General features: G+C 33.4%; 136 protein-coding genes, 2 rRNA genes, 1 pseudogene and 1 riboswitch (2 of these 140 running past the window's edge). Of the genes and pseudogenes, 39 read left to right on the top strand and 100 right to left on the bottom strand.

Translation table 11 applies throughout. The features are described from left to right. The 10 genes and pseudogenes from ANASTE_RS10045 to ANASTE_RS11550 all read left to right on the top strand — a co-directional run. Nucleotides 1-1,169 carry the 3' portion of an iron-containing alcohol dehydrogenase gene (locus tag ANASTE_RS10045; protein ID WP_198004123.1) on the top strand. It extends 4 nt beyond the left edge of the window, so the window shows 1,169 of its 1,173 coding nt (coding positions 5-1,173); the start codon falls outside the window, past its left edge; it ends in the stop codon at nt 1,167-1,169. 22 nt (nt 1,170-1,191) lie between these two features. Continuing rightward, nucleotides 1,192-1,764 carry a sugar O-acetyltransferase gene (locus ANASTE_RS10040; protein WP_039945575.1) on the top strand — a complete coding sequence of 191 codons (573 nt, stop codon included), beginning with the start codon at nt 1,192-1,194 and terminating at the stop codon, nt 1,762-1,764. Between the two features lie 14 nt (nt 1,765-1,778). Beyond that, nucleotides 1,779-2,321 (top strand): flavodoxin family protein, encoded by a 543-nt coding sequence (locus ANASTE_RS10035; RefSeq protein ID WP_007050911.1) that lies wholly within the window; start codon nt 1,779-1,781, stop codon nt 2,319-2,321. Between the two features lie 13 nt (nt 2,322-2,334). Further along, nucleotides 2,335-2,865, top strand: a pseudogene (locus tag ANASTE_RS12250) (cyclophilin-like fold protein). Between the two features lie 144 nt (nt 2,866-3,009). Beyond that, nucleotides 3,010-4,542, top strand: a complete 1,533-nt coding sequence (locus ANASTE_RS10025) for a DEAD/DEAH box helicase (protein ID WP_007050908.1) — start codon at nt 3,010-3,012, stop codon at nt 4,540-4,542. A 180-nt stretch (nt 4,543-4,722) separates the two neighbouring features. Continuing rightward, on the top strand, nt 4,723-5,106 hold the full coding sequence (locus ANASTE_RS12315) for a DUF4300 family protein (RefSeq protein ID WP_007050907.1): 384 nt from the start codon (nt 4,723-4,725) through the stop codon (nt 5,104-5,106). A gap of 38 nt (nt 5,107-5,144) precedes the next feature. Next, nucleotides 5,145-5,588: a DUF4300 family protein gene (locus tag ANASTE_RS10015; RefSeq protein WP_156777672.1), complete on the top strand. Its 444-nt coding sequence runs from the start codon at nt 5,145-5,147 to the stop codon at nt 5,586-5,588. A gap of 117 nt (nt 5,589-5,705) precedes the next feature. Beyond that, nucleotides 5,706-6,239, top strand: a complete 534-nt coding sequence (locus ANASTE_RS10010) for a DJ-1/PfpI family protein (RefSeq protein ID WP_007050905.1) — start codon at nt 5,706-5,708, stop codon at nt 6,237-6,239. 49 nt (nt 6,240-6,288) lie between these two features. Continuing rightward, nucleotides 6,289-7,158, top strand: a complete 870-nt coding sequence (locus ANASTE_RS10005) for a radical SAM protein (RefSeq protein ID WP_007050904.1) — start codon at nt 6,289-6,291, stop codon at nt 7,156-7,158. 170 nt (nt 7,159-7,328) lie between these two features. Next, nucleotides 7,329-8,993 carry a GH25 family lysozyme gene (locus tag ANASTE_RS11550; RefSeq protein ID WP_052294613.1) on the top strand — a complete coding sequence of 555 codons (1,665 nt, stop codon included), beginning with the start codon at nt 7,329-7,331 and terminating at the stop codon, nt 8,991-8,993. 28 nt (nt 8,994-9,021) lie between these two features. Here ANASTE_RS11550 and ANASTE_RS09995 read toward each other — a convergent pair whose 3' ends face one another. Further along, nucleotides 9,022-9,441, bottom strand: coding sequence for a pyridoxamine 5'-phosphate oxidase family protein (locus tag ANASTE_RS09995; RefSeq protein WP_007050902.1), 420 nt, complete (start codon nt 9,439-9,441; stop codon nt 9,022-9,024). Nucleotides 9,442-9,549: 108 nt separating this feature from the next. On the opposite strand from ANASTE_RS09995, the gene ANASTE_RS12310 reads away from it, so the two are divergent. The 4 genes from ANASTE_RS12310 (at nt 9,550) to ANASTE_RS09980 (ending at nt 13,018) form a co-directional block, all read left to right on the top strand. Further along, nucleotides 9,550-10,344, top strand: coding sequence for an amidohydrolase family protein (locus ANASTE_RS12310; RefSeq protein WP_278183685.1), 795 nt, complete (start codon nt 9,550-9,552; stop codon nt 10,342-10,344). Further along, nucleotides 10,328-11,134 carry an amidohydrolase gene (locus tag ANASTE_RS12305; RefSeq protein ID WP_341271241.1) on the top strand — a complete coding sequence of 269 codons (807 nt, stop codon included), beginning with the start codon at nt 10,328-10,330 and terminating at the stop codon, nt 11,132-11,134. Before ANASTE_RS12310 ends, ANASTE_RS12305 begins: the two co-directional genes overlap by 17 nt. A gap of 56 nt (nt 11,135-11,190) precedes the next feature. After that, a complete protein-coding gene (locus ANASTE_RS09985; protein WP_007050899.1) occupies nt 11,191-12,492 on the top strand; it encodes a DUF308 domain-containing protein in 1,302 nt (433 codons plus the stop codon). Between the two features lie 61 nt (nt 12,493-12,553). Then, nucleotides 12,554-13,018, top strand: coding sequence for a hypothetical protein (locus tag ANASTE_RS09980; RefSeq protein ID WP_007050898.1), 465 nt, complete (start codon nt 12,554-12,556; stop codon nt 13,016-13,018). Nucleotides 13,019-13,127: 109 nt separating this feature from the next. On the opposite strand, the gene tuf is transcribed toward ANASTE_RS09980, so the two are convergent. The 6 genes from tuf to ANASTE_RS09950 form a co-directional block, all read right to left on the bottom strand. After that, nucleotides 13,128-14,321 carry an elongation factor Tu gene (gene tuf / locus ANASTE_RS09975; RefSeq protein ID WP_007050897.1) on the bottom strand — a complete coding sequence of 398 codons (1,194 nt, stop codon included), beginning with the start codon at nt 14,319-14,321 and terminating at the stop codon, nt 13,128-13,130. Nucleotides 14,322-14,430: 109 nt separating this feature from the next. Beyond that, entirely contained in the window at nt 14,431-15,654 is a 1,224-nt protein-coding gene (gene tyrS / locus ANASTE_RS09970; RefSeq protein ID WP_007050896.1) for a tyrosine--tRNA ligase, read from the bottom strand. Nucleotides 15,655-15,669: 15 nt separating this feature from the next. Then, on the bottom strand, nt 15,670-17,106 hold the full coding sequence (proS, locus tag ANASTE_RS09965) for a proline--tRNA ligase (protein WP_007050895.1): 1,437 nt from the start codon (nt 17,104-17,106) through the stop codon (nt 15,670-15,672). A gap of 110 nt (nt 17,107-17,216) precedes the next feature. Beyond that, the gene (locus ANASTE_RS09960; RefSeq protein ID WP_007050894.1) at nt 17,217-17,948 is read right to left on the bottom strand and encodes a hypothetical protein; all 732 of its coding nucleotides are present in this window, start codon (nt 17,946-17,948) and stop codon (nt 17,217-17,219) included. Between the two features lie 78 nt (nt 17,949-18,026). Then, a complete protein-coding gene (locus ANASTE_RS09955; RefSeq protein WP_007050893.1) occupies nt 18,027-18,341 on the bottom strand; it encodes a hypothetical protein in 315 nt (104 codons plus the stop codon). A 10-nt stretch (nt 18,342-18,351) separates the two neighbouring features. Beyond that, nucleotides 18,352-18,660 carry a hypothetical protein gene (locus tag ANASTE_RS09950; RefSeq protein WP_007050892.1) on the bottom strand — a complete coding sequence of 103 codons (309 nt, stop codon included), beginning with the start codon at nt 18,658-18,660 and terminating at the stop codon, nt 18,352-18,354. A 137-nt stretch (nt 18,661-18,797) separates the two neighbouring features. Between ANASTE_RS09950 and ANASTE_RS12130 the strand changes: the two genes are divergently transcribed. The 3 genes from ANASTE_RS12130 to ANASTE_RS09940 all read left to right on the top strand — a co-directional run bounded on the left by ANASTE_RS12130 (nt 18,798) and on the right by ANASTE_RS09940 (nt 19,872). Beyond that, the gene (locus ANASTE_RS12130; RefSeq protein WP_007050891.1) at nt 18,798-18,953 is read left to right on the top strand and encodes a hypothetical protein; all 156 of its coding nucleotides are present in this window, start codon (nt 18,798-18,800) and stop codon (nt 18,951-18,953) included. A 67-nt stretch (nt 18,954-19,020) separates the two neighbouring features. Further along, on the top strand, nt 19,021-19,218 hold the full coding sequence (locus ANASTE_RS09945; protein ID WP_039945573.1) for a hypothetical protein: 198 nt from the start codon (nt 19,021-19,023) through the stop codon (nt 19,216-19,218). 45 nt (nt 19,219-19,263) lie between these two features. Then, complete coding sequence (locus ANASTE_RS09940; protein ID WP_007050889.1) at nt 19,264-19,872, top strand: hypothetical protein; 609 nt, start codon at nt 19,264-19,266, stop codon at nt 19,870-19,872. 159 nt (nt 19,873-20,031) lie between these two features. On the opposite strand, the gene ANASTE_RS09935 is transcribed toward ANASTE_RS09940, so the two are convergent. From ANASTE_RS09935 to ANASTE_RS09910, 6 genes are all read right to left on the bottom strand, one after another. Beyond that, nucleotides 20,032-20,295 carry a hypothetical protein gene (locus ANASTE_RS09935; RefSeq protein WP_007050888.1) on the bottom strand — a complete coding sequence of 88 codons (264 nt, stop codon included), beginning with the start codon at nt 20,293-20,295 and terminating at the stop codon, nt 20,032-20,034. Between the two features lie 11 nt (nt 20,296-20,306). After that, nucleotides 20,307-20,693, bottom strand: coding sequence for an SHOCT-like domain-containing protein (locus ANASTE_RS09930; RefSeq protein WP_007050887.1), 387 nt, complete (start codon nt 20,691-20,693; stop codon nt 20,307-20,309). 21 nt (nt 20,694-20,714) lie between these two features. Beyond that, a complete protein-coding gene (locus tag ANASTE_RS09925; protein WP_039945570.1) occupies nt 20,715-21,074 on the bottom strand; it encodes a DUF2089 domain-containing protein in 360 nt (119 codons plus the stop codon). Between the two features lie 189 nt (nt 21,075-21,263). Continuing rightward, the gene (locus ANASTE_RS09920) at nt 21,264-21,752 is read right to left on the bottom strand and encodes a M23 family metallopeptidase (protein WP_187361981.1); all 489 of its coding nucleotides are present in this window, start codon (nt 21,750-21,752) and stop codon (nt 21,264-21,266) included. Nucleotides 21,753-22,003: 251 nt separating this feature from the next. Continuing rightward, the gene (locus tag ANASTE_RS09915) at nt 22,004-22,432 is read right to left on the bottom strand and encodes a hypothetical protein (protein ID WP_007050884.1); all 429 of its coding nucleotides are present in this window, start codon (nt 22,430-22,432) and stop codon (nt 22,004-22,006) included. A gap of 45 nt (nt 22,433-22,477) precedes the next feature. Next, entirely contained in the window at nt 22,478-23,080 is a 603-nt protein-coding gene (locus ANASTE_RS09910) for an N-acetylmuramoyl-L-alanine amidase family protein (RefSeq protein ID WP_187361980.1), read from the bottom strand. A 119-nt stretch (nt 23,081-23,199) separates the two neighbouring features. Between ANASTE_RS09910 and ANASTE_RS09905 the strand changes: the two genes are divergently transcribed. The 6 genes from ANASTE_RS09905 (at nt 23,200) to ANASTE_RS09880 (ending at nt 26,546) form a co-directional block, all read left to right on the top strand. Beyond that, the gene (locus tag ANASTE_RS09905) at nt 23,200-23,706 is read left to right on the top strand and encodes a putative ABC transporter permease (protein WP_007050882.1); all 507 of its coding nucleotides are present in this window, start codon (nt 23,200-23,202) and stop codon (nt 23,704-23,706) included. Between the two features lie 212 nt (nt 23,707-23,918). Beyond that, nucleotides 23,919-24,518, top strand: coding sequence for a GNAT family N-acetyltransferase (locus ANASTE_RS09900; RefSeq protein WP_007050881.1), 600 nt, complete (start codon nt 23,919-23,921; stop codon nt 24,516-24,518). A gap of 99 nt (nt 24,519-24,617) precedes the next feature. Beyond that, entirely contained in the window at nt 24,618-24,902 is a 285-nt protein-coding gene (locus ANASTE_RS09895; protein ID WP_007050880.1) for an autorepressor SdpR family transcription factor, read from the top strand. Then, a complete protein-coding gene (locus ANASTE_RS09890; RefSeq protein WP_007050879.1) occupies nt 24,886-25,518 on the top strand; it encodes an SdpI family protein in 633 nt (210 codons plus the stop codon). The genes ANASTE_RS09895 and ANASTE_RS09890 overlap by 17 nt, the downstream gene beginning before the upstream one ends. Nucleotides 25,519-25,651: 133 nt before the next feature. Beyond that, on the top strand, nt 25,652-26,101 hold the full coding sequence (locus ANASTE_RS09885; RefSeq protein WP_039945567.1) for a LytTR family DNA-binding domain-containing protein: 450 nt from the start codon (nt 25,652-25,654) through the stop codon (nt 26,099-26,101). A 1-nt stretch (nt 26,102) separates the two neighbouring features. Beyond that, nucleotides 26,103-26,546, top strand: coding sequence for a DUF3021 family protein (locus tag ANASTE_RS09880; RefSeq protein ID WP_007050877.1), 444 nt, complete (start codon nt 26,103-26,105; stop codon nt 26,544-26,546). A gap of 67 nt (nt 26,547-26,613) precedes the next feature. Here the strand turns inward: ANASTE_RS09880 and ANASTE_RS09875 are convergent, their stop codons facing one another. From ANASTE_RS09875 to ANASTE_RS11545, 5 genes are all read right to left on the bottom strand, one after another. Further along, nucleotides 26,614-27,426, bottom strand: a complete 813-nt coding sequence (locus ANASTE_RS09875) for an HAD-IIB family hydrolase (RefSeq protein WP_007050876.1) — start codon at nt 27,424-27,426, stop codon at nt 26,614-26,616. A gap of 75 nt (nt 27,427-27,501) precedes the next feature. Next, nucleotides 27,502-28,305 carry an HAD family hydrolase gene (locus ANASTE_RS09870; protein WP_007050875.1) on the bottom strand — a complete coding sequence of 268 codons (804 nt, stop codon included), beginning with the start codon at nt 28,303-28,305 and terminating at the stop codon, nt 27,502-27,504. After that, entirely contained in the window at nt 28,302-29,099 is a 798-nt protein-coding gene (locus ANASTE_RS09865; RefSeq protein WP_007050874.1) for an HAD hydrolase family protein, read from the bottom strand. Before ANASTE_RS09865 ends, ANASTE_RS09870 begins: the two co-directional genes overlap by 4 nt. Before the next feature lie 3 nt (nt 29,100-29,102). Then, on the bottom strand, nt 29,103-29,900 hold the full coding sequence (locus ANASTE_RS09860) for a Cof-type HAD-IIB family hydrolase (RefSeq protein WP_007050873.1): 798 nt from the start codon (nt 29,898-29,900) through the stop codon (nt 29,103-29,105). Nucleotides 29,901-29,967: 67 nt separating this feature from the next. After that, complete coding sequence (locus ANASTE_RS11545) at nt 29,968-30,714, bottom strand: HAD-IIB family hydrolase (protein ID WP_007050872.1); 747 nt, start codon at nt 30,712-30,714, stop codon at nt 29,968-29,970. A 386-nt stretch (nt 30,715-31,100) separates the two neighbouring features. On the opposite strand from ANASTE_RS11545, the gene ANASTE_RS09850 reads away from it, so the two are divergent. From ANASTE_RS09850 to ANASTE_RS09835, 4 genes are all read left to right on the top strand, one after another. Then, nucleotides 31,101-32,096, top strand: coding sequence for an isocitrate/isopropylmalate dehydrogenase family protein (locus ANASTE_RS09850; protein ID WP_007050871.1), 996 nt, complete (start codon nt 31,101-31,103; stop codon nt 32,094-32,096). Between the two features lie 269 nt (nt 32,097-32,365). Next, on the top strand, nt 32,366-32,545 hold the full coding sequence (gene rpsU, locus ANASTE_RS09845) for a 30S ribosomal protein S21 (protein ID WP_007050870.1): 180 nt from the start codon (nt 32,366-32,368) through the stop codon (nt 32,543-32,545). Nucleotides 32,546-32,561: 16 nt separating this feature from the next. Continuing rightward, a complete protein-coding gene (locus ANASTE_RS09840) occupies nt 32,562-33,005 on the top strand; it encodes a GatB/YqeY domain-containing protein (protein ID WP_007050869.1) in 444 nt (147 codons plus the stop codon). 54 nt (nt 33,006-33,059) lie between these two features. Next, entirely contained in the window at nt 33,060-33,491 is a 432-nt protein-coding gene (locus tag ANASTE_RS09835) for a 2-thiouracil desulfurase family protein (protein WP_039945563.1), read from the top strand. Between the two features lie 24 nt (nt 33,492-33,515). Here the strand turns inward: ANASTE_RS09835 and srtB are convergent, their stop codons facing one another. The 17 genes from srtB to ANASTE_RS09750 all read right to left on the bottom strand — a co-directional run bounded on the left by srtB (nt 33,516) and on the right by ANASTE_RS09750 (nt 51,624). After that, nucleotides 33,516-34,283 carry a class B sortase gene (gene srtB / locus ANASTE_RS09830; protein WP_198004111.1) on the bottom strand — a complete coding sequence of 256 codons (768 nt, stop codon included), beginning with the start codon at nt 34,281-34,283 and terminating at the stop codon, nt 33,516-33,518. Between the two features lie 72 nt (nt 34,284-34,355). Next, nucleotides 34,356-34,781 carry a 3-hydroxyacyl-ACP dehydratase FabZ gene (gene fabZ / locus ANASTE_RS09825; RefSeq protein WP_198004122.1) on the bottom strand — a complete coding sequence of 142 codons (426 nt, stop codon included), beginning with the start codon at nt 34,779-34,781 and terminating at the stop codon, nt 34,356-34,358. Nucleotides 34,782-34,785: 4 nt separating this feature from the next. After that, nucleotides 34,786-36,024: a beta-ketoacyl-ACP synthase II gene (gene fabF / locus ANASTE_RS09820; RefSeq protein WP_007050865.1), complete on the bottom strand. Its 1,239-nt coding sequence runs from the start codon at nt 36,022-36,024 to the stop codon at nt 34,786-34,788. Nucleotides 36,025-36,032: 8 nt separating this feature from the next. Beyond that, nucleotides 36,033-36,773 carry a 3-oxoacyl-[acyl-carrier-protein] reductase gene (gene fabG, locus ANASTE_RS09815; RefSeq protein WP_341271240.1) on the bottom strand — a complete coding sequence of 247 codons (741 nt, stop codon included), beginning with the start codon at nt 36,771-36,773 and terminating at the stop codon, nt 36,033-36,035. Further along, a complete protein-coding gene (gene fabD / locus ANASTE_RS09810; RefSeq protein WP_007050863.1) occupies nt 36,770-37,687 on the bottom strand; it encodes an ACP S-malonyltransferase in 918 nt (305 codons plus the stop codon). Before fabD ends, fabG begins: the two co-directional genes overlap by 4 nt. Continuing rightward, nucleotides 37,688-38,776 carry an NAD(P)H-dependent flavin oxidoreductase gene (locus ANASTE_RS09805; protein ID WP_007050862.1) on the bottom strand — a complete coding sequence of 363 codons (1,089 nt, stop codon included), beginning with the start codon at nt 38,774-38,776 and terminating at the stop codon, nt 37,688-37,690. Then, nucleotides 38,770-39,756, bottom strand: coding sequence for a DUF561 domain-containing protein (locus ANASTE_RS09800; RefSeq protein WP_007050861.1), 987 nt, complete (start codon nt 39,754-39,756; stop codon nt 38,770-38,772). The genes ANASTE_RS09805 and ANASTE_RS09800 overlap by 7 nt, the downstream gene beginning before the upstream one ends. Next, entirely contained in the window at nt 39,731-40,699 is a 969-nt protein-coding gene (locus ANASTE_RS09795) for a beta-ketoacyl-ACP synthase III (protein WP_007050860.1), read from the bottom strand. The genes ANASTE_RS09800 and ANASTE_RS09795 overlap by 26 nt, the downstream gene beginning before the upstream one ends. 1 nt (nt 40,700) lies before the next feature. After that, a complete protein-coding gene (locus ANASTE_RS09790; protein WP_007050859.1) occupies nt 40,701-41,624 on the bottom strand; it encodes an acetyl-CoA carboxylase carboxyltransferase subunit alpha in 924 nt (307 codons plus the stop codon). Then, entirely contained in the window at nt 41,621-42,496 is an 876-nt protein-coding gene (gene accD / locus ANASTE_RS09785) for an acetyl-CoA carboxylase, carboxyltransferase subunit beta (protein WP_007050858.1), read from the bottom strand. The genes ANASTE_RS09790 and accD overlap by 4 nt, the downstream gene beginning before the upstream one ends. Next, nucleotides 42,480-43,850, bottom strand: coding sequence for an acetyl-CoA carboxylase biotin carboxylase subunit (locus tag ANASTE_RS09780; protein ID WP_007050857.1), 1,371 nt, complete (start codon nt 43,848-43,850; stop codon nt 42,480-42,482). The genes accD and ANASTE_RS09780 overlap by 17 nt, the downstream gene beginning before the upstream one ends. Continuing rightward, nucleotides 43,851-44,312, bottom strand: a complete 462-nt coding sequence (gene accB, locus ANASTE_RS09775; RefSeq protein WP_007050856.1) for an acetyl-CoA carboxylase biotin carboxyl carrier protein — start codon at nt 44,310-44,312, stop codon at nt 43,851-43,853. Between the two features lie 204 nt (nt 44,313-44,516). Next, nucleotides 44,517-44,744: an acyl carrier protein gene (locus ANASTE_RS09770; RefSeq protein WP_007050855.1), complete on the bottom strand. Its 228-nt coding sequence runs from the start codon at nt 44,742-44,744 to the stop codon at nt 44,517-44,519. Nucleotides 44,745-44,956: 212 nt separating this feature from the next. Then, nucleotides 44,957-46,579 carry a hypothetical protein gene (locus tag ANASTE_RS09765; protein WP_007050854.1) on the bottom strand — a complete coding sequence of 541 codons (1,623 nt, stop codon included), beginning with the start codon at nt 46,577-46,579 and terminating at the stop codon, nt 44,957-44,959. 392 nt (nt 46,580-46,971) lie between these two features. Then, nucleotides 46,972-48,951 (bottom strand): leucine-rich repeat protein, encoded by a 1,980-nt coding sequence (locus ANASTE_RS11540; protein WP_052294612.1) that lies wholly within the window; start codon nt 48,949-48,951, stop codon nt 46,972-46,974. A 438-nt stretch (nt 48,952-49,389) separates the two neighbouring features. Beyond that, complete coding sequence (gene feoB, locus ANASTE_RS09755) at nt 49,390-51,399, bottom strand: ferrous iron transport protein B (RefSeq protein WP_007050852.1); 2,010 nt, start codon at nt 51,397-51,399, stop codon at nt 49,390-49,392. Beyond that, nucleotides 51,400-51,624, bottom strand: coding sequence for a FeoA family protein (locus ANASTE_RS09750; RefSeq protein WP_007050851.1), 225 nt, complete (start codon nt 51,622-51,624; stop codon nt 51,400-51,402). A 140-nt stretch (nt 51,625-51,764) separates the two neighbouring features. On the opposite strand from ANASTE_RS09750, the gene ANASTE_RS09745 reads away from it, so the two are divergent. Further along, nucleotides 51,765-53,057, top strand: a complete 1,293-nt coding sequence (locus tag ANASTE_RS09745) for a Y-family DNA polymerase (RefSeq protein WP_412686438.1) — start codon at nt 51,765-51,767, stop codon at nt 53,055-53,057. 21 nt (nt 53,058-53,078) lie between these two features. On the opposite strand, the gene ANASTE_RS09740 is transcribed toward ANASTE_RS09745, so the two are convergent. The 53 genes from ANASTE_RS09740 to ANASTE_RS09485 form a co-directional block, all read right to left on the bottom strand. Next, nucleotides 53,079-54,677 (bottom strand): potassium/proton antiporter, encoded by a 1,599-nt coding sequence (locus ANASTE_RS09740; protein WP_007050849.1) that lies wholly within the window; start codon nt 54,675-54,677, stop codon nt 53,079-53,081. A 110-nt stretch (nt 54,678-54,787) separates the two neighbouring features. Beyond that, nucleotides 54,788-55,930, bottom strand: coding sequence for a protein translocase subunit SecF (gene secF, locus ANASTE_RS09735; RefSeq protein ID WP_148344980.1), 1,143 nt, complete (start codon nt 55,928-55,930; stop codon nt 54,788-54,790). Further along, nucleotides 55,923-57,209 (bottom strand): protein translocase subunit SecD, encoded by a 1,287-nt coding sequence (secD, locus tag ANASTE_RS09730; protein ID WP_007050847.1) that lies wholly within the window; start codon nt 57,207-57,209, stop codon nt 55,923-55,925. Before secD ends, secF begins: the two co-directional genes overlap by 8 nt. Nucleotides 57,210-57,270: 61 nt before the next feature. Further along, on the bottom strand, nt 57,271-58,635 hold the full coding sequence (scfB, locus tag ANASTE_RS09725) for a thioether cross-link-forming SCIFF peptide maturase (RefSeq protein ID WP_007050846.1): 1,365 nt from the start codon (nt 58,633-58,635) through the stop codon (nt 57,271-57,273). A gap of 63 nt (nt 58,636-58,698) precedes the next feature. Continuing rightward, a complete protein-coding gene (gene scfA / locus ANASTE_RS11780; RefSeq protein ID WP_083781768.1) occupies nt 58,699-58,833 on the bottom strand; it encodes a six-cysteine ranthipeptide SCIFF in 135 nt (44 codons plus the stop codon). Nucleotides 58,834-58,901: 68 nt separating this feature from the next. Further along, a complete protein-coding gene (locus ANASTE_RS09720; RefSeq protein WP_007050844.1) occupies nt 58,902-59,279 on the bottom strand; it encodes an iron-sulfur cluster scaffold-like protein in 378 nt (125 codons plus the stop codon). Between the two features lie 13 nt (nt 59,280-59,292). Continuing rightward, nucleotides 59,293-60,447 carry a cysteine desulfurase family protein gene (locus ANASTE_RS09715; protein ID WP_007050843.1) on the bottom strand — a complete coding sequence of 385 codons (1,155 nt, stop codon included), beginning with the start codon at nt 60,445-60,447 and terminating at the stop codon, nt 59,293-59,295. 169 nt (nt 60,448-60,616) lie between these two features. Further along, nucleotides 60,617-61,306, bottom strand: a complete 690-nt coding sequence (locus ANASTE_RS11535) for a phage baseplate protein (protein ID WP_007050842.1) — start codon at nt 61,304-61,306, stop codon at nt 60,617-60,619. A 116-nt stretch (nt 61,307-61,422) separates the two neighbouring features. Continuing rightward, the gene (locus tag ANASTE_RS09705) at nt 61,423-61,668 is read right to left on the bottom strand and encodes a glutaredoxin domain-containing protein (RefSeq protein ID WP_007050841.1); all 246 of its coding nucleotides are present in this window, start codon (nt 61,666-61,668) and stop codon (nt 61,423-61,425) included. Nucleotides 61,669-61,679: 11 nt separating this feature from the next. Further along, the gene (locus ANASTE_RS09700; protein ID WP_007050840.1) at nt 61,680-62,861 is read right to left on the bottom strand and encodes an iron-containing alcohol dehydrogenase; all 1,182 of its coding nucleotides are present in this window, start codon (nt 62,859-62,861) and stop codon (nt 61,680-61,682) included. Nucleotides 62,862-63,143: 282 nt separating this feature from the next. Further along, entirely contained in the window at nt 63,144-63,785 is a 642-nt protein-coding gene (locus ANASTE_RS09695) for a hypothetical protein (protein WP_148344979.1), read from the bottom strand. A gap of 271 nt (nt 63,786-64,056) precedes the next feature. Beyond that, nucleotides 64,057-64,449, bottom strand: coding sequence for a 30S ribosomal protein S9 (gene rpsI, locus ANASTE_RS09690; RefSeq protein WP_007050838.1), 393 nt, complete (start codon nt 64,447-64,449; stop codon nt 64,057-64,059). 10 nt (nt 64,450-64,459) lie between these two features. After that, a complete protein-coding gene (rplM, locus tag ANASTE_RS09685; RefSeq protein WP_007050837.1) occupies nt 64,460-64,900 on the bottom strand; it encodes a 50S ribosomal protein L13 in 441 nt (146 codons plus the stop codon). A gap of 160 nt (nt 64,901-65,060) precedes the next feature. Beyond that, nucleotides 65,061-65,795, bottom strand: a complete 735-nt coding sequence (gene truA, locus ANASTE_RS09680) for a tRNA pseudouridine(38-40) synthase TruA (RefSeq protein ID WP_007050836.1) — start codon at nt 65,793-65,795, stop codon at nt 65,061-65,063. Further along, the gene (locus tag ANASTE_RS09675) at nt 65,795-66,610 is read right to left on the bottom strand and encodes an energy-coupling factor transporter transmembrane component T family protein (protein ID WP_007050835.1); all 816 of its coding nucleotides are present in this window, start codon (nt 66,608-66,610) and stop codon (nt 65,795-65,797) included. The genes truA and ANASTE_RS09675 overlap by 1 nt, the downstream gene beginning before the upstream one ends. A gap of 11 nt (nt 66,611-66,621) precedes the next feature. Then, nucleotides 66,622-67,461 (bottom strand): energy-coupling factor transporter ATPase, encoded by an 840-nt coding sequence (locus ANASTE_RS09670; RefSeq protein WP_007050834.1) that lies wholly within the window; start codon nt 67,459-67,461, stop codon nt 66,622-66,624. Then, nucleotides 67,452-68,285 carry an energy-coupling factor transporter ATPase gene (locus ANASTE_RS09665; RefSeq protein ID WP_039945552.1) on the bottom strand — a complete coding sequence of 278 codons (834 nt, stop codon included), beginning with the start codon at nt 68,283-68,285 and terminating at the stop codon, nt 67,452-67,454. Before ANASTE_RS09665 ends, ANASTE_RS09670 begins: the two co-directional genes overlap by 10 nt. Before the next feature lie 136 nt (nt 68,286-68,421). Next, nucleotides 68,422-68,769, bottom strand: coding sequence for a 50S ribosomal protein L17 (gene rplQ / locus ANASTE_RS09660; protein WP_039945550.1), 348 nt, complete (start codon nt 68,767-68,769; stop codon nt 68,422-68,424). 27 nt (nt 68,770-68,796) lie between these two features. Then, nucleotides 68,797-69,744 (bottom strand): DNA-directed RNA polymerase subunit alpha, encoded by a 948-nt coding sequence (locus ANASTE_RS09655; protein ID WP_007050831.1) that lies wholly within the window; start codon nt 69,742-69,744, stop codon nt 68,797-68,799. 56 nt (nt 69,745-69,800) lie between these two features. Then, entirely contained in the window at nt 69,801-70,427 is a 627-nt protein-coding gene (rpsD, locus tag ANASTE_RS09650; protein ID WP_007050830.1) for a 30S ribosomal protein S4, read from the bottom strand. Between the two features lie 60 nt (nt 70,428-70,487). Further along, complete coding sequence (gene rpsK / locus ANASTE_RS09645; protein ID WP_007050829.1) at nt 70,488-70,883, bottom strand: 30S ribosomal protein S11; 396 nt, start codon at nt 70,881-70,883, stop codon at nt 70,488-70,490. Between the two features lie 40 nt (nt 70,884-70,923). Further along, nucleotides 70,924-71,292: a 30S ribosomal protein S13 gene (gene rpsM / locus ANASTE_RS09640; RefSeq protein ID WP_007050828.1), complete on the bottom strand. Its 369-nt coding sequence runs from the start codon at nt 71,290-71,292 to the stop codon at nt 70,924-70,926. A gap of 121 nt (nt 71,293-71,413) precedes the next feature. Next, nucleotides 71,414-71,527: a 50S ribosomal protein L36 gene (gene rpmJ / locus ANASTE_RS09635; protein ID WP_002509257.1), complete on the bottom strand. Its 114-nt coding sequence runs from the start codon at nt 71,525-71,527 to the stop codon at nt 71,414-71,416. A 26-nt stretch (nt 71,528-71,553) separates the two neighbouring features. Then, the gene (gene infA / locus ANASTE_RS09630) at nt 71,554-71,778 is read right to left on the bottom strand and encodes a translation initiation factor IF-1 (RefSeq protein WP_007050827.1); all 225 of its coding nucleotides are present in this window, start codon (nt 71,776-71,778) and stop codon (nt 71,554-71,556) included. Nucleotides 71,779-71,792: 14 nt separating this feature from the next. Beyond that, the gene (locus ANASTE_RS09625; protein WP_007050826.1) at nt 71,793-72,062 is read right to left on the bottom strand and encodes a hypothetical protein; all 270 of its coding nucleotides are present in this window, start codon (nt 72,060-72,062) and stop codon (nt 71,793-71,795) included. A 13-nt stretch (nt 72,063-72,075) separates the two neighbouring features. Continuing rightward, complete coding sequence (gene map, locus ANASTE_RS09620) at nt 72,076-72,825, bottom strand: type I methionyl aminopeptidase (RefSeq protein WP_007050825.1); 750 nt, start codon at nt 72,823-72,825, stop codon at nt 72,076-72,078. Further along, a complete protein-coding gene (locus ANASTE_RS09615) occupies nt 72,825-73,472 on the bottom strand; it encodes an adenylate kinase (RefSeq protein ID WP_007050824.1) in 648 nt (215 codons plus the stop codon). Before ANASTE_RS09615 ends, map begins: the two co-directional genes overlap by 1 nt. A 13-nt stretch (nt 73,473-73,485) precedes the next feature. Next, entirely contained in the window at nt 73,486-74,742 is a 1,257-nt protein-coding gene (secY, locus tag ANASTE_RS09610) for a preprotein translocase subunit SecY (RefSeq protein ID WP_007050823.1), read from the bottom strand. 1 nt (nt 74,743) lies between these two features. Continuing rightward, the gene (gene rplO, locus ANASTE_RS09605; protein WP_007050822.1) at nt 74,744-75,187 is read right to left on the bottom strand and encodes a 50S ribosomal protein L15; all 444 of its coding nucleotides are present in this window, start codon (nt 75,185-75,187) and stop codon (nt 74,744-74,746) included. 14 nt (nt 75,188-75,201) lie between these two features. Next, on the bottom strand, nt 75,202-75,399 hold the full coding sequence (gene rpmD, locus ANASTE_RS09600) for a 50S ribosomal protein L30 (RefSeq protein WP_007050821.1): 198 nt from the start codon (nt 75,397-75,399) through the stop codon (nt 75,202-75,204). Between the two features lie 5 nt (nt 75,400-75,404). Further along, complete coding sequence (rpsE, locus tag ANASTE_RS09595) at nt 75,405-75,908, bottom strand: 30S ribosomal protein S5 (RefSeq protein ID WP_007050820.1); 504 nt, start codon at nt 75,906-75,908, stop codon at nt 75,405-75,407. Between the two features lie 17 nt (nt 75,909-75,925). Continuing rightward, nucleotides 75,926-76,294 carry a 50S ribosomal protein L18 gene (gene rplR, locus ANASTE_RS09590; protein WP_007050819.1) on the bottom strand — a complete coding sequence of 123 codons (369 nt, stop codon included), beginning with the start codon at nt 76,292-76,294 and terminating at the stop codon, nt 75,926-75,928. 13 nt (nt 76,295-76,307) lie between these two features. Then, nucleotides 76,308-76,844 carry a 50S ribosomal protein L6 gene (rplF, locus tag ANASTE_RS09585; protein WP_007050818.1) on the bottom strand — a complete coding sequence of 179 codons (537 nt, stop codon included), beginning with the start codon at nt 76,842-76,844 and terminating at the stop codon, nt 76,308-76,310. Between the two features lie 26 nt (nt 76,845-76,870). Beyond that, entirely contained in the window at nt 76,871-77,269 is a 399-nt protein-coding gene (rpsH, locus tag ANASTE_RS09580) for a 30S ribosomal protein S8 (protein WP_007050817.1), read from the bottom strand. Nucleotides 77,270-77,307: 38 nt separating this feature from the next. After that, nucleotides 77,308-77,493 (bottom strand): type Z 30S ribosomal protein S14, encoded by a 186-nt coding sequence (locus tag ANASTE_RS09575; protein ID WP_007050816.1) that lies wholly within the window; start codon nt 77,491-77,493, stop codon nt 77,308-77,310. A 13-nt stretch (nt 77,494-77,506) separates the two neighbouring features. Then, complete coding sequence (gene rplE, locus ANASTE_RS09570; RefSeq protein ID WP_007050815.1) at nt 77,507-78,049, bottom strand: 50S ribosomal protein L5; 543 nt, start codon at nt 78,047-78,049, stop codon at nt 77,507-77,509. A 16-nt stretch (nt 78,050-78,065) separates the two neighbouring features. Continuing rightward, complete coding sequence (rplX, locus tag ANASTE_RS09565; protein ID WP_007050814.1) at nt 78,066-78,374, bottom strand: 50S ribosomal protein L24; 309 nt, start codon at nt 78,372-78,374, stop codon at nt 78,066-78,068. 13 nt (nt 78,375-78,387) lie between these two features. Then, on the bottom strand, nt 78,388-78,756 hold the full coding sequence (rplN, locus tag ANASTE_RS09560) for a 50S ribosomal protein L14 (protein WP_007050813.1): 369 nt from the start codon (nt 78,754-78,756) through the stop codon (nt 78,388-78,390). A 30-nt stretch (nt 78,757-78,786) separates the two neighbouring features. Then, nucleotides 78,787-79,041, bottom strand: a complete 255-nt coding sequence (rpsQ, locus tag ANASTE_RS09555; RefSeq protein ID WP_007050812.1) for a 30S ribosomal protein S17 — start codon at nt 79,039-79,041, stop codon at nt 78,787-78,789. 18 nt (nt 79,042-79,059) lie between these two features. Then, nucleotides 79,060-79,260, bottom strand: coding sequence for a 50S ribosomal protein L29 (rpmC, locus tag ANASTE_RS09550; RefSeq protein WP_007050811.1), 201 nt, complete (start codon nt 79,258-79,260; stop codon nt 79,060-79,062). After that, entirely contained in the window at nt 79,260-79,697 is a 438-nt protein-coding gene (gene rplP, locus ANASTE_RS09545) for a 50S ribosomal protein L16 (protein ID WP_039945541.1), read from the bottom strand. The genes rpmC and rplP overlap by 1 nt, the downstream gene beginning before the upstream one ends. Nucleotides 79,698-79,730: 33 nt before the next feature. Beyond that, nucleotides 79,731-80,372, bottom strand: coding sequence for a 30S ribosomal protein S3 (rpsC, locus tag ANASTE_RS09540; protein ID WP_007050809.1), 642 nt, complete (start codon nt 80,370-80,372; stop codon nt 79,731-79,733). Nucleotides 80,373-80,389: 17 nt separating this feature from the next. Beyond that, nucleotides 80,390-80,725, bottom strand: a complete 336-nt coding sequence (gene rplV / locus ANASTE_RS09535; RefSeq protein WP_007050808.1) for a 50S ribosomal protein L22 — start codon at nt 80,723-80,725, stop codon at nt 80,390-80,392. A gap of 20 nt (nt 80,726-80,745) precedes the next feature. After that, the gene (rpsS, locus tag ANASTE_RS09530) at nt 80,746-81,024 is read right to left on the bottom strand and encodes a 30S ribosomal protein S19 (protein WP_007050807.1); all 279 of its coding nucleotides are present in this window, start codon (nt 81,022-81,024) and stop codon (nt 80,746-80,748) included. 10 nt (nt 81,025-81,034) lie between these two features. Next, entirely contained in the window at nt 81,035-81,868 is an 834-nt protein-coding gene (gene rplB, locus ANASTE_RS09525) for a 50S ribosomal protein L2 (protein ID WP_007050806.1), read from the bottom strand. 14 nt (nt 81,869-81,882) lie between these two features. Next, complete coding sequence (gene rplW, locus ANASTE_RS09520) at nt 81,883-82,170, bottom strand: 50S ribosomal protein L23 (RefSeq protein WP_007050805.1); 288 nt, start codon at nt 82,168-82,170, stop codon at nt 81,883-81,885. Then, complete coding sequence (rplD, locus tag ANASTE_RS09515; protein ID WP_007050804.1) at nt 82,170-82,787, bottom strand: 50S ribosomal protein L4; 618 nt, start codon at nt 82,785-82,787, stop codon at nt 82,170-82,172. Before rplD ends, rplW begins: the two co-directional genes overlap by 1 nt. Nucleotides 82,788-82,810: 23 nt before the next feature. Further along, nucleotides 82,811-83,446 (bottom strand): 50S ribosomal protein L3, encoded by a 636-nt coding sequence (gene rplC, locus ANASTE_RS09510; protein WP_039945536.1) that lies wholly within the window; start codon nt 83,444-83,446, stop codon nt 82,811-82,813. Between the two features lie 41 nt (nt 83,447-83,487). Further along, complete coding sequence (gene rpsJ, locus ANASTE_RS09505; RefSeq protein ID WP_039945534.1) at nt 83,488-83,796, bottom strand: 30S ribosomal protein S10; 309 nt, start codon at nt 83,794-83,796, stop codon at nt 83,488-83,490. 409 nt (nt 83,797-84,205) lie between these two features. Continuing rightward, nucleotides 84,206-84,895: a helix-turn-helix domain-containing protein gene (locus ANASTE_RS11530; protein WP_007050801.1), complete on the bottom strand. Its 690-nt coding sequence runs from the start codon at nt 84,893-84,895 to the stop codon at nt 84,206-84,208. 193 nt (nt 84,896-85,088) lie between these two features. Continuing rightward, nucleotides 85,089-85,601 carry a CarD family transcriptional regulator gene (locus ANASTE_RS09495; RefSeq protein ID WP_007050799.1) on the bottom strand — a complete coding sequence of 171 codons (513 nt, stop codon included), beginning with the start codon at nt 85,599-85,601 and terminating at the stop codon, nt 85,089-85,091. Between the two features lie 194 nt (nt 85,602-85,795). Continuing rightward, nucleotides 85,796-86,206: a hypothetical protein gene (locus ANASTE_RS09490; protein ID WP_007050798.1), complete on the bottom strand. Its 411-nt coding sequence runs from the start codon at nt 86,204-86,206 to the stop codon at nt 85,796-85,798. A 16-nt stretch (nt 86,207-86,222) separates the two neighbouring features. Next, nucleotides 86,223-86,666, bottom strand: coding sequence for a cell wall hydrolase (locus ANASTE_RS09485; RefSeq protein WP_007050797.1), 444 nt, complete (start codon nt 86,664-86,666; stop codon nt 86,223-86,225). Nucleotides 86,667-86,892: 226 nt separating this feature from the next. Between ANASTE_RS09485 and ANASTE_RS11525 the strand changes: the two genes are divergently transcribed. From ANASTE_RS11525 to pgsA, 3 genes are read left to right on the top strand one after another with little or no spacing between them, the layout of a single operon-like run. Then, on the top strand, nt 86,893-89,685 hold the full coding sequence (locus ANASTE_RS11525) for an FtsK/SpoIIIE family DNA translocase (RefSeq protein WP_007050796.1): 2,793 nt from the start codon (nt 86,893-86,895) through the stop codon (nt 89,683-89,685). Between the two features lie 12 nt (nt 89,686-89,697). After that, nucleotides 89,698-91,032 carry a 30S ribosomal protein S12 methylthiotransferase RimO gene (rimO, locus tag ANASTE_RS09475; protein WP_039945531.1) on the top strand — a complete coding sequence of 445 codons (1,335 nt, stop codon included), beginning with the start codon at nt 89,698-89,700 and terminating at the stop codon, nt 91,030-91,032. Continuing rightward, a complete protein-coding gene (gene pgsA, locus ANASTE_RS09470) occupies nt 91,032-91,571 on the top strand; it encodes a CDP-diacylglycerol--glycerol-3-phosphate 3-phosphatidyltransferase (protein WP_007050794.1) in 540 nt (179 codons plus the stop codon). Before rimO ends, pgsA begins: the two co-directional genes overlap by 1 nt. A 102-nt stretch (nt 91,572-91,673) precedes the next feature. Here pgsA and ANASTE_RS09465 read toward each other — a convergent pair whose 3' ends face one another. Further along, a complete protein-coding gene (locus ANASTE_RS09465) occupies nt 91,674-92,255 on the bottom strand; it encodes a DUF5662 family protein (protein ID WP_007050793.1) in 582 nt (193 codons plus the stop codon). 274 nt (nt 92,256-92,529) lie between these two features. Between ANASTE_RS09465 and ANASTE_RS09460 the strand changes: the two genes are divergently transcribed. Further along, nucleotides 92,530-92,796 carry a DUF6809 family protein gene (locus ANASTE_RS09460; protein WP_007050792.1) on the top strand — a complete coding sequence of 89 codons (267 nt, stop codon included), beginning with the start codon at nt 92,530-92,532 and terminating at the stop codon, nt 92,794-92,796. Here the strand turns inward: ANASTE_RS09460 and ANASTE_RS09455 are convergent. From ANASTE_RS09455 to ANASTE_RS09445, 3 genes are all read right to left on the bottom strand, one after another. Continuing rightward, nucleotides 92,765-93,187 carry an arsenate reductase family protein gene (locus tag ANASTE_RS09455; RefSeq protein WP_007050791.1) on the bottom strand — a complete coding sequence of 141 codons (423 nt, stop codon included), beginning with the start codon at nt 93,185-93,187 and terminating at the stop codon, nt 92,765-92,767. The genes ANASTE_RS09460 and ANASTE_RS09455 overlap by 32 nt on opposite strands. Before the next feature lie 140 nt (nt 93,188-93,327). Continuing rightward, complete coding sequence (locus ANASTE_RS09450; protein WP_007050790.1) at nt 93,328-96,195, bottom strand: UPF0182 family membrane protein; 2,868 nt, start codon at nt 96,193-96,195, stop codon at nt 93,328-93,330. 104 nt (nt 96,196-96,299) lie between these two features. Next, on the bottom strand, nt 96,300-97,778 hold the full coding sequence (locus ANASTE_RS09445; protein WP_007050789.1) for a phosphohexomutase domain-containing protein: 1,479 nt from the start codon (nt 97,776-97,778) through the stop codon (nt 96,300-96,302). A 145-nt stretch (nt 97,779-97,923) separates the two neighbouring features. On the opposite strand from ANASTE_RS09445, the gene ANASTE_RS09440 reads away from it, so the two are divergent. From ANASTE_RS09440 to ANASTE_RS09430, 3 genes are all read left to right on the top strand, one after another. Then, nucleotides 97,924-98,541 carry a manganese efflux pump gene (locus tag ANASTE_RS09440; RefSeq protein ID WP_039945529.1) on the top strand — a complete coding sequence of 206 codons (618 nt, stop codon included), beginning with the start codon at nt 97,924-97,926 and terminating at the stop codon, nt 98,539-98,541. A gap of 75 nt (nt 98,542-98,616) precedes the next feature. Beyond that, nucleotides 98,617-98,979 (top strand): hypothetical protein, encoded by a 363-nt coding sequence (locus ANASTE_RS09435; protein WP_007050787.1) that lies wholly within the window; start codon nt 98,617-98,619, stop codon nt 98,977-98,979. A 236-nt stretch (nt 98,980-99,215) separates the two neighbouring features. Further along, entirely contained in the window at nt 99,216-99,386 is a 171-nt protein-coding gene (locus ANASTE_RS09430; RefSeq protein ID WP_007050786.1) for a DUF362 domain-containing protein, read from the top strand. A gap of 54 nt (nt 99,387-99,440) precedes the next feature. Here ANASTE_RS09430 and ANASTE_RS09425 read toward each other — a convergent pair whose 3' ends face one another. The 3 genes from ANASTE_RS09425 to serS are packed head-to-tail and all read right to left on the bottom strand — an operon-like array spanning nt 99,441 to nt 102,581. Next, nucleotides 99,441-100,298 carry a S66 family peptidase gene (locus ANASTE_RS09425; protein ID WP_007050785.1) on the bottom strand — a complete coding sequence of 286 codons (858 nt, stop codon included), beginning with the start codon at nt 100,296-100,298 and terminating at the stop codon, nt 99,441-99,443. Nucleotides 100,299-100,355: 57 nt separating this feature from the next. Beyond that, nucleotides 100,356-101,306, bottom strand: coding sequence for a hypothetical protein (locus tag ANASTE_RS09420; RefSeq protein ID WP_007050784.1), 951 nt, complete (start codon nt 101,304-101,306; stop codon nt 100,356-100,358). 9 nt (nt 101,307-101,315) lie between these two features. Further along, nucleotides 101,316-102,581, bottom strand: a complete 1,266-nt coding sequence (gene serS / locus ANASTE_RS09415; protein WP_007050783.1) for a serine--tRNA ligase — start codon at nt 102,579-102,581, stop codon at nt 101,316-101,318. Nucleotides 102,582-102,763: 182 nt separating this feature from the next. On the opposite strand from serS, the gene ANASTE_RS09410 reads away from it, so the two are divergent. The 4 genes from ANASTE_RS09410 (at nt 102,764) to yyaC (ending at nt 106,632) form a co-directional block, all read left to right on the top strand. Continuing rightward, nucleotides 102,764-104,347, top strand: a complete 1,584-nt coding sequence (locus ANASTE_RS09410) for an ABC transporter permease (RefSeq protein WP_039945525.1) — start codon at nt 102,764-102,766, stop codon at nt 104,345-104,347. A gap of 62 nt (nt 104,348-104,409) precedes the next feature. Then, entirely contained in the window at nt 104,410-105,252 is an 843-nt protein-coding gene (locus ANASTE_RS09405) for an N-acetylmuramoyl-L-alanine amidase family protein (RefSeq protein WP_007050781.1), read from the top strand. Nucleotides 105,253-105,275: 23 nt separating this feature from the next. Next, nucleotides 105,276-105,980, top strand: coding sequence for a tRNA lysidine(34) synthetase (locus ANASTE_RS09400; RefSeq protein ID WP_007050780.1), 705 nt, complete (start codon nt 105,276-105,278; stop codon nt 105,978-105,980). A 97-nt stretch (nt 105,981-106,077) separates the two neighbouring features. Beyond that, nucleotides 106,078-106,632, top strand: coding sequence for a spore protease YyaC (gene yyaC / locus ANASTE_RS09395; RefSeq protein ID WP_007050779.1), 555 nt, complete (start codon nt 106,078-106,080; stop codon nt 106,630-106,632). Between the two features lie 43 nt (nt 106,633-106,675). Here the strand turns inward: yyaC and ANASTE_RS09390 are convergent, their stop codons facing one another. The 5 genes from ANASTE_RS09390 to ANASTE_RS09370 form a co-directional block, all read right to left on the bottom strand. Further along, nucleotides 106,676-107,710 (bottom strand): alcohol dehydrogenase catalytic domain-containing protein, encoded by a 1,035-nt coding sequence (locus ANASTE_RS09390; RefSeq protein ID WP_007050778.1) that lies wholly within the window; start codon nt 107,708-107,710, stop codon nt 106,676-106,678. 133 nt (nt 107,711-107,843) lie between these two features. After that, nucleotides 107,844-109,064 (bottom strand): hypothetical protein, encoded by a 1,221-nt coding sequence (locus tag ANASTE_RS09385; protein ID WP_007050777.1) that lies wholly within the window; start codon nt 109,062-109,064, stop codon nt 107,844-107,846. Nucleotides 109,065-109,118: 54 nt separating this feature from the next. Further along, a riboswitch (cyclic di-GMP riboswitch) is annotated at nt 109,119-109,194 on the bottom strand. A 1,146-nt stretch (nt 109,195-110,340) separates the two neighbouring features. Continuing rightward, a complete protein-coding gene (locus ANASTE_RS09380) occupies nt 110,341-111,762 on the bottom strand; it encodes a L,D-transpeptidase family protein (protein ID WP_198004110.1) in 1,422 nt (473 codons plus the stop codon). A gap of 458 nt (nt 111,763-112,220) precedes the next feature. After that, nucleotides 112,221-112,337, bottom strand: a 5S ribosomal RNA gene (gene rrf, locus ANASTE_RS09375). Between the two features lie 83 nt (nt 112,338-112,420). Continuing rightward, nucleotides 112,421-115,053 (bottom strand): 23S ribosomal RNA (locus ANASTE_RS09370); it runs 228 nt beyond the window's last position.

Below are 115,053 nucleotides of genomic sequence, written 5' to 3'. Positions count from 1 at the left end.
ATTTTAATTTATTTACATCGACAAACTTATTGTTCGGAACGGGAATGTTGAACGAACTAGGCAAACAAAAATTACCGGGTAAGAAAGCTTTACTGCTTATTTCAAACGGAAAATCAACAAGGGAAAACGGAACGCTAAATAAGGTTCAAAAACAACTGGAAGAAGCAGGGGTGGAGTACACTTTATGTGCTAATATTCACGAAAACCCAACAAAAGAAGTTGTTATGGAAGCGGCTTCAACAGCAAAAAAAAATAGCTGTGATTTCATAGTAGCTCTCGGAGGAGGTGCGGTACTGGACTCTTCTATAGCAGTTGCGGCAATGGCTACCAATCCGGGAGATTTATGGGACTATGTTGCAGGAGGTACAGGTAAAGCTAAGCCGCTTATAAGTAAACCTCTACCAATCGTAACAATAGCAACCACCTCGGGAACAGGTTCCGAAATAAACTGCTGGGGAGTTATAAGCAACAATGAAGCAAATGAAAAAATAGGTTTCGGAGGAGTTCCCGAACTAAATCCCGTTCTTTCTATAGTCGACCCGACATTAATGCTGACAGTACCTGCAAAATACACCGCATACCAAGGTTTTGACGCACTGTTTCACAACACGGAAGTAATGATAAGCAAAGACATAAATATCTTAAGCGAAACCATAGCATTATCCGCTATTGAAAATATAGCAAAATACCTCCCTATTGCAGTAAAGAACGGGAATGATATCGAAGCAAGAGAAAGAGTTGCTTACGCAAGTACCATGGCAGGAATAACGATGCAGCTTACAAGCACAACGGCAAAACATTCCATGGAACACGCAATGAGTGCTTATCACAGCAATTTACCTCACGGTGCGGGACTTATTATGATTTCAAATGAATTCTATAAATTCTTTATCGATAAACACGCCTGTGACGAACAGTTTATTAAAATGGCGAAAGTAATGGGAATAAAAGACGCAGATAAACCGGAAGATTTCCTTACGGCTTTATACAACCTACAAAAAGAATGTAACGTAGAAAACCTTAAGATGAGCAATTACGGATTTACTATTGACGAAGCGGATACTCTTGCTACAAATGCAAGGGAAACAATGGGCGGATTGTTCCTCGCAAATCCATGTGAAATGACTCATGAAGACTGTGCAGAAATCTTTAGAAAATCATATCGTTAGAAAACAAATCGGAGATAAGAATATGGATTTAGAAAAATTTTTAGAACACGTAAATGACGAGTTACCCATACCGAAGGCCTCCAATACTCATGAATATATGATAAAACTTAGTAACGAAGCCATGAAAATCACAACAAAGCTAAACAATTCTTACAATACACCTAGAGAAATTCGTGAACTGTTTTCCGAGCTTACAGGTAAACCCGTGGACGACAGCTTCGGAATGTTCCCGCCTTTCTACACAGACTGCGGGAAAAATATAACCATCGGTAAAAATGTCTTCATAAATTCAGGCTGCTGCTTTCAGGACCAAGGAGGTATCACGATCGGTGACGGAGCCTTTATTGGGCATAATGTAGTAATAGCCACACTTAATCATGATTTTAATCCCAAAGAAAGAAGCACCACACATCCGTCTAAAGTTGTAATAGGAAAAAATGTATGGATAGGTGCTAATGCGACAATCGTTCCCGGAGTAACCATAGGAGATAATTCGGTAATAGCCGCAGGTGCGGTAGTCACCAAAGACGTTCCGCAAAATGTTATTGAAGGCGGAGTTCCCGCAAAAGTCATTAAGAGTATAGATAAAAAATAAACAGGAGAATTAATATGAATAAAAAAGTTTTGATTATTTCAACAAGCCTCAGAAAAAACAGTAATTCACAAATCCTTGCAGAGGAATTCAAGAAAGGTGCGGTTGAAGCAGAAAATGAGGTTGAAATAATAAGCTTAAAAGATAAGAAAATAAATTTTTGCATAGGTTGTTTAGCCTGTCAAAAAACTCAAAAATGTATAATCAATGATGAGGTTAAGGAAATAATAGATAAAATGTTAACGTCAGATGTAATTGTCTTTTCAACACCTATATATTTCTATGAAATGTCGGGACAAATGAAAGTATTGCTTGACAGGTCTAATCCTTTGTTCCCCTCAGACTATTCATTTAGAGACATATACTTATTGGCTGCTTCGGCAGACACGGACAAAAGGTCAATGGACGGGGCGTTAAAAGGATTACAAGGCTGGATCGACTGCTTTGAAAAAGCAAGTCTAAAAGGTGTCATTAAAGGTACGGGGGCAGACGAATCCTCAAGTATCAGTGCTTTATCCGATATTCTTAAATCAGCATATGATATGGGTAAAAATGTTTAAAGGTAAATAATAAATGAAAAATACAAAAATATTAATTTCTTTAATCTTGATAATATTCATAGCATTATCTCTTACGGCTTGCAATAAAAACTGCACAGACAAAAACCAAAGAAAAGAAAATAACAGCCCTTCCGTATCAGAAAATTTAGCATATGAAAATAACAAGAAAAATAACAAAGAGTTGATACCTGTTGATATTTTCATAAACAATAACACATTTTCTGCAAAACTGTATACAAGTGACTCCACCGAAGAGCTAATAAACCAATTTCCCATGACGATAAATATGAACGAAATGAACTGAAATGAAAAATATTATTATATATCTTCATCCCTTACTCAAGATGAAGAGGATATAAAAAATATTAAATCGGGAGATATAATGCTCTACGGTTCTGACTGCATCGTTATATTTTATAAAGATTTTGAGACATTTAATAAATATACAAGGCTAGGGTATATAGAAGACAAAGAAAAATTATCAGACATATTAAAAAATAATAATGATGTAAAAATCACATTTCAATCAGACATTAAAATATAAAATCAAAAGAAAGTTGCTTTTTTATTACTATTATGATATACTGAATAAACATTTACGCGTATTGCAATTTATATAAAAATATAAAATTAAACGAGGAGTGTACCTCGTTTTTTATTTTGCAGGTAAGTGTACAGGAGGAAATAAATGAACAAAACTACATTTTCTGAGCTCGAAATAAACTTAGATATAAATCGAGTATTAGATGAAATGGGATTTACAAATCCCACAGATATCCAAAATAAAGCGATCCCCGCAATAAGAAGTGGAGTTGATGTTATAGGAAAATCACAGACAGGAACAGGAAAAACAATAGCATTTGCAATTCCTGCCATTGAAAAAATAGACATAGAACAAGAAAAACCAACCGCACAGGTTTTGATAATCTGTCCTACAAGAGAATTGGCACAGCAAGGATATGCAGAAATAAAGAAACTTACCAAATATATGCCTGAAATAAAAGTCGTAGATATATACGGCGGTGTATCAATGGAAAGACAAATTTCAAAACTTAAAAAAGCTCATATCGTAATCGGTACACCCGGAAGGATCAAAGATCATCTTAAAAGACGTACTTTAAAACTACAAAACATAAAAATGGTCGTACTTGATGAAGCAGACGAAATGTTAAGCATGGGTTTCAAAGAAGATATAGATACGATTTTAAAAACCGCACCGGACACAAGACAGACTGTACTGTTTTCCGCAACAATGCCGCCTGCAATAATGAATATCATAGATACATTCTTAAAAAATCCATTACTTATTCAAATCGATAAGGAACAAGTGACAGTAAATAAAATAGCTCAAAATTATATAGATGTACCAAAAGGAAAGAAAAAAGAAGTATTAAATCTTCTCCTTCACTACTACGGTTCGAAGCTTACAATCATTTTCTGCAATACAAAGCGTATGGTAGACGACCTTACAAAGTTCCTTCGTAAAAATGGATTTAGTGCAGAATGTCTTCATGGTGATATAAGACAAAACGAAAGAAGCAGAGTAATGTCTAATTTCAAAAATGCAAAAACTCCAATACTGGTTGCGACAGATGTTGCGGCAAGAGGAATAGATGTAAAAGACGTTGAATATGTTATAAATTATGACATACCTCAAAATTCCGAATACTATATCCATAGAATAGGAAGGACCGCAAGAGGCGGAAAAACAGGAACTTCTATTACAATGACAAATAATAGAAAACAAGTTACCGACCTTAAAATGATATTAAAAGAAACCAACTCAAAAATCAAAAAGTTAGATATACCTACAAAGAACGATATAAACTCAAAGAATTCTAAAGACAATATGTCAGTTATAATAAGCGCACTTAAAAGAGAAAATAATTCACACGATGAAATGATATCTGACTTAAAAGACTTGGGATACAGTGAAAACCAAATAGCAAAAGCTGCCTTAAACTTATACTTTGGCGAAACAAAAGAAAATATCGTAAAGATCGAAGATATTTCCATAAACAAAGAAACAAAAAGATATAACGACGGTAATAAAAATAATGCAAGAAGAAAAAAACAAAAATCATATGGAAACAAGTCTTTAAAAGATGATTTAATATTCTATGAAAATAACAGAAGAACATCATCAAGTAAAAATTCAAACAGGAATAAGAAAAGAACAAACGGAAATTATAAAAATAAAAGAGCCAATCAAAGTTGTTAATATTTAAAAGAAAGTCTGATGACTTTCTTTTTTTATTAAATAAATCTATTTATATCAACATCACAATATTTTAAGAAATTATTAAATATATGAAGATTATATTAATAAGGACGGACAAGCATTGATACCAAACCTTACATCTGATAGACTTTGAAAAAATCAGAAAAAAGGAGTATACAAATGAGGAAAAAATATTTAAAAAGTATCGCCGCTGCATTGGCTTTAATTTGTGCGGTAAGTATTTTATCAGTGCCGAAAAATGATGTCCGAGCTAAAAGCAAGCCTATTACTTACTCTAATATGTTAAGTAAAACTGCACAAACTAAAGTATCTAAAATATTAATCAAAAACAAGGTATCCAAAAAGCAAACAGTTAAATATTTTAAGTGGGTAAATGATTTATATAAACGTTCATCTAAGCTTAAAGCAAAAGAATTTATAAAAACGGACGGTAAAGCCGTAAATTATGATAACTTTACATTTAAATCAAAGAAACTAAAAAACGGAGATTTTGCTCCAGAGGTAAACTGCAGGATGAGTGCATTCTTATTATATAAAATTTGATTAAAACCAAAGGGAAGGCAAATCATAATGATACATTTATGATGTTCGATGTAGATGCGATAGAAAACGCTCCGCAGTTTAAAATGACCAAAAGTGATAAGAAAAAATATACTATATTGTTTAATTCCGTTAATGTAAAAGGAACAAAAACATTAAAACAGCACAAACAAAAAATACTTAAATCATTCAAATCAAAGAATATCAAGTTCAAGAAAAGTAATATATCTCTTATATCACTATACATGCATTCCCCTTCTGATAATCTAAGGTTTATTGGACATACGGGAGTACTTATAAAAAACAATAAAAGTTTACTGTTCTTGGAAAAGTTCGGACCGGAAGCACCTTATCAAATAACTAAGTTCAATAGCAAAAAGCAGCTTATAAATTATTTACTGTCGAGGAATGATATTTACGGAGATAAAACAGAACTCTCCCCTATCATTACTCAAAACGATAAAATAATCTACGGCGGGAAATAATATATCAATATGAACATTCAATGAAACTTCAACTTCTATTATATTAAAACTTAAATAAGTGTTATAATATATAAACAACATAAATAATAAATAAGTTTAAATAAAAGGAGAATAAATATGAAAGTTTGTATGATAATAACAGACGGATTTGAAGAAATAGAAGCTATAGGAACATTCGCCATTCTAAGAAGAGGCAGCGTAGACGTAGATGTATATTCACTTCTCGATAAAGATGCGACAGGCAGATTTGGGATCACATGCACTAATCTAAAACCATTTTCCCAAATAAAAGAAGAAGACTATGAAGCATTGATACTTCCGGGAGGTCCCGAATACGTTGCTATAGAGGCAAGTACTAAAGTACAAAATTTAATCAAGTCGTTCAGTAAAAAAGATAAATATATGTGTGCAATTTGCGCAGGTCCTACAATACTCGGAAGAGCAGGATACCTTAAAAATAAAAATTATACCTGCTTCACTTCAATGAACGAAGATTTCGGAGGGACATATATAGATAAGTACGTGGTTACGGACGGTAAAATCATTACGGGAAGAAGTGCCGCGGCTACCATCGACTTTGGATTTGCTATCTTAAAAGAGCTAATGGGCGAAAAAGCAGAAAAAGAAACAAAAGAAGAAATATATTACTAAAAGAAAGTGTTTTCTCACTTTCTTTTTTATAGATAAAAAGGAGAACTAAATGAATTATCAAGGAATAGTATACAGACCTCCCAGCGAAGCGGGAAGTTTGATAGTACAGGTAACTATAGGCTGCAGTCAAAATGGATGTACATTTTGCAGTATGTACAAAGATAAAAATTTTCATATTAGAAATATAGATGAAATTTTAACAGATTTTAAAGAAGCAAGAGAATTATATAAAAATATAAGTAAAATATTTTTAGCGGACGGAGATGCACTGATATGCAAAGCTGATATGCTTATAAAAATACTGGATTTTATAAAAGAATATTTCCCTGAATGTAAACAAATCTCTTGCTATGCTTCAGCAAAAAGTATACTCTTAAAATCCGAAGAAGAGCTAAAAACACTTAAGGATAAAGGACTGAAAATGGTTTATCTGGGGCTTGAATCCGGAAGCGACAAGATACTTAAAAGAGTAAAAAAAGGTGTCACGTCAAAAGAAATGATCGAGGCCGCAAATAAAATCCATAATGCAGGTATCATGTTATCCGTCACTGCTATATCGGGACTTGGAGGATATGAATTATGGGAAGAACATGCAGTAGAAACAGGAAAAACTTTATCAAAAATGAACCCACAATATATAGGACTTCTTACTTTGATGATAGAACCGGGAGTACCTTTAGAGAATGAAATAAAAAAAGGTACGTTTAAAGTAATGGATCCATATGACATCTTAAAAGAAACAAAATTGCTCATTGAAAATCTAAATTGTGATAATGCAGTATTCAGAGCAAACCACGCTTCCAATTACGTAAATTTAAAGGGAACTTTAAATAAAGATAAAAAAGAACTTATTAATAAATTAAATGCCGCACTGGAAGGAAAAGAATATATAAAAGAAGAATATATGAGAGGACTGTAAAAGTATAATAATTACTTCAAGTAAATATCAAAATTCATTTCTCATTATAAGAAAAATCAAAACATACAATATTTAAATTATATTTATATTGCACACTTAATAAGATATTATGCTATACTTATCATATAAAATATAGAAATTATAGATTATTAGGATTAAAGTGAGGAAATATGAAAAAAATACTATCATTTATCTTGTCATTGATGTTTATAATGAGCATAGTGGTTACTCCCATAGCTGCAAGCGAAAAAAACACTAATGCAAACACCAAAACAGTAAAAACAGCAGTTGACGACCCGGAACAATTCAGAGCAAAGGGAAATATTTCAAAGGACTTTTATGGCGGTGGTTCTATGAAAAGTACAATGAGTACGAAAACCAAAAGTAACTTTACCGGCAAAACATACACTCATAACAGTAAGTTTGACGGCAGTGTGATTGTAAATGGTATTGATGTATCTGTTTGGAATAATAATATAAACTGGACCAAAGTAAAAAATGCGGGTATAAAGTATGTATTTATTAGAGTTGCCGCAAGAGGATACGGTAAAAGCGGAACTATTTTTGATGACAGCATGTTTGTAAAAAATATAAACGGAGCAAAAGCGGCAGGCATAAAAGTGGGTGTTTATTTCTTTTCACAGGCTATAACAAAAGCAGAAGCAAGACAGGAAGCAAATTATACATTAAATAAAATAAAAGGATATAAAATGGACCTTCCTGTAGTAATGGACTATGAATACTCTGGAGGATCTTCCGGAAGACTCACCCAAGCAAAACTATCTAAAACAGCTGCAACAAATATCTGCATGGAATTTTTAAATACGATAAAAGCCGCAGGATATACTCCAATGTTATATGCAAACTACAGTATGTTAAATTACAGTTTAAATAAAGAAACTATAGACGCAAAATATGCTGTGTGGCTCGCTCATTACAGCACAAGTACTTCTTATAACGGAGATTATACATTTTGGCAGTATTCATCCGACGGAAAAGTAAGCGGTATCTCTGGAAGAGTGGACATGAATTTCTGGTACTCTGCAAAAACACTTAAATATTTGGGGAATAGCGATAGTAAAATAAAAATGTCTTGGACTAAAATATCCAATGCAGACGGCTATATAATTTACAGATATAATCCTACATCCAAGAAATATGAACAAATTAAAAATATAAAAAACAATGTAACGACAACTTGGACTAATACAAAACTAAAATCTGCAACGACATACTATTATAAAATAAGAAGCTATACACTTGAAAACGAAAAGTACAACTATGGAAAGATGTCTGAACAATTAAAAGTTACTACTGACCCTAAAAAAGTAAAAACATTAAAAGTTACTACATCTACAACAAAAAAAATCAATTTATCATGGTCTAAAATAACAGGAGCAAGCGGATATAGACTGTATAAATATTCACCAAAGAAAAAAAGATATGTACATTATAAAACACTTAAAACTAATAAATATCAAGATAAAAAAGTATCTAAAAATAAAACCTATAAATATAAAGTAAGAGCTTATAGAACTTTAAATGGATCTTTATATTTTGGAGGTTATTCACCTACATTAAAAGCTAAAGCAGTTAAAAAGACATTGGTATCAATGAAGGCTGATGGGATTATCAAAGCTTCAAAAGTTTATGTAAGGCAAAATGCAGGTACTAACTATAAAAAAGTTACTAAAGTTTCTAAAAACAAAAAGGTAAAAGTAACGGGATATAAAAAGGATAAAAAAGGAAAGAAATGGTATAGGATTTCTTTTACAAAAGGGAAGAAAAAATACAGCGGTTATATAAGCAGTAAATATATAAAAATAGTAAAATAAAAAGACAACTTAAAGTGCTTTTTTATTATTATTCGATATTAAAATCTTCGCTTGAAAAATTTCTATAATAACGACCCTTAAATGCAGTAAATCTTAAGACCGCATAATCTTCGTCTGTAACACCTTTCGGATAATACATTTCATCTCCCTCACGCCATATCAGTTCTTTACTGTCCTTATCTGTAAAAACTTCCATATTCCCTACAAGCATAACTCCTCTGAAAAACCTTTTATCATAAAAATAAATACTTGCCTTATCATTTTTCAGATATTGTCTGACTCTCATTGATGAAGTATTTGTAGTAAAATAAAATGTCTTAATGTCTTGTCTTATCCTCGGAACCAGCATAGCTTTCATATTCGGGAAACCATCTTCATCTATACTTGCTATAAATGCCACACTTGCTTTATCTATCAAATTACCTACCGTCTTTATCTTATCTCTCATAATATTGCTCATTCCTTTTTATTTTATAATAACATATAAATATTTTTATTAAAGTAAAATGTATATTATAAAATATGGGTTATAATAAAGATAATAATGGAGGATAACATGAAAAAAATTTATTACGGCGACAACATAGTTACTATGGAGAATAAATTATACACTCAGGCGGTACTAATTGACAATAATAAAATATCAGCTACAGGTGATTATAACGATATTATAAAACTGAAAGACAAAGATACGATAGTTACAGACTTAGGTCAGAAATGTCTTATGCCTTCTTTTATCGATTCGCACAGTCATATCACTGCTCTTGCGCAGACTTCATTAACGGCAGACTTATCAAATGCTAAAAATTATGATGATATAATAAATATACTAAAAGACTTTAAAAATAAAAACAATTTAAGTAACAATGACTACTTGATAGGTTTTGGCTATGACCACAATTTTTTGGAAGAAAAAACTCATCCTACAAAAGAAATATTAGATAAAGCAAGCATAGAAATACCGATACTGATAACACACAAATCCGGACATATGGGAGTTACAAATTCATTGGGTCTGAAGCTATTAAATATAGATGAAAACACAAAAGATCCCGACGGAGGTAAAATCGGAAGGTTCAGCGGAACAAACACTCCAAACGGATATTTAGAAGAAACAGCTTTTACAAATAACTCAAAAAAGCTTGATAACTTTTCCATGGATAAAATCATAAAAGCAATGAAAAAAGCAGAACGTGTTTATTTGAGCTATGGTATTACCACAGCACAGGATGGAATCACAAGAGAAAAAGAATTCGAAATTTTAAAAACAATGTCGAAAAGAAACAAACTTGATATAGACGTTGTAAGTTATATTGATATAAAAATAATAAAATATATTAGAAAAACATAAGGAATATTTAAAATATATAAATCATTATAAAATAGGAGGTTATAAACTATTTCTCGACGGTTCACCTCAAGGTAAAACTGCGTGGCTAAGTGAACCTTACAATGGAGAAAAAGAATATAAGGGATATCCGATTTATAATGATGAAGAAGTTAAAAGCGTTATCAAAACCGCTCTGAATGAAAATATCCAGCTTATCACTCACTGCAACGGAGATGCAGCAGCAGAACAGCTTATAAAATCATTCGAAGATTTAAATCCAAAAAATGATATAAGACCTGTTATGATACATGCTCAAACAATAAGAGAAGACCAAATTAGAAGGATGAAAAAGTATAATATGATACCATCATTTTTTGTTGACCATATATATTACTGGGGAGATATTCATTTAATAAACCTAGGCAGCAGAGCTTATAAAATTTCACCTATAAAAACGGCTATTAAAATTGATTTGATATATACCATACATGAAGATACCCCTGTACTTAACCCGGACATTTTCGAAAGTATATGGATAGGTGTAAACAGAACGACTAAAAATGGAGTGACACTCGGCAGTGATGAAAGAATAACTATATTGGAAGGATTAAAAGCCGTTACGATAAATGCGGCTTATTCCTATTTTGAAGAAGATACAAAGGGAAGCATAAAAGAAGGAAAATTTGCGGATTTAGTTATTTTAGATAAAAATCCATTAAAGATATGTAATCCTGATAATTTAAAGGAAATAAAGATATTGGAAACAATAAAAGAGGGAAAGACTTTATATAAAAACAATCAAAACTTTTAATCTTAACTGTGAAGTTTATATGTAACATGATATAATATTACATCAGGAGGAATGAAATGGAATTTAAGAAAAATATATCGGCATTAAACTTATTTGTATCTTCAATGGCATTGATAACTCTTGGTCTATATATTTTTTTCGAAACAGATATATTTTTAGAATGGTTCCCTATGATCGTAGGAACTATTTTGATTTACACTTCTCTTTCTAAATTCTATTCTTTTTATTCAAAAAATAATAATAAAAACAATTTTGTTCTTCTCGGTGATTTTGTAATCCTGATTCAGGGGATCCTTGCTTTCATAAAACCTAATTTGATACTTATAATATTCCCCGCCTTTGTAGTATTCTACTCATTGTGTTTAGGAACTATATCCGCAATAGTTTTTTATCAATATAAAAAAGCAAAAGCTCCGTTTTCGATTTTAATGATATTAAAATCGATTGCATTTTTCGTTATAGCTTTTCTCGTAATCAGCGCAAATTTTTATGATAAAACATTTATAATCACGAAACTAACCGGACTATATTTGATTTTTTACGGAATTACTATATTTACTGATTTTATTGATGAAGAAATACCAAAGTCATACGCAAATAAACTTATAAGAAAATTTTCCGTTAGACTTCCTGTTTTGTTTACGACAAATATTTTAAAAAGTACACTAAAAAAAGTAAATGATTTTATAAATCAAGTAGATACTAATAACGGAGAAATAAATTTAAGCGAAAATCAAATCGGACTTGAACCGAACTTGGATATATTGATACATGTAAAGAAAGATGGTACGGGAGCATTCGGGCATGTTGATTTTTTCTTTGACGGATATGTCATTTCATACGGTAACTATGATTTTTCATCTTTAAAACTTTTCGGTTCCATGGGAGAAGGCGTTCTGTTTTTTGCAAAAAGTAAAGAAAAATATATAAAGTTTTGTAATTGGTACGATGAAAAAACAATTTTTGATTTTGGTTTAAGACTAACTGATTTACAAATCGAAAAAGTCAGAAATAAAATAAAAGAACACATGGCTAATTCTTATTATTGGCTTGCACCTATTGACTATTACAATAATAAACACAAAGATTATGATGATTATGCAAGCGAACTTTCTAAAGCAAATAGCATCACTTTCAGAAAAATCAAAAGAGGTCGTTTTAAATATTATTTTACATTTTATACCAACTGTGTTAAATTCGCCGATTCAATATTGGGACAAGCAGGGATAGATATATTAAACCTTAACGGAGTTATTTCTCCGGGTGCCTATTTCAACTACTTTGACAGAGAATACAGAAGGAAAAACAGCATAGTGATAACTAAAACTGTTTATAATCCAAAAGGAATTGTAAAATAAACCAAGCATATTTTAACCCTTTTTACAGAAAATATTAATAAATCAACTGTAAGGAGGAACAATGAAAAAATTAATAAGTATTTGTATAACACTTCTGATAATTCCGTCTTTTTTTGCATGTTCCAATCCCATAAAGGACTATGAAACAAATGAAAAGAGTAATTATATGAATGATGAAACTTTCAAAGGCGGAAAAGATACCGGTGCTACATCAATAAGAAAGATTTGGATAAATGATTTGATTGGGGATACCAAAATCATTATGGACTTTGATGAAACAGATAAAATCCCTACTCATATCATAAGTTATTCAAAAAATGAAAAACAAATTAAAATATCTTTTGATAATGTGAATGTGGAAACAGCAAGGATTTCCGATTATAAAAATAATAAAATTATCAAAAAAATCGAAGCTAAAAACAAAGAAGGAAATAAAAGTGAAGTAATAGTAACTTTAAATAAAGCAATTAAATACAGAACCGATGAAACTATAGATTCAAGTCAATTGGTATTAAACCTCAGATAAGACTCCCAACAAGAGTCTTATTTTTTTATAAAAATCAAATCCCCCCACAAATATTACCAACCACAAAAAAAAGAACATCATAAAGATGCTCTTTTCTATCTATTATTCATTATTCAATGATTTCTGTTACTACTCCGGATCCTACTGTTCTTCCGCCTTCTCTGATAGCAAATCTTAACTCTTGTTCGATAGCTATCGGTGTGATTAGCTCAATAGTTGTTGTAATGTTATCTCCAGGCATTACCATTTCTGCTCCGCCTTCTAGATTTACTACTCCTGTAACGTCTGTTGTTCTAAAGTAGAATTGTGGTCTGTATCCGTTGAAGAATGGTGTATGTCTTCCACCTTCGTCTTTTGTCAATACATATACTTCCGCTTTGAATTTTGTGTGTGGATGAATTGTTCCAGGTTTTGCCAGTACTTGTCCTCTTTCGATTTCTGTTCTGTCTACACCTCTTAAAAGTGCTCCGATGTTATCTCCGGCTACACCTTCGTCTAACATCTTTCTGAACATTTCTACACCTGTTACTACTGTCTTCTTAATTTCTGGGTGAATTCCTACTAATTCTACTTCTTCACCTACTTTGATAACTCCTCTTTCTACTCTACCTGTTGCTACTGTACCTCTTCCTGTGATTGAGAATACGTCTTCTACAGGCATTAGGAATGGTTTATCTGTATCTCTTACCGGTTCTGGGATATATGCATCTACTTCTTTCATTAAATCAAGGATCTTATCTCCCCATTCACTTTGAGGATCTTCCAACGCTTTAAGTGCTGATCCGATTACGATTGGTGTTTCATCTCCGTCAAATTCGTATTCGTCAAGAAGTTCTCTTACTTCCATTTCTACTAATTCGATAAGTTCTTCATCATCAACCATATCTGCTTTGTTTAGGAATACTACGATATATGGTACGTTTACCTGTCTTGCTAGTAAGATATGTTCTCTTGTTTGTGGCATTGGACCATCTGCTGCACTTACTACTAAGATAGCTCCGTCCATTTGAGCTGCTCCTGTGATCATGTTCTTTACATAGTCGGCATGTCCAGGGCAGTCTACGTGTGCGTAATGTCTTGTTTCTGTTTCATATTCTACGTGAGCTGTTGAGATCGTTATCCCTCTTTCTCTTTCTTCCGGCGCTTTATCGATGTTTTCGAATGCTACTGCATCACCTGTTCCCAATCTTTCATGTAGTACCTTTGTGATTGCTGCTGTCAATGTTGTCTTTCCGTGGTCTACGTGTCCGATCGTTCCGATATTTACATGTGGTTTCGTTCTTTCGTATTTTTCTCTTGCCATTTTATTTTCTTTCTCCTTATCAAACTTTTATATTCTCTTATTGTACTTTAAAATAGCCTATTTACATCAAATAAATAATACTAAATATTATTAACCATGTCAACGTTTATTAAACAATATTTATTTTATGATATACCTTTTTCCCTTTTTTGATAATGATTTCATTTTCTTTAAAATCTTCTAATGTAATCATTTTATTTACATCGGTTATTTTTATATCATCAACACTAACTCCGCCTTGTTTTACAAGCCTTCTTCCTTCACTTTTGGAAGGTATAAGCTCAGCCTTCAGCATTAAATCAAGCAAAGAAATACCATCATTTATTTCCGATTTTTCAATATCCGTTGAAGGCATATTTTCCTTGCTTCCTTTGCCTTTAAACAGTGCGGACGCAGCTTCCTTTGCCTTATCCGCTTCGTCTTCACCGTGAACAAGTTCGGTAAGTTCGTAAGCTAAAATTTCTTTTGCTTTATTTAATTCACTGCCTTCCCATTTTTCCATTTTTTCTATCTCTTCCAATGGAAGGAAAGTCAGCATTTTAAGACATTTGATTACATCTTCGTCTCCTACATTTCTCCAGTACTGATAAAAATCAAAAGGTGAAGTCTTGTTTGGATCCAGCCAGACAGCTCCTGACGCCGTCTTACCCATTTTCTTGCCTTCTGAATTAAGAAGTAATGTAATTGTCATGGCATAAGCATCTTTGCCCAGCTTCCTTCTTATAAGCTCTGTACCGCCGAGCATATTGCTCCACTGATCGTCTCCGCCAAACTGCATGTTGCAGCCGTAATCTTTATATAATCTGTAAAAGTCATAGCTTTGCATTATCATGTAGTTAAACTCAAGGAAACTGAGTCCTTTTTCCATTCTTTGCTTGTAACATTCGAATGTAAGCATTCTGTTGACGCTGAAATGAGAACCTATATCTCTTATGAAATCTATATAATTCAAATCTCTCAGCCAGTCTGCATTATTAACCATTAAAGCCTTACCGTCGGAAAAATCAATAAACCTGCTCATTTGTTCTTTAAATCTTTCGCAGTTTTCGTTTATGGTTTCAACAGTCATCATTTGTCTTAAATCTGTTCTGCCAGACGGATCACCTATCATTCCCGTTCCGCCGCCGACGAGTGCTATTGGTTTGTTTCCTGCCATTTGAAGTCTCTTCATTAAACATAAAGCCATAAAGTGACCTACATGAAGACTATCCGCAGTAGGGTCAAATCCGATATAAAATGTTGCTTTGCCGTTATTGATAAGTTCTTTTATTTCTTCTTCATCTGTTACTTGAGCAATGAGTCCTCTTTTAACCAGTTCTTCGTAAACAGTCATTTATTCTTTCTCCTATTAATATGCTCTTGCAAAATATGCAAGCTTATCTGCTTTCTTACCGCAGTATACACAAGTATCGCTTCCGATATCTTCTTGTTTGAACGGTACACATCTAAGTGTTGCACCTGTTTCTTCCTTGATTTTTTCTTCACACTCTGCGCATCCGCACCACATAGCCTTTACAAATCCAAGAGCTTCGCTTTGAACTTTCTTGAATTCATCCATATCTTTGGCTGCTTTTGTATGTTCTTCTCTGTGTTTGAGTGCTTTATTATACATATTAGATTGTATTTCATCCAATAATTCTTTAACTTTATTTTCTACTTCATCCAAGCTTACACTTATTTTTTCAGAAGTATCTCTTCTGGCTATTACACACTGACCGTTTTCAATATCTTTAGGTCCGATTTCGATCCTAACGGGAACACCCTTCATTTCCCACTGATTGAATTTCCATCCCGGTGAATAAGCTTCATTATCATCTAATAATACCCTTAAATCACTTAATTTATTCTTAAGTTCATTTGCTTTATCAAGTACCCCTTCTTTATGCTGTGCGATAGGGATAATAACCACTTGAGTAGGTGCAATCTTAGGCGGGAATACAAGACCGTAATCATCTCCGTGAACCATTATGATACCGCCGATGAGTCTTGTTGAAACACCCCAAGATGTAGAATAAGCATATTGCTCTTTTTCTTCTTTATTTAAGAATTTAATTCCGAATGCCTTTGCAAAATGGTCAGCTAAATTATGGCTGGTACCGCTTTGAAGAGCTTGTCCGTCGTGCATCAATGCTTCTATGGTATAAGTAGCGTGAGCTCCGGCAAATTTTTCCTTTTCCGACTTTTGTCCTACAACTACAGGCATTGCAAGATAATCTTCACATATTTCTCTGTAAATATCTATCATCTGAAGAGTCTCTTCCTGTGCTTCTTCAAATGTTGCATGAACGGTATGACCTTCCTGCCATAAAAATTCGCTTGTTCTGAGGAAAGGTCTGGTCGTTTTTTCCCATCTTACAACGTTTGCCCATTGATTGTATAAAAACGGAAGCTGTCTGTAGGATTTAAGCCATTTTGCATACATACTGCATATAATGGTTTCGCTTGTAGGTCTTATGCAAAGTCTTTCCGCAAGTTCGTTCTCTCCCCCATGTGTTACCCATGCAACTTCGGGAGCAAAACCTTCAACATGTTCTTTTTCTTTATTTAAAAAGCTTTCCGGGATAAGTAGCGGGAAATACATATTTTGATGTCCGGTCTCTTTAAATCTTTTATCGAATGCCGCTTGAATATTTTCCCAAAGTGCATAACCATACGGACGAATAACCATAAACCCCTTAACGGGGGCATAATCTACCATTTCTGTTTTAGTTATTACATCTGTGTACCAACGAGCAAAGTCTTCACCCATCGGAGTTATAGCTTGAACTTTCTTTTTCTTACCCATTTCTTCTTCTCCTAAATATAATTTTAATCAATTAAATATTATATCATAACTTTATATATTTTTCATATTTATTGGTAAAATAAATAAAAAAAGCTTATTAATATAAGCTTTTACTTATTAAATTCGTTATTCCATTTTTCAAGTCTTTTATATAGCTTTTTCTTTACCTTATCATTGTCCGATAAAGAAATTATTTGATTAAAATAACTATAAAAGGCTGAAGGATAAGATATTTTTTCTTTCCTTGCATGTTTTTTCTTTGGTATTACTTCACTCAATAAATCTTCGTAAGTAATCAAATGACTGTCCCTCGTGTATTCATTTTTAGAAATGCTATCAAAACATTTTTTAAACAGCTCAAAATCATTATTTTTTCTGGTGCTTCTGATAAAATCTATAAAACCGTAATTTGCAGCGGGAAATTCTGAGAATAAATATACTATAAAATCTTCATCTTCTTTTAATAGTTTAGACATACCCTCATAGTAATCATCGGAAAACCAACAAAGCATACAAGAATCCATTTCATTATAATAATCATCGGCATTCTTATTTACATAAGGGAAATATATACTAAGCCACTTGAAGATTTTAGCACAGTAATACATATCATCTTCCCCAATCGTATACATAATATCCCACAGAGAATCATCACCGCTTAAAGATGACTTTATTTTAACATCATTGAAATAATAAAACAACCCGCTTATCCAAGGCTCTATTTTTCCACTCTTTTCAAAACAGTTTTCCAAGCTTACGTTTTCAGGTATGTTAAAAGGCTCATTATCTTCCGGAATTATAGGCTCTGTTATTTTTATCTTATCTTTAATAGAATATTTCATAATTTCACCCTGATTTATAATATATAATTATTTTAACATATTTATGGTAATATTTATATAAAATAAAAAAAGAGAGGACTAAAAGCCCTCTCCTTTCAGAAATTCATCTTCGGTTATAAAATCCTTTTTTATCTGAGGAGTTTCTTCAACCTCAGCTTCTATATTTTTATGTTCATTTTCCACTACGACTTCTTTGACAGTATCGTCATTATAAATAAGTATTTTTTTATCTTCCATTCTTCTTCTCCTTTTTCTTCTATTATGTGCAGATTTTTCTTTTTTTGTTACTGCATCTTTATTATCAGTTTTCTGCTTTTCTTTTAACATGTCTTCATTATTATTTATGTTTTCTGCTTTTAGCTTTTTTCTTTTAAGCCTTTTACCCCGAGCCATATTTATCACCTTATTTTACTTTTTTTACATATGATTTAAGCATATCCAAAACTTTATCAAACTGTTTTTGTTCTTCCATAGGAAGCTTTTCTTTATACTCCAGTATCACTCTTGCCTTATCTTCATTGCTAAGATGTGCAAGATCTCCATGATCTCTCATAAATTCCTGAAACTTAGGTGCATACTCCTGCTCCAAGGCTTCCGCCTTTTCCATAACCCCCTTCTTGCTTGCCGCATCCTTAAGTTTTTCCACCGAATCCTCATTGATATTTAGACCGCTTGCCATATTTACCATCTTTGAAATGTCTTTTTCCTTCACTAAACTACCTCCTTATATTTAAATTGAAATAAATAAATTATTTCATCACACAAATACCCCTTGGTGCGTACTATGAACTAGGGGCTTAAAAAATAAAAAAAGCACCTATTAAAATCTATTACTTGGAGGTAACTTATATGTGTAATTTTTTAGATGACTGTTCTTGTGAATGTTTATTGATGTTTTTCCTACTTTTAGTAGTGTTATTTGACGGCTGTGATATCTTCGGCGAAGAAGATTCATGCAGCTTATTATTCTTCTTCTTATTATTAGTTGTTCTTTTCACTGAATAATTTTAATTTTAAGATTTTGATATAGACGTAAAATATTTTACAAATTTACCCGAGGGAGGTACTTCTTTTGAAAGGCAATTTTTTAGATTGTTTGTGTGACGACGATAGTATGATCATACTTATCGTTTTGGCAGTATTATTACTTTTTAATGGCAACGACGACTGCGGATGCGGCGGCGGATTTCTAAACGGTTTATTCGACGGCAATAATATAATCCTTATTATCTTAGTAGTGTTCTTACTTTTCTGTGACGACGAATGCTAATAAAAAAAGGGGCCTCGGCCCCTTTAATTAAAGGAGATTACAAAAATGGATATATTCAGAAACATATCCCTAAATGAAATACTACTGGTATATTTGGTATATAATCTATTTAGTAGTAACAATAACAGCCCATATATTAAAGCAAATTACACCATAACGGATTCAGAGAACGCCGATGAATCAGACACTTTAGAAAAAGAAAACATCGAACATAAAAAAGCTTTGTTAAATAAGCAGTTATTTAATAGTAATTTTAATATACATAATGCGAGAAAAAGGTTGAAATATGTTGACGAATACTTTTCTCATGCAGAAAGAATAAAAAACAGAGCGGTTGGAATAAAAAAAGACGGAAAAAAGGGAACTAATAAGTTCCTAATGGATAATTTAAAGCATGGGCTGGGAGATAATTACAAAAATATCGAATCAATGATAAATATGCTCCCGTTATTAAGCGGCATGAATGAAATGAAAGATATATTAGGTGCAAAACCGGCATCAAGCGAAATAAAAACGGAAACAAAAGCTGAACATGATGAGCAAAAAGAGCATAGTGAAATAATAAAAGCAGAAAAGGAGAAAAAAAATAAAAGAAATCTTAAAGAAGATAAAAGCTATAACGATATTTTAGAGCTTGTAGATTTACTATCATAAAAGACATTGTAAAATATCACAATGTCTTTTTTATTTGGAATAAATAATTCACTTAATATTATGCTTGATTATATTTCGTTATATAAAAATATATATTATATAAAATAAAAAAGTGATTACATTATCAGATTTCAATCCGATATAATAATCACTCAATAATTATAATTTTATAGAAACAAACGTGCCGTCCGCCGCTTCCACATGGATAATTTCCAAACCTTTATTTTCTTTTAAAATATCCATACATTCTTTTACGATCAGGTTGATGGTTTCCTTAGTAACTAGTTTATCATAAGGTTCAGGTGTATTAATACTCATTTCCTCAAACAATTTTTCCGGGAGCATTTGAACCACAAATCCTGCCATACCTATCGGAACGGGTAAAGAGAAACGAAAATCCTTTGTTCTGATTTTTACTTTCATATTTATAAAGTCTATTTATCAACGAATATTCTAACCGTGGTCCCATCGGCTGCATCCACATTTACAAAGTCGCCTTCGATTTCGTCATCAAGGCACTCCGAAACTGCATCCATCATACTCGAAAGGTCAAAACCTTCAAGTTCCTGTTCCGGTATTGGAAGCTTACCTGTTACTTTTAAAATCTTTTTAATGGCTCCAACAGGGAATTGTATATTCACTTTATCACCGCTGCTGCTGTCTACTATAATCCTAAACATCTTTTTATCATAGCTGTTCTTCATTACTTCGTTTTGAGAGGAAGGTACATTCACATTCATTGCTGACATCAATTCCGCTCCCTGTTCGGCTGTAATAGTTCCTTCTTCTATCATCTTTAAAATCCTTAATTTTTCATCCATGATCAAACTCCTTATTTTATATTATTTTAACTGTTCAATTGCTTGTTCAGCTGTTATTTCTCCGTTTTCGAGTGCTCTTAATACTTCCTCTTTCTTTGCCGACTCTTCATTCGTTTCTGTTTCGTATCCGAGTTTTTTTATTACCGAATCCAATTTAGCACGTACTGTCGGATATGAGATACCAAGTTCCTTTTCAACTTCTTTGATATTTCCTCTGCATCTTATAAAAGTTTCTGCAAAATACAAATCTTCATCGGAAAGATAGTCAAATTTACTGAGTCTGAAACTATTTTCTATTACCGTTTCGCAGGAATCGCATTTAAGTCTTGTTACTGCAAGCTCGCTGTTACATACCGGACAGCGACTAATAACTTTTTTCATACATTCACGCCCTTTCTCTTTAATACAAATATAATACAAAATATTAAAAATGTCAATATAAATATTAATATATTTAATTAAAATATTAAATATATTAATTAAAACTTTAAAATATTTAATCATACTGTATTATAACCTTTATTTTTATAATAAAAAAGACAAAGTGAAATTCACTCTGTCTTTTTTTATCTATTTATAATCTACAAAAATCAAAGGATTTATAACATCCTTCACATCAGTGGATGTCCTGACTTCAAAGTGAAGATGATGTCCAGTCGTAGAACCCGGATTTTTGTCTTTTACGGGGTCTCCCCCCTCTCTTCCTATCACATCTCCCTGTTTTACCTTTTGTCCTTTTTTAACATATACCTTTGAAAGGTGAGCATAAAAAGTATGTATATCATATTCATGTTTTATCTTTATGTAATTACCATACCCGCCTTTATCAAGACCTGTTTCTACTATCGTTCCGTCTGCAGCAGCTTTTATTTTATCATGCCATTGGGCACCTATATCAATACCCGTGTGCATTTTCTTCTTTTTATATATGGGATGTATCCTATAAGAAAAAGGACTCGTTATCGTTCCTTCAACCGGTTTTATAAATCCTCTCTTTTCTTTTTTATATTTTGTGATTTTAGAATCATTATCTGATACTATAAATTCATTATTGAACAAATAAAACATATCCTGAAATTTAAACCCATAACTCCAAACGGTTATAACCACAAATATAATATTTAAAAATACGAAAAATAAATTTTTATATAATATTCTATTTTTTTTATTTAACTTTTTTCTTTTCATCTTTTTAATATATGAGCTTATCCATAAAAATATGTAAATCCGATTATTAAACCATATCTACTTTAAAATTTAAAATATTTAAAAATCAAATAAAAAATGAGCTAAATAAATAGCTCATTCTTTTATAGATACTTTTTAAGTTCATAAAAATTCTTTTCTTCGATTTCAAGAAGTCTTTCTGCCAATTTTACTACATCTTTATCGCTGTCTTTATATTCTCTTAATTTTTTCGTTATTTGAACTATACCCATGGTACTTCCCTGCATTAGCATCCCCGCAATATGTTCCGAAGATTTATCTTTTAATGTTTCCATTTTTATCATTAAATAGCTTTGCATTTCCGTGAAAAATGATAGATCCTTCGCTTCTTTACCCATTTTCTTCATAAGTTTATTTACTTTACTTACAAAATCGTCATAAGTTTCTTTTTCGTAAATCAATTCATCTCTGAATTTTAAATCTTCATTGATGTCAATTAAATCCTCAATGGTTTCGCTCCCCATTTTAGCATTTTTAAATATAAACTCCAATAATCTAATACTATTATCCATTTCATTTATCCTTTTTTATTTTATTATTTTAAAAAAGGACATTTTTTATTCAAAATAATTTCCGTTATATCTGTTTCTTAAGTAAGAAATATTTTCTTCACTGTCTTCATTGTATGGAATTCCGAAGTAATCAAGTATCCCCTTTGAAATATCTCTTCCGTATTCATATACGTTATTTATAATGAAATCACTTTCCTCGGGATTATCGTGAAAACCTATTTCAGCAAGAACTGCCGGAGCCGTTGTATTTTTAAGCTCATACATACCTTTCCCGCCGAAAGAAAGCCTTCCTTCTTTAACTCCCAAATCTTCAGTTGGAGTCAAAGCTTCCAAATAAGGATAAATATCTCTCGCAAGAGCTTCGCCCTCTCCTCCGAAACGATGGGTATAAATCTCCGCACCTCTCGCTTCTCCGTTTGCCGCATTTGAATGAAGGGCAACATGGACCCTTGGATTTATATTATTAGAGTCCTCTACGACCTGTGCCAAAGTCATGCTCGGATTATTCCTAGCAGTTACAAGTCCGTGTCTGTTTAGTTCATATTCCACAACATCCGCCACTTCATTCATTCTTGCTTCTTCACTTCCGTATCCCTGCTGTCCCAAATTAAAATGCTGAACGGAAGGTGATATATATACATCTACCATAAAATTTCCTCCTAAATTAATAATATTCATAATATAATATGAAAAAAATCATCAATTCGTTAAATTTATAGTATGTTAATCATAGTAATAACAGAAAATAAAAATAAAAAAGGAAAATCATGAGCATTTATATTTTAATACTTTTTATTTTTATATACAGCTTTTTCGGATATATATATGAAACAGCAATTAATATCGTAAACAAAGTACCTATAAACTCTAAAGGTTTTTTATACGGTCCGGTAAGACCAATATACGGTTTTGGATGTGCATTGATAATCATAGTATTTTACGATACTCATATAGATACTCTGCCTTTATTTTTCCTCGTGGGACTACTTGCATGCACCTTGGAATATTTTACATCTTATTTACTGGAAAAAATATTTAATAAACATTACTGGGATTATTCCAATAATCTGTTTAATCTTAACGGCAGAGTATGTTTGCTTGGATTTACTGTATTTGGGCTATTCGGAGTTATACTCGTTAACTTTATACATCCAAACTTAGTTGAATTGGTTTATGATAATCTATCTAACAGGTCAATCATATATGCGGTTTATACACTCATTGGAATATTCATTATTGATATTTTGATGAGTCTATATCATCTTTATCATTAAAAGGACAATGTCTATAGAACTTGTTCTTTTTTTATTTATGTTTCAGTTTCAGATGATTGCAATTAATTAATAAATTTTTTAATATGATTTAGTTAAGTAAAAGAAACAAATTATTTAGTTAATGGAAAAATTATGATAATATATTTTTTATATAAATATTTAGTTAAGTTAAATTTAAATCATTTTAAATTTACCCTATAAGGAGGATCATCATGAATAAAATTAAAATAAGATTTGCAGAAGAAAATGACAGTAATGAAATTTTAGATATATATACTCCATACATATTAAATACACCCATAACTTTCGAATATGACAGACCTGATGAGGAAGAATTTAAAAATAGAATAGTAAAAACAAAAAAGTTATATCCATATTTGGTTTACACTATTGATAGTAGAATAATAGGCTATGCTTATGCAAGCCAATATAAAAACAGAAAAGCATATGATTATACTGCCGAAATATCTATATATATAAAAGAGGGATATAAAGGTAAACACATAGGACAAAATTTATATATGTCTCTTATAGAAATATTAAAATTACAAAATCTTCAGCTTTTATATGCTTGCATAACGATACACCCTACGCTTAAAAGCAGTGATTTCCATAAAAAACTTGGTTTCAAAGAGATAGGTTATTTTGAAAAAAGCGGTTTTAAAGATGGGCAATGGTATGATACTGCTTGGTACAGTTTGGAGATAGGAGACTTTAAGCCAAACCCAAAAGAATTTATACCAATCAACAAAATCAATAAAGAAAAGCTAAATAAAATCTTCAGAAAATATGAAGAGGCAATAAACAAATAACTATTTAGAAATTTATCTAAATAGTTATTGACTTTCTTCTGTAACAGTAATATAGTCTATTTAGAAAATTTTCTAAATAGACTATAAGGAGATGATTATATGAGTTTCGGGGATACTCTTAAAGCACTGTCGGATCCAATAAGAAGAGAGATACTTACAATGCTTAAAAGCAAAAGGATGTCTGCGGGAGATATATCCGATAAGTTTGATATGACAAATGCAACAGTATCATATCATCTGTCAAAATTAAAAGAAGCGGGACTTATATACGAAACGAAATATAAGAATTTTATATACTACGACATAAATACTTCGGTATTTGAAGAACTGATGTTATGGTTATCCCAGTTCGGCGGAGGAGAAGAAAATGAAAAAGATAAATAAGGAACTTTTATTATCAACGATAGCGTGCTTCATACCAATGGTCATCGCACTTTTATTTTATGACAAGTTACCGGAACAAGTACCTACACATTTTGGAGCAAACGGTGAAGCCAACGGCTATTCATCAAAAGTATTTTTTACTTTTGTAATGCCTTTATTATATGTTGGGCTCCATCTATTTGTTAATATAATGATAAACAATGACCCCAAAAGAGCAAACTCACCAAAGATAATGTTTTCTATCGTAAGGTGGCTCATTCCCGTTTTGATGACTATAGTTACGGGATTATCCATAGCTGCGGCATTAAATGTCAATATCAATGTATCTACATGGGTATTGTGTTTTGTCGGGATACTTTTTATAGTTATTGGCAATTACCTTCCAAAATGCAAGCAGAATTATACTATAGGAATAAAACTTCCATGGACACTTAACAGTGAAGAAAACTGGAACAAAACACATAGGCTGGGCGGTATAGTATTTGTGTTATTCGGATTGATACAAATAGCGGGTGCATTTTTCGATTTCGGCGGTATCATTACCATGATTACGATTTTTGCAGTATTATTAATACCTATGATATATTCCTTCATCCTATATAAAAAAGGAATTTAATAAAATTAAGAGAGCGGAATATCCGCTCTTTTTTTATTTATGCAGCCTGACATTTATTATATGTAACTTAGAGTACACCTTATTGAATATGATAACAGTTTATAGTATCCTGCAATTAGAGGAGGATAGGACATTGAAGATAACAGTTGAGCATATCAAAGAAGGTGAAAATGAAATAATCCTAAAGTGTAAAAAACTGGATGAAGAAATGCTGGAAATACTTGAGCTTTTAAAAGAACGAAGCTTTAAGATACCCGCAAAGACCGATGAGGGTATATACATGGCTGAGCCAAATGAAATATACTACATCGAAACTATCGAAGGAAAAACATTTATATATACAAAAGACGTTGTTATAAAAGTAAATTTTTCTTTAATTGAACTTGAGACGAAATATATGTCATTTGGATTTACGAGGATAAACAAATCCCAGATAGTAAACATTTATTATATAAAAAGTCTTAAAGCTTTAATAAACTCAAAAATAAAACTAACGCTTAAAAGCGATGAACAATTAATATTATCGAGACATTATAATTTCAGACTTAAAGAAAACCTTGGGATATTGAAAGGAGAAAATTAAAATGAAAAATAATAACCTAAGAAAAGAACTGATGTTTTTATACAATGCAAAGTCCATGACAGGAATTTACTTCAGCACATTTGTACTTTTTTATTTAGTACTTAGTGCATTATCAAATGGCATATCAAATTCGGTACTTGGTTTTATGACCGCTTTTCAAATGCTGATATGTTCTGCATTGATAGGATTTTCTCAGGAAACACTAATACCTGAAGATAAAATATCCTTAAAAAGAACAATGATATGGGGCATATTGATGTTTATTATAACCATAGGGTTTTGCGAGTTCTTTGGCTGGTTCAGCCAAGTAAAAATATGGTGCAAAATCTTATTCTACTTAGCGGGTCTCGTATCGATATTAGTAGTATGGCTGGCTTTGGAAATCAAAGCTAACTTTGATACCAAAGAATTGAATGACGCACTTAAAAGGTTTCAAAGTAGATAACGAAATAAAAAATAAGGGGCGCCGAATCTGCCGAAGGCAGGCGTAGTGCCCCTTTTTCTAAATTTAATTATACATGTTTCAATTTATCTTCATCTTTTAAAATATATTTATATGCAGCATATGCAAATGCATTTTCATTATTGGTCCTCGGAAGAACTATATCAGCGGCTTCTTTTGTTTTATCATCGCTGTTTTTAACTGCAATCCCATACTTTGAAATATCAAACATATACGTATCTACTTCCTGATCGCCGATACTTGCAACCTCATCTGCTGTTATTCCATATTCATCCATGATTACTTTAAGTCCGTTTGCTTTATTTAAACCATTCGGCATATAACTTACACACTCTCCGTAAGGTCTTGCAGTGGTATATACTCCTTTAGGGGCAAGAGCTCTCAAATGAGGTACATCTTCCTCATTTTCCCTTACAACTGCAACTCTGCAGCATTTATCCAAAGAGAGAGTATCGCCTTCACAGGCTTTCTTTAAGGTATGAAATCTTTCTATATGACGCATTAATTTCTCGTCTGCATTTTCATACATAATCCCATTTTCATGATAACAGAAGAACCCTCTGTTTTCAGCTCTCAGCTCTTTTATGAAATTTTCGTATGAATTTTTATCAAAGTAAGAAATCAGTTTATTTTCTCCTTTGACATCAAGTATCAAAGCTCCGTTTATTGCGACATGTTTAAAATCTTCAAGCCCCAAATCATGTATATGCTCTCTCATAAGAACTTCCGTTCTTCCCGAGTTTAATACTACTTTTACTCCCGCATCAACAAGGTCTCTTACGGCATTGATATTTTCCTTTGACATATTATCGTTTTTATCTAAAAATGTATCATCTAAATCTACTGAAAATAATTTTATCATTTTATCCTCCGTTAAATTCTTATAGCCACAGCATAAAGCTATGGCTATTATATATAATTCAGATATATTTTTCTACTATATTTCTTTTAATTTTTCTTCATCTTTTAACAAATATTTATAAATTGCATACGCAACACCATTCTCATTGTGACTTCTCGGAAGTACGATATCCGCTGCTTCTCTCGCAAAGTCATCGCAGTTACTTACCGCAAAAGACATACCGCAGGCTTTAAACATGTCGATATCGCTTTCCTGATCCCCAATACAAGCCACTTCTTCAGGCAATATCCCATAATCTTCAAGTATAGGTTTGAGTCCGGAAAATTTATTGAGCCCTATTGGCATATAATCCAGTATACCGCTGTTGGCAGTTGAATATAATCCTTCAGGACAGATACTTCTTACATATTTAAGCTCTTCTTCGTCACCGTAATATGTGTTTACTCTGGGACATTCAGGAATAGACATTACATCGCCCTTAATAAGAGCTTTACTTGAATGGAAATATTCCACCTGAGGTCTTAATTTATCTACATGCTCATACATAAGTCCCCCGTCACAATAACAGAAAAATTCTCTGTTTTCCTTTCTGAGCCTTTCTATTAAAGCCACATATGTATCACGGTCAATAGCCTCTACGAATTTATTCTTACTTGTATAATCCATTATAAGAGCTCCGTTTACTCCAACATGTTTATACTTTTCAAGTCCGAGTTCATAAATCATATCCTTCATAGTAGGTTCGCTTCTACCCGAATCAAGTACTATTTTAACGCCCGTAGCTTCCAAAGCTTTAATAGCCTCTTTATCTTCTTTTGAAATAATATTTCCGTCTCTCAGAAGTGTATGGTCTAAATCCACAGCCAATAATTTTATCATAATTTTTCTCCTAAAAAATATTTTTCTATAACATAGCTGATAGCATCTTCTTCATTGGTTTTATCTATTACTATTTTTGCAGCCTCTTTAGCTTCCTCTACGGCATTCTTTACCGCTATTCCAAGAGGTGCTTCCCTGAGCATTTGTAGGTCATTTCCGCCGTCTCCGACACAAACTATTTTGCTCTCGTCTATACCAAATTCCTCCGACAGTCTCTTTGCTCCTTTATACTTGCCTTCGCCTCTTAATGAAAATATGACAAAACCGTTCCCTTCTCCCGTTTCTATCACATCATTTGACCAAGAACGCATCAATGCTCTTTCTTCTTCGTTATTTATAATTCCATAAATCAAAAATATACCTTCGACATCATAAGGTGTATAATCAACATCTATTAATGGATAACCTTTGATATATTTATCCATGACTTTTGCCAATTCAAAACTATGGTTATGATATATCCCCTTAGGCGTAAACACATTCGCTTCTATATTATTTTCCTTTAATAAATCAAGGATCCTTATAATTTCATTTTTTGGCAAAAAGCCTGAAATTTTTTCATATCCGTCTATATTAAAGATACTAAGTCCGTTGTGAGCCAAATGTTTTTGGTCTGTTAGTCCGACCATCTTTATTACATCCACCATCGTAGGAGCTGCTCTTCCGCTTGCAAGGGCAACTTTACCGCCATTTTCGATTAAAGTTCTTAGTGCCTTTTTATTTTTATCGGATATCGTTCCGTCATCTTTCAAAAGCGTATCATCCAAGTCCGTTACTAAAAGCTCATACTTCAAAGTCTATTCCCCCAATATATATTTATCTACTACATATGCAACAGCATCTTCATCACAGCTTTGTTCTAAAACCACATCTGCGATTTCTTTGACATCATCTGTCGCATTGGCTACTGCAATACCAAGTCCAGCACCTTTTATATTCGTATAATCATTTTCCTGATCTCCCATTACGATGACCTCATCCATGGAAATACCAAGTTCCTTTGCAATCGCCTCGGTTCCCTTTATCTTGGTGATTTCATATGGCATCATATCAAAGTAATTGGGATCGGGGATAACTCCGCTCATTTCATTTTCTTTTTCAAGCCCCTTGACAAATTCATATTCTTTGTCATCTTTAAAGTAAGTACTTATTTTATATACACCTTTTATATCTTTGATATTTCCCAATTTTGTTTTAGTTACCGGAAAATAAATTTCAATGCTTTTGCCTATGCTTTCGCTTCCATTTTCATATACAAAATCAAGATTTTCACTGGAAAATACTCCGCATTCGATACCTTTTGCCCTAAGTTTATCCACCAAATCAATATAAAAATCATGATTAAAAGTCTTTATTATTTTTCTGTCGTTGCCTTTAAATATCCCCGCACCATTATCCGAAATATGGTAGTTATCTTCTATACCTATCATTTTGGCATAATGAAGCACATCTAGAGCAGGTCTGCCGCTTGCAAGAGACACCATTATCCCTTTATCTTTACATTTTTTTATAGCCTCTAAATTCTTTTTTGAAACACTCTTATCGGTACAAAGCAGAGTATTATCAACATCCATAACAATCAATTTATATTTCATTATGCTCTCCTCAATGTTTGTGTATATTTTAAATATATTTAAATTTCCTTTGATAGGATTTAATTTCTTAAAGCATATATTCGTGGATCAAATGATATAATCCGTCCTCGTCATTTGTGTACGGAAGAACTACATCGGCTACATTTTTAAGTTTGTCCACCGCATTCTTCATTGCGATACCAAGACCTACATTACCGACTATCTGCATATCGTTCTCCTGGTCCCCGACAGCAATGATTTCTTTCGTGGATATACCCATTTCCTTTGCTATCCTTAAAGCTCCGCTCCATTTTGATACGCCTCTCGGAGATAAATCGATAAAATATTCCCCGGCAATATCCGCTCTAATATCACTGTGAAGTCTTTCCATTTCTCTATGCAGGAATATATGATCGACATTCTTATATGATGAACTTATCTTAAATACATTTTTAAGCTCTCTTACATCGGTTTCGACAAAATCTATTAAGGTATCCTGGTTTATTGATTTACATTTATGTACAAATTCTTTACTCGACTCATCATAAAACGCACCGGAATACTTACTTGTCATAACCACAAAAGGAATATTATTATATCTGAGTATATCGACTATCCTCTTATAGAAATTTTCTTCAAAATGAGCGACCACTTCTTCTTCGCCCTCCTTGAAAATAGTAAGACCTCCGTTTGCGATATTGAAGTTATTCTGACATCCCAGCTGTCTGGCAAATTTTATCGCGTCTACATATAATCTGCCGCTGCCAACGCTTATAAATTTTCCTCTTTGCTGAAGCTCATGAACTGCTTCAAGTATTTTTTTTACTGATTTCACTTTTGCTGTTTAGCATAGTCCCGTCCAAATCAGTGATCAGTAGTTTATAATCCATATACTCCTCCTTAAAATATATTTTAAACGAACTTTATTTTGAATTATCAATATATTCCAAATAAAACAGTTTTACAAAAGGATATAACCTTTTAATAAAATCTAACAATTCGATACAACAAAATCTTTTATTTTGAAATTTTAATTTATAATTTTCCTATAAACTTAATTACCTTTTATAATTTTACTATACAAACGTTACTATTGTCAAATAATTACAGCGCAAATTACAAAAGATTATCAAATATTTTGAAAATTTAGAATTTATATCTATTGAGTATTTTTCTTAAGTAAAGTATAATTGAACTTAATCTGAAAAAAGGAGAACAATAATGAAAAACGTAACATTAATTTATGGCGACGGCATTGGTAAGGAAGTAATGTCAAGTGCGGTCGAAGTAATAAAGGCAACAGGAGCCGATATAAATTTTGAAGAAGAGATTGCGGGACTGGAAGCAGTAGAAAAATACGGGGAGCCTCTTCCTAAAAAAGTAATAGACAGTATAAAGAAAAATAAAGTAGCTCTTAAAGGTCCGGTTACAACTCCTGTAGGCAAGGGATTTAGAAGCGTAAATGTGACTTTGAGAAAAGAACTTAATCTATATGCAAACGTAAGACCGGTCAAAACTTATGAAGGTCTTAAAAATCGCTATGAAGATATCGATCTTGTAATAATAAGAGAAAATACAGAAGGACTTTATGCAGGGATCGAAAAGGAAATCGAAGGCGGTGCGGAAACGACAAGACTGATTACAAAAGAAGCAAGCAAAAGGATTGCAAAGTATGCTTTCGAACTTGCAAGAAGAGAAAGCAGAAAAATGGTGACAGCTCTTCACAAAGCAAACATATGCAAACTTACTGACAGGGTATTCTTAGATGCGGTTAACGAAGTACATAAAGATTATCCGGAAATCGAATTAAACGACTTGATAATAGATGCGGCATGTATGAATCTGGTTATGTACCCTGAAAAATATGATGTACTATTAGCTACAAATCTTTTCGGAGATATCGTAAGCGATTTATGTGCGGGTTTGATAGGAGGACTCGGACTTACAACAGGCTCTAATATAGGAAAAGACGGAGCGATATTCGAAGCAGTTCACGGTTCTGCACCGGATATTGCGGGAAAAGATATTGCAAATCCTACCGCATGTATTTTAGCAGGCGCGAAAATGCTTAATTACATAGGTTATGAAAAAGAAGCCAAGAAAATCGAAAACGCAATAGAAGGTCTGATAAAAGAAGGTAAATATCTAACAAAAGACCTTGGAGGAAATCTCGGTACAAAAGAATTTACAAAGAGAGTAATCGAAAGATTACAGTAAAAGAAATTTTTTTATAAATAATAAATGTTACAATCATTAAATCATTTATAACATTATAATTTATTAATTATATTTTATTTAAATGATAAAATTTCTTAAATAGGATTAAGTCAGATAAGATATTTTCGTTTTAGGGGCTATAAAGCCATTAATACTTGTTTTTTTCAAAAGAACGACCAAATCTTATTGACATATCCCGCTTATTTTTTTATAATAATTTATGCTACTTACAAACGTGATAACCCACGGTTAGAGGGGAGGGTTGAAGAATGTCAGAAGTAAGATTAAGAGAAGGCGAATCACTAGAGAGCGCTTTAAAAAGATTTAAGAAAAAAACAGCTATGGCAGGTGTTATGTCTGAAATCAGAAAAAGAGAGCACTATGAAAAGCCAAGTGTTAAAAGAAAGAAAAAAGCTGAAGCAGCCAGAAAGAAAAAAAATAAAAGATAATTAGGAAGTGTTTTGTATGTCACTTAAAGAAACTTTACTTGGCGATTTAAAAAAAGCCATGAAAGAAAAAGACAATATAGCAAAATCTACTGTTACAATGGTCAGAGCTGCGATATTACAAATCGAAAAAGATACGAAGAAAGAATTGGATGATACGGAAATTCTTGACGTAGTAGCAAAACAAGTCAAACAAAGAAGAGACTCTTTGAACGAATTTGTAAAAGCAGGAAGAGATGACCTAGTTGAAGAGACTAAAGCTGAGCTTGATGTTTTGATGAAGTACTTACCTAAACAGCTTTCAAAAGAGGAAGTCAAAGAAATAGTAAAAGAAGCTATTGATAAAGTAGGTGCGAAAACAGTCAAAGATATGGGCAAAATCATGAGCGAAGTTATGCCGAAAGTAAAAGGAAAAACAGACGGCAAAGTCGTTAATGAAGTAGCAAGAGAATTATTAAATTAATTATACTTAAGATAAGAAGTGGTGACGCTTCTTATTTTTAATTTAGAGGTAATAATGAATAAAGATAATATTTTGATTTCCGCTTGTCTTCTCGGAGAGAACTGCAAATACAGCGGAGGAAACAATAAAATCAACGATACAATAATTGATGAACTAAGAGAAAAATTCAATTTGATTATGGTATGCCCTGAACAGCTTGGAGGACTTATGACTCCCAGGGAACCTTGCGAAATAAAAAACGGTAAAGTATTAACGAAAAGCGGAGATGATGTAACAAAAGAATTCGAACTCGGAGCTTTAGAAATTTTAAGAATAGCAAAAGAAAATAATGTTAGATTTGCGATACTTAAAGCAAATTCCCCATCGTGCGGTAATAATGAGATTTATGACGGAAACTTCAGCGGTACTTTAATAAAAGGAAAAGGTATTACAGCAAGTATTTTAAAAGAAAACAATATTAAAGTAATAAATGAAAATGAATTATAAAAAAACGCCTATAAAGGTCGTTTTTTATTTCTTGATTAGTTTACCTATCAAAACATATCTTCCCTCTTCCATTTCATAGGAACACGTAGAAAGGGTTATAATTTTATCACTGTCTCTTATGGTTTTTCCGCTGTTGAATGTTGTGTTTGATTTTGCATGAAGGAGTAAATCCTCAACATTTTCATCCAGCACAAATTTATTGTCATCCCACTTATATGCGTCTATTACAAATCCATAAACAACTTCTATCTCATAATTTTGATTTGGGGTGTAAAGTTCTAATGTTTTATGAGAATTATAATACTCTGGATCCTTATATCCCATAAGACCTGCAAACATACTTCCGTTCTTCATGTTGTGAGCATAGAGGATCGTATTTTTACTCTTGAAGTTCTTATTCTTCGTATAATCCATAAAAACCGAACCGCTGGAATTTTGAGTGTTATCAAATAAATGAGATAAATAATAATCATTATCGCTACCTTGGACTACCGGATAATCGATCATAGTATCTTTGGAATACAACCATCCTATAACATCGGGGTTGATACTCTTTAATTTATCAAAATCTATTTCTCTTTCCGATTTCTTTGCTTCGTTTTTTATACTCTGATATGTATTTGTCCCTTGATTATACGCAGATGTTATGGTGTAAATTTTATACACCGAAAATAAAAGCGTAACACTGAATACACCGAGAAGTATATATAATAAAATATTCTTTTTTAAACTGCTTTTGTCTTTTTTATGCTTTTTGATTACTTTTACTTTTTTCTCTTTCATAGTTTTCATTATATAACTTAATAAAATAATTATCAAGATAACTTTAAACAATAAAAAAAGAAGAAAGACCATTCTTCCTTCTTATTTTTCTACCGCAAACATTATTTCCCCTTTAACGGCAATTTCATCCCCCACAAGAGCCGTAGCATTTGCAAAGCCTATGCCCGCTTTCATCTTGGTAAGTTCCACTTTTAAAGTCAATGTATCTCCCGGGATAACTTGTCTTTTAAAACGTATTTTATTTACTCCCGCAAGGACCGCAATCTTACCTTTGTTTTCTTCTTTAGATAACAGTAAGACCGCACCAGTTTGAGCCAAAGCTTCGATCATCAAGACTCCCGGCATCACATGCTTTTCAGGGAAATGTCCCATAAACTGCATTTCATTGGCGCTGACGCACTTCTTACCTATAATGACAGTATCATCTGTTATTTCTTCTATAGTATCTACAAGCAGAAAAGGATATCTGTGAGGTATGATTTTTTGAATATCATTGGAATTATAAATCATTTTATTTGTCCGCCTTCTTAAATATTAATGAAGCATTATGTCCGCCGAACCCTAAAGAGTTACTCATTGCATAATTTACTTCTTCGTTTAGCCCCTTGTTCGGAACAACATTCAAATCACAGTCTTCATCTTGGTTTTTATAATTTATCGTAGGAGGAATAAAGCTATTTTCTATGGCTTTTATAGAAATTATAGCTTCGATTGCTCCTGAAGCACCAAGAAGGTGACCTGTGTTGGACTTTGTAGAAGATATCTTAAGTTCTTTAGCATGATTTCCAAATGCGGATTTGACCGCCATGGTTTCGGTTTTATCATTCAAAGGTGTACTCGTTCCATGGGCGTTTATGTAATCTACATCGGAAGCGTTAATGCTTGCATCCTCAATGGCACTTGCCATTGCTCTTGCTCCGCCGCTTCCGTCATCAATAGGAGCAGTTACATGATGTGCGTCACATGTGGCACCGTAGCCTACGATTTCCGCATAGATTTTAGCTCCTCTTTTTTTCGCATGTTCGTATTCTTCCAATAAAAGTACTCCCGCACCTTCCCCCATTACAAAACCGCTTCTGTCTTTGTCGAAAGGTATGCTTGCTCTGTTTTTATCATCGCCTTCATGAAGTGCTCTCATTGACATAAATCCCGCCATTGCAAGAGGAGTTATGGAAGCTTCGCTTCCTCCGGCAAGCATCAAATCTTCATATCCGTCTCTTATCTTATGAAAAGCTTCGCCTATCGCATTGCTGGCTGCGGCACATGCCGTAACGGTCGAAGAACAATGCCCTTTAAGACCGAAGTCGATAGCAACGTTTCCTGCCGCAAGATTAATAAGACACATAGGAATAAAATAAGGAGAAACCTTACTTGGACCTCTCTTTTCCATATTCATCTGTGCATTTTCTATGGTTTCGATACCGCCGATACCGCTGGCTATTATAACTCCGAAACGATTTTTATCTACATTTTTAAGGTCTATATTACTGTCATTCATTGCCTGCATTGCAGCAATACGGGCAAATGTGGTAAATCTGTCGTTAAATTTAATTTCTCTTTTCTTCAGATATTTTTCCATATCCAAGTCTTTGACTTCCGCAGCAAGTTTAACTCTGTATTCACTCGTATCAAAATGAGTAATTTCATCGATACCGCATTTTCCCTCTTTTATAGAGTCCCACATCGTATCAACATCATTACCGATTGGAGAAACAGCTCCAAGTCCACTAATCACTACTCTTCTTTTCATCATGCCTCCTACATTACCATTCCGCCGTCTACATTTATAACCTGACCGGTTATATACCTGCTTTTATCTCCGGATAAGAACACCGCCAAATTAGCAACATCTTCGCCTTTTCCTATAGACTTGAGCGGAATACCCTTTAATATTTCATCTTTTGCTTTATCATTCAATTCATCAGTCATATCGCTTTCGATAAATCCGGGAGCTATTGCATTCACTCTTATCCCTCTTGAAGCAAGTTCTCTCGCAACAGACTTTGTAAGACCTATCACACCAGCTTTACTTGCGGAATAATTTGCCTGTCCCGCATTTCCGGAAATACCTACTACGCTTGACATATTGATTATAGAACCGCTTTTTTGTTTCATCATTTGTCTGGTTGCATGTTTTATGGTATTAAATGTTCCCTTTAAATTTACATCTATTACACTGTCAAAATCTTTCTCTTTCATTCTGAGAAGCAAGTTGTCCCTTGTAATACCGGAATTATTGACAAGCACATCTATACTTCCAAATTCTTCTATCGCTTTCTTTATAAGCTCTTCGCTTTCACTAAAGTCAGATACATTTGCTTTTACGGTAATTGCACTAACACCATGCTCTCTGCATTCCAAAGCAACTTTCTCTGCTTTTTCTTTGCTTCCGTTATAATTGATTACTACATTATATCCGTCTTTGGCAAGAGCTATGGCAATGGCTCTTCCGATACCCCTGCCCGCTCCCGTTACAACAGCAGTTTTACTATCCATTATTTCAACGCTCCTATCATTTCTTCAAGTGATTTATTATCCTCTACACTGTATACAGGGATATTTTTGTTTATTTTCCTTACAAATCCTTTAAGCACCTTACCCGGACCTATTTCAACAAAAGCTTCAACATCTTTATCTATCATGTATTCAACCATTTGCATAAAGTATACGCTGGATTTGATTTGTTTTGTTAAAATTTCTTTTATATCTCCATCGTACTCTCCTCCCGTTACATTATATAAAACGGGTATACTAGGCTTATTTATTTCATATTTACCCAAAACTTCATTAAGTTCCATTGAAGCTTCTTCCAAAAGAGAAGAATGAAAAGCTCCGCTTACGTTTAAAGGAATGAGCCTTCTGGCTCCTTTTTCTTTAAGGATTTCACAGGCTTTATCCACAGCTTTAACTTCCCCTGTTATGACTATCTGTGCGGGAGAATTATAATTTGCTATTTCGCATACACCTTCAGACTTTACTTCCTCGCAGGTTTCCTTGATTATATCTTTATCGAAGTTCATTACCGCTACCATTTTAGAGGTTCCTTTAGGAAGAGCGTTTGCCATTATCTGTCCACGCTTTCTAACGATATTCGCGGCTTCATTTACGCTAAAAGCTCCCGCATAACAAAGAGCTGAATATTCTCCTAGGGAGAGTCCGCATACATAATCCGGATCAATTCCCTTAGATTTAACTACATTTGCTATAGCCATAGACGTGGTAAGTATAGCACTTTGAGAATACGCAGTATCGTCAAGAGTCTCTTTAGGTCCGTTAAAACAAAGTTCTTTTACGTCATAATCAAGTTTAACACTATCAAAAACTTCTTTTGCTTCGGAATATGTATCATATAATTCTTTTCCCATGCCTACAGATTGAGTTCCCTGACCGGCAAATAAAAATCCTATTTTCATCTATTCATTCTCCTTCAATTCTTCGTTGGCACCGTCGACCAATTCCTTAATGAGTTCATGTACTGTTGTCATCTTATCCACTCTTGAAGCATTGCTGCCTACAAATATAAGTCCGTTATCCACATTTCCTTTTACAGACTGAATAAGAGCCTGAGAAATGCAGTAAGGAGTATCGCTTGGATCACAAAGGGATAAACAGTTATAACAAGAAGACATACAAATATTTCCTCTGTTTTCAACCTTCTGCATAAAAGAATTCATAATTCCTCTACCCGGAAAACCCGTAGGGCTTTTAACGATAGATATATCTTCTTTTTTTGCATTTATAACCATATCTTTGAATTCCTGTGAAGCATCACATTCTTTCGTAGCAATAAATCTCGTACCCATTTGTACTCCGTCGGCACCCTTTTTTATAAAGTGAGCGATATCGCTTCCGGTATAAATACCTCCCGCAACAAAGACAGGGACATTTTTGTTGTACTCTTCTTCAAAAGGTGCAAGTTCATTTTTAACATCTTCAAAAATCTTATCTAGACTTTCGCATGTACCATTCTCCAAATCTTCCTTTTTAAATCCAAGATGTCCGCCGGCTTCGCTCCCTTCGATAACAACAAAATCGGGGATTACGCTATGCCTTTTGCTCCACCTTTTAAGTATCAGTCTAATGGCTCTGCCGCTTGATACTATAGGTGCAAGCAAAATACTCTTATCTTCCACAAGCTTCGGTAAATCAAGGGGAAGACCGGCACCCGATATAATAGCGTCGACCTTAGCTTTAACGGCAGCTTTTACATATTCTGCGTAGCCCTTGCTGGCTACCATGATATTTACTCCTAAAAGCCCGTTGCCTCCGCTTATTTCTCTTGCTTTTTTTGCTTCTTCAATTATTGCTTCTATATTGCATTTTAGAGAATTTTTGTTAAAGTCAGGCTTTCTGTATCCGGGATGAGCGGCACTTATAACCCCCATCGCTCCTTCTTTCATAACACTTCCTGCAAGTGAAGATAAAGATACGCCAACGCCCATTCCGCCTTGAATGATAGGAACGCTGAGTACTTTATCTTTAATTCTTACTTCTTTTAACATTCTAACTCCTTATGTTTTTCAATTAATATTTCAAGTTCTCTCTTTGAAGAGTCCATTATATTTTTAAGTATATCCTTCATAGGCATAATCTCTTTACACATTCCGGCAATCTGTCCCATCATTACGGAACCCGTAACCATATCGCCTTCAAAAACAGCTTTTCTAAGACCACCAAGGGTAAGTTTTTCAAGTTCTTCTCTGTTTGCAAGAGAAGTTTCGAGCTTTATGTACTCCTTGCTCATTTTGTTTTTAAGTACCCTTACGGGAGCATTTAAGCTTTTTCCCGTAACGATAGTATCTGTATCCTTTGCTTTTAAAACTGCAGCCTTATAATTTTCATGTATCGGACATTCCTCAGACACCAACAGACAAGTCCCCACTTGAACACCTATAGCACCGAGAGAAAGTGCTGCATTGAAACCTCTTCCGTCGGCAATTCCTCCTGCGGCTATAACCGGAACATCGACCGCATCTACGATTTGTGGAACGAGAGCCATAGTGGTCTGTTCGCCTACGTGTCCTCCGGACTCTCCGCCTTCAACGATTATAGCATCGACACCCGCTCTTGCAAGCCTTTTTGCAAGTGCTACGCTCGGAGAAATGGGAAAAACTTTAGCCCCTGATTTTTTAAGAGCTTCAACATATTTACCGGGATTTCCTGCTCCCGTAGTTACTACGGAAACCTTTTCCTCACATAACATATTCATTATTTCTTCGGTTTCGGGGTTCATCATCATTACGTTGACTCCGAACGGCTTATAGGTCAAGCTTTTGCATTTTTTGATTTCTTCTTTTGCCTGAACACATGTCATAGCACCTGTTCCGATAATTCCAAGTCCTCCCGCATTACTTACGCATGCCGCAAATTCTGCTGTAGCAATATTTGCCATAGCACCTTGAATAATCGGATATTTTATACCTAGCATTTTATTTAACATTACCATAACTTTTCTACTATATTTCAATATAACCCGAAGCATAAGTAAACCCTGCTCCAAATCCTATTAAAACAATTTTTGCTCCTTCTTTTATTAGTCCTTTTTCCTTTGCTTCAGCTAAAGCGATAGCAACACTTGCAGCCGAAGTATTTCCGTAATTATTTAGATTTATATATAATTTGCTTTCGTCTATTTTAAGTTTTCTGATAACATGTTTTATGATCCTGTAATTAGCCTGATGAGGAATAAATAAGTCAATATCGTCTATTGTCTTATCAGCCTTCTCAAGAACTTTGATTAAAGCTTCACTCATTGCTCTTACGGCAAAACGAAAAACATCGTTTCCCGCCATTTCGATATGGCCTATTTCTCTTAGTTCATTCTTTAAAGGCTCTTTTAAGCTTGGTCCCTTTATCCTAAGTTTACCTTCATTGTCCCCTTCGCTGTTTGCATAGAAAAACATGTTTTTGTTAATGTTTTCTCTTTTCATGATTACTGCACCCGCACCGTCTCCGAAGAGTACACAAGTATTCCTGTCGCTCCAGTCTATTACTTTACTAAGTGTTTCAGCACCGATTATAAGAGCACATTTATACTCCATGAGCATCATACTCGCAACCTGCATTGCATATAAAAAGCCGCTGCATGCAGCACTTATATCGAAAGCCATAACGTGTTTATCGTTAAGTCCCAGCTTTTCTTGTATCAAGCAAGCAGTAGACGGGGTCAGATTGTCGGGAGTACAGGTTGAACAAATGACTAGGTCGATATCTTCATTTTTGATACCTGCGTCATCTATTGCTTTTATAGCAGCATTATATGATATATCGCTTGTATTTTCATCACTGCTTATGTATCTCGTTTCGATACCCGACCTGCTTTTTATCCAATCATCGCTTGTATCGACTATTTTTTCCAAATCATGGTTGGTAATCATATTCTTTGGAATATAATACCCATATCCCAGAATTTTTCTATTGTTCATTTTAAATCATTCCTATTTTACGATATTTTAAAAATCTTTCTCTAATAAGCAGTCTATCCTTTTTTTGAATAAGCTCCTTAAGTTCGGTTTCTATATAAACCGCAATTTGTGCTACCACATATTCAAGACCGTTTTGAGCACCTCCGGCAGGCTCTTTTATTATATGGTCAATGATACCTTTTTCATATAGATCATAAGAGGTGAGTCTCATATACTTGCTCGCCTCTTCGGCTCTGCTCTCATCTTTCCATAGTATGCTCGCAAAACCTTCGGGAGAAAGGACAGAATATATTGCATTTTCAAGCATCACTATCCTATCGGCAACGCTCAGTGCAAGAGCGCCTCCGCTTCCGCCTTCCGAAATAACAACGCTTATGACAGGTGTCTTAAGGTTTGAAAATTCGTATAGACATTTGGCAATAGCTTCTGCCTGTCCTCTTTCTTCAGCGCCTTTTCCCGGATAAGCCCCCGCGGTATCTACTATATTTATTATCGGTCTGTGAAACTTTTCAGCTTCTTTTGCAAGTCTTAGGGCTTTTCTGTACCCTTCGGGGTTCATCATCCCAAAGTTTCTCTTTAGATTTTCTTCCAAAGTTTTACCCTTTGCCTGAGCAAGTACAGTGACGGGAATACCCTTAAAAGTTCCTATCCCTCCGATCAAAGCATTGTCATCACCGTAACACCTGTCTCCGTGAAGTTCGTAAAAATCATCTATCAGCAAAGAGATATAATCCGAAGCCTTGGGTCTGTCCTGATGCCTTGCAAGATATACCCTGTCCCATGGTTCCAGATTTGAATAAGCCTCTTTTTTAAGCTCCATGATTTCCTTGTTTATTTCATCATATCTTTGACTTTCGTCAATATTCAAACCAGCTTTTTCCGCTTCCAAAGTCCTGATTTTTATTTCACATTCTTTTATTTTCATAAACTTACTCCTTTATGAAGCATTATAAGTTCATATATAGTCTTTTTCATTTCGGTTCTGTCTACAACCATGTCTATAAAACCTTTTTCTAATAGAAATTCCGCTCTTTGAAATTCCTTAGGAAGCGTCTCATTAATAGTATTCTCTATAACTCTTTTTCCTGCAAAACCTACAAGAGCATTTGGCTCTGAAATTATGATATCTCCGAGCATAGCAAATGATGCGCTTACTCCTCCCGTCGTCGGATGAGTGAGAAGAGAAATATAAAATCCGCCTTCGTCACTGAACTTTTTAAGTGCGGCACTCGTCTTAGCCATCTGCATTAAAGACATTATACCCTCCTGCATCCTTGCTCCTCCGCTGGTACAGCTGATAAGGAGAGGAAGTCTCCTTCTAGTCGCATACTCGGTTATTCTCGTGATTTTTTCACCCACGATTTGCCCCATGCTTCCCATCATGAAGTTACTGTCCATGACCGCAAGGGCTATTTTTTCTCCGTTTATCCTTCCGACTCCGGTAACTACAGCTTCATGAAGTCCCGTAGATTTTTTACTCTTATCGAGTTTCTTTGTATATCCCGGAAAATCATCTTCATTAGAGCTTTCTAAGTTCTTATCAAGTTCTCTGAATGTAGATTTATCAGTAAGCTGTCTTATCCTTTCTCTTGCACTTATCTTTAAATGATGAGAACAGTTAGGACATACATAGAGATTATTCATCATATCTTCGTATGGAACATTTTTATGACATACTTCACAGTTTTTTATTAAATTTTCGGGAACCTCTTTTTTTGTTAAATCTTTATTGGTCCTTATTCTTCTTGATTTAAAAAGTTCAAGTCTTTCCTGTCTTTTTTTAAATAAGTTCTCCACTTTGTTCTTCCAACTCCTTTATAAACCTATCAAAAAATCCGGTATCATAATTACCTTCAATAAAAGTTTTATTATGAAGCGTCAAATAATGAAATTCTATATTAGTTTTTACTCCGTCTATTATCAGCTCTTCAAGAGCTACTCTCATTTTCTTTATACACTCCAACCTGGTTGGTGCAAATGTAATAAGCTTGAGTATCATCGAATCGTAATAAGGCGGTATTTCATATCCCGTATAAACGGCACTGTCTATCCTTATACCTCTGCCTCCCGGAAGATGTAAAAATTTTATCTTCCCGGGTGAGGGAGCAAAATCTCTTTCCATGTCTTCCGCATTTATCCTGCACTCCATTGCATAGCCGTTACATTTTATATCTTCTTGCTTAAGAGATAATTTTTGTCCGCCTGCAACTTTGATTTGATGTTTAACTATATCAACACCGCTTATCATTTCGGAAATAGGATGTTCAACTTGAATTCTCGTATTCATTTCCATGAAATAATACTTACCGCTTTTATCAAGCAAAAATTCAATCGTACCTACACTGTCATAGCCCACATGACGGCATGCTTTTACGGCATCAGTTATCATTGACTTTCTTATATTATCATCTAAAACATGACAGGGAGCTTCTTCTATAAGCTTTTGATTTCTTCTTTGAAAAGAGCAGTCTCTTTCAAACAAATGAATTACGTTTCCGTGTTTATCACCGAGAAGCTGTATTTCGATATGTTTGGGATTTTCAATATACTTTTCCAGATATACATCGCTGTCTCCGAAGCAAGCCTTAGCCTCGCTTACGGCATTATTGAAGTTGTCTTCAAACTCTTCTTCGCTCCTTACTATCCTCATTCCTCTACCCCCGCCGCCATTGCTGGCTTTTATAATTACGGGGTAAGAAATTTCCTTGGCAAGTTTAATTCCTTCATCGGCGGTTTTTATTATTTCTTTGGAACCGGGTACGACAGGCACTCCGGCTTCGATCATCATTTTTCTTGCTTCGCTTTTATTTCCCAGCTTTTCTATCACATCGGGATTTGGTCCTATAAAGATAAGCCCGCACCCTATAACAAGCCTTGCAAATTTAGGATTTTCACTTAAAAAGCCAAAACCGGGATGTACTGCATCGGCACCTGAGGAACACGCAGCTTCGATTATATTACTCATATTCAAGTAACTGTCATTAACTTTTGCAGGTCCTATACAAACCGCCTCATCCGCTATTTGGACATGAAGAGAATCTTTATCTGCGGTAGAATAAACCGCCACGGTTTTAATACCCATCTCTTTGCATGTCCTGATGATCCTTACTGCAATTTCACCTCTGTTTACGATCAAAACTTTCTTAATCATTTACTCACCTATTAAAACAAGATTATCGTCGAATTGAACCATTTCTCCGTCTGTTTTATTAACCTTTAAAACTGTTCCAGAAGATGGTGCCTTTATTTCATTCATGACTTTCATAGCTTCGATAATACAAATGGTATCGCCTTTTTTAATGCTTTCACCTACGCTTACGTATTCATTTGCATTTTCGTTTGGTCTTGAATAAAAAGTACCGACCAAAGGAGATTTGACCCAATTCCCTTTATCGTCTTCTTTTTCTTTCACATTCACCTTTTTTTCTAAATCCGCACTATTGTTTTGAACAACAGCCGGACTTTGTTTATAACTATCAAAAGGAATAGATGTAACGATATTATGATTTTCTTTTTCAAGTTTTATCTTTATATCTTTATCTTCTACTTCCAGTTTATGAACATCCGAATGTTCAAATATATCTATAACTTGTTTTATTATTTTAGTATCCAAAATACCCTCCTTTAATCAAAGCTTTCGGCTTTAATCAATTATATATAAAGTACTGATTGATTGTTTAATAAATCTGTACCTGAAATTTCCTATAAAACAGACAACCAAATTACTTTGATTATCAAACTAATAAATTGTATAAATTCGTATAAAAAATATAAAAGGGCTTAATATAAGCCCGCTTAAAGTTTAAAAATATGTAATCTATGCTTGTTTTTCTTTTATTATATCAATAATATCTTGTACTGTTACTAATTTTTCCAATTCTTCGTCTTCGATTTGAACGTCGAATTCAGTTTCAAGTTCTAATGATAATTCCACTGCTGCAAGTGAGTCGATATCTAAATCTTCTTTTAATCTCGCATCAGGAGTAATAAGATTTTCATCAATATCCAATGCATCTACCAACACTTTTTTAATATCTTCTAACATAAATATAGTCCTCCTAAATTCTTTGATATTCAAAGTATTTACGTATTATATACTTAATTTAATTTAAAGTAAATACTTTTTTATCCAAATCAGATAAAAAATATTAATAAATCATTAAAAATCACATCTTAATAATACTCAGTATCATTAAGAAAATTCTACAAATTTTATATAAAAAAAATGCTGCCATACGACAGCATTTAAATCTTTTATTAGAAAAATAAAACTGTTTGAGCTAACATAAGTCCGCAAAGGATGGCCGACTGAACCAATGCATTGAACCTTGTAGGAGAATTAACGGCTTTTAAAAGTTTTCCTACAGCAAGCACAAATACAATGTCAAATCCAAGCCCCACAAAATCAAGTGCCAAAACAAATTGTCCCATAATCAAAAGTATTATGGCAACTATCAAAATGACCAAAAAGTTGAATGATGACATCATAAATCTTTGAAGCTGGGAAGCGATCATAACTTCTTTTTCTCTCTCTTCTATATAAAATATAAAATAAGCAAATATACTAAATACTATAAGCCAAAGTGTCTTCATTGAGAATACATTAAAGACTATATTATTTCCCGACACGGAAAGCAGATATAACATTACAAGAACCAATCCCGTAACAACTAATCCGCCTTTTACATTATCCTTAGGATCCTTATAAAATATTTGACTTCCTATATCATTTGCAATCGTAGTCCTATAGTATAAATAAAATATTACTATTCCATAACATGATATCAATGATATTTTAACAAGAACAAAATACGGAACGGCAATAATAGGACTAGCCAAAAAGTATATTGCAACTGGAAGAAGGAATACCAAGATGCCCGCAGGCAATACTGCAAGAAGTTTAGATATCACAAATTCCTTATTGAAAGGAATACTTCCTTTTTCTTTATAATAATCTTTACCTTTGATTTTATAAGCAAGAATTATAATCGCAAGTGCCAATAGGCTCAAGAATACACTCATAAAACTTTTTACTGTCAAAAACATATTTGGCATATATTGATATCCGTCTCTTGATGCTATATAACTTACGGTTTCGTCAATAACACTTTTATTTTCAATTTCATTTATAGGAAGAACATTTTTTACAACGGAAAGAGTGACTTCATTCTCATTGACAGCACCTGTTGAACCCTGTTCAAGCCTTTGTTTCAGAGCTTCATTTTCTGCTACACTGGATTTATTATTTAAGTTAGAAGTAATCAAATGTATATTTTCTCCCGGATTTGACGCACTCAAATCCTTCATGAATTTAACATCTTCTTCTTTAACGAAGTTAATTACATCCAAATCAAGTTTATCTAAAATATTTGTTTGTGTTGAAATAAGTGTTAAATCTTTTGGATCAAAAAATCCTTTTGTCGCGGTTTGAAGAGCCGTTCTCGCAGAAACACCGCTTGCGATAATATGTATATTTTCTTCATTTAATTTTGCAAGCTGAGAAAAAGCAACTACTCCGGTATAATACTGTTCTGCAAGATATTCACTTTGTTTATATCCAAACTCAACGCTGCCTTTTGTATGTCCCTGACTCGGCAAATCAAAGACATATACATGATATCCGAGTTTTGCAAACTCTTCTACCATAAACCATGTATCTTTCGCATTTTGATTTAAATCATTGACAATAAATACACCCATGTCTTTAGTTCCGCGGTGATATTTTGCAGATATTTTTAACTCATCGATATTATAGTAATTGACTTTATCCATTTTATAAAAGGTATTCGTCGAATATACCTGAGCAAGACATCCAACCACAAATATTCCTATCAATATTATTAGCAATATATTCAATTTGGACTTTAGTTTCGATTTCATATGTAAACCTCGTGCTAGGGATTTTTTCTATTTTCAGCTAATAATTATACCATAAATTATAAATTTTAACAAACATCGAACTAAAAAAGACCCATCGGGGTAGGGTCTTTTTTAGTATTGGTGTTTTAAATCTTACCTTTATATCAAGATGATTTCTGCTGAGTGAAATCATCCGGGTAACTTTTTTTAATAAATATGTACATATTTATTTTTATATTCCTAACTCAGATATATTTTTTTACCTAAGTTGATTGAATATTTCTTTTATATTTTTATCTGATTAATTATCTATTTTCATCTTATATTGAATAAAAACTATCTGAAAATTTTTATCCTCAAGGTCATTGTATATTTTATTTTCAATCAATATTTTTATTTTTAATACAAACTAATTAAATATTCCTTTTCTTGATTTTATATCCTACGGTCCCTACTGCACCCAAAGACACAAGTCCCAATAGGACGTATAAAACCATATTCATTTCATCAGAAGTCTGAGGATTATTTACAGATGTCTTATCACTTCCTGTATTTGTAACGGTACTTCCATTTGATGTGGAGTCACCGTTGTTATTATTGTTATTACTTTCATCCTTTTTAACTAATTTTTGGATAACGACATCAGAACCTTCTTTTTTAGTCCCGCAAACCCTGCATTCCGTATGCTTACTTCCTTCTTCTGTATATGTAGCTTCTTTGTCTACCACTTCTTTATCAAATTTATGAGGGATAACTCCTATCGTTTCATCTGAGTTTTCTTTTTTAGTGTTACATACACTGCATTCCACATGATTGCTTCCTTCTTCAGCACATGTTGCAGCTTTATCAACGACTGTTTTATCAAATATATGAGGTATCATATCTATATCCTTATATGAATCATAGTCGATATCATTGCATACACTGCATATTTTATGCTCTTTACCCTTTTCGGAACAAGTTGCAGTTTTATCTACCACAGTTTTATCAAATGTATGATTTCCCGTTGCAGGAATTTCTAATGTAACTTCATCGCTTACTTCATTCCCGCATGCACAAGTTCCCGCAGAGTAAGTGATGCTTCCCGCGTTTGCACACGTAGGCTCGACCTTAGTTTCGGTAACTTCGCTGGTTCCGTGACATACACCTTCGCTTGAAAATTCCCATGAACCGTCACCATCATCTTTCCCTGACCTAAACCATCTATATAATGGACTGGGATCATCATCAATATTCCCGCTGTGTCCGATAAATTTCACCCCATGAATAAAGTCACCAGTGTCATTTAAATATCCGATATTTACAGCATTAAGAATATCACTTGTAAGTCTTATAGTCTTTAAATTTGTATCTCCACATACACAGTCATATATATCTTTCAAAACACTTCCCTCTTCACTGTCAATAGAAGTTAAATTAGTACAGTCCTTAAAGACATCACTCTGAATCGTCTCAACAGTTTTCGGTATTTTAAAACTATTAAGTCCCGAATTTTCAAATGTGCTTTCTTTAATTTCAGTTAAATTAATTCCGTTTTCAAATGTACATGAAGTCAAGTCTGTACAATCTTTAAATACATTAGACTCTAGTGATATAACAGACTTAGGTATTTCAATACTTTTTAGCCCCGAACCTTCAAATGCATGTTCAGTTATAGCCCTTAAAGAACTATCTTTTTCAAAAATACATTTAGTTAATGATGAACACAATGAAAAAGCATAGTATGATATTCCCATCACTGAATTTGGTATAATAATTTCTTCCAGTTTGTTACAATTATAAAATGTGTAAATAGATATAGATGTTAACTTGCTGCCTTTTTCAAAAGTACATGCAGTTAAGCTTGTACAATTATTAAATGCAGACGCCCCTATAGATATAACGTTATTCGGGATTTCAACACTTGTAAGACTTTCGCCAGAGAAAGCCGCTTCACCTATAGCCGTTACTTCATATTCTCCCGTATCGGAAGCCTTTACCTTCTTTGGGATTTCAAGGACATCACCGGAAAAAGACCCGATACCGGTAATCGTAGCTTTATTTGTATCCTCATCATAACTGAACTCAAGTCCGGTTGTTTCATCTGTTTTATTTTCTACAACAGCTTTGGCTGTCTTTGAAGTCGACTTAACAGATTTTGAAGTCTCATTTGAAGAAGTACTTTCATCAGATTTCTTTTCATCTTCTGCGGTTTTATCTTTATTTGTTATAACAGCTTTTTCGTTATCTTTGACTTCCTCACTGTTATTTACGTCAGTTACCTGTTGTTCTTCGCTTACTACAGCATTATCATTCGTGTTTTCATTCTTTACTTCTTCGGCAAACACAGGTGTCATGCTTCCTAACACCATAAACCCGCTCAGCATTACCGCTAAAAGTCTCTTGCTCTTCATTTCTAACTCCCCTTTATTTTTCGACAATAATATCAATAATCGTACTTTTTGTGACATTTATGTTATATTTAAAATGTATTGTAATAATATTAGAAATCACATATATTGATATATTATTATTACATATAAAAGATTATTTGTAATAAAATCCATATATTACAGATTTTTTATCCAAGTTACAAAAAGTACACCTTTTTATAGTTTTTTTAGGTGTTTTTACTGTTTTTAAAACTTTTATAGATTATTTTATTGTTTGATAAAAAGCGTAATAATTTTGAATAAAAAAGATTAAAGAATAATAAATTCGCATTATTAAACAAATTAAGATATAAAGAGTTTATTAGGGGCGCGGTATCTCACGCAGTGAGGCGTAGTGCCCCTAACAAACAATAAAAAAAGAGATAAAATTTATTCATTTCATCTCCTTTTTAATATATTCTATAAAATTAATTTCGCGATGTTATAAACTATAAATGCCATTACATATGCTATTCCCGTTTGGTACATTGCAGTGAATATTGCCCCTTTAAAAGAACCTATTTCTCTTTTTGCCGCCGCAAATGCCGCCGCACAAGGCATATACAAAAGTGTAAATGTTAAAAATGATATCGCGGCAGGAAGACTAAGCATTGATGACAATACCGCAGGAAGCGTATTTAATGTACTTCCCGTCAAAATAGCCAAAGTACTTACAACTACCTCTTTTGCACTGAACCCTGCAATTAACGCCGTAACAAACTTCCACTCACCAAACCCGAGAGGCTTGAATATCACTGCCAAATATGTTCCTATTGACGCCAGCATACTTGACGCCGGATTTGCGACCATATTAAACCTAAAGTCAAAGTTTTCCAAGAACCAAATAAGTACACTTGCTACAAAAATAATCGTAAAGGCCTTAGTGATAAAATCTTTCGCTTTTTCATAGCTAAGCCTTGTCAGTGACTTGATCGAAGGTAGTCTATAAGGAGGAAGTTCCATAACAAAAGGCATAGCCTCTCCTTTAAAAATACTATTCTTAAGCAAAAAACCGGATAATACCGCGGTAAATATACCAAGCAGATAAAAACAAATCATTACCAAAGGCAGATTATCATTGAAAAAAGCTGCCGCAAAAACAGTATATATAGGAAGTTTCGCACTGCATGACATAAAAGGAGTAAGCAGTACCGTCATCTTCCTGTCTCTGGAACTGTTAAGAGTTCTTGTTGCCATTATACCCGGAACGGAACATCCGAAACCTATAAGCATAGGAACAAAACTCTTTCCGCTAAGACCTATCCTTCTGAGAGGCTTGTCCATTATAAACGCAATCCTTGCCATATATCCGCTGTCCTCAAGAAGAGATAAAAAGAAGAATAATGTTACGATTATCGGAAGGAAAGATAATACTATGGATACACCACTGTAAATCCCGTCCGTAACCAAAGAATGAAGTGTAGGATTTATTTTAAGTGCCGTAAGCCCCATATCGAGAACCAACTTAAAATTTTCCAACAACAATTCAAAAGCATCGCTTAAAAATGCGCCAATAACACCGAATGTCAAATAAAAGATCGCCCCCATAATAAGTATAAAAATAGGCAGAGCAAAATATTTATTTGTAAGAACAGTATCTATCTTAACGCTTTGTATATGTTCTTTGGTATGTGCTATTTTATGTACGCTGTCTTTACATAGTGTTTCAATATATTCATATCTCATTTCCGCAATTGCCGCTTCTCTGTCCAAACCTACGGAATCTTCCATTTCTTGAACGATATGCCCTATTATATCTTTATCCGCTTCACTAAGTTCAAGCTGTTCTTCAAGCAGAGTATCACCCTCTACTATTTTAGAAACACAAAACCTGACTGGAAGATGTTTTTCTTCCGCATTAGCTTCTATTATATGAGATATTGAATGAATTGCCTTATGTATATATCCGCTACAAAAGTCGATCTTGCCTCTAAAAGAATTTTCTGTAATCAAATCTTCCGCTACGGCAACCAACTCTTCCGTACCCTGATTTTTTGCTGCTTGAATGGGTATGCAGTCTACATTCAGAGTATCTGCTATTTTATCAATATCGATACTGTTTCCGCAGGCAATAACCTCGTCCATCATACTAAGTGCGATTACCATGGGAATATTAAGTTCTAGTAATTGTAAAGTTAAATATAGATTTCTTTCTATATTGGTTGCATCGATTATATTTATAATCAGATCCGGCTTATCTTTCATTAAAAAGTCTCTGGTTACGACTTCCTCACTCGTATACGGAGAAAGTGAATATATACCGGGAAGGTCTACCAAATTTATATTTTCATGACCTTTTATAGGTCCTTCTTTTTTATCTACAGTTACCCCCGGGAAATTACCTACATGTGCATTACTCCCGGTTAAAGCATTAAATAAAGTTGTCTTACCGCAGTTTTGATTACCCACTAAAGCAAAGGTTTTTTCCATTTAAATCACCTCAACTTCTATTTTATTTGCATCATCTTTTCGAAGAGTAAGTTCAAAACCTCTTAAATTTATTTCAATAGGATCACCAAGAGGTGCAACCTTTCTTATAAAAACCTTGGTCTTCGGAATCAATCCGATATCCAAAAGTCTCCTTCTTATTGCGGGCTCACCGCCGGTACTTTTAATAATTGCTTTTTGACCGATCTTCAGTTCATCTAAAGTCATATTATCCCTCACCAATTTCAGTTAGCTTTTGCTACCTTTAAATTATACAACTGCACTTATTATTAAGTCAACTAAAATATAGATATTAACCAATACTAATCTTTGTTAATTTTATATAATACATACAGATTAAAGAACGTATGTTTGATTTTTGCTATATTTTATGTTATATTTTTTATTATACGAAAGGAATGTTAAAAAAAATGGGGAGAATTATATTTCATATTGATGTTAATTCAGCTTTTTTATCATGGCAGGCTGCATATAATAAAAAAATGGGAAATAAAGAGGTTGACCTAAGAAGTATCCCAAGTGCTGTGGGCGGCGATGAAGCAAAAAGAAAAGGTGTAGTTCTGGCAAAATCACAAAAAGCTAAGAAATATGGCGTAAGGACCGGAGAAAGTCTATTCGAAGCAAGAAAAAAATGTCCCAACCTTTTAATAGTAAAGCCTAACTTCAAAATATATAGGATGTATTCAAATAAATTATTTGATTTACTTAGTGAATATTCCGATACAATAGAAAGATATTCCATAGACGAATGCTTTCTTGATTATACCTCCAGCCAAAAATTATTCGGAGAACCGATCAAAGCTGCATATGAAATAAAAGAAAGGATAAAAAGAGAACTTGGATTTACCGTTAACATAGGAATTTCAAATAATAAACTCCTTGCAAAAATGGCAGGAGATTTAAAAAAGCCCGATAAAGTAATCACTCTCTTTCCCGAAGAAATAGAAGAAAAAATGCTTCCTCTTACTATCAATGAACTGTTTATGGTAGGAAGAAAAACAAAAGAAAAATTAAACAGTTTGGGAATAAAAACTATAGGAGATTTAAATAAATGTTCTATGGGATTTTTAATAAGTAATTTTAAAAAAGCTCAGGGAACAATGTTATATAACTATTCTCATGGAATAGATGAAAGTGAAGTAGAAATTTCAAGACAGACAAAATCAATAGGAAACAGTACCACACTTAAAAATGACACGACAGATATAAATGAAGTAAAAAAAGTATTTCTTGCTTTAAGCGACAGTGTAGGAACGAGGCTCAGAAGAAAAGATTTAAAAGGAAATACGATAACAGTAACCATAAAAAATAATTTATTTCATTCTTATTCACATCAAAGAACACTGCCATATTTTACTAACTCGACCAATACGATATACGAACAAGCATTTAAACTATTCAACGAATTTTGGAACAATGATGCTATAAGACTTCTTGGAATAAGTGTAGGCGGGCTCAATAAAGATGAAGTAAATCAGCTTTCTTTAATAGAAGAAAAAATTGAAAATGAGAAGATGAAAAAAATCGAAGAGGTAATGGATAAATTAAGAGATAATTACGGACAAGATATCATAAAAAGAGGTGAACCTAAAGAAAAAACACATAAGATAATATCAGACAAACTTGATTATTTCAAATAAAAAGCTCTGAAATGGAGCTTTTTATTCATCAAAACCGCTTAATACCAAAATATCGTCCTTTCTGATTTTAGTATTCCCCCTCGGGATAACGGTCTTTTCCCCTCTTTTGATCATTACAATAAGTCTTCTTTTATTTTTAAAGGTTATTTCGCTTATACTTTTATTGATCCACTCAGGTCTATCTTTAGCTTTAACTTCTTTTAATTTAATATTATCATCATTATAAAGTTTTGCATTAAAAATTATAATATCCCCTTCTCTAAGCATAGTATTGCCATTTGGAACAATGGAGTCCTCGCCTCTTTTTATCATTACTATAAGCATTTTCTTTGGAAGACTTAAATCACATAATTTTTTATTTAAGAAATCCGTATCCCTAGTAACCTTTATTTGCACCAGTTCCATATCTGTAACTTCGTTATAATCCGTAAAAGTCTTAAATACATCCTCTTCGTTATCCACGACATCCAGTTTCTTAGCCACATAAGGAAGAAGAGTACCCTGAAATAAAATTGAAAATATTGCTACTAAAAATACTATATGATAAATATCTATACTTAATTTAGCTCCCGAGGCTATCACAATAATGGCAAAAACTATTGAGGCCGCCCCTCTAAGTCCGGAAAAAGAGATAAAGAGTATTTCTTTTATATTTACTTTAAAAGGTTTTAAGATAATAAATACTACTATCGGTCTTGCAATAAAAGTTAAGAATAACATTATAAGAAGTGCAGTTAAAAATATTTCGGGAAGCTGGCTGGGAAAAGATAAAAGTCCTAATATAAAAAATATTATCATTTGAGCAAGCCCTGTGATACCGTTAAAGAAGTGTACCAAAGATATCTTATTTTTTATATTGCTGTTACCAAGCATAAGTCCGGAAATATATACGCTTAAATATCCATTCCCTCCTATTGTGACAGGAAGAGCATATGCACTTAGTGCGAGAGCAAATACGAATATAGTATCAAGTCCGTCACCTTTTAAATCCACCTTACTTAAAATATATATTCCGGCTAAACCTATCAACACACCAATAATAAGTCCGAAAATAACTTCTTTGAATATAAATGTGATTATAGAACCATGACTTCCTACCCCCATCAATGTTAAGGTAAGCATTGTCATAATAAATGCAAACGGGTCATTGCTGCCGCTTTCGATTTCCAGTATTGAAGCAAGTCCGTTTTTCAAATTGAGTTTATGAAGCCTCAGTATGGAAAAAACACTGGCAGCGTCAGTTGAGCTAAGCAAAGAGCCTATCAACAGTCCGGTTAGAAAATCAAATTTAAAAACATATGTAGAAAATAATGCCACTAAAAAAGCAGTCAATATCACACCCAATGTCGATAAACTCACAGCTTTATTTATGACCGGCTTAGCTATATTCCAATTTGTACAAAATCCACCGAAGAACATTATAAAAATAAGAGCAACACTGCAAATCGTCTCCGCAAAATTATAATCATCAAAATAAATTTTGAAAATCCCGTCACTTCCGAATAATACACCAATCCCAATGAATATAAGAAGTGCGGGAAGTCCTATTTTATTGGAAAGCTTATTACAAAAAAGACAAAGTATTATAACAAGAGCAGAAATTAATAAATAAAATGTCATCCTAAACCTCCTTTTTATAAAAAAGCCCAACAAAAGTTATAAAACATCTTTGTTAGGCTCAACTAATATATTAAATATATTATATCAAAAATTTTAATTTTTGTCTATTCTTAATAAAGCTGATAAATAAATTTATTAAATAAAAAAAGAGGATATATAAATCCTCTTTTATCTTTGTACCTTTTTTTCTTCTTTTTCTTCTTTTCTTTTCTTGCTTTTCGCCTAGCTTTCTTTTCTTCCTGTTCTCGCAAGATTTCTTCTTCACTTTTAACTATAGCCTCTACTTCTTTTACGTCATCAACCACATTAACCATTAAATCTTCATCAATGGCTTTAGGTTTCTTACGCTCAGGCATACGAACCCTATCAGGATTTTTGAGTTTTTGTTTCTCTTTAATCATATACCAAACAGGAACGGCTACACATATAGAAGAAAATACCCCGGATACAAAACCAATCATCATTGGGAATACAAATTCCTTAATGGACGTAGTCCCGAATATCAATAAAGGAGTTACCGCTAAAAGAGTGGTAAGTGTCGTATTGATCGAACGGGTCATTGTCTGATTTATACTTACATTCACAAGGCTGTAATAATCGCCTCTTTTGACTTTAGGACTGTTTTCCCTAACCCTGTCGAAAGTTATGATAGTATCGTTTATTGAATAACCAAGTATAGTAAGCATAGCTGCAATGAACGATGAGTTTACCTGGATTTGGAATATCGAAAATACTCCAAGCACCATGCACATATCAAATATTAGTGAGAATATGGCACATAATCCCTGCATAAATTCAAATCGGAACGTAATATATATAAGCATACATATTACAGCAATAATACATGCTTTGACCGCCATGGATCTAAGTTCGTCTCCTACTGTTCCGGATACATTATCTATAGAAAGCAAATCTTTTTCTTTTAAATCATATTTGGATTTAAAATCATTAAATAAAGATTTTCTTTCACTGTCGGATAAGTCTTTGCTTGTACTTATAACAGCCTGAGTTCCGTTATCTCCTGAAGTTGTTACTTCGGCTTTACTGTCATACTTATTGGAAATAGCTTTTACATCATCAACATTAAACTTTTGATTAAGTTCCATTGTTATGATAGTCCCGCCTTTGAAATCTATACCGAAATCTAAACCTCTGAATAATACCGAACCGAGAGACACTACTATAAGCACCAATGCTATAATAAGATATTTTTTGGCGTGTTTGGCAAAATCAATTTTAAAATTATTATTCATTGTCATTACCTCCCACGTTCTTTATACCAAATAATTTCAAGTCACTGAATTTATCGGAAGAAGTGACTAAAATCATTAATCTCTTTGTAACAAATACTGCGGTGAACATACTTACAACAACCCCTACCATAAGAGTAAGTGCAAATCCTTTTATAGTTCCCGCACCAAGGAAGAATAATACCAAACCTGCGATTATTGTGGTAATGTTAGCATCGATAATAGATGTCAAGGCTCTCGAGAAACCTGCTTCAATTGCTCCCATTATTGTCTTACCGCTTCTAAGCTCTTCTTTCATTCTTTCAAATATGATTACATTACTGTCAACCGCCATACCTATGGATAGTATTATACCGGCAATACCCGGAAGTGTCAGTGTAACTCCAAGACCTGACATCAAGAATAAATAAATCACTATGTAAATAGCAAGTGATATATCGGCAACAACTCCCGGAAGAAGATAAAATATAATCATAAACAAGAATACTAGACCTACACCTATAACACCTGCTTTTAAACTCTTATTTAAAGAGTCAGCACCTAAAGTCGGACCGATAGTTCTGATTTCTATAGCTTCCAGTTCAACGGGAAGGGAACCCGCTTTGATTAAAGTAGCAAGTTTAGTTGCTTCTTCGCCGTCTTTCATTCCCGTAATTACACACTTACCGTCGGTAATAGCACTTTGAACAGTAGGTGTTGAAATCTTTTCTCCGTCAAGCTCAATTGAAATAACCTTACCTATATTTGCACTTGTGGCGTCGCCGAATGCTTTAGCACCCTTATCATCAAATGTCAAAGATACTACAGGTTCTTCAACATAGTTATTAGTCTTTTGGATTTCATACTTTGCACTCTTTACACTTGAACCGTCAAGGATTACTTTCCCGTCTGGTCCCACGAATTGCAACTTCGCAGTCTTACCGATCATAGACAAAGCTTCTTCCTGATCTTCAACATCCGGTATAGATACTCTGATTTTATCATTACCTTGTTTTGATATAGTCGGTTCTTTTACACCAAGAGAGTCGATACGAGTTCTTATGGTTTCAACAGCTTTATCTAAAGTATCGTCATTTATCTTATTTCCGTCACTTTCTTTAGCCTGAAGTACTACATTGACACCTCCGGTCAAATCAAGCCCGTAATTGATAGTATCTTTGATAGGATCTATATCATAAATCCCGATAACCTTACTTACAGGCAGACCGAACATGAAAACATAGTAGCAAAAAGCTACAGCGACTAAGATAAATAACATCTTCAGTCCATTCTTTTTTTTCATATATCCTCTACTCCTAAATTCTATTAATTATAACATTTTAATTCTACAGCGTTTTTATTTTCTAGTCAACAAGTTCTTTTTCTTTGCATTTAATATATATGGCACATTCCATCCTTTTTCTCAGGATATCACATCCCGTTTCATAAATACCGTTTATATCCTTGTTGAAATTATAGCTGTTTGCATGACATCCGCCTCCGCAGAAATATTTACAGAAGCAGTCCTCACATTCTTTTTTATCCAAAACACTGTTTGAACTGTAAAATTTATTTCTTATTTCATCATTGGTGATCCCGTCATTTAAGTTACCCATTACAAAATCAGTATTTCCAACAAATTGATGACACGGATAAATATCTCCGAAGGGAGTCACTGCGATATATTCACATCCCGCACCGCAGCCGGATACTCTTTTATATTCACATTTCCCGCCGTCTAAATCTACATTAAAATGGAAAAATCTAAACTCTTTATCCGTTCCAAGCCTATCTAAATAAATATCAGTCAATTTATCATAACTTTCCATTATCTCAGGCAAATCTTTATTCGTTATTGCATATTCTTCATTTTCATCTGCAACGACACTTTCGACTGATAACTGTTTTAACCCTATATCGGAAAAATGCTTAACGTCCTTATAAAAGTCCAAATTATGCTTTGTATACGTTCCTCTTATGTAATAATCAAGTCCGAGTTCATCTCTTGATTTAGCCACTTTTTTGATATTTTCTATAATCAAATCATAACTGCCCTTACCGTTTGCAGTAGGTCTAGTATAATCATTGATTTCTTTCCTTCCGTCCAATGATAATACTACATTATACATTTCCTTATTTAGATAATCAATTATCTCATCATTTAATAAAACGCAGTTTGTAGTTAAAGTAAACCTGAATATCTTGTTATGCTTCTTAGCTTCTTCCTTAGCATATTCAACAGTCTTCTTAACAACATCAAAATTAAGAAGCGGTTCGCCTCCAAAGAAATCTACTTCAAGATGAACTTTATTACCTGAATTACTTATAATAAAATCAATAGCTTTCTTCGCTGTTTCGATATTCATTACTTCTTTTTTCATATTGAAGTTTCCCCCGGAAGCAAAACAGTAACGGCAGGCAAGATTACAGTCATGCGATACATGAAGGCACATCGCTTTAACTATACCCTTTTCGTATAACTTTCTGTTTACTTTCTTTTCCGGAGTATAGAGTCTGTTCTCTGCTTCAAGTTCTTTAAGTTCTCCAATTACTTCTTTAATTTCTTCTTCGTCGTATTTACTTTTAAGAATACTTACTATTTTTTCTGAACTTTCTTTTTTATAATAATCAAGAACATCATATGTCATTTCATCTACGTCATATACAAGTGATGAATTTATATCAAGTACTATGTATTTATCTTTAAATTTATATTTATATATTCCCATAACTTCCTCTTAACTTAAAAAAAGGCAACCAAAAGGTTGCTTTTTTTATTCTATTATTTTTTATTATTTATTTTCGCAAGGTTGGTTACCAACAGTACAAGAAGTTTTGCATGCTGATTGGCAAGATGTAGCACATTCTCCGCAACCTTTATTTTTTCTATCTTCTCTTACTTCGTTCACTTTTTTAATATGTTTCATTTTCATCCTCCGAAAAATAATTTCTTCTTTAGATTATAGCATAAAGAATTATCATTTACAATACAGTTTTAATTGTTATTCTTATTAGCTACATATTCATCCAAAGCTTTATTTATAACACCTTCGGCAAGAACGGAACAATGTACTTTTGGAGCTGGAAGTCCTCCCAGAGAATCCACAACCATCTTATTTGTTATCTTTCTTGCTTCCTCTACAGTCTTCCCTTTAATAAGCTCAGTTGACATGCTTGCACTTGCTATTGCAGCGGCACATCCGAAAGTTCTGAATTTAATATCGGTAATAACATCATTATCGTCTATCTTTAAGAAAAACTCCGTTGTATCTCCGCAAGACGGACTGGCTTCTTTTGCTACAACCGTAGCATCTTCTATAACACCAACATTTCTTGGATTTTGGAAATGGTCTAATACAATATCATTATACATAATTAATTCCTCCTTAATAAAACGGACTTAGTTTTCTAAGCCTTTCTACTGTTCTTTTTAAAACTTCGATAGTATAATCAATTTCTTCTTTTGTATTGAATTTAGATAAAGAAAATCTTACGCTTGCTCCCACTTCAAATTTATTACTGTCTCCGAGAGCATCTATTACATGAGATTCACTTCCCGAGTCTGCAGTACATGCAGAGCCCGTCGAGCACGCTATACCTTCCAAGTCTAAAGCATATAGGAATGCTTCGCCTTCAATACCTTTAAAAGTAAAGTTAATATTATTGCAAAGTCTATGCTCTCTGCTTCCGTTTAAAATTGTATCCGGAACATTCTTTAAAATATCATCAATAAAATAATCTCTAAGTTTTTCAATATATTTAACATCATCACTCATAGATTTCTTCATTATTTCAACGGCTTTACCGAATCCCGCTATAGAAGGAGCATTATAGGTCCCCGCTCTTAAAGCTCTTTCCTGTCCTCCCCCTTGCATAAATACATCAAGTATCACTTTTTTATTTATATATAAAAAGCCTACACCTTTCGGTCCGTGAATTTTATGAGCAGACATTGAAAGCAAATCAATATTCATTTTATCCACATCAATATCCATTTTACCCACAGCCTGAACCGCATCCGTATGAAATAATATACCTTTTTTTCCGGCAATTTCACCTATTTCTTTGATCGGCTCGATAGTACCTATTTCATTATTTGCCGCCATAATACTTATGAGGATAGTATCTTCTCTTATTGCATCTTTTAATTCTCTTATATTTATGTTTCCGTCACTGTCAACGGGAAGATAAGTAACGTCAAAACCTTCCTTTTCAAGCTGACTGCAAGTATGAAGTACGGCATGATGCTCTATAGCTGAAGTTATAATATGTCTGCCTTTATTTTTATTATGATAAGCTGCACCTCTTATTGCCCAGTTATCACTTTCTGTTGCACCCGAAGTAAAAATGATTTCTCTGGGAGAAGCATTTATTAAACCCGCGATTTCTTCTCTTGCCCATTCTATACCCTTTCTGGCTTCTCTGCCGAAAGAGTGAAGAGAAGATGCATTGGCATAATATTTATCGTTATATTCATCTACTATTTCTCTTACTTCATTGTAAGGTCTTGTAGTAGCGGCATTATCCAAATATACTCTCATTACCTATTTATCTCCTTTCCTACTAATGTAGTATGAATATAATAAATAAAAAACATGTATAGTTCAAGTCAATAAAGAAAATTTTATTATTTTTATGAATATTAAATAATGTAAATGATTGCAATATTCAGTAAATTTAATAAAAAAAGAGATTATTTTAATAATCTCTTTATCCTATCCTCTCCCACATATTTATAACCTTATAAGGCGGCATATTTTCTATTGCTTGAGGAGAAGAATTTCCTGCTGTTGATGTTGCAGTATGGCTATGTGAAGCATCTATTCTAACTGAATCTTTCATTCCAGCTTTAGATGTTCCATATCCACCATAATCCCCTGATAAGTAAACTTCACATATACCACTTGCAGTTGGGCCCTGTCCGGAACTTTGAGCGGCAAAATTAGCAAATGCCCCTTTTAATGTAGTTTGATTGATTTTTGTAGTAACCGACAATAAAGGTATATTATTAGCAACTAAAGTATTTTTATCAATCCCTCCGACACTGCCAAGTGAATATTTAGAAGAACTTGCGAATAAAAACTGTCCTTCTATCTTTTGCCATGTTCCGCCTATAACAGTATTTGGGTCAATATTTTTAGTACTTTGATAAATACTCCCTATTGGATAAAACATATCAAGCAAAGTTTCTATTCTATTTTCCAAATCGTTAATATTATCTAAAAAAACATCCACCTTCTCATTTAACACTCTGCCTTGATTAGCGGATAAAGGATAATAAGATGACCTTGAGGAAAGAGAATCAATACTCCCCTTAGTATCTTCTCCATCGTAACCTATTAAAATTACATCTTCATTTTCTTCTTCTAATTCATTTATATTTTCTTCATCATTTCTCATTTTTAACCTCCGTTTAAAAGCATTATATCAATATATAATTAGTTTTGTTTAACAGATATTTAGTTAATAAATGTAATAAATATAAAAAAAAGAAAGTCATAAGACCTTCTTTTGTATTATTTTTCCGTAAATTCTTTTGTAGTTAAGTACTTCTGTAAATCGTCATATCCGCCGATAAACTCTTCACCAAAGAATATTTGAGGAACTGTTCTATGATGAGTTCTGCTAACTAAATCCACAAGTTCTTCACTTCCGAATTCAACCATTCTTTCTTCATAATCAATTCCTTTTTGTTTTAATAACTCCTTTGCCATTTTACAATATGGACATGTAGAAGTTGTATAGATTGTTACTTCAGCCATGATAGCCTCCTTTAATAACTATATTCTAAAATTTTCTCCATTTCACTGTTTGAAAGTTTAACAGGATTATACCTTTGTTTTGCTTCCTCAAGTATTTTCCAGAAATCATCTTCTTCGATACCAAAATCCGAAAGTCTTGGTATGTTCATCTCTTCATTCCAACTTTTCAAAGTATCAACCACCGCTCTGAAAAATACCTCATGCCTGTCAGGAGAATAGTTAGCATCCATCAAGAATGCTCCGATCTTTGCGTATTTATACGCAGCAGGATTATTAGGTTCAAAATCTTTTATCTTTTGAATATTAACAACGGTAGCGCCATGCAGTAAACTTGCACAAATAGCTCCGTGAGGGATGTTATCGTAAAAACCGCCGATAACTCCTGCAAAACCATGAATGGTAGTAAGTCCCGCATTTGCCATACATATACCGGATAACAATGAAGCATATGCTACATCATTTCTTGCATCAAGGTCTTCTCCATTATTATATGCACTAAGAATACTTTCACACATTCTTTTTAAACCTTTTTCGGCAAGCATATCTGTAAATGTATTGGAATTGGTACAAATATATGCTTCAAGCAATTGACAAAAAGCATCTATTCCGCTTTGCATCGTTACATTCTTAGGACAGTTCAATGTCAGCACGGGATCCACAAGTGCCACATTAGGCATAAGATTATCGTGCCTTATAGATTTTTTAAATCTAACTTCTCCGTCCATACCTTTAATAACCGCATTTTTTGTAGCTTCACTGCCGGTACCGCTTGTAGTCGGAACTGCAATAAAAGGAACTTTCTTTCCGCTAGGTGTTCTCGTTCCAACGCCTTCCAAAAAGTCTTTTATACTTCTGTCTTCTTTGAGCATACTGCTTAGTGCTTTGCCGGTATCGATTACGCTTCCGCCACCGATACTTACAATCGCATCCACTCTTTTATTTCTATATTCGCTCGCAAGATTATCTATGATTTCTACACTTGGTTCTTCTTTAATCGAATGTATTTCATAACTAATATTATCACTTTCAAAATTTTCAATTATTTTATCATACATTCCCGAAGCCTTTAATGAAGTCTTCCCGCATAAAAAGAGAATATTATCACCATATTCTAAAATATATTTATTTAAAGTATGTATTTTACCCTCTCCAAATATAATTTTACTTGGGACTACTAAATTAAAGCCACTCATAGTAAACCTCCTATTTCCATTTATATTTTAACATACTATGAAAATTTTTCCAATATTGTATTTTTTATGCTCACCATATTTTACCATATTTAAAGTAAATAAAATGTAAAAATACAGTAAAAATTTATTTAAACGGAAAAACTTATTTTTTATAATATATCTACAATCAATATTCTATATAAATTTATTACTGATAACCAAATACAAAAACAAATAAAATCTTTCAGTAATGATGATAAATCCATTATATAAATCAAACTTAATTTTTATTTATATAATAGCCTATTTATTAAGAACCTCACTTATAACTTCAGCTCTTTTCATTGTTTTGCATATTTTATCTATACGACTTATATAATAGTTATCAACAACACCTTTTACAATACGTTCAAAGAAATTATCCGGTTTATCTCCAATAAGAACATCTACAACCTTGCCTCTTTTTATGGCTTTATCACACTCAACGGCAAATTGTTTTAACCTATCAATTTCAGCCTCGATTTTTGCAGGTTTATACTTTCCGCTCAAATCTAATCCCCTATGAACAAAAAGACTAAAACCTGGAATTTTCAACACAGCCGTTTTATAATTCATTTGATATCTTATTTTTTTTGCATACGGATGACTTGTCTTTATATTCATATAAAAATCATATCTCCAGTAAACTTTTTTAAAATCTTCCTGAAGTAATGTACCCATTCCCCTCTGAGCATATTTTTCTCCTGTTTCTGTCCAATATTCGTCCACCTCAAGCCATACGTCTTCAACTTGATCATACTCTATAACCCAAGGTTCTTTTTCCTTGAAGCTTTCAGCCGGTCCCTGTGCAACAGCAAACCATCTATTTTGATCATCGTAAATAAATTGCATAGCATCAGGATATTTTTTTACCCCTAAAGCCTTTTTCATAACAAATTTATCCAATAACACCTTATTATTTTCTCTTGCTTCAATTTCTTTGCTGTCAGCTTCTTTTTTTCTTTTAAATAAACCAATTTCAATCTCCCTTCATTTAAACGAATACAATATAATATATTATATCATATGATATGCTTTTTTTCTGTAATCTTGTATATTATAAAAATAAAATTCAACGATAATACAAATAAATAGCTTAACTATTATCTTATATAACACATTAAAATAATAAAAAGTCCAAGGAATAAAATCCTTGAACTTTTGTATATATAATATATTATCTTTTTGAAAATTGTGGAGCCTTTCTAGCTTTCTTAAGACCATATTTCTTTCTTTCTTTCATTCTTGAATCTCTAGTTAAGAAACCTGCTTTTTTTACTTCTTTTCTAAGATCAGGATTTTCAGCAACTAAAGCTCTGGAAATACCATGTCTGATTGCTCCGGCTTGACCAGATATTCCACCACCGTAAACATTAACACTAATGTCAAATTTATCAGCACTATTTGTTAGAACCAATGATTGTCTAGCGATTAATTTTAGTGTATCATTTCCACCAAAGTATTCTTCGATATCTCTACCATTAATAGTTATTTTACCATTACCTTGTTTTAAAACTACTCTCGCAACAGAATGTTTTCTTCTGCCTGTAGCCATAACTTGCTCTGCCATCTATTCCCTCCTACTTTATATTAAGTACTTCAGGTTTTTGTGCTGCATGTTCATGTTCACTTCCTGCGTATACTTTCAATTTCTTTATTTGCTGTCTTCCAAGTTTATTCTTTGGAAGCATACCTTTTACAGCTTTTTCAATTACAAATTCAGGTTTGTTTGCAATCAAATCTTTGTAAGCTACTTCTTTTCTTCCACCCGGATATCCGGTATGTCTATAATATTTTTTATCTAATAATTTATTTCCTGTTAGATGAATTTTTTCTGCATTAATTACAATTACATAATCCCCAGTATCAATATTAGGTGTATAGCATGGTTTATTTTTACCCGTTAATACTTTAGCGATTTCACTACATAATCTACCTAGTGTTTTGCCATCAGCATCTACTACATACCATTTCTTATCAATTTGTTGGGGTTTAGCAATACCAGTTGACTTTGTTAACATTTCGTTAAACCTCCACAATACTTATAATATTTTAATTTAATTTTGCTGCTTATATATTTTATAAAGTACGGGGCTAACGACACCTATAAAATATCTAGCCTATTTATTTTAGATTATTTTTCCTTTTATGTCAACATATTTTTCACATTATAAGCGGTTTTTAGTAAAAAACTTTGTTTAAATACAGTCCTACAGCAGGCGCAGTCACATTTGCCATACTTCTTTGTTTTGTTTCTAGGATTTCCTCGATCCTATTTTCATCAAACCGACCTCTTCCGATATCAATCAAAGAAGCAACTATGATTCTGACCATATTATATAAAAATCCGCTTCCGGAAATCTTAATCTTAATCAAATCATTATCTTTAGTAATATCTATATCGTAAATCTCTCTTACAGTGCTTTTCACGTCGCTTCCGCTGCCCATAAATCCAGCAAAATCATGTATGCCTATCAAAGATTTACTAGCTCTTTTCATTTTATCCAAATCAAGTTTATAAAACACATGACTTGCTCTTCCCTTATATATAGGGTTCATTATGCTCCTGTTATAAATAAGATAAACGTACTCTTTTCCCTTTGCGCTGTATCTGGCATGAAAATCTTCTTCTTTTTCTTCAGCTTTAATAACTCTTATATCCTCGGGCAAAAATGAATTTATCCCATAAGGTAATTTATCTGCACTTATATTTGAATTTGTATAAAAGCTCGCAGCCTGTCCCAAAGCATGAACTCCGCTGTCGGTCCTTCCGCTTCCATAAAGTTTGACTTCTTCTTTTACGAGCTTTTCTATTGCAGTTTTAACCTTTTCTTCTACACTGATACCATTATTCTGCATTTGCCAGCCGACATAATTTTTCCCGTCATATTCTATTGTAATAAGAATATTTCGCATTATAAAATCCCCTTACTATGAAGAATATTTGTAGCGATGGTAAATATAAGCATTAAAGCTCCATACATATATGCGTAACTGTCAGCCTTGGAATATTTTAATTCTTTCATCCTTGTTCTGTTCTCTCCACCTCTGTAACATCTGGCTTCCATGGCAAGAGCTAAATCTTCGGCTCTCTGAAATGCAGATAAAAACAATGGTATAAGGACAGGAATGAAAGCTTTTGCTCTGGAAATTATATTTCTGCTTTCAAAATCCGCTCCTCTTGATTTCTGTGCGTTTATTATCCTTGTGGTTTCTTCCATGAGTGTAGGTATAAATCTTAAAGCAATACTCATCATCATTGCAAGTTCATGAGCATAATTTTTTACTAGCGGTACTTTTTTCATAAGCCTTTCCATACCGTCCGTAAGGGATATAGGAGAAGTAACCAGTGTCAATAGAGATGTTCCTGTTACGAGTAATATAAGTCTAACTGCCATTAATACTGCATTTCTAAGCCCATTGTCGGTTATTTTCAAAAAACCTATTTTATATAAAACAGTTCCGGGAGTCATAAACATATTAAGACAAACAGTGAAAAGGATAATAATGATCAAACCTTTAAGCCCTTTTAATAGATAACTCACAGGAACTTTTGATAATACTACAGGAATAACTAGCAATAAAAACATACCTAAAAAACCTATAAATGATTTAACCATAAACAGTAAAATCATGTATAGAAATGTTACAAATATTTTAACTCTGGGGTCAAGTCTATGAATGATAGACCCTGTCGGATAATATTGACCTATTGTAATATCATTTAACATATTATATTTCCTTAAATTAGATTATCTATTTCTTTAACTACATCTTCGAATGTAAATAAATCGGTATTTGCATCAAGTCCCTTTTCCTTTAACTTTAACATTAACTCTTTTCCTTCAGGAATACTTAAACCTATTTCTTTAAGTAGTTCAACTTCCTTAAATACTTCTTTAGATTCATCAAAAAGTTTAAGTTCTCCATGTGAATAAACCATTATTTTACTTGCGTATTCGCATACGTCTGTCATTGAATGGGAAACTAAAAAAGTAGTAAGATTGTTATCTTTATGAAGTTTATATATATTATCAAGTATTTCTTTCCTTCCAACCGGATCCAGTCCGCTTGCAGGCTCATCCAAAATCAAAATATCGGGATCCATAGCTATAACTCCCGCTATGGCAACTCTTCTTTTTTGACCTCCGGAAAGTTCAAAGGGAGATTTATCTTTATATGTTTCGAAATCAAGACCTACCATAGCCATGGACTTTTTGACAGATCCGTCAATATCTTCCATGCCGATATTCTTAGGTCCGAAAGCTATATCTTTATAAACGGTTTCTTCAAAAAGCTGATACTCCGGATATTGAAAAACAAGCCCGACTTTGGAACAAATATCTTTCATGAGAATGCCTTTTTCATTTATATTAAGCTCGTCCAAATATATTTCTCCGCTTGTAGGTGTTAATAACCTGTTGATATGTTGTATCAATGTGGATTTTCCGCTCCCTGTATGTCCTATGATACCTATTAACTCCCCGCTTTTCACCTCAAAATTTATGTTATTCAAAGCTTTGAATTCAAATATACTGTTTTCGCCGTAAGTATGGCATAAATCAACTACTTTTACTGACATATTTCCTCCACTAATTCATCAAGTGTGAGAATTTTTTCGTTCTTTATTTTTCCTGACTTTTTTAACTCATAAGCAACTTTAGTTGCATAAGGAGGCTCCAGCATTAAATCTTTAAGCATATCGCCCTTTGAAAAAACTTCTCTAGGAGTGCCTTCGAAAGCTTTAACGCCCCTGTCCAAAATAAACACTTTATCCGCAGAAACCACTTCTTCCATATAGTGAGTTATTAATATTATGGTAGTTCCTTTTTCATTAAGTTTCTTTACTGTGTTTATAACTTCTCTTCGCCCCTTAGGGTCTAACATAGCCGTAGGCTCATCTAGTATTATACACTCAGGCTGCATTGCAAGAATTCCGGCTATGGCAATTCGCTGTTTTTGACCTCCTGAAAGTTCATGAGGTTTCTTGTCTCTAAAATCACTCATTCTTACACTTAAAAGAGCATCTTCCACTCTATTTCGTATCTCAGCAGGTTCTATACCAAGATTTTCAGGTCCGAAAGCAACGTCTTCTTCAACGATAGTCGCTACCATTTGATTGTCGGGATTTTGAAATATCATCCCTGCGGACTGCCTTATATCCCATATCTTATCTTCATCCTTGGTATTCATCCCATTTATTAATATATCGCCCTCGTGAGGTATCAATATACCATTGAGGAGCTTAGCCAATGTGGATTTTCCAGAACCGTTACGTCCTATAATCCCTACAAATTCCCCTTTATTAATAGAAAGAGAAACATTTTTTAAAGCTTCAACGTTCGCTTCTCCTTCGGCACCTTTATATGAATAACTTACATTTTTTATTTCAATCATTTTTTCCATATTATAACCCTGCTTATAAGTATTATAAAAATATATATTTAGTTTATCCACAATTTATACACATTTATAATTCCTATATTATAGTGCTAAAGGAACAGTGATTTAAACTGTCCCTTTGTACTATTTTTTTATTTGATTATTCACTTACTAACTCTAAAATTGCTGTTTCGGCACCGTCACCACGTCTAGCGCCAAGCTTATAAATTCTTGTATATCCACCGTCTCTATTTTCATATTTAGGTGCAATTTCATTAAATAATTTGTCTACGACACGTTTGTCGTAAATGTACGAAAGAGCTTGTCTTCTTGCATGTAAGTCGCCGCGTTTTCCTAGCGTAATCATTTTGTCAACTATTTTTCTTGCTTCTTTTGCACGAAATAGAGTAGTGTTTATTCTTTCATATCTAAGTGTGTCAGTTACTAAACCTCTAAGCATAGCTTTTCTTTTATCGCTAGCTTTACCAAGTTTTCTATATCCTGCCATCATAAACCTCCTTTATTAGTGTGTTTATTATTCATCGCCTTGTCTAAAAGATAATCCGATTTCAGCAAGTTTTTTCTTTATTTCATTTAAAGATTTCTTACCGAGATTTCTTACCTTAGACATGTCTTCTTCACTTCTTGAAATTAATTCTTCAACAGTATTAATGCTTGTTCTCTTCAAGCAGTTGCTGGAACGAACAGAAAGTTCTAATTCGTCAATTGACATTTCTAAAACTTTTTCTTTTTCGTTTTCTTCTCTTTCAACCATTAAACTTGCGTTTGGTAAATTAGCATTCATATCAATAAATAATTGAAGATGATCGTTAATTACTTTAGCTGCAAGAGAAACCGCTTCTTCAGGAGAAATTGTTCCGTCAGTCCAAACTTCAATAGTAAGTTTGTCATAATCTGTTACATTTCCCACTCTAGTATTTTCAACTGCAAAATTAGCTTTCTTTACAGGTGTAAAAATACTGTCTACAGGAAGTGTACCTATAGGCATATCTTCTTTTTTGTTCTTTTCACTAGGAACATATCCTGTTCCGCCATCAATAGTGATAGTCATATCAAGAACAGCATCAGCCATAAGAGATGCGATATGCAAATCAGGATTCACAATCTCAACATCACTGTCGCAGATAATATCACCTGCGGTTACTTCTCCTTCGCCTTCTGAATGTATGTGTACATCCACAGGTCCGTCAGAATGTAACTTTACAGATAAATCTTTTAAATTCAATATAATTTGTAATACATCTTCCGCAACACCGTCAATGGTAGCAAATTCGTGTAATACATTTTCAATCTTAACGTTAGTTACAGCAGCGCCAGGAAGAGATGATAACATAATTCTTCTTAGAGAATTACCGATAGTAGTTCCATATCCTCTTTCAAGGGGTTCTACAACAAATTTTCCATAAGTTCTATCTGCACTAATCTCTGCAATCTCAATATTAGGTTTTTGAAATTCTAACATATAATAAAACCTCCCAATTCCATAAATCTAACCAATAATGTATAAAACATATATTCTTATTTAGAATATAATTCGACAATTAGATGGTCTTCAATAGGAATTTCGATATCTGCTTTTGTAGGAGCGGCAATCATTTTACCTTCCATTTTTTCCATATCGACTTGTGTATATGCTGCTGGAACTTTTGTTTCATTCATTTCTGCGATTTCTTTAAATTTGCTTGATTTTCTAGAATCATCTTTTACTTTAATCACTTGACCTTCTTTTACACTGAAAGATGGAATATTAACTTTTTTACCATCTACTAAAAAGTGGTTATGTCTAACTAATTGTCTAGCTTCTTTTCTAGATGAAGCAAATCCCATTCTGTAAACAACGTTATCTAAACGAGATTCTAATAGTGAAATTAAGTTTTCACCAGCTGCACCAGGTTTTCTTTCTGCTTTATCAAAATATAATCTAAATTGTTTTTCTAAAACACCATAAATTCTTTTTACTTTTTGCTTTTCTCTTAATTGAACACCGTATTCACTCATTTTTGAGCCTTTGCTGCCATGTTGTCCTGGAGCAGTCGGTCTTCTATTAAAAGCACATTTATCTGAGTAACATCTAGATCCTTTTAAGAAAAGTTTTTCATTTTCTCTTCTACAAAGTCTACATGACGCTTCAGTATATCTTGCCATTAATTTTTTACCTCCAATTAAATATTATCTTAATTGTTTATATTAATTTATATTTTTAAATTAAACTCTTCTGCGTTTTGGTGGTCTACAACCATTGTGTGGTATAGGAGTAACGTCTTTTATTGAAATAACGTTAAGTCCGGCAGCTTGAAGTGCTCTGATAGCAGCTTCTCTTCCTGAACCAGGTCCTTTTACGAATACATCAATTGTTTTTAAACCATGTTCCATAGCTCTTTTAGCAGCTTCTGTTGCAGCTGATTGTGCAGCATATGGAGTACTTTTTCTTGAACCTTTGAAGCCTAATTCTCCGGCACTTGACCATGCCAAAGCATTACCTGCAACGTCAGTTAAAGTAACTATTGTATTGTTAAAAGTAGAGCGGATATGCGCTTGTCCTTTTTCAATATTCTTCTTAACTTTTTTCTTTCCTCTTCTAACTACTTTCTTTGCAGCCAATTCTAAATCCTCCTTAGTTTGTGAGAATAATATCTATCTATTATTTGCTTTTTCTACTTACAGTTTTCTTAGGGCCTTTTCTTGTTCTGGCATTAGTTTTGCTCTTTTGACCTCTAACTGGCAATCCTCTACGATGTCTTAACCCTCTGTAAGTACCAATTTCCATTAGTCTTTTTATATTAAGTGAAACTTCTCTTCTTAAGTCACCTTCAACAGTAACTTTTTCATCTATCAATGAACGAAGTTTGTTTACTTCTTCTTCGCTTAAATCTTTTATTCTTGTATCCGGATTAATTCCAGCTTCAGCTAAAAGCTTATTTGAAGTAGCTTGACCAATTCCGTAGATATAAGTTAAACCTATTTCTACTCTTTTATCTTTAGGTAAATCCACGCCGGCTATTCTCGCCATCAATTGCACCTCCGTATGATTTTTTTAGTTTTTAATGATTACTATTTATTTACTATTTTATATATATAAAAGATCTTGTCAGATAAATCCAGCCGCGACAAAATACTTTATATCAAATTAATTAACCTTGTTTTTGTTTGTGTTTAGGATTTTCACAAATTACCATTACTTTACCTTTACGTTTAATGACTTTGCATTTTTCGCAAATAGGTTTTACGCTAGGTCTTACTTTCATAATTCTATCCTCCTACTTTAGTAATTTTATCTGCCTTTTTCTCTCCAGATGATTCTTCCTTTTGTCAAATCATAAGGGGAAATTTCTAAAATTACTTTATCTCCCGGTAATATTTTAATGTAGTTCATTCTTAATTTTCCAGATATATGTGCTGTAATTTCATGTCCATTGTCTAACTTTACTTTAAAAGTTGTATTTGGCATTGCTTCAAGAACAATTCCTTCAGCTTCCACATAATCACTCTTACTCACTAAAACACATCCTCCTAAATTTCTTCTTTAATTCTCTCAATCTCTTTTCTTATAAGCGCATTGGGAATTTTCTCATTACATTTTATTTTATCACAAATTAATGTACTTTTAGCATTTATTTTAGTAATATGCTTAATTTTTTTCTTTTTTGGATTTTCAGTTTTTCTTAGCCTACCATCCGCTAATAAAAGTTTATCATCATCCAAAAAACCAATAACGACCAGAAAAGAACCTTTGTCTCTACCAGCTTTTGATATAACAATATCACCAACATTATAGTCCATAATCAAATCCTCATTATAATAATGTAAGAATTATCGGCTCTCCGTCCGTTACGGCTACTGAATGCTCATAATGTGCAGAAAGTTTTCCGTCATCGGTGACTACCGTCCAACCGTTATCGAGAACGTGAACATCGTATGTTCCTTCATTTACCATAGGCTCAATGGCAATTGTCATGCCTTTTAAAAGTCTTGGACCTTTCCTTGGCCCTACGTAATTCGGAACAGCGGGATCTTCATGCATTTCCTGTCCTACACCATGACCAGTATAATCTCTTACTAAACTGAAGCCATGACTCTCGGCATAATTTTGAATTTCCCTGGAAATGTCACTTATACGATATCCTTCTTTAACACATTTCAGACCTTCAAAAAAACTTTGTCTCGTAACTTCGACAAGTTTCTTAGCTGTGTCACTTACATTTCCTACCATATAAGTCTTAGCTTGGTCTCCCACATATCCGTCATAGAAAGCACCTATATCAACGCTTACTATATCGCCGTCATTTATTATGGTTTTCTTATCCGGTATTCCATGTACCACTTCATCATTGATTGAAGAACAAATACTTTTAGGAAACCCCATATAACCTTTAAAAGCCGGTGTAGCGTCATTGGTCAAAATAACATCTTCAACCAATTTGTCTAAATCAGATGTACTCATTCCGGGTTTAATATATCTCTTTACGGCATCGTGTGCCTTTGCAGTTATATTTCCCGCCTTTTTCATTAGGTCAATTTCATGATCAGATTTAAGTACAATCATTATTTACACTCATCAAGAATCTTTGAAATATCTTCAAATACTTCATCAACTGTTCTTGATCCATTCACAGTTTTTAAAATATTTTGTTTCTCGTAATAGTCTACAAGAGGTTGTGTTTTTTCTTCGTATTCTTTTAATCTTTTAACTACAGTATCTTCTTTATCGTCATCTCTTTGATATAACTCGCCGCCGCATTTATCACAAATGCCTTCTACTTTCGGCGGATGAAATTCTACGTGATAAGTTTCACCACATTTACACATTCTTCTTCCAGTAATTCTTTTAGTAAGTAGTGAATAATCTGCTTCTATACAAAGGGCTAAGTCTAACTTGTCACCAGCTTTATCAAGAATTTTATCCAAAGATTCAGCCTGTGAAATAGTTCTTGGAAAACCATCTAACATATAGCCGTCAGTAATATCCGGCCATGATAATCTGTCTTCAACCATTTCAACAGTTACGTCATCGGGAACCAGCAGTCCTTGATCCATATATTCTTTAGCCTTTTTACCAAGAGGTGTATTTTCGCTTAGATTTTTTCTGAATATATCTCCTGTAGAGATATGAACCACATTATATTTATCAACTATTCTACTGGCTTGTGTACCCTTACCTGCTCCAGGAGGGCCTAAAAGTACTAATTTCATTTTATATCACCTACTATTTTAAGAAACCTTTATAATTTCTCATAATCATTTGTTGTTCTAATTGATTTACAGTTTCAAGAGCAACACCTACAACGATAAGTAAACTTGTACCACCGAATTGTAAACTAAGATCCATTACATTACCCACGATTATAGGAAGTACCGCTATTACAACAAGGAATATACTTCCGGCAACCATAAGTCTGTTTAATGTTCTCTTTAAATAAACAATTGTAGAATGTCCCGGTCTTATTCCGGGAATAAATCCACCGTATTGTTTCAAGTTCTTTGCAACATCATCAGGATTGAATGTAACAATAGTATAAAAATAAGTGAAGAATACTATTAAAATTACATAAAGTATAGTAGACGCTGCGCCACCCCATGCAAGTGACTTACTAAGCCATGCAGCAAATCCCCAGTTAGGGAAGAATGACGCCAATGTTGCAGGGAACATTGTTATCGTACTTGCAAAGATTATAGGCATAACACCTGATTGGTTTATCTTTAGCGGAATATGAGTATTTTGTCCGCCGTACATTTTTCTGCCTACAACTCTCTTTGCATATTGAACAGGTATCTTTCTGACACCTTCATTGATTTCAACAACTCCGGCTATAACTAAAATTACAAATACAAGGAATATTACCAAAAGTACTCCTGTAATTGAGCCTGAAGTTACTTGTTCATATAAGTAACCTAGAGCTGATGGAATGTTTGCTATAATACCGGCAAAAATAAGTATTGATATACCGTTGCCGATACCATGTTCCGTAATATTTTCACCAAGCCACATCAGGAAGGACGTACCTGCCGTAATGGTAAGTGCTACCACTGCTACGGTAAATGCACTGTCAGTCGTTAATATTTGTTTAAAACTGAATGCAATACCTAACGCTTGTATTAATGCTAAAACAACAGTCAAATATCTAGTGTAAGAAGAAATTTTCTTTCTTCCTTCTTCCCCTTCATGAGAAAGTCTTTCTAACGCCGGAATAGCTATTGTCAATAACTGCAAAATAATAGATGCATTGATATATGGTGTTATCGACATAGCGAATATTGAGAATGTTCTAAAGTTATTACCCGAAATTATGTTAAGTAATCCAAACATTGAATTATTATTTACCATAGTATCTACAGCAGCAGTATCTATGAATGGCACGGCTATAAAGCCACCAAGTCTGAATATACATAACATAGCAAGAGTAAATAAAATTCTTTTCCTTAGTTCAGGAATATTCCAAGCATTCTTGATAGTTGTAAGCATTTTATAATACCTCTACCTTCCCGCCTGCTGCTTCAATCTTTTCTTTAGCCGATTTACTTACTTTATTTACTTTTACGGTCAAAGGAACTTTTATTTCCCCTTCACCTAAAACTTTAACAAATTCATATTTATTTTTAACCATACCTAGTTCTTTTAAAAGATCATTAGTTACTACAGTATCTTTTTCAAGATCATTTAATCTATCAAGATTTACAATAGCAAATTCTTTTTTGAAAGGATAGTTAGAGAAGCCTCTTTTAGGAACTCTTCTTGTAAGTGGCATTTGACCACCTTCAAAACCCGGTCTAACACCACCGCCTGAACGTGATTTTTGTCCGTCTTGACCTCTACCTGCAGTTTTACCTCTACCTGTAGCTGTACCTCTACCTTTTCTAATTGTCTTTCTTGTTGAACCTTCAGCAGGTTTTAGTTCGTGTAATCTCATACTAACACCTCCTATTATATTTCTTCAACGTCTAACATGAAGTCCATTTTTTGACAAATACCTCTGATTTGAGCATTATCTTGTTTTAAAACAGTTTGACCGATTTTTCTAAGTCCCAATGCTTCAATACTTTTTCTTTGTCTTTCGTTTCTACCTATTAAGCTCTTCTTAAGCGTAATCTTTAATTGTTTTTCTTTAGCCAATTCTCTCACGCTCCTTATCCTAAGATTTCTTCTACAGTCTTACCTCTTTTTTTAGCAACTTCTTCAACGGTTACTAATTCAGATAATCCTGCTAATGTGGCTTTTACCATGTTGCTAGCATTGTTTGAACCTAGAGATTTTGTTCTAATATCTTTAATACCAGCAAGTTCGATTACTGCACGGGCAGGACCACCAGCGATAACTCCTGTACCTTTAGCTGCCGGTTTCATAAGTACTCTACCGGCACCGAATCTACCGATTGTTTCATGAGGGATTGTTGTACCAACCAAAGAAACTTCTACCATGTTCTTTTTAGCATCTTCAATACCTTTTCTGATAGCTTCAGGAATTTCTATAGCTTTACCGAGGCCTACACCAACGTGGCCGTTTTCATCGCCTACTACTACAAGAGTACTAAAACGGAAATTTCTACCACCTTTAACAACTTTTGTTACTCTGTTAATCGCAACAACTTTTTCTTTTATATCTAATTCTTCAGGATTAAAATTTCTATTCATTATTTCCTTTAGCCTCCTTAAAATTCAAGTCCAGCTTCTCTTGCACCGTCAGCTAGAGCTTTAACTCTACCTTCATATACATAGCCGCCTCTATCGAAAACACATTCGCTAATATCTTTAGCTTTAGCATTCTTTGCGATTTCTTTGCCAACTAATGTTGCAGCTTCAAGTTTTTTAGCCTTAGCACATTCATCTTTGATTGTAGCATCTAAGCTTGAAGCAGCCGCAAGAGTTACTCCGTTTACATCGTCAATAAGCTGAGCATAAATTTGCTTATTGCTTCTAAAAACATTTAGTCTTGGTCTTTCAGGAGTGCCGCTAATCTTATTTCTTACTCTAAGATGTCTTTTCTTTCTGATTTCATTTTTGTTAACTTTTGATATCATCTATACACCCCTCCTATTTACCTGATTTACCTTCTTTAATTCTTACAAATTCATCAGCGTATCTTACGCCCTTTCCTTTGTAAGGTTCAGGACTTCTTTTAGCCCTGATGTTAGCTGCGTGAGCGCCAACGACTTGTTTATCAATACCTTTAACTATAACAGTTGTTTGACCGTCAACAACTGTTTCGATACCCTCAGGATCTTCCATTTCTACAGGATGAGAATATCCAAGGCTAAGTACTAAAGTTTTACCTTGTTTTTGTGCTCTGTAACCAACACCTACAATTTCAAGTTTCTTTTCAAAACCGTCAGTAACACCTGTTACCATATTTTGAATTAAAGCTCTTGATAAACCATGAAGTGAACGATATTTTTTATCGTCGTTAGGTCTTTTTACTTCTAAAACATTATCGTTGATTTCAATGATAATATCTTTATCTATTTCTTGTGTTAATTCACCTTTTGGTCCTTTTACTGTAACTACGTTATCGTTAATTTTTACATCAACTCCAGCTGGTAAATTAACAGGTGCGTTTCCTACTCTAGACATAATCTATTTCTTCCTCCTATTTTCTATTACCATACGTAGCATAAAACTTCGCCGCCAACGTTATCTTTTCTGGCTTTTTTATCAGTCATAACGCCTTTTGAAGTTGATATAATTGCTACTCCCAAACCATTTAAAACTTTAGGCAATTCTTCGTTTGAAGCATAAATTCTAAGTCCCGGTTTAGAAATTCTTTTAAGGCCTGCAATTACTTTTTCACCGTCTTTGCCGTATTTCAAAGTAACTTTAATCATGCCTTGTTTATTATCTTCTATAAAATCTACTTTCTTTATATAACCTTCTTCTAATAAAATGTTAGCGATAGCTTTTTTAATATTAGAAGCAGGGATCATCACATCTTTGTGTCCTGCGTTATTTGCATTTCTAACTCTAGTTAGCATATCCGCAATTGGATCTGTCATAGACATATTAGAAAACCTCCTTAATTACTTTTCTTATATTATTTCTACCAACTTGCTTTCTTTACGCCAGGGATTTCACCTTTGTAAGCAAGTTCTCTAAAACATATTCTACAAATACCATATTTTCTTAGGTAAGCATGAGGTCTTCCGCATATTTTACATCTTGTATATGCTCTTGTTGAATACTTTGGTGTTCTTTTTTGCTTTTCTACCATTGCTTTTTTAGCCATAAAACTTATCCTCCTATGCTTCTTTGAAAGGCATACCCATTAATTTAAGTAATTCATAGCCTTCTTCATCTGTATTTGCTGAAGAAACGAATGCGATATCCATTCCTCTTAATTTTTCAATCTTATCATAATCAATTTCAGGGAAGATAAGTTGTTCTTTAAGACCTAAAGAATAGTTGCCTCTTCCGTCGAAACTCTTAGGATTAACTCCTCTGAAGTCTCTGATTCTTGGGATTGCAACATTTAGAAGTCTGTCAGCAAATTCATACATTCTTTCACCTCTAAGTGTTACTTTAGCACCAATCGTCATACCTTCTCTTAATTTGAAGTTAGAAACTGATTTCTTAGCTTTTACCATAATTGGTCTTTGACCTGTTATCAAAGCAAGTTCGTTTGCTGCTGCTTCCATTTGTTTTGAGTTATCTTTACAATCCCCAAATCTCATGTTAACAACTATTTTATCAAGTTTTGGTACTTGCATTACATTCTTATATCCGAACTTTTCAGTAAGTGCATTTATAACTTCAGCTTTGTATTTTTCTTTTAATCTACTCATTAATTACTGCCCCCTACTATTTAAAAGTTGCATTACATTTTTTGCAGTATCTTTCTTTTTTGCCGTCATTAACTTTTACGCCAGCTCTAACACCTTTTTTACATGTGTCACAGTATAATAAAACGTTTGAAGCATCGATCGGACATGCTTCTTCGACAATACCTGCTTGTTGCATTTGATTTGTTGCTTTTAAATGTTTTTTTCTAACGTTAACATTTTCAACAATTACTCTGTTTTCTTTTGGAAAGCCTTTTATAACTTTGCCAATACTTCCTTTATCTTTACCAGAAATAACAATTACTTTATCATCTTTCTTTACATGCATTATAAAAGCCTCCTTATAACACTTCCGGAGCTAGTGAAACGATTTTCATGAACTTCTTTTCTCTAAGTTCTCTAGCAACCGGACCGAAGATACGAGTTCCTCTTGGTTGGTTATCTTCTTTTAATATAACAGCAGCGTTTTGATCGAATTTTATATAAGTTCCATCCGCTCTTCTAACACCGCTTACAGTTCTAACAACAACAGCTTTTACAACATCACCTTTTTTTACCATTCCGCCCGGAGCAGCACTTTTAACACTTGCTACGATAACGTCTCCGATATTAGCAGTCTTCTTTTTGCTTCCTCCAAGTACTCTGATACATAATAGTTCTTTTGCACCGCTGTTATCAGCTACTTTTAGTCTACTTTCTTGTTGTATCATTCTTCTAAACCTCCTTAAAACGCCAAAAGGCTATTTAACCTTTTCTACGATTTCAACTAATCTATGACGTTTAGATTTGCTAAGTGGTCTTGTTTCCATGATTTTAACAATATCACCAACATCACACATGTTTTGTTCATCATGAGCCATGAACTTAGTTGTTTTCTTTACACGCTTTTTATATAATGGATGGTTTACCATTGTTTCGATAGCAACAACGATACTCTTGTCACCTTTATTTGAAACAACTTTACCAATTCTTACTTTTCTGTTTCCTCTTTCCATTTATCCTACCTAAAATTACTAAGCGTTAGCTTGTAATTCCCTTTCTCGAAGTACAGTTTTCACTCTAGCATAGTCTCTCTTAACTTCCCTTATCTTTAAAGGATTATCAAGTTGTCCTGTTGCATGTTGAAAACGTAGATTGAATAATTCTTCTTTTAAAGATGAAAGTTGGTTATTTAATTCTTGTTCACTCATATTTCTAATATCTTGCGCTTTCATTATGCTTCACCACCTACTAAATTTTCTTGTTCTGCTTTAGTGATAAATTTTGTCTTGATCGGTAGTTTATGTTGAGCAAGTCTCATAGCTTCTCTCGCAGTTTCTTCATCTACTCCCGCAAGTTCAAACATAACTCTACCCGGTTTTACAACCGCTACCCAGTATTCTGGAGCACCTTTACCTTTACCCATACGAGTTTCGGCAGGTTTTTTTGTTACAGACTTATCCGGGAAAATTTTAATCCAAACTTGTCCGCCTCTTTTAATATATCTTGTCATAGCGATACGGGCTGCTTCTATTTGATTAGAAGTGATCCAAGCAGGTTCAAGTGCTTGAATACCGTAATCGCCGTAAGTTACTTTATTTCCTCTCGTAGCTTTTCCTGTCATTCTGCCACGATGTACTTTTCTGTGTTTTACTCTTTTAGGCATTAACATAACTGTTATTTATCCTCCTTATTGAAATACTAATTATTCACCTTTAGTTGGAAGAACTTCGCCTTTATTTATCCAAACTTTTACACCGATTTTTCCATATGTTGTATCTGCTTCCGCAAAACCATAATCAATATCAGCTCTTAATGTTTGAAGTGGCACGTTTCCATCACTATATTGTTCTGTTCTAGCCATTTCAGCTCCGTTTACTCTTCCTGAAACGCTTGTTTTGATACCTTCAGCACCACCTCTTAAGGCTCTGCCGATAGCTTGTTTCATTGCTCTTCTGAAAGAAATTCTTCTTTCAAGCTGCTGAGCGATGTTTTCTGCTACTAATTGTGCGTCACAGTCAACATTTTTTACTTCAATAATGTTGATATAAACATTTTTACCAGTCATCTTTTGAAGTTGTTTTCTTACTGCTTCAATACCAGAACCAGCTTTACCGATAATCTTTCCAGGCTTTCCTGTGTAAATAAAGATTTTGATCTTTTCGCCGAATCTTTCAATTTCAATTCTAGAAATTCCGGTATTATATTGTGTTGTTTTAATATATTTCCTGATGTTGTAATCTTCTACTAAAGTGTCTCCGAAGTCTTTATCTTTTGCATACCATCTTGAAGACCAATCTTTGATTACGCCAACTCTCAAACCATGTGGATTTACTTTTTGACCCATTTAGATATTCATCCTCCTTATGCTCTTTCTTTAAGAACTACACTAATGTGTGAGCTTCTTTTTAATATCATAGACGCTCTACCTTGAGAACCAGCTCTAAATCTTTTTAATGTAGGTCCTTGATTAGCACTAATTTCAGAGATGTATAGCTTTGTAACGTCCATATCATGATTATTTTCAGCATTTGCTGCTGCTGATTTTACTACTTTTTCTATTTCTCTTGCAGGTTTGTTTCCTGTAAGTTTTAAAATATTAATAGCTTCGCCTAGGTTTTTACCTCTTACTAAAGAAGCAACTCTTTTTACCTTAATAGGTGAAACTCTTAAATATTTTGCAGTTGCTTTTGCTTCCATTTATTTTCCTCCTATTAAGCCTATTTAACGCCAGTCTTCTTTTCGCCTGCGTGGCCTCTAAATGTTCTTGTTGGTGCAAATTCACCAAATTTATGTCCAACCATATCTTCAACAACAAAGATCGGAACATGTTTTCTACCGTCATGAACTGCAACAGTGTGTCCTACCATTTGAGGGAAGATTGTGCAGTCTCTTGACCAAGTTTTAACTACTTGTTTTTCGCCGCTTTCATTCATTGCTTCTATTTTTTTAAGAAGTCTCTCATCCACGTAAGGGCCTTTTTTAGTTGATCTACTCATCCTCTACCTCCTATTTACCGCTTCTTCTTCTTACAATGTATTTGTCAGAATGTTTATTTTTCTTACGAGTCTTATAACCAAGCGTTGGTTTACCCCAAGGAGTAACAGGACCGCTTCTACCGATTGGTGCCTTACCTTCACCACCACCGTGTGGATGGTCGTTAGGGTTCATAACAGAACCTCTGACTGTTGGCCTAATACCCATATGTCTCTTTCTACCGGCTTTACCGATAGTGATTATTTCATGTTCAAGATTTCCTACTTGACCGATTGTAGCTCTGCACTCTTTTCTTACAAGTCTCATTTCGCCTGAAGGAAGTCTTAGAGTTACATAGTTACCTTCTTTAGCCATTAATTGAACGTAAGTTCCGGCACTTCTTGCCATTTGAGCACCTTTACCTGCTTTAAGTTCAATATTATGGATAATTGTACCTACAGGAATATCTTCAAGATTCAATGCATTACCTACTTTGATATCGGAGTCTTTACCCGACATAACCGTATCACCAACTTTTAAGTTGTTAGGTGCGATGATATATCTCTTTTCACCGTCAGCATAGAATAATAATGCAATGTTTGCACTTCTGTTTGGATCGTATTCGATAGCATTTACTTTTGCAGGAATACCGTCTTTATTTCTTTTAAAATCAATGATTCTGTATTTTTGTTTAGCACCGCCACCATGATGTCTTACAGTGATTCTACCGTTATTGTTTCTTCCGGCAGTCTTAGTCTTTTTAGAAGTAAGTCTCTTTTCAGGAGATGTTTTTGTAACTTCTTCAAAAGTAGAAACTGTCATACCTCTAAGACCTGGTGAGGTTGGTTTATATTTTTTAATACCCATCAGTAATCGCCTCCTTAGATATTTTCAAAGAACTTAATTTCTTTACTAGCTTCTGTTAATGTAACAATAGCCTTTTTCCAGTTAGCTCTTCTACCTTGTGTTCTACCCATTCTTTTAAGTTTTCCGTTCATGTTCATAACGTTAACTTGTTTTACAGTTACATCGAAAATTTCTTCAACAGCATCTTTGATTTGATACTTGTTTGCATTTTTCATAACTTTGAATGTGTATTTTTTATTTTCTGCATCGAACATACTTTGTTCTGTTACGATTGGTTTAATAATAATATCATGAGGATTCATTATTTATATACCTCCTCTATTTTTGTTAATGCATCTTTAGTTAAAATCAAATTGTTGTATTTTAACATTTCATATACGTTAAGTGTTCCTACTGTAGCACACTTAGCATCTTTAATGTTTCTTACAGAGTTAACAACATTTTTGTCGTTTTCCGCAATAACAACTAAAGTTTTATTTATTTTTAAGTTATCAAATACTTCAACCATAGCTTTAGTCTTCGGAGCATCAAATTTAAGTTCGTCCAAGATAAACAATTCTTTATCATTTACTTTAGCAGAGAACACTGACTTCATAGCAAGTCTTTTCATTTTCTTATTGATGCTTTGAGAATAATCTCTTGGTTTCGGAGCAAACGCTACACCACCGCCGGTCCAAACCGGATTTCTTGATGAACCAACTCTTGCTCTACCTGTACCTTTTTGTCTCCATGGCTTTTTACCGCCCCCACGCACTTCTGCTCTTGTTTTAGCACTTTGAGTTCCTTGTCTTTGATTAGCAAGGTATGCCTTAACATATTGATGAACAACCGGCATATTAGGTTCGATTTTGAAAATATCATTGTTTAAGCTTACACTTTCAACAACTTCGCCTTTTACGTTTAATACATCTGCTTTCATATCTATCCTCCTTACCTAATACTTTATTTAGAAGCCTTGATACTATCAGTAATTGTTACGATAGAACCATTAGACCCCGGAACAGCACCTTTAACAAGGAGCATGTTATTTTCATTATCAGCTTTAACAACCGTTAAGTTTTGAACTGTAACTTTTTCACTGCCCATGTGTCCTGGCATGTTTTTACCTTTCATTACTCTTCCCGGATAAGAAGCACCGCTCATAGCACCTACTACTCTGTGAGATTTACTACCGTGTCCCATAGGTCCTCTTGATTGACCATGTCTCTTAATAGCACCTTGAAATCCTTTACCTTTGCTCACTCCGGTAATATCAATCTTATCTCCGGCTTCAAATACATCAGCTTTGATTTCATTTCCTGTTTCATAACCGGAACAGTCATCGAATCTGAATTCTTTGATTTTTCTTACAGGTTTTACGCCTGCTTTTTCAAAATGTCCTTTTAATGGCTTGTTAACATTCTTTTCGTTAATTTCGCCATAACCAAGCTGAACAGCTTCATAACCGTCTTTTTCAACTGTCTTAACTTGTAATACATAGCAAGGACCTGCTTGTAATACAGTTACTGGGATAACTTCGCCAGTTTCACTAAAAACCTGAGTCATACCCACTTTTTTAGCCATAATAGCTTTCTTCATTCTTTCTACCTCCATTAGCGGACTACTTAGTAGTCATAATTTTATAATTTGATTTCAATATCAACACCAGCTGGTAAGTCTAATTTCATTAGAGCTTCAACTGTTTTTGGCGTTGGGTTAAGGATATCTATCATTCTCTTATGAGTTCTCATTTCGAATTGTTCTCTAGAATCCTTGTACTTATGAACCGCTCTGATAATTGTAACAACTTCCTTTTGTGTAGGAAGTGGAATAGGTCCGGAAACTTCCGCTCCTGTTCTCTTTGCAGTATCAACGATCTTAGTTGCTGATTTATCGATTACTGCGTGATCATAAGCCTTTAACTTAATTCTGATTTTTTGATTTGCCATACTTTCTTCCTCCTGAAATCTTGATTCGCCAGTACGACCATACTTGATACACTGTTCCGTGTGTTTCACATGTAGAAAAGTCACACAAAAACATCAAGCATGCCGCCCCATTCTAGATGGTGACATACTCCACGGAAAAACCCGTTCTCACGGCAACCTCCCGCTTCAACGCATTCCTTTTTGTCATAGCTCACTAATAATACACTATAAAAGCCTATAATGCAAGGCTTTTCTTACATTTTTTTTACTTTTTTTAAGCAATATTTTTTCACTGATATATTTGTGTATTTATTATACATTTTTACCATATTTTAATATATTTATCATTAATTCAGTTAATTTTATTAAAATTTATTATATTTAATATTGTCCAACAAAAAAACAGCCCATTAATTGGGCTGTTTTTTTGTTATCTATTATCATCTCTAAAATGTATTGTAGTTATGATTGATACTGCTAAGTATAATATTGTAATTAAAATCATAGATTTTCCTGAACTTACAGGTCTTGGAATGATATATGTTACGGAAATATATAGTAAGGATAATATGCTTGGTGTGAAAAACCAAACATTGATTTTATAAAACTTTTTCTTGTTTTTTTCTTTTTGTTTTTCGTTTTTTACTGTGTTTTGATAATTATAAAATAGACCTATTCCTATTACTTGGATGAGCAGTGCAATCGCACAAGGAACGATCATCTTAAACGAAAAGTAAAAGCTTACATATAATAAAAGTCCTGCTATAACTAAAATCGTACTAATAATGATAGGATCGTTTATTATCTTGGAATTTGTCCCTTTTATTGATTCTGTTATTTCTCTTTCGATTTGTGATGATAAAGCTTCGTCCACACTTTGATTATTATTAACATTATTACTTTGACTGCTTATTTTTAATTCATAGTCTTCTTTTAAAATATAGTCGGTGGGGACACTGAAAAGTTCGCTTAATTTAACGATCTTATCTATATCCGGAAGGCATTGTTCTGCTTCCCATTTTGATACGGCTTGCCTTGATACTCCGAGCTTTTCTGCTAATATTTCCTGCGAAAAGTTATTTTCTCTTCTAAGTGTCATTATTTTATTTCCTATTGTCATTTGAACATTCTCCTTTCTTTAAGGTTATACTACCAATATTTTTTATGTGTTTCTACCAACTCCGGCTTGAATTTTGTAAACCCGCGGTTGCAATGCCGTAAAAATGCTATCCTTTGGATTATATATAATTAATGTATATTTAAAATTTAAATAATAAAATATATACAAAAAAGAGAATATACCTATATTCTCTTTAATTTGCATGTTCAATTTTTAATTCATTTACAATAAATGGGATTACTTGATTTGGTTCAATTTTTAAAACATGAGAAAATTCCTCATGAAGTATTTTTTGAGCACTCTTCATAAACTGTTCGTCACTCATGTGCAATTTTTTACCTTGTTTTGTAAGCTGTTCCTTTTGAAAATGGAGAGTTCTGATAATCTTTATCAAACCTCTTCTGTCTCCGGACTGAATGATTTGTTTGTACGTTTCTTTTCTTTCCCCGTCATTCTCAATCCATATCAAATCTTCATTGGGCATATTTCTTATCAATTTATAAATTTCATCCGATGATAATATTTTACGCATTTTACTCGTTTGTTTCTCATTATCAACAGGAACATAAATAGTCATTGAGTTTTTACTTACCGTATTTAAGATATAATATTTTTGTTTTTTTCCTCCGAATGTCTTTTCTGTTATTTCGGATATTCTGCATACTCCCTCGGTGTCGTATAGAATTATTTCATCTACTTTATACATTTATTAACCCTTCTTTCTTAATTGGTTTATGTATACTAAAGCTATTTTGTTTTAAATAAAAAGAGCAGTTTTTTGTAACTGATTTTATGTCACAAAATAAACTGCACGTTACATAAATATATTATAACATATTTTATTTGATTATGTAATAATTATTTTTTCTTTTTTAAGGATAAAACACCCTAAAGGGTGTTTTATCTTCTGTTTCTTCTTGAATTGTTGTTATTTGGTGATGAAGGCATATAATCTCTCATATTACCTCTTGGAAGAGTTATGAACTTAACCGAATAAATATCGCATATTATATATTCATTATTTTCTACGTTATATAATGTGAAATAACTCAAACCTACACTGTACATTATTCCTTGTTTGGATACCAGTGTATCACTTCCTATCAAGAATTCGCATATGCAAAATTCACCTTTTATTGTATTTAGTATAGAAGGTGCTGTACCGGCTGTAAATTCCGGAGGGATATTAGAACCGTCACCTTCCATTATTGTGGTTTGATTTGTATTGGTGCTATTCATTTTACCATCCAAACCGGAGCTGGATGACATTTGTCCATTTAAAATATTATTTAGATTATCTTCTCTTTCCATTCTCGACCCCTTTTCTTTATGTATCTAAATATTTTTCTGTCGGATTATAAAAGCAGTGACCGCCTATTTTTGTTATGAGGCTTCCTACGCTACTGGGAAAATTCTGTCTGCAAGCGTTTGAAAAGGGATTATAAAACCAGAGAGCATAACCAAGGTTATATAATCTGCCTCCTCCCATTGCCCAGTCCGCAATAGCATAATGAATATTTGTAGGATTCATATTATAGATATTTTGAGGATTGTATTTCCCGTTTACCGTTTCCATTGCACAAGTAAACTGTCTGGGCTGCATAATGATGTTTCTTATGCTTCCTCCGTTTGAAACCCTTGCATATTCTCCGTAAGGTGTGTGAACCCTGTTCATTACTACACTCGCTACTGCCGCCATACCGACATCACCTTCACCGCCGGCTTCACATTCAATCAGTCTTGCCAATAATTCTCTTTCCGAATATGCCATTCTCTCCTCCAAAAAAATATTTTATAGTAATGTATATTCATGAATTTGGCTTTTATTCATTGTTAAATTACTTTGGATGATGTATTATATTTTAAATCAAGAATGAATAATGTGTTATATTTTAGCAGATATAATATCTATGAAAAAAAATAAAAATATGATAGAATATAATATACGACTTTTATAGTTAAAAAATAATAACTTAAATATATAATGAGGTGTCATTTTGGCAAATAAAAAGACTACTGCAAGAAAGAAAAATAGCAGAAGCACTAAGACAACACGAACAAGCAAAAAACAGATGGAACAGGAATTGTATAAAAAGAAGATCGTTCAAAATGAAGTGATCGGAGTGGTCATTTTATTTTTTGGTATCTTTATGCTCTATTCTCTTTTATCAAAGGACAGCGGAGTGTTCGGAAATAATTTACATAATATATCGATGTTTTTATTTGGTAACGTAGGAACCGCTCTTATAGGTGCGGCTTTCTTGATACTGGGTTTTTATGTTATATCAAGACTAAAACCTTTTAAGGAACTCATTACTTTGATTTGCGTGACCGTTATTATTTTTAATATAATGGCGGCGTTCAATATCGGAGGAGAACTTTTGAAGTATGGAGCCTTCAGCAATCAATTGTTTGTATCTGTATTAAATGTAGTTACCAAAGGCGGGATAATCGGTATTTGGCTTGGGGGTATATATACTACTCTTCTTTCTGAAATAGGAGGATATATATTCATAGCTACTTCTATAATCGTATGTTTGATACTGATATTCAAAGATAATATTGCACTGTACAAAGAAGACAGAAAAGCACTTAGGCTTAAAGAAAAAGAAGTCAAAATGGAATTAAGGGAAGAAAGGCTGAATGAAAAGCTTATAAAAAGAGAAGAAGAAATCAGAAAACAGGCTTTGGAGGGTAAAAGTAAACCCGGATTTTTCCCTGCTTTTAGAAGTAAACTTCCCAAAAATCCGTATGATGCAAAATCTATAACTACCGATAAAGATAAAGAAGAAGTTTTGGATAAGTGGGAAAAAGAATATAAAGAAAGCAAAAATCCGTTTAAAAAGAAAGCAGAAAAAAGAGAAGAACCTATAATAAAGACTTATTACAGAGGTGATCAGGGAAGCTTTATAGATTTTGAAGAAGAAGAAAAGAAGACCGGTAAGAAAGAGAATATCGTTACGGAAGAAAAGCCTAATAAAGAAGAAATAAAAAACAGAGTTAGAAAAGAACAGGGACTTGATGATATCATAAAGGAAACAGAAGAGAGTCAGGATAAGACAAATAGAGAAATAGAGAGAACGAAAAACTTCATAAGTCCCAAAAATATAAATGATGAGGGCTTTATGGATAATGAGCCTATCGAACATGTTGAAAAAATAGATTTAAGCGACATTGACAGAGCCAATAAAGAGCAGGCGGAGCAATTAAATAATATAAAAGCCGCGATGGAAGGTAAGAGTAACAATTTAAATACTTCTCTTGTAGAGGGGAAAGAGAAAGTGCCTTATGTGTTTCCAAAAGCAAGCTTATTGAAAAGAGCAGACAGACGAAATAATAAGGGCGAAAGAGACAGAGTCCTTGAAAATACAAAGGTGTTGGAAGAAACTCTTGCTAACTTTAAGATAGGTGCAAGAGTTACAGAAGTAAGTATCGGACCGACAGTTACCAGGTATGAACTTGAGCTTGAACCGGGTATAAAAGTCAGCAGAGTCGTAGGACTTCAGGATAATCTTGCAATGGCACTTGCGGCAAACGGGATAAGGATGGAAGCTCCTATTCCGGGTAAGAGTGCCATAGGTATAGAAGTCCCAAATAAAGAAGTCTCAGTTGTCGGTTTCAGAGAGATAGTGGAAGATAAAAAATTCAAGGATAGTAAATCAAAACTTTCCATAGCCCTCGGGAAAAATGTAACCGGTGATATGGTAGTAATGGATATAGCCAAACTTCCTCATTTGCTTATTGCGGGTGCTACCGGTTCGGGAAAAAGTGTTTGTATCAATGCGATAATAAATTCTATTTTATATCATGCAAGCCCCGAAGAGGTTAGACTAATATTGATTGACCCTAAAATGGTAGAGCTTAATGTGTATGAAGGAATCCCTCATTTATTGGTTCCCGTTGAAACTGATCCAAATCATGCTGCGGGTGCGCTTAAATGGGCAGAGAAACAAATGAAGATAAGGTATGATTTATTTGCTCAAAACAGAGTAAGAGATATAAAAGGTTATAACAAAAAAATGGATGAGACCAACGGTGAAAAAATGGCCCAGTGGGTCATTATAATCGACGAGTTGGCGGATTTGATGATGACATGTGCATCACAGGTAGAGTCTGCGATTTGCAGATTGGCTCAGCTTGCCAGAGCGGCGGGTATACATTTGGTACTTGCGACTCAAAGACCGAGTGTTGATGTAATCACGGGTTTGATAAAGGCTAACATACCTTCTCGTATATCTTTTGCGGTATCATCTCAGATAGATTCAAGAACTATACTTGATATGGCGGGAGCTGAAAAGCTCCTTGGCAGAGGGGATATGTTATATGCTCCAGTCGGAAGTAATGCTCCAATGAGGGCGCAGTGTGCTTATATAAGCGATGAAGAAGTAGAGGAAGTTGTTAAGTTTATCAAGAAAACTCAAGTTCCTAATTATGATGAAGATGCTATAAAAGGTATAGATACCGTAGCGGTGGAAGAAAATATGCCGGGAAGCGAAAAAGATGTAAACAGAGAAGACTTTATAGATGATAAGTTTAACGATGCTCTTAACATAGCTTTCGAGCTGGGAGAAATATCTACATCAATGCTTCAAAGAAGGCTTAGGATAGGATATGCAAGAGCGGGAAGGATAGTAGACGAACTTGAACAAAAAGGTATAGTATCCGCTCCCGAAGGAAGCAAACCAAGAAAAGTCCTAAAGAAGAGAGAAGATTTTTTCTCAAACAGTGTGGTTGAGAGTGATGAAGTATATCCTGAGGGCACTTTGGATATAGAAGAGGAAATATATTAATTGGAGAATAATATGAAGAAAGTTTTTGTTTTGACTTTAGGTTGTCCCAAGAATACTGTTGACAGCGAGAATATAATGTATCTGTTAAGTAAGCAGGGATATGAAATAGTAGATGATGCTACTGTAAGTGATTACATAATAATAAACACTTGTACTTTTATACATGATGCTATGGAAGAAAGTATAAATTCCATATTAGAGGCAACTTTAGTAAAAAAAGACAGAAGTGAAGTAAAGATAATAGTAACGGGATGTCTTGCTCAGAGGTATTCAAAAGATTTAAAAGAAGAAATCCCCGAAGTAGATGCCTTTGTCGGGACAGGCGAATTCTATAATATGGATAAAATTATAAAAAGCATGGAAACCGAAGAAAGTGACGAAGTTATAGTTAAAGTGGATAACATTGATTGTCCTATTTTTGAAACAGACAGGACTTTGACAACTCCGTCGCACTTTGCTTATTTAAAAGTATCCGAAGGCTGTGACAAACACTGTACTTACTGTGTAATACCGAGTATAAGAGGTAAACAAAGAAGCAGAAAAATAGAAGATATAGTTTCAGAAGCAAAAAGACTTGCAGACAGAGGAGTTAAGGAACTTATCTTAATTGCACAGGATGTGGGAGAATATGGAACTGATTTATATGGAGAGAGAAAACTTCCCGAGTTATTGGAAGAATTAAATAAGATAGAAAGTATTCATTGGATAAGAGTTCTGTATATATATCCGGAAACTGTTTCCGATGAACTTATCGATAAATTTGTCAATCTGGATAAGGTTCTTAAGTATATCGACATGCCTCTTCAGCATATAAATGATAATATACTTAAAAAGATGGGAAGAAAGACTTCTAAAGAAGATATACTTACATTGATCAGAAAACTCAGGAGTAAAGTCAATGGTATAAAAATACGTTCTACCTTTATAACCGCATTTCCCGGGGAAACGGAAGAAAATCATAAAGAGCTTTTGGAATTTATTAAATTGTATCAGCTCGACAGGGTCGGTTTTTTCAAATATTCAAGGGAAGAAGGGACTCCTGCTTATGATATGGATAATCAAGTAAGTGAAGAAATAAAAGATGAAAGATATATGGAACTTATGTCTGCTCAGGAAGATGTTTCTGAAGAGTTGATGGAGAGTTATTTGGATAAAACATTAGAAGTACTTATAGAAGAAAAAGTCGAAGATGAAGATAATGTTTATATAGGCAGAAGTTATATGGACTGTCCCGAAATTGACGGCGAAGTTTATGTTTATGCAGATAAACCCCTTGAAATAGGTAATTTTTATGATATAGTTATAGAAGATTCAATGGAATATGATTTGATAGGAAGGACCAAATAATGAACTTAGCAAATAAAATAACTCTTTTTAGAGTTATAATGATACCTGTTTATGTTGTTTTGATGATAATGACTAATATACCAAATAATTATTTGATTGCGGGTATAGTGTTTATTATAGCGTCTATATCGGATTTTGTGGACGGACAAATAGCGAGAAAGTGCAATATGGTAACGGATTTTGGTAAATTTGTCGATCCTCTTGCTGATAAATTGCTTGTAATGGCAGCTATGCTTTGTTTTGTAGAAATCAATTTTATTCCTGCATGGGTAGTAATAACTATACTTGCAAGAGAATTTATTGTTACGGGACTTAGAACTCTTGCTGCTTCAAACGGCGTTGTTATTGCTGCGGATAAAATAGGAAAACTTAAAACTACGACACAGATGATAGCGTTGGTACTTATGCATTTTTCCGGTTTGAGTGAAACAATATACACTGTATCGATCGTTCTTATGTACGCTGCATTGATCCTTACAATAGTATCAGGTGTAAATTATTTGATATTAAATAAGAATTTGTTTAATGTGAAAGAATAATATATAAATAAAAAGAGCATTTGAATATGCTCTTTTTTTTGTTTCGGGGCACTACGCCTGACTTCGTCAGATTCCGCGCCCCTATTTATTAAAATATAATGATTAATCCAAAATAAGTTTTCCCTCTTCTTCGTGATAATCACCGTCTTTATTTTTCATTAAAGTATATTTTATAAAATGGAGTAGTTCCTCTTCACCCTTTTCGCTCAACATCGTAAGTAAATAGTCTGTTAAAAATTCGCTGTCTTTGTCTATTACATAAAAATCTTTTCCGTTAAGCCAATATTTTAAAGGTTCTACAGGTGTATATTTATCACCCAAGTAGTTTTTTGAAGCACTTATCCTATCTATAACCATTTCCGCAACATATCTTTTGGGCATTTTGATCCCAATCAAGCCGTCGTGAGGATTTTTCGCAAAGTCAATCCAGTATTCAAAATGATGTCTGTTTTTTCCTTTGTGATGAAGCCAGCCTGGTGCATATCCCTTTACTTCTTTTTCTTTGCTTATGGGGCTTCTGTTTCCTCCCTGATAATATTTGACTCCCGATAAAAACTCGATGGTAGAATATTTAGACATATCGTGAAGCAGTCCTTGTTTATATAATCCCGCTTTGAAGCAGGTTTTTAGTACATACATTTTGTGTCTGTTAATTGTACATAAATGTCCAAAAAACTTATTCATCTTAGGTCTCCTTTAAGTGTAAATCTATTTATATAGTATAACAAAATATTCATAAGAAAATCCATACTAAAAGTTTACTTTTTCTTTATTTGTTTACATATGTAACTTTGATGACTAAAAAGTGACCTATTTATGCTATTTTATTGAGCAAAAGTTGACCTATTGATATAATAAAAATATAAATTATTACATTTAAATGTTTATTTTATATATTATGCTTTTAAAAGAAAAATGTTAAAAATAAAATTTCATTTATATATTTAAGGAGGTAAATATGTGTGATATTTTAAAAGATTTATATGAGGGAAATATAAATCCTTCAATGGATGTTGTATCGTTTACGAAAGAGTATGAGACGGAGCTTAGAGAGAAAACGAAGAGTGAAGATGAGTTTTTAAGTAAGCTTGACGGAGAAATGCAAAATGAATTTTATAGTATCATGGAAAGATGGATAAAAGCATATCCTCTAGAACTTAGGGAATATTTTATATCGGGATATAAGCTTGGAGTTAAAATGACTGCCGAAGTTTATAAAGACTAGATAATAAAAAAATAAAAGGATAAATTCCTTTTATTTTTTTAATTTTTTCTTCCCATTCTTTTTCTTTAAATCCTGTGAGAATAAAGTCTTCCGCAACTATTATGGGTCTTTTTACCAGCATACCGTCCGTTGAGAGTAGTTCAAACATTTCATCTTCGTTCATATTTGGTATCTTATCTTTAAGACCGAGTTCTCTGTATTTCATGCCGCTTGTATTAAAAAATCTTTTTATGGGAAGTCCGCTTACCCTAAACCATTTTTTAAGTTCTTCCTTTGTAGGGTTGTTTTCAATTATGTGTCTGTCTTCAAATTCAATATTATTGTCATTTAGCCATTTTTTTGCTTTTTTGCAAGTTGAGCATTTTGGATATTCTATAAATAAATATTTCATTTTCTTCCTCCTTTTTTACATTATACCAAATTTGTTGATTTTTTGTTGTAAATGTTTTTATTTTATTTTAAATTTCAGAAAATAACAAAAAAGATAGCTGATACAGCTATCTTTTTTTAATATAATATATTTATATGATATTATTCGCTTATTTGATCCAATACTTTTTCAAGTTCACTCATATATTTTGTATATGCTTTTGTATCCCCTCTTGCCTGAGCTTCTTTTGCTTTAGTCAGAAGTTCTCTTGATTTTTTCTCAAGGTCGGACTTGGAATTGTCTTTTGTTGCTTTATCCACAGCATCATCAACTATCCCCGTGACACCGTCTCCCCCTTCACCAAGATTAAATATTGCATTTATCGCTTCGGTCAAAGAATCCCTCATAACGATTTTATTTCCGTATGCAACTATAACTTCTTTAACTTCAGGAAGAGCCATTTGGTCGGTGCTTGATTTTACATAAATAGGTTCAACATAAAGTATACTGTCCTCAATAGGGATAGTAAGCATATTGCCCCTTGACACCTCACTGCTTACCTGAGACAACAAGTTGAGCTGAGGCGCTATGGTCGTATCCTGATCTATCCTTTGCTCTATCTGCATCGGACCGTAAACTAACTTTTGCTTAGGAAGCTGATAAACCTTTAATTTACCATAATCTTCTCCGTCACATATTCCGCCCATCCATGCAACCATATTATTCTTGTTTTTAGGAGTAAACGGAGCCATTATTATAAATTCTTCCTTATCTCTATCGGGAAGTTTCATTATAAGATAGGAACTGTTTACATCAACAGCTTCTTTCTTGGTTCCGTAAAATTGTTTAGCTACCTGCCACTGGTCTTCTTTGTTGTAGAACACCTGAGGATTTGTCATATGATAATTTTCATACATCTCGCTTTGAATGTTGAATAACACTTCCGAGTATCTTAAATGTTCTTTCAAAGTCTTATCCATTTGCTCTATAGGCTTGATAAAACCCGGATAAATCTTTGCATAAGTAGAGGCTATCGGGTCATTTTTGTCTACCTGATAAAAATTAACAGTTCCGTTATAAGCGTCCACGACTACTTTAATGGAATTCCTGATATAGTTAAACTTCGTTCCGTCTTCAAACTTTGAAGGTGTGGAATAAGGATATTTATTTGTTTTTGTAAAAGCATCCATTATCCAGTATAGCTTCCCGTTTGAATTTACTATATAAGGGTCCTTATCATAAGTAAGGAAAGGAGCAATGGTCGTGACTCTTTCCGCCACTTGTCTGCGCATCAATATCTTACTTTCTCCTGTTATGTCGGAAGAAAATAGTAGCCTGCTGCTCATATTGCTTACAGAGAACGCAAGTCTGTTATAAAGGGAAAGCTTTATTCCCCCGCTTCCCGTATACTTATTTTCTACGTTGTTATTACCTTCAGGATAGTCAAATTCTTTACTCTTCGTATTTACGATTACATAATCATCACTTGATTCTCCGTAATATACTCTTGGTTCGTCTATCTTTAACTCCTCATAAGCCGTACTTGGCGGGATATCTTTTTGAATAAGCACCGGCTGACCGGATTCGTTTATTTCCGTAACAGGAGAAACTACAGTACCGAAACCATGAGTATATTTCTGGTGTTTATTGACCCAAGTCCTTGCATTTTCTTTACTCGACGGATCCATTTCTCTAACGGAAATAAATACTTGCGTTGCGACCTTATCCAAAGTATACCTGTCTATATCCACATCTTTGAAAGAATAGTAAGACCTGAAACTTTGAAGAGAATTGTAAACATCAAGAGTAGGTTCAAAATCATTTATAGGGATATTGCCGACAGTAATGGAGTTATTTGCAATATCCTTAGCCGTTAAATCATTATTGCCCTCAAATCTTTTAACCTCTACTTCGTCAATGTTATATGCTTTTCTCGTCATCTTTATATTATTCTCGATATACTTCTGCTCTTTTGCATATTCATTTGGGATCACTATATAATTTTCGACCAATACCTTGATACCGCCCAACGAGAAATATACTATAGGAATAATAAGGGCACCGATTATTATAGGCTTTAATTTATTCCTTAGCCCAAATATTAGAGATATAACGGCTAAAAGAGCACAAAGTCCCGTAAAGAATTTATACATATTTACCGTTATCGTCACATCACTGTAAGTAGCCCCGTAAACTATTCCCGAAGAAGAATATAATACATCAAACATTGATAAGTAACTGTATATACTTCCCAGTATAAAGAGAACACAAACGAATATACTGCATGGAACTTTTATAAAATCCCATATCTTCATAAAGAAATTAAGTCTTTCTTCTCTCGTAACTCCATGTTCTTTTTCTATATATATTTCTCTGTTTCCCGTAACTCTAAGTATTATAAAAATAAGAAGAGTAATGACAAACAGTAAAGTAACAGAAGCAAATAACAGCTTTATTAATGCAGTAAAGAACGGAAGTTTAAACACATAAAAAGATATATCTTTACCAAATAAACTATCTGCCTGATTAAAAGGAACAGCATTCTTAAATTCAAGGAATTTATACCATAGCTTATATATAAATGCTCCGCTTACCACTATAGAGTAAACAACCGATATTACTACTTTAACCTTATTTCCAAAACTCCCTACTTTGTTATAGCCTTTTCTTATAACACTAAATAGGAAATTAAAATAAGACAAAGAGATTATAAGCATTATAATAAAGAATGGTATTCCGAGAGTAAGCTTTGCAGTGATCCCTTTAAAGAAAACATCCAAATAACTGACTTCTTTAAACCATAAATATTCTATATAATAATCATTGATTATATAAAGAAATCCTAAAAGAACAGCTATGATACCTATAACAGAAAATACTGCTTTTTTTCCTTTTATCGGTTTTCTTTTTTTATGTTCTTTGGGTTTCTTTTCTCTTTTTTCGCTTCTTGTTTTTTGTTCTTTTCTCCTTTGATAGCCATCGTCTTTTACTTCTTCGAATTCGCCGTCAATCACATTTTTAAATTTCATATATTTCCTCTGAATTTATCATATACTAAATGAGTACACTTTTATATATTATAGTAAAGTTGCATCAATAAGGTGTTCTTATCAATGCAACTTATTATATATTTTTATAATTTTACTTCATATTTATCTAGGAAAGCAAGAATTTCCTTCTTTATATTTTCAACTCCGCCTTCACTTTCCGATTCGATATTTATAGGAAGAACAGGGTCATGAAGTGAAAGTCTTAAAAGTACCCAGCCCTTTATACCGTCTCTTTCCACATTTACTCTGACACCTTCAAAATTAGGTTCTTCAAAGCTTGCGCCTTTCATTTCTTCTTTTACATATACTTTAAAATCTTCGAGTAATTTCGCTCCGTAGTCCTTAAAATCGGCAGCCAAGAATGTAGCTCGCAGTTCTGCTTCTTCCTTCGGCTCTTTTAAAGAACCTATCAGATCCGCAAATGTCTTACCTTCTTTTGCAAGGTCATAAAACTTAATTAAAATTTTTACAACCATATAAGCACCGTCATCCAAGAAATAGTTTTCCCTCAAAGCACAGTGTCCGCTTGTTTCTATTGCAAGCAAACATTCTTTTCCGTCTTTATTAAGTCTTATACCCTCGTTTATAACATTTTTATATCCTCTTTTAAATCTGTGATGAACTCCGCCTTTTTCTTCGATAAACTCTTTTAAGCCGCTGCTTGTAACGCTATCCGTTACGATGTAGCTTCCCTTAGCTTCTTGAAGGCAAATACTTGCCATCAATGCAACAAGCTTATTCCTGCTTATTTCTTCTCCGCTCTTATCGACTGCGGCAGCTCTGTCAACATCCGTATCAAAAATAATCCCCAAATCGGCTTTTTCCTTTACTACAACTTCGGAAAAACTATCCATTACATCTTTAAGTTCCGGGTTTGGAACATGGTTCGGGAATTTTCCGTCAGGTTCTAAATATACGCTTCCCCTTGTATCAGCGCCCAAAACATCAAGTACTTTATGAGCAAAAAATCCTCCTGCACCGTTTCCGGCATCAACGATTATTTTTTTACCTTCAAAAGGTCTTTCTTCACCTGTCTTTTCTCTTATTATCTTTACAAGGTTACTTGCATACATACTTAAAAAATCAAGTGTCTGATATTTTGCTTCATTTTCAGAGTATTCCATTTCATTAGCTATTTCCAAAATAGCTTTGATATCTTCTTTTTCCGCACCACCGTCTTTGGTAAAGAATTTAAGTCCGTTCCTGTTAAAAGGAAGATGACTTGCGGTAATCATAATGGCACCGTCCGCATTTACTTCTCCATTGACACAGCTCATGAACATAGCCGGAGTCGTACATAAATCAAAGTAAACGACCTCTACGTTATCTTCACTGCTAAGTCCTTTCATTACGCTCTCTGCTAAATCAGGACCGGATAATCTCGAATCTCTTCCGATAGTAATTTTAATATTGTCTTTATTTAATCTCTTTTTAAGCCATTTTACAAATGCCTTTGATATTTTATAACTCGCTTCATTCGTTAAATTTACATTTTCGCCTTTAATTCCTTCCAGAGCAATACCCCTTACATCAGAACCGTTTTGTAATTTTCTTAAATCCATTTATTCCTCCTAAATAAATTAATATTAAGTTAAATATACCACAAAATATTTATTTTTTATACATTTTAACAATATTTTAATTTCAATCACAGACTTCGGATTTTATTCATATTATAAGTATGACAAAGTATAAGGAGGAATAAAATTGTTTAAGCTATTACTTTTAATTGTTGCCCTCAGTATGGACACATTCCTTATAAGCTCATCATTCGGCTCCAATAATATCAAGGTCAAAATCCCCGGAGCCATAATAATAGCGCTTGGAAGTGCAGTGTCTCTCAGTGTATCGATCCTTCTATCCAATATATTATCGAATATAATACCTGTTCATCTTTTCAATATGCTAAGCTTTTTTGTACTTATAATAATAGGAAGCTACAATATTTTTTCTACTGCAATAAAAAATTATTTAAAGAAAATGCAAGTACTAAATAAAAATATAAGTCTTAATATAGAAGGATATCATCTTTTGATAGATGTGTTTATAGATGAAACAAAAGCGGATATAGACAAATCAAAAGACTTGGATATGAAAGAGGCTCTTTTAATCGGAGGGCTCGGTTCAATGGATTCACTATGTGCAGGGTTATCCTTTCCTTTTACTAATGTCTCTATTATATTTGTTTTAGCCTTCATTATATGTATTTCACTGGTATTTTTAGGCTTTAGGCTCGGAGGGAAACTTAATGATATAATAAAGACCAATCTAAGCTGGTTCAGCGGAGTTTTACTAATAATACTGGCATTTACAAAAATAATGTAAAACAGGTAACACAAATATAAAAATTTCATATTATATATCGAAAGCAGTAATATAGTAAAGGTGGTAGAATTAATAATGAGTTATTCAAATAGAACATCTTCTTGCGGATGTAATAATGAATCGTTGAGAAATAATGAATCAAGAAACGGTTGCGGTTCAGGCTCTTGCAATATAGAACCTAGAAGATCTTGCGGATGTAACAACGGATCTTCAAGAAACAATGAATCAAGAAACGGCTGCGGCTGTGGATGCGGAAATATAGAACCCAGAAGATCTTCTTGTGCTTGTAATGGTCCTAGAGGCACAGATCTTGCAGCAGCAAGTTCACAAAACAGAAGCTCTTGCTCATGCTGTAAATGCAAAGAAAAATGCAACTGCAGAGTAGCAAATACAAATAGAGGAAAACTTATCTACTTTTTTGATGATGTAAAAAGATAGTATCATAAGGGAGCAATTACTGCTCCCTTTACATAGAAACATAAAAAATAATAATAAAAATCATTATTAATTTTACCTTTATCACCACATTTAAATGCCAATATATAAAGACTTTCAGCTAATTTATCATATCCATAATGTAATATTTTGCATGTACTTTTAAATAGATTTCTATTGCAATAAAACCATAAAAGTGTTATATTATAACAAACAAATATTATGGAGGTAGTAAAGACATGGCACATGTAATTACTGATGAATGTATCTCTTGTGGCGCTTGCGCCGGTGAATGCCCAGTTGGAGCAATTTCTGAAGGAGATGGAAAATACGAAATCGATGCTGCTACATGTATCGATTGTGGAGCTTGTGCAGGCGCTTGCCCAACAGGAGCAGCTCAACCTGAATAAGATTCAAATAAGTACATAAGTACATAAAAAAAGAAGGTTTTAAAACCTTCTTTTTTATTTATCTTTTAAACATATTTCTTTTCCTATAATCATACATTTTGAATCTTTATTATGACCTATATCACTGGTCTTAACAATAGGAATATCTTTATCACTCGTAATTTTTAAAACAATATCTTCCACTTTAGGTTTTACCTTACTTTCCATTTGTGAAAACCTTCCGAGTATAACTCCGTTAATTTTATCAAATACACCCATTTGATTTAACTGATTTAAATAAGAAGTCATCACATCTTCATTCCCGCTCCTGCTCTCAAGGAACAAAACTTTGTTTTGAAAATCCGGGAGGTATTCCGTTCCTGCTAGTTTAAGCAAACACCTTATATTCCCGCCGATGACTATACCTTGAATTACATCTCCTTTAATAAATTTATATTTAAAATCAAATAAATTATTTTTACAAAGGAAAAAGGACTCATAAAAATCCCTTGTTTGTTTTTCTTTAAATTCAGAAACAAAATTTCTGACTTGATATAAATAACTTACTGCACCGACCTTCTTATAAAGTGCATTTATCACAGTTGTCAAATCACTGTAACCAAAGAAAGGTTTAATATTATTTTTAATAACCTCATAATCCAAAAAATCAAGGATTTTATTAGCAATATCTCCTCCGGAAATATCAAATATAGCTTTTATTTCTTTATCATTATAGAAATCCATTAAGGACTTTGCTTTTTCCATGCCGCTGCCGCAAAAAATAGAGTTATCAGAAAATATATTATTGCTGAGTATCGGTATCAGCCCAATATTTTTTAAAATAGATATAAGCTCATCTATTTCTTTTTTCTTTTTTATATTTATTGCATTCGAACATGCAACTATCCCAATTTTATCATTTTTATTAAACATACAATAACCTATTAAAAAACGAGATAATTTATATAACCATTATCTCGTTAATCTTTCTTAATTACTTGTTATCTGAGCTTTTTGCTGCTCTTTTTTTATTTCCTGCTTATTTTCTTTAATCGTTTCTTTAAGACTAGGAAGAGTACTTAGCCCTTCTTCTACTTTTATGGCTTTATCGTAGATATCAAAAGTTAGATATATTTTCTTTTTTACCAATTCAGATTTTTTTATTTCATAAACATCTACATCATCACGGCTTTGCCCCGGTTTTAAAGGATCTAAGTCATCTCTTAAGTCAACACCCATTATATATGAATATTCCCTCAATGCGTCTTTATTTACGCTCTCATTGCTAAGCTCATAATCAGGTGTAAGCCCAGGTTTATCGGTATCATATCCTCCGAGAGTAGTAAAAGGGAGCTGCTCCCATTTTAGATCCGCATCAGAAACATTTTTATATTCATAATATATACAAACGAATGTATTTCCATTTGAAGCTTTAACTGAAGACAGTGTATCTGCTACAACGATATCGCTTACGGTACATTCTACTTTCCCGTCTGTTATAACATCCGACAAATTAACTACAGAATGAAATACTTTTCCTCCCGGGAATACCTTAGACAAAGTAAAACCCAAAGCAAATGCAGCTATTAAAATGCCTACAAATATACCGATTGTCTTGCCTGTTATTTTAAATCTTAAAGCTTCTCTTAATGGAACTCTTTCGTCTTCTTCATCTTCAAAAAACGCTTCTTGCTCTTCATTATTATCTTCTATATATTCATCTTCTTTTGGCTCAGATTCATATCCAGATTTATTTGTTTTAGAATTACCTTGAATCCGCTTTTCAAAATCTATATTCTTAAATATATCATTATCCGAGTAATCAATATCTATATTATTGTCGTCATTTTTTTCTATATTTTCAAAATTAAAATCTTCTTCGTATATATCTTCTTTTTTTCTTGGTTTCTTTGCTATTTTTCTTACTCTTTTTATCGCCATATTTTCAACCTATTTTATTACTTCCATTCCGCCCAGATAACTTCTAAGAGCCTTAGGAACGGTTACACTTCCGTCTGCATTTTGATAGTTTTCGATAACTGCCGCAAAAGTCCTGCCGACAGCCAAAGCCGAACCGTTTAACGTATGGACAAAATTAACGTTCCCGTCTTTATCTCTGTATCTTATATTAGCCCTTCTTGCCTGATAATCTTCAAAATTGGAACAAGACGAAATTTCTACATATCTATTATAGCTTGGAAGCCATACTTCTATATCGTAAGTTTTAGCAGCAGAGAAACCTAAGTCTCCGGTACAAAGCTCTATAACTCTGTATGGGATTTCAAGTAAATCCAATATTTTTCTTGCTTCTAAAGTCAAGTCTTCAAGTTCTTCATACGAGTTATCCGGCTTAGCCAACTTAACCAATTCTACTTTATCAAATTGATGATTTCTTATAAGCCCTCTCGTATCTCTTCCCGCACTACCTGCTTCAGCTCTAAAGCATGGAGTATAGGCCGTGAAATACTTAGGAAGATCCTCTTCGTTTAAAATTTCACCTCTATGGATATTTGTAACAGGAACTTCCGCTGTAGGAATCAAGAAATAATCATTATTTTTTATGTTAAAAGCATCCTCTTCAAATTTAGGAAGCTGTCCCGTACCTGTCATTGATGTCCTATTTACCATGAAAGGAGGAGAAATCTCAACATAATCATTTTCTATGGTATGAGTATCAAGCATGAACGAAATAAGAGCTCTTTCAAGCTTCGCTCCCATACCGGTAAACATTGAAAATCTCGCGCCGGAAATTTTAACGGCTCTTTCAAAATCCAATAATCCAAGGTCTACACCAAGGTCCCAGTGTGCTTTTGCTTCAAAATCAAATTCCCTAGGAGTACCTACTTTGATTAATTCTTTATTGTCGTTCTCATCTTTACCTACAGTAACATCTTTATTTGGAGTATTTGGAATAGATAAAATCAAGTCGCTTATCTTTTCTTCGAGTTCACCGACTTTTGAATTATATTCTTTGACTTCACTGGAAAGCTCTTTCATTTCTTTTAAAAGCTCACTGACATCTTTTCCTTCTTTTTTCATTATAGGGATTTGTTTAGATACTTTATTTTGCTCAGCCTTACCCTCTTCGGCTTTTTTCAAGTATTCTCTTCTTTCGGCGTCCAGCTCAACTATTTTATCGACACTGTAATCGCCTCTTCTTTTGAGAAGTTCGTTAACTTCTTCGGTATTCGTTCTAATTCTTTTTATATCTAACATAATATCTCCTAACAAATCACAAATTTACCTTATATTATAATATTTTTTTTATATTAGGTCAACCGGATACTTTTATAATAGGGAAAAAAGAAGTTTTATATACATATTGCAAAAAAAATTAATATTTGGGTATTTCATTACTTTGTGATATAATGAAATGATATTTAATAAGGGTGATGTTAGTGGATACGAAAAAAATAGTTAAATTAGTATTTTTAGTAATGATAGACATACTTTTTATGGCGATAACTTATGTTATTTGCAACACTGTATTCAACGCAAATAATTTAGCTATCGACCCTGCTTTTCCAAAGTATATCCCATTACTTATTGTAGTTAAACTTTTGATATATTTCATAGCCGGTTTATATAAAGATGAAACAAGAGGAATAATATTCGAAATAGGGAGCGTTACCTTCGCGAACCTGTTAGTTTTTATTTTGCTTAGATTTATATTTAAAATAGGAGTTTCTACATATCTTCAGTTGATCGCATTGACGGTAGATATAATCGTAGAGACTATTTCCCGTTCTCTTCTTTTAAGCGTAATTGAAGTAGAGGAGATATATGAAGATGATGAAGAAACGGAACAGTCTTCACTTCCTCAAGTATTCGATGACCCTATTGACTATAGAGAAGAGTTGAAACTAAATAAAATAAAAAAAGAGTTACTTGCAAATAAGGCAAAACAGGAAGAAAAACAAAAACAAACCGAAGAGTCTTTAAACAGACTAAAAGAAATGGAAGAAAGATTAAGAAAAAAAGAACAGGAATTAAAAAATTTTGAGCATACTCTTTCTTTAAAAGAATTAAATATCCAGGAAGAACTGGAAAAACTCGAAAAGGAAAAACAAGCAGAAAAAGAGTTATCAATAAAACAAAAACAGAAATCCGAACAGCAGGAAATATTGGACGGCGTCCTTGATAATATTAAAACCATACATACATCTTTAAATGAACGCTCCAAGATCGTAGACATGCAGGAACATGATTTGATGCTAAAAATGTATGATATAACAAAAAAAGAAATCGAAGCAAAACAAAAAGAAGAGCCAAGAAAGAAAAAGAATTTAAGTGATAAGGAACTTTTGGAAGCTACATATAAAAAAATCGGACAAAAAAGAAAAAGAACAAATCCATATATAAAACAAAAAGCAGTTATTAAAACACAAGAAAATAAATCAAATAATCAAAAAAATAAGGATAAAAAATTATCGGAAGCACTTCTTTCAAGTCCTCTAATAAATGATGACAAGAAACTGGATACAGAAAATGCAAATGATTTCCTTAAATCTATGTATGATGAAGCGAAAATCACTTCTAAAAACAAAGAAATAAAAAGAAAAAACATATCAGAAGAAAAAATCGGTGATAATATTTTAAAAACAGATATAAATGTTAATAACGAAGAAAAGCCTAAAAAGCAACCTATAAAAAAACAAAGCCAGAAAGCTATAAATAATAAGCAAAATAGCAAGAATATCAAAAACAACAAAGATATAAAAAAAGAAGAAATAAAGAGTCCTTCAACTAAAAAACAAAAAGAGATAAAGAAACCTGAATTTACAAAAGAAGAATTAAAGATTATCAATATGCTCAATGATAATAACAATAAAAATTTAGAGAAAATAAAAAATAAAAAAGACACATCAAAATACACTAAGAATGATACATCCAAAGACGTCGTAAAAGAAAAAGACCAAGTAGATTTATTGTTCTCCGAAGATGATTTCGATAAAATAGCAGATTTGATCGATAAGTTATAGACCATTATATAAACCCACAAAATATAACATTTTGTGGGTTTATTATGAGGTAAGATAAAATCATGAAAAGATATAAAAAAAAGAAAAAATTTTTTATAATAATAACGTCTATACTGGTAATTCTTTTACTTATAAATTTTTCTCCTAAAAGCAGATATACAATTCTCTTGGATCCCGGACACGGAGGAAAGTTATCAGCAGATAAAGGAGCGACAGGTATAGACAAAGAGAAAACATTTGAATATACTCTGAATGACAGTGTTACATTAAAGTTAGCCGAAGCACTGAAAAAAGAAGGATACAAAGTAAAATTCACAAGAGAACCGGGAAAAGATGAAAAAGAAGTATCCCTTACCAAAAGAACAAAAATAACAAACAGGATAAAGCCGGACTTATTCATAAGTATTCATCATGACTCGACAGGAACTGTAAATAACAAAAGCGGCTATACAATTTATTATTCTTCATATAAAGCTAACCTCGATAATCAGGATATATATATTGAAGAGAATGGACACAAGTATCCTTTTATAAAAGAAGTTATGGAAAACGGGATCACGACGGTATACTATTTAGACGCAGCTAAAATAAAAACATCAAAAGGCAGAAGCAGTGTAATCGTCAAAGATAAATCACCTTGTGAAGTCGCAAAAAAAAGTATTAAATTTGCAAATATATTAAATGACCAAATGAATAAACTTGATTATATTACCCCATTGGTGGGAAGTAAAAGAAATGCTGTAAAAGACAATAATTTTAGAGTCCTCAGAATGGCAAACTACCCAGGCGTACTTATTGAATGCGGTTTTTTATCCAATAAAAATGAAGTAGAACAAATAAAAAATGAAGAAAATCAAGATAAACTAGTAAATAAAATAGTTAAAAGTGTAAATAAATATTTTTAAATAAATCAAGGAATACAGTAATTATGAGAAAAACGTTAGGATGTTTAAGAAAAGCAGTACAGGATTACAATATGATAAATGAAAACGAACATATATGTGTAGCGGTTTCAGGTGGAAAAGACAGCATGATACTTTTAAAGGCATTAAGGACTTTTATGTACTTTTCTCCTGTAAAATTCAAGCTGACTGCAATAAGCATAGATGTAGGTTTTGACAATATGGACTTTGAAAAGCTAAGAGTATTTTGCAGTGATTTAGATATCCCTTTAAAAATAGTAAAGACTGATATCGCAAAAATAGTATTCGATGAAAGAAAAGAAAAAAATCCATGCTCATTATGTTCTAAAATGAAGAGAGCTGCTTTAAATGAAACTGCACTATCTATAGGGAGCAATAAAATTGCATACGGACATCATAGAGATGATTTCATTGAGTCTTTTCTTTTAAGTTTATTTTATGAAGGAAGAATCCATACATTCAAGCCCGTAACATATTTAGACAGGACCGGAGTATACTCTATAAGACCTCTATTATATGCAAAAGAAAAGGATATAATACATGCGGTTAAAACAGAAAATATACCAGTTATAAAAAGCGGATGTCCCGCAGACGGATTTACAAAACGAGAAGAAATGAAAGAACTGATGAAATATTTGAAAAAACAAATCCCAATGGTAGATGAAAGAATGTTTACTGCAATAAAGAACAATTTAGACGATATCCATTGATACTACAATATTTAAAACTTTTATTTTATACAAATATCTACATATTGTTTATACACTAATTAATATAATTAATGTATATTTTTTATGGAGAGTAAATGTGGATAAACAAGAAATTTTTAATTATTTAGATGAAGACATTATAAATAAACTGTCTTACGAAATAAAAAAGAATATAAAAAAAGATTGTGTTTTACTTTTAATAGGTACCGATAAATGTATAGGAGACGCATTTGCGCCTTTAGTAGGAAGTTTGCTTACAAGTTATAATTATATAAAAAATCCTGTCTACGGAACTATAAAAGAGCCTATACATGCACTAAACATAAAAGAAACTTTAGATGAAATAAAAAACAAATATCCCGACAAACCTATATTCGTAATAGATTCAATGATTTCGGGCAAAGGAAATATAGGAGATATCATTTTACTCAATGAAGGAATTTTCCCGGGAAGTGCCCTTGGGAAGAAATTACCGCTAAGCGGTGATATTTCACTTACACTGGTCGTAAGCAACAATGAAAAAGATGCAATAAATTCTCTTACAACACTTAGGCTAAACAATATCTACGAAATGGCAAAAGTCGTTGCAAATTCTATTTTTATCGCTTTAAGTGATTCTCCTTACTGCGTAAGTTCGGCTGTGCTGCAATGAACTTAATATATATCAAATAAAAAAGACCAAAAGGTCTTTTTTATTATGGTTTTAATACGACTTTTAAAGCTTCCCCGCTTTTAAGCATTTTTACACCTTTTTCCATATCCTTTAACGGAAGGATGTGAGAAACAAGCTCGGCATTTATCATACCTTTAGCAACGACTTCAAAAGCTTTTCTAAAACTATCCGGCGTAGTGGAAAATCCACCTATTACTTGTATTTCACTGTAATGAAGAAGGTTTCCGTCTAAATTAATATTTGGATTATCTTTTGGAAGTCCTCCGAATATAAGAAGCTTTCCTTGTTTTCTTAATAAATGTATACCGTCTTCTATTGTTTTTGATGCAGGAGTAGCATTTATAACGACATCCGCTCCCATACCATCGGTGATTTCCATTACTTTTTCTTTTAGATCTTCTTTAGATGTATTTACAAAATGAGTGCCGCTGAAAGGCTTACTTTTTTCAAGCCTTGCTTCGCTTCTGTTCGCCATTATTATATTCTTAGCACCTCTAAGTCTTGCGATTTCGCTATGAAGACAGCCTAAAGGTCCCGCACCGATTATTACAACGGTATCCCCAAGAGTAACATTAACAAGCTCCTGTGAATTAACTACGCTTGATAATAACTCAACAACGACCATATCTTCACTTTTAACACCTTCCGGGATTTTAAGTATTTGTCCTCTTTGAACACCTATTCCAGGTATCAACATATACTCCGCAAATCCTCCATGCAAGTGATGCCCATATGTAAGTCTTGTACTGCATAAATTCTGCATACCTTTTTCGCAGTAATAACAATTTCCGCATGGAATTACAGGATTTACAATAACTCTTTCCCCAACTTTGTAACCTTCTACGTCTTCTCCAATTTCTTCGATTATTCCAATATTCTCATGACCTAAAATAAATGGAAAATCAAGACCGTTTACGCCTGAAGAATATGTCCTTACATCAGAACCGCAAAGTCCCACTACATCAATTTTTAAAAGGATACCATCTTTTGGACATTCCGGTTTCGGAACATCCTTATAAACAACTTTTTCTTTGTCTTCTAATACAAGTGCTTTCATTATTTCCTCCCAAAAGCAAAATTTATTATTTATATTGTATCATATTTATTATATAAAATTATAATTTTATTTTTTACTTTAAAAGTATTATAACAAAAAAAGGCCGGATATAATCCAAGCCTTTTCATTTTGGTTATTCCATTTCTGCAATAACTAAATCAGCATTTTGGTTTTCTACAACATTTTCTATTTGTTCAGATGTTTCTTCTGTCATAGTTTCTTCAGTATCATTTTCAACTGATACTTTTGCGTCTTCGTTAACACTTTCAACTTCCGTTACTTCTTTATCAGAAATATTATTTTCATTTGTAACTTGTTCAGTGTCAGCTTTCTTTTCATTTTCTATAGCTGTTTTTTCTTCATTGATATTTTCTTGTCCTATAGTTTTTACAGTTTTAACAGATTTAATATCTTTTTCTTCTTTTGTTGCTTCTTTTTCTTTAAAACTGGAACCGTCTATAGTACATAAATTATCTTTACCGTCATTTTTAACTGTAACTGTAGCTGTTCCTTCAATATATACTTTATCCTTAGTATTATATTTTGTTACAGTACTTTCGATAGAATCACCGTTACCGTTATTTTTGATTCCGCAGTCTGCCCAGAAAATATTGTATTGACCGTTTGATTTGTCCTTCCAGATCCTATATGTAATACTATCCATATTATCTAAACCAAATTCTTTTAATAAAGCTTCGTTTTCATTTGGTGCAAAATTATATCCGTTTGAATCCAATGATCCATTAAACGTATCGCCTTTGCCGCCATGGAAATAATTATACAAATCAGATCCTTTAGTATTAAGTTGTTTTTCTAACCATTCAATTCCGTCTTTTGCTGTCAAAGCAGGTTTAGAAGGTTCTTCAGGTTGTTGTGTTTCTTCTTTGTCTGATAGTTCCGGTTGTTCAGGTTCGGATGGTACTACTGCTTCTTGTTCAGAGTCAGAAGGTTGTTCAGGTTGTACTTCTTCCTCATTTAAATCAGAAGGTACAATAACATCGTTACCGATAACATTAGGATTAACAACATTATTATTTTCAGTAGATACTGATTTTACAGTATTTAGAGTGCTATTAAAAGAAACTCTGCCTACAGAATTCAATGTTGCCACAGCATTATTATTAACAAATTCAACGTTCATATCAGATGTTGAACCATTATTGGCATAGGTACTCTTACTTGTATTTTCTCCTGATGCTAATGGTGTTTTATTATCTTCAATAGATACATTTTCACTTACTTTGCTGTTACCCATAAAATTAGGAAATACAACAGCAAAACCTATTAATAATAAAATCAGAAGTAACGCAATACTTTTTTTACTTTTTAAACATTTGTCATTCTTGCTAATCATTTTTCTTACCTCATTCAAAATTAATTCAATTAGTAAGACAATTCTATTAGAACTGAATGCAACTGGCTGCCATTTTACAGGCCCTATAGTTTTGCGTCACTGTGTTTCCACAGTTTTGCCCATATTTAATTGTATATTAATTATATACCTAATCAGGTTACTTGTAAAGTTATTTTTATAAAATTACTTATTATCATGTAACCTATAACCACTATGATGTTTAATAAAAAAGAAGAACCGGTTTATTCCGGTTCCTCTTTCGATTTGTATTAAGCTGTAACTTAACACTCGTTCATAAGCTTCAACAAGTTTCGTAATATAATCTGGCATTTTATAGTAGTTTTTTTATCTACATTCCAACATTTTACTTACAATATCTTCGGTCTTCGGTTACTTTTACGATCTTCACCTCCGACTTACTACCCAATTGCATAAATTTTTATTTAACTACTATCCTATTTTTCTTTTATAACAGGTTTTATTTTTCTTACAACCAACTATTCTTCCGATTAACTATTTTTTAATCTTACTTCTTTGGAGATTTACTCGTCTCCATATATATAATTAATTATTTTGTGCCTCCCGCACTTACCGCCCTGTTACAAATCTCTTTTTTATTAGTGCCTTTTATATTACCTCCTATGTATCCGCTTATATTAATCCTTCATGTACTTTATTTTGAAAAGATTTTTTATAATGTTTATTTCAACATTTTATTTTTTCTTCTCCATACATTTTGGATTTTCAGCCTAAACGTTACACAATATTTAATTTATTTAAGTCTTTTAGATTTCTATACTTCTGAATAAATATAGTTTTAATATTTTCCATATACCTAAATTTCCACTTTTCCTTTCTTAATTTCGATGAACTTATACATCTTTACTCTTAATTATTTCTAAGTGCTTTTTTCAGGTATCATAAATAAATATTAAATAAATCTATTTAACCATTATTTCTTTACTTCCTTTACAGTATCGAAATATATAAATAAAATTAAATGCAACTTTTTATTTTTCAAATAACTTTTAGTTGCTGTCATGACCTTCATGACTTGTTAACGTTTTCTATATTTATATTATATGCAAAATGCTATACGTTTTCAAGTGTTTATTAAAAATTTATTTAAACTTTTTAATAAGTAATCAAAGAAAAGAAAAATAGAGTATTTTATTTTCGTTTTCTTATAAAAATAAATAAAAAGATACCAGAACATATAAAAAATCGATATAAAATTATCAATTAATTATATATCGATTTTAGTTTTATAATATATTTAATAATGTACTACGATAGGAAATCCTGCTGTTATATTCCTATACACTATTCCCGCTTTCTCATAAGGCATATTAACACATCCGTGACTTCCGCCGCTTAAATATATACTTCCCCCAAAGGTACTTCTCCAAGTAGCATCATGCATACCTATTCCTCCGTTAAAAGGCATCCAATATGTAACGGGACTTTCATAGTCGGTACCATCGGCATTCTTTCCTTTAAGAGTAGTATGCATAGTTTTATATTTAAGGATGTATACTCCCGGAGGTGTAGCAAAACCTGATGCAACACTGCCGGTAACAATAGGACTACTTGTAACCATTTCACCGTCTTTATAAAGCCATAATGTTTGATATGTCAAATCGATTTCTACATAAGTATCTCCTATATCATTGGCATTTTTATATCCTTTTTGAGAATATATAGGTGTTCTGACAACACTTTTCTTTTTCTTTAATATAGAAATCAATTTTGAAGTTTCTTCATCTTCATCTATAAAATACCCATAATCTCCGCCGCTCACCGTGATCTTACCTTGCTTGGTAGAATTAAATTCATGGTCTGACCATGCAGTATCATACTTCTCTGTTAACTTATGTACATATTGTTCTACGGCTTTCTTATTTACTTTTAAATCATCAATATTTATTTTTTTACTTAAACTCTTTTGTGTAATACCATACATCTTCAAAATTTGTTGTTTTTTAATTTTTACCGTATTACCATATATTTTATAAGTTATTTCAGGAAACTCTAGATTTTTCAGATATTCCTGCTCTTCTAAAAGTAATTTATTTGTGGAGATAACTTCCGGATTATCATAAAATTCTTTTTTAGAATAATACAAATTAAATTCGCCTTTAGATATGTTATCTAAGATCGTACTTTTTACCAATTCTTTATCTATATTATTTCCATAAACCTCTTTAACAATATCAAAATTATCACTATTCAAATCAATATATGCATTTTTAGTGATTATTGTATCATCCGATTCTTTAAATATTTTTAAGTCATTAAATTGATTATCAAATGTTTTATCAACTTTTTTAACTTCCATATATACACTAATATTATTGCTTATGATATGTATTTTCCTTAAAAAAGATTTAAGTAAACTAGGATGCAGTTCCGAGTTAAGCTTATCCTTAATATCATAAGTAATACCTAAACCGGATAATTCTGCCAATACCTTAGTTTCTTTATTATTAGTTAAATTATGTTTTAGTATATCTTTGGACAATTTCTCATTATTACTTTTAATTCCTTTTATATCCCAAATCAAAGGGATTGTTTTTGTATCTTTTGCATTACTCTCAAAAATAATAAAAGACTTTTTATTCCACTCCTTAGTTAATTTTTTCTCCGCTTTATTTACGGTAAGTCCGGAACAATCAATATTATTTATCTTAGTTCCCATAGGAAAAATTTTTGATTCATAATTTTTGTTTGCACACATATAAAATATAAGAGCAATCAAAAGTATTATTGCGATAAAAAGTATTCGATGGTTTTTTATAATTTTCATAAATAATACCTTGTAAATAGATTAAATATTATTTAAGTATAAGATTTAAAAAATATTCGATTTATTATACCATAAATCGACAAAGTTAAAACAAGGAAAACAATTAAAAAATAATAAAGTAATTATTAAATTTAAAAATACCCAGTTTTATCAAATCATATTTGTTATACATAACAATATATGCATCAAACTAGAAAAAATAACAACAGAAATAAAAAAATAGATTTAATAAATCAGAACGAAAAAAATTAGTAACACAAACAAAATACTCCATTTAAAAACCAACAATAAAGAAAAATAAAAAAGGCAGCCGCTTTATTAGAGCGACTGCTGACAAAAGCATAAAAAAAACCCCGCGACTACCCGCTCTCCCAGTCCGTCTCCAGACAAGTACCATAGGCGTGGACGGGCTTAACTTCTGTGTTCGGTATGTTTACAGGTGTTACACCGTCGCTATCATCACGAGGATTTAAACTATTTTATTTTTAACTCTTCATTAAGAGATAATTATAAATTGCATAAGATTCTAAACCACAAGTACCTATATCTTTAGATCAAGTCCTCGAGCAATTAGTATCGCTCAGCTGAGTACATTACTGCACTTACACATGCGACCTATCAACCTGATAGTCTATCAGGGCTCTTACTTCATAAAGAAAGGGATACCTAATCTTGAGGGGGGCTTCGCACTTAGATGCCTTCAGTGCTTATCCCGTCCCGACTTAGCTACCCGGCTATGCCACTGGCGTGACAACCGGTGCACCAGAGGTCAGTCCGCCCCGGTCCTCTCGTACTAGGGGTAGCTCCTCTCAAGTATCCTACGCCCACGACGGATAGGGACCGAACTGTCTCACGACGTTCTGAACCCAGCTCGCGTGCCGCTTTAATGGGCGAACAGCCCAACCCTTGGAACCTGCTTCAGCTCCAGGATGCGACGAGCCGACATCGAGGTGCCAAACCTCCCCGTCGATGTGGACTCTTGGGGGAGATAAGCCTGTTATCCCCGAGGTAACTTTTATCCGTTAAGCGACGGCCCTTCCACTCGGAACCGCCGGATCACTAAGCCCTACTTTCGTACCTGCTCGACGTGTATGTCTCGCAGTCAAGCTCCCTTCTGCCTTTACACTCTAATAAATGGTTTCCAACCATTTTGAGGGAACCTTTGGGCGCCTCCGCTACTCTTTAGGAGGCGACCGCCCCAGTCAAACTACCCACCTGACAGTGTCCCTATACCGGATTACGGTATCAGGTTAGAATTCCAGCATTATAAGGGTGGTATCCAAAGGACGACTCCACCAAGACTGGCGTCCTAGTTTCTAAGTCTCCCACCTATCCTGTACACACAATACCGAAATTCAGTGCCAAGCTATAGTAAAGCTCTACGGGGTCTTTCCGTCCGGTCGCGGGTAACCGGCATCTTTACCGGTACTACAATTTCACCGAGTGTGTTGTCGAGACAGTGTCCAGATCGTTACGCCTTTCGTGCGGGTCAGAACTTACCTGACGAGGAATTTCGCTACCTTAGGACCGTTATAGTTACGGCCGCCGTTTACTGGGGCTTAAGTTCACTGCTTCGCTTGCGCTAACAGATCCCCTTAACCTTCCAGCACCGGGCAGGCGTCAGCCCATATACTTCATCTTTCGATTTTGCATAGACCTGTGTTTTTGGTAAACAGTCGCCTGGACCTTTTCACTGCGCCCTGCTCTCACAGGGACCCCTTCTCGCGAACTTACGGGGTTATTTTGCCGAGTTCCTTAACAACACTTCTCTCGCTCATCTTAGGATTCTCTCCTCACCTACCTGTGTCGGTTTACGGTACGGGCGAACATGTTCTCGATAGAAGCTTTTCTTGCCAGCGTGAAATCAGTTACTTCCCTACTGAAATTTCGGTACTCATCACAGCTCAGGCTTATGCACGGCGGATTTGCCTACCGTACACCCTCACTACTTGACCCAGCATATCCAACAGCTGGGATAACTTATCCTTCTGTGTCACTCCATCTCTCAAACAAACATATTCGGTACTGGAATATCAACCAGTTGTCCATCGACTACGCCTTTCGGCCTCGCCTTAGGTCCCGACTAACCCCGGGGGGACGAACCTTGCCCGGGAAACCTTAGGTTTTCGATGGTATAGATTCTCACTATACTCTCGCTACTCATGCCAGCATTCTCTCTTGTGTAACGTCCACCGGATACTTACGTTTCGGCTTCACCCTTTACACAATGCTCCCCTACCACTAGTAAAACTAATCCTTAGCTTCGGTATCTGATTTTAGCCCCGGTTATTTTCGGCGCATAATCACTCGACCAGTGAGCTATTACGCACTCTTTAAATGAGTGGCTGCTTCTAAGCCAACGTCCTGGCTGTCTTAGCAATTATACATCCTTTCCCACTTAATCAGAATTTTGGGACCTTAGCTGAAGGTCTGGGCTGTTTCCCTTTCGACCATGGAACTTATCTTTCACAGTCTGACTGCATGACTAAAATATATGGCATTCGGAGTTTGATATGGTTCAGTAAGCAAGACGCCCCCTAGCCAATTCAGTGCTCTACCTCCATTATTCATCGTCACACGCTAGCCCTAAAGCTATTTCGGGGAGAACCAGCTATCTCCGTGTTCGATTGGAATTTCTCCCCTACCCACACCTCATCCGAGCCTTTTTCACAGACACCGGTTCGAGCCTCCACGAAGTTTTACCTTCGCTTCACTCTGGACATGGGTAGATCACACGGTTTCGGGTCTACAGCATGCAACTTTCGCCCTATTCAGACTCGGTTTCCCTACGGCTTCGCTGCTTAACAGCTTAACCTCGCTACACACCGTAACTCGCTGGCTCGTTCTACAAAAAGCACACCATCACTTGCGCTCTGGTTGCTTGTAGGCATAAGGTTTCAGGTTCTATTTCACTCCCCTCCCGGGGTACTTTTCACCTTTCCCTCACGGTACTATTCTCTATCGGTCATCCAGTAGTATTTAGCCTTGGGAGGTGGGCCTCCCAAATTCCCACAGGGTTTCACGTGTCCCGTGGTACTCGCAAGGCGTATCAACTATATAATGCTTTTCGCTTACAGGACTATAACCTTCTTTGGTGTGCCTTCCCATACACTTCTGCTAAACACTATATATCTTAATACGCGGGCTGTTCCCCGTTCGCTCGCCGCTACTAGGAGAATCGAT

It is taken from the genome of Anaerofustis stercorihominis DSM 17244 (assembly GCF_000154825.1).
GTDB classification, from domain to species: Bacteria; Bacillota; Clostridia; order Eubacteriales; family Anaerofustaceae; genus Anaerofustis; species Anaerofustis stercorihominis.
This window is presented reverse-complemented; position numbering and strand designations above follow the sequence as displayed.

Bases quoted from the DNA above. Each gene is read 5' to 3' on its own strand.
- ANASTE_RS10040 (WP_039945575.1), top strand. From the start codon at position 1,192: ATGGATTTAGAAAAATTTTTAGAACACGTAAATGACGAGTTACCCATA.
- ANASTE_RS10035 (WP_007050911.1), top strand. From the start codon at position 1,779: ATGAATAAAAAAGTTTTGATTATTTCAACAAGCCTCAGAAAAAACAGT.
- ANASTE_RS10025 (WP_007050908.1), top strand. From the start codon at position 3,010: ATGAACAAAACTACATTTTCTGAGCTCGAAATAAACTTAGATATAAAT.
- ANASTE_RS12315 (WP_007050907.1), top strand. From the start codon at position 4,723: ATGAGGAAAAAATATTTAAAAAGTATCGCCGCTGCATTGGCTTTAATT.
- ANASTE_RS10015 (WP_156777672.1), top strand. From the start codon at position 5,145: ATGATGTTCGATGTAGATGCGATAGAAAACGCTCCGCAGTTTAAAATG.
- ANASTE_RS10010 (WP_007050905.1), top strand. From the start codon at position 5,706: ATGAAAGTTTGTATGATAATAACAGACGGATTTGAAGAAATAGAAGCT.
- ANASTE_RS10005 (WP_007050904.1), top strand. From the start codon at position 6,289: ATGAATTATCAAGGAATAGTATACAGACCTCCCAGCGAAGCGGGAAGT.
- ANASTE_RS11550 (WP_052294613.1), top strand. From the start codon at position 7,329: ATGAAAAAAATACTATCATTTATCTTGTCATTGATGTTTATAATGAGC.
- ANASTE_RS09995 (WP_007050902.1), bottom strand. From the start codon at position 9,441: ATGAGAGATAAGATAAAGACGGTAGGTAATTTGATAGATAAAGCAAGT.
- ANASTE_RS12310 (WP_278183685.1), top strand. From the start codon at position 9,550: ATGAAAAAAATTTATTACGGCGACAACATAGTTACTATGGAGAATAAA.
- ANASTE_RS09985 (WP_007050899.1), top strand. From the start codon at position 11,191: ATGGAATTTAAGAAAAATATATCGGCATTAAACTTATTTGTATCTTCA.
- ANASTE_RS09980 (WP_007050898.1), top strand. From the start codon at position 12,554: ATGAAAAAATTAATAAGTATTTGTATAACACTTCTGATAATTCCGTCT.
- tuf (WP_007050897.1), bottom strand. From the start codon at position 14,321: ATGGCAAGAGAAAAATACGAAAGAACGAAACCACATGTAAATATCGGA.
- tyrS (WP_007050896.1), bottom strand. From the start codon at position 15,654: ATGACTGTTTACGAAGAACTGGTTAAAAGAGGACTCATTGCTCAAGTA.
- proS (WP_007050895.1), bottom strand. From the start codon at position 17,106: ATGGGTAAGAAAAAGAAAGTTCAAGCTATAACTCCGATGGGTGAAGAC.
- ANASTE_RS09960 (WP_007050894.1), bottom strand. From the start codon at position 17,948: ATGAAATATTCTATTAAAGATAAGATAAAAATAACAGAGCCTATAATT.
- ANASTE_RS09955 (WP_007050893.1), bottom strand. From the start codon at position 18,341: ATGGCTCGGGGTAAAAGGCTTAAAAGAAAAAAGCTAAAAGCAGAAAAC.
- ANASTE_RS12130 (WP_007050891.1), top strand. From the start codon at position 18,798: ATGTGTAATTTTTTAGATGACTGTTCTTGTGAATGTTTATTGATGTTT.
- ANASTE_RS09940 (WP_007050889.1), top strand. From the start codon at position 19,264: ATGGATATATTCAGAAACATATCCCTAAATGAAATACTACTGGTATAT.
- ANASTE_RS09935 (WP_007050888.1), bottom strand. From the start codon at position 20,295: ATGAAAGTAAAAATCAGAACAAAGGATTTTCGTTTCTCTTTACCCGTT.
- ANASTE_RS09930 (WP_007050887.1), bottom strand. From the start codon at position 20,693: ATGGATGAAAAATTAAGGATTTTAAAGATGATAGAAGAAGGAACTATT.
- ANASTE_RS09925 (WP_039945570.1), bottom strand. From the start codon at position 21,074: ATGAAAAAAGTTATTAGTCGCTGTCCGGTATGTAACAGCGAGCTTGCA.
- ANASTE_RS09915 (WP_007050884.1), bottom strand. From the start codon at position 22,432: ATGGATAATAGTATTAGATTATTGGAGTTTATATTTAAAAATGCTAAA.
- ANASTE_RS09910 (WP_187361980.1), bottom strand. From the start codon at position 23,080: ATGGTAGATGTATATATATCACCTTCCGTTCAGCATTTTAATTTGGGA.
- ANASTE_RS09905 (WP_007050882.1), top strand. From the start codon at position 23,200: ATGAGCATTTATATTTTAATACTTTTTATTTTTATATACAGCTTTTTC.
- ANASTE_RS09900 (WP_007050881.1), top strand. From the start codon at position 23,919: ATGAATAAAATTAAAATAAGATTTGCAGAAGAAAATGACAGTAATGAA.
- ANASTE_RS09895 (WP_007050880.1), top strand. From the start codon at position 24,618: ATGAGTTTCGGGGATACTCTTAAAGCACTGTCGGATCCAATAAGAAGA.
- ANASTE_RS09890 (WP_007050879.1), top strand. From the start codon at position 24,886: ATGAAAAAGATAAATAAGGAACTTTTATTATCAACGATAGCGTGCTTC.
- ANASTE_RS09880 (WP_007050877.1), top strand. From the start codon at position 26,103: ATGAAAAATAATAACCTAAGAAAAGAACTGATGTTTTTATACAATGCA.
- ANASTE_RS09875 (WP_007050876.1), bottom strand. From the start codon at position 27,426: ATGATAAAATTATTTTCAGTAGATTTAGATGATACATTTTTAGATAAA.
- ANASTE_RS09870 (WP_007050875.1), bottom strand. From the start codon at position 28,305: ATGATAAAATTATTGGCTGTGGATTTAGACCATACACTTCTGAGAGAC.
- ANASTE_RS09860 (WP_007050873.1), bottom strand. From the start codon at position 29,900: ATGAAATATAAATTGATTGTTATGGATGTTGATAATACTCTGCTTTGT.
- ANASTE_RS09850 (WP_007050871.1), top strand. From the start codon at position 31,101: ATGAAAAACGTAACATTAATTTATGGCGACGGCATTGGTAAGGAAGTA.
- rpsU (WP_007050870.1), top strand. From the start codon at position 32,366: ATGTCAGAAGTAAGATTAAGAGAAGGCGAATCACTAGAGAGCGCTTTA.
- ANASTE_RS09840 (WP_007050869.1), top strand. From the start codon at position 32,562: ATGTCACTTAAAGAAACTTTACTTGGCGATTTAAAAAAAGCCATGAAA.
- ANASTE_RS09835 (WP_039945563.1), top strand. From the start codon at position 33,060: ATGAATAAAGATAATATTTTGATTTCCGCTTGTCTTCTCGGAGAGAAC.
- srtB (WP_198004111.1), bottom strand. From the start codon at position 34,283: ATGAAAACTATGAAAGAGAAAAAAGTAAAAGTAATCAAAAAGCATAAA.
- fabF (WP_007050865.1), bottom strand. From the start codon at position 36,024: ATGAAAAGAAGAGTAGTGATTAGTGGACTTGGAGCTGTTTCTCCAATC.
- fabD (WP_007050863.1), bottom strand. From the start codon at position 37,687: ATGAAAATAGGATTTTTATTTGCCGGTCAGGGAACTCAATCTGTAGGC.
- ANASTE_RS09805 (WP_007050862.1), bottom strand. From the start codon at position 38,776: ATGTTAAAAGAAGTAAGAATTAAAGATAAAGTACTCAGCGTTCCTATC.
- ANASTE_RS09800 (WP_007050861.1), bottom strand. From the start codon at position 39,756: ATGCTTCGGGTTATATTGAAATATAGTAGAAAAGTTATGGTAATGTTA.
- ANASTE_RS09795 (WP_007050860.1), bottom strand. From the start codon at position 40,699: ATGAACAATAGAAAAATTCTGGGATATGGGTATTATATTCCAAAGAAT.
- ANASTE_RS09790 (WP_007050859.1), bottom strand. From the start codon at position 41,624: ATGAAAATAAAAGAATGTGAAATAAAAATCAGGACTTTGGAAGCGGAA.
- ANASTE_RS09780 (WP_007050857.1), bottom strand. From the start codon at position 43,850: ATGATTAAGAAAGTTTTGATCGTAAACAGAGGTGAAATTGCAGTAAGG.
- ANASTE_RS09770 (WP_007050855.1), bottom strand. From the start codon at position 44,744: ATGTTAGAAGATATTAAAAAAGTGTTGGTAGATGCATTGGATATTGAT.
- ANASTE_RS09765 (WP_007050854.1), bottom strand. From the start codon at position 46,579: ATGAAATCGAAACTAAAGTCCAAATTGAATATATTGCTAATAATATTG.
- ANASTE_RS11540 (WP_052294612.1), bottom strand. From the start codon at position 48,951: ATGAAGAGCAAGAGACTTTTAGCGGTAATGCTGAGCGGGTTTATGGTG.
- feoB (WP_007050852.1), bottom strand. From the start codon at position 51,399: ATGGAAAAAACCTTTGCTTTAGTGGGTAATCAAAACTGCGGTAAGACA.
- ANASTE_RS09750 (WP_007050851.1), bottom strand. From the start codon at position 51,624: ATGACTTTAGATGAACTGAAGATCGGTCAAAAAGCAATTATTAAAAGT.
- ANASTE_RS09745 (WP_412686438.1), top strand. From the start codon at position 51,765: ATGTTTGATTTTTGCTATATTTTATGTTATATTTTTTATTATACGAAA.
- ANASTE_RS09740 (WP_007050849.1), bottom strand. From the start codon at position 54,677: ATGACATTTTATTTATTAATTTCTGCTCTTGTTATAATACTTTGTCTT.
- secF (WP_148344980.1), bottom strand. From the start codon at position 55,930: ATGAATAATAATTTTAAAATTGATTTTGCCAAACACGCCAAAAAATAT.
- secD (WP_007050847.1), bottom strand. From the start codon at position 57,209: ATGAAAAAAAAGAATGGACTGAAGATGTTATTTATCTTAGTCGCTGTA.
- scfB (WP_007050846.1), bottom strand. From the start codon at position 58,635: ATGGGAATATATAAATATAAATTTAAAGATAAATACATAGTACTTGAT.
- scfA (WP_083781768.1), bottom strand. From the start codon at position 58,833: ATGAAACATATTAAAAAAGTGAACGAAGTAAGAGAAGATAGAAAAAAT.
- ANASTE_RS09720 (WP_007050844.1), bottom strand. From the start codon at position 59,279: ATGTATAATGATATTGTATTAGACCATTTCCAAAATCCAAGAAATGTT.
- ANASTE_RS09715 (WP_007050843.1), bottom strand. From the start codon at position 60,447: ATGAGAGTATATTTGGATAATGCCGCTACTACAAGACCTTACAATGAA.
- ANASTE_RS11535 (WP_007050842.1), bottom strand. From the start codon at position 61,306: ATGAGAAATGATGAAGAAAATATAAATGAATTAGAAGAAGAAAATGAA.
- ANASTE_RS09705 (WP_007050841.1), bottom strand. From the start codon at position 61,668: ATGGCTGAAGTAACAATCTATACAACTTCTACATGTCCATATTGTAAA.
- ANASTE_RS09700 (WP_007050840.1), bottom strand. From the start codon at position 62,861: ATGAGTGGCTTTAATTTAGTAGTCCCAAGTAAAATTATATTTGGAGAG.
- rpsI (WP_007050838.1), bottom strand. From the start codon at position 64,449: ATGGCAGAGCAAGTTATGGCTACAGGCAGAAGAAAACATTCTGTTGCG.
- rplM (WP_007050837.1), bottom strand. From the start codon at position 64,900: ATGTTAACAAAGTCAACTGGTATTGCTAAACCCCAACAAATTGATAAG.
- truA (WP_007050836.1), bottom strand. From the start codon at position 65,795: ATGCGAAATATTCTTATTACAATAGAATATGACGGGAAAAATTATGTC.
- ANASTE_RS09675 (WP_007050835.1), bottom strand. From the start codon at position 66,610: ATGTTAAATGATATTACAATAGGTCAATATTATCCGACAGGGTCTATC.
- ANASTE_RS09670 (WP_007050834.1), bottom strand. From the start codon at position 67,461: ATGTCAGTAAAAGTAGTTGATTTATGCCATACTTACGGCGAAAACAGT.
- ANASTE_RS09665 (WP_039945552.1), bottom strand. From the start codon at position 68,285: ATGGAAAAAATGATTGAAATAAAAAATGTAAGTTATTCATATAAAGGT.
- rplQ (WP_039945550.1), bottom strand. From the start codon at position 68,769: ATGGCAGGATATAGAAAACTTGGTAAAGCTAGCGATAAAAGAAAAGCT.
- ANASTE_RS09655 (WP_007050831.1), bottom strand. From the start codon at position 69,744: ATGTTAGAATTTCAAAAACCTAATATTGAGATTGCAGAGATTAGTGCA.
- rpsD (WP_007050830.1), bottom strand. From the start codon at position 70,427: ATGGCAAGATATACTGAAGCGTCATGTAGACTTTGTAGAAGAGAAAAT.
- rpsM (WP_007050828.1), bottom strand. From the start codon at position 71,292: ATGGCGAGAATAGCCGGCGTGGATTTACCTAAAGATAAAAGAGTAGAA.
- rpmJ (WP_002509257.1), bottom strand. From the start codon at position 71,527: ATGAAAGTAAGACCTAGCGTAAAACCTATTTGCGAAAAATGCAAAGTC.
- ANASTE_RS09625 (WP_007050826.1), bottom strand. From the start codon at position 72,062: ATGGACTATAATGTTGGTGATATTGTTATATCAAAAGCTGGTAGAGAC.
- map (WP_007050825.1), bottom strand. From the start codon at position 72,825: ATGATTGTACTTAAATCTGATCATGAAATTGACCTAATGAAAAAGGCG.
- ANASTE_RS09615 (WP_007050824.1), bottom strand. From the start codon at position 73,472: ATGAAATTAGTACTTTTAGGCCCTCCTGGAGCAGGTAAGGGTACACAA.
- secY (WP_007050823.1), bottom strand. From the start codon at position 74,742: ATGCTTACAACTATCAAGAATGCTTGGAATATTCCTGAACTAAGGAAA.
- rplO (WP_007050822.1), bottom strand. From the start codon at position 75,187: ATGAGATTACACGAACTAAAACCTGCTGAAGGTTCAACAAGAAAGACA.
- rpsE (WP_007050820.1), bottom strand. From the start codon at position 75,908: ATGAATAGAAATTTTAATCCTGAAGAATTAGATATAAAAGAAAAAGTT.
- rplR (WP_007050819.1), bottom strand. From the start codon at position 76,294: ATGATATCAAAAGTTAACAAAAATGAAATCAGAAAGAAAAGACATCTT.
- rplF (WP_007050818.1), bottom strand. From the start codon at position 76,844: ATGTCTAGAGTAGGAAACGCACCTGTTAATTTACCAGCTGGAGTTGAT.
- rpsH (WP_007050817.1), bottom strand. From the start codon at position 77,269: ATGTCTATGACAGATCCAATTGCGGATATGCTAACTAGAGTTAGAAAT.
- ANASTE_RS09575 (WP_007050816.1), bottom strand. From the start codon at position 77,493: ATGGCTAAAAAAGCAATGGTAGAAAAGCAAAAAAGAACACCAAAGTAT.
- rplE (WP_007050815.1), bottom strand. From the start codon at position 78,049: ATGAGTAGATTAAAAGAAAAATACAAAGCTGAAGTTATAAATGCACTT.
- rplX (WP_007050814.1), bottom strand. From the start codon at position 78,374: ATGCATGTAAAGAAAGATGATAAAGTAATTGTTATTTCTGGTAAAGAT.
- rplN (WP_007050813.1), bottom strand. From the start codon at position 78,756: ATGATACAACAAGAAAGTAGACTAAAAGTAGCTGATAACAGCGGTGCA.
- rpsQ (WP_007050812.1), bottom strand. From the start codon at position 79,041: ATGGAAAGAGGAAACAGAAAAGTAAGAATTGGTAAAGTTGTTTCAAAT.
- rpmC (WP_007050811.1), bottom strand. From the start codon at position 79,260: ATGAAAGCGCAAGATATTAGAAATATGAGTGAACAAGAATTAAATAAC.
- rplP (WP_039945541.1), bottom strand. From the start codon at position 79,697: ATGTTAATGCCTAAAAGAGTAAAACACAGAAAAGTACATCGTGGCAGA.
- rpsC (WP_007050809.1), bottom strand. From the start codon at position 80,372: ATGGGTCAAAAAGTAAATCCACATGGTTTGAGAGTTGGCGTAATCAAA.
- rplV (WP_007050808.1), bottom strand. From the start codon at position 80,725: ATGGAAGCAAAAGCAACTGCAAAATATTTAAGAGTTTCACCTATTAAG.
- rpsS (WP_007050807.1), bottom strand. From the start codon at position 81,024: ATGAGTAGATCAACTAAAAAAGGCCCTTACGTGGATGAGAGACTTCTT.
- rplB (WP_007050806.1), bottom strand. From the start codon at position 81,868: ATGGGTATTAAAAAATATAAACCAACCTCACCAGGTCTTAGAGGTATG.
- rplW (WP_007050805.1), bottom strand. From the start codon at position 82,170: ATGAATCCTCATGATATTATTATTAAACCAATCGTAACAGAACAAAGT.
- rplD (WP_007050804.1), bottom strand. From the start codon at position 82,787: ATGAAAGCAGATGTATTAAACGTAAAAGGCGAAGTTGTTGAAAGTGTA.
- rplC (WP_039945536.1), bottom strand. From the start codon at position 83,446: ATGAAGAAAGCTATTATGGCTAAAAAAGTGGGTATGACTCAGGTTTTT.
- rpsJ (WP_039945534.1), bottom strand. From the start codon at position 83,796: ATGGCAAATCAAAAAATCAGAATTAAGTTAAAGGCTTATGATCACGCA.
- ANASTE_RS11530 (WP_007050801.1), bottom strand. From the start codon at position 84,895: ATGACAATAGGAAATAAAATAATGACACTTAGAAGAGAAAATAACTTT.
- ANASTE_RS09495 (WP_007050799.1), bottom strand. From the start codon at position 85,601: ATGTATAAAGTAGATGAAATAATTCTATACGACACCGAGGGAGTATGC.
- ANASTE_RS09490 (WP_007050798.1), bottom strand. From the start codon at position 86,206: ATGGAAAGAGAAGATAATCTAAATAATATTTTAAATGGACAAATGTCA.
- ANASTE_RS09485 (WP_007050797.1), bottom strand. From the start codon at position 86,666: ATGGCATATTCGGAAAGAGAATTATTGGCAAGACTGATTGAATGTGAA.
- rimO (WP_039945531.1), top strand. From the start codon at position 89,698: ATGAAGAAAGTTTTTGTTTTGACTTTAGGTTGTCCCAAGAATACTGTT.
- pgsA (WP_007050794.1), top strand. From the start codon at position 91,032: ATGAACTTAGCAAATAAAATAACTCTTTTTAGAGTTATAATGATACCT.
- ANASTE_RS09465 (WP_007050793.1), bottom strand. From the start codon at position 92,255: ATGAATAAGTTTTTTGGACATTTATGTACAATTAACAGACACAAAATG.
- ANASTE_RS09460 (WP_007050792.1), top strand. From the start codon at position 92,530: ATGTGTGATATTTTAAAAGATTTATATGAGGGAAATATAAATCCTTCA.
- ANASTE_RS09455 (WP_007050791.1), bottom strand. From the start codon at position 93,187: ATGAAATATTTATTTATAGAATATCCAAAATGCTCAACTTGCAAAAAA.
- ANASTE_RS09450 (WP_007050790.1), bottom strand. From the start codon at position 96,195: ATGAAATTTAAAAATGTGATTGACGGCGAATTCGAAGAAGTAAAAGAC.
- ANASTE_RS09445 (WP_007050789.1), bottom strand. From the start codon at position 97,778: ATGGATTTAAGAAAATTACAAAACGGTTCTGATGTAAGGGGTATTGCT.
- ANASTE_RS09435 (WP_007050787.1), top strand. From the start codon at position 98,617: ATGAGTTATTCAAATAGAACATCTTCTTGCGGATGTAATAATGAATCG.
- ANASTE_RS09430 (WP_007050786.1), top strand. From the start codon at position 99,216: ATGGCACATGTAATTACTGATGAATGTATCTCTTGTGGCGCTTGCGCC.
- ANASTE_RS09425 (WP_007050785.1), bottom strand. From the start codon at position 100,298: ATGTTTAATAAAAATGATAAAATTGGGATAGTTGCATGTTCGAATGCA.
- ANASTE_RS09420 (WP_007050784.1), bottom strand. From the start codon at position 101,306: ATGGCGATAAAAAGAGTAAGAAAAATAGCAAAGAAACCAAGAAAAAAA.
- serS (WP_007050783.1), bottom strand. From the start codon at position 102,581: ATGTTAGATATAAAAAGAATTAGAACGAATACCGAAGAAGTTAACGAA.
- ANASTE_RS09405 (WP_007050781.1), top strand. From the start codon at position 104,410: ATGAAAAGATATAAAAAAAAGAAAAAATTTTTTATAATAATAACGTCT.
- ANASTE_RS09400 (WP_007050780.1), top strand. From the start codon at position 105,276: ATGAGAAAAACGTTAGGATGTTTAAGAAAAGCAGTACAGGATTACAAT.
- ANASTE_RS09390 (WP_007050778.1), bottom strand. From the start codon at position 107,710: ATGAAAGCACTTGTATTAGAAGACAAAGAAAAAGTTGTTTATAAGGAT.
- ANASTE_RS09385 (WP_007050777.1), bottom strand. From the start codon at position 109,064: ATGATTAGCAAGAATGACAAATGTTTAAAAAGTAAAAAAAGTATTGCG.
- ANASTE_RS09380 (WP_198004110.1), bottom strand. From the start codon at position 111,762: ATGGGAACTAAGATAAATAATATTGATTGTTCCGGACTTACCGTAAAT.